Here is a 115343-nt window from a genome sequence, read left to right on the forward strand (position 1 = left end):
GGAGCCGGAGAGCGCCAGGGTGACGCTGTCACCGGCACCGAGCGACTTGGCGGTGTCCAGCAGCGTCTTGGCGGGGACCAGGGCCACCGCGGAGGCGTCCGGGTTCTCCGGCTTCCACAGGAACTCACGGACCGCGAAGCGGTAGCGGTCGGTGGAGGCCAGGGTGACGGTGTCGCCCTCGATCTCGATGCGCACACCGGTGAGGACGGGCAGCGTGTCGTCGCGGCCGGCGGCGATGGCCACCTGGGACGCGGCGGCCGCGAAGACCTCGCCGGGAACGGTGCCCGTGGCGGTCGGCATCTGCGGCAGCGCCGGGTACTCCTCCACCGGCAGGGTGTGGAGCGTGAACCGCGAGGAGCCGCAGACCACGGTCGCCCGCACACCGTCGGTGGAGATCTCCACCGGGCGGTTGGGCAGCGCGCGGCAGATGTCGGCGAGCAGGCGGCCGGAGACCAGGACCGTGCCCTCCTCCTCGACCTCGGCCTCGACGCCCACCCGGGCGGAGACCTCGTAGTCGAAGCCCGACAGGCTGAGCTGGCCCTCCTCGGCCTTCAGCAGCAGGCCGGCGAGGACAGGCGCCGGCGGACGGGCCGGGAGGCTGCGTGCCGCCCACGCCACTGCCTCCGCGAGTACGTCGCGTTCCACCCGGATCTTCACCGTAAGCCGCCTCCTGCTGTTGCCTTCTGAGTCCTCCGACTCGGTGTCGCCTCCCGTTGCCGGGGGAAGGACACCGGTGACCAGTCTGACGCACCGCGCTGACAGCAGGTGCCGGTCGGGGTCAAGTCGGGTCGAGCGGCAGCTGAGAGCGAAACAGCGAGTTGTGCACAGGCCCCGCTTCGAGACGGATTCCTAGCTCTCTCTAGTCGGGAGTAGTAGTAGGGCCTGTGGATACCGTGGATAACCCCGTTTTCCCAGGTCAGACCCCAAATTTTATCCACTGCCCCTGTGGGTGGAGCCCGTGGACAACTCGGCCTCTCTGTGGAGAACAGAAAGTTCTGCACACACCGTCCCCAGGACAGGGCGAGTTCTCCCCAGCTACGTCCCCAGGTTCGGCGTCGTTTCCCACAGGGGCTGTTGGCAGTTTCGTGTGACGGCTTTCACTCGACGCAGTGACCGGGCCCGTGACGTTGCCGAACAGTGGACAGTGATGTGGAGAAGCTGCCTTCTGCTGGGGACAACCGACCCCAACCTGTGGGTCCAGCCGTGGACAACGTTACGCACAGGGTGTGGACGGAGTTCTTGTCCACACCCTGTGGAGATCGTTCATCCACGAATCCACAACCCTCTGAGCTGCACGGATGCTCAACCCCCAGCCTCCCTGTGGACGCAGCTTGGGACAACTTCGCAGTCCCCAGCCTGTGGGCGGAAGAAAGTCGGGAAATCTGTGGAGGGAGGCCGTAACCGGGCGGTGAATCGAACACAAGGTTGCTGGGAAGACACGGGGGTTGGAAGCCGGAGAGGGGACGCGGAGGGCTCGAGCGGCTCGGATCGGGGGTGGAAGGGGCTTTCGGGTACCGGCCGCAGGCGCCGAGTGGCCGCCCGGAGGACTGACTCCCGGAGTCGGCGGGGCGGCATGCGGGTGAGCGGCGAGCGGCGAGGGCGGGGCCGGCAGACGTCCAGGGGCGGCGCGCCGGCGCCTTCCACCGCCCTTCCTCAGGGCCGGCGTTCCCCCGACCGCCTGTCCGGCGGACGCTTCCCGCAGGAACGGCGAAGGGCGCCCCGGTGATCTCCCGGAGCGCCCTGGGGGCCGTCGCGCGGTCGGCCTCAGCCGTTCTTGATGCGGTTCGTCAGTTCGGTGACCTGGTTGTAGATCGAGCGTCGCTCGGCCATCAGCGCCCGGATCTTGCGGTCCGCGTGCATGACGGTGGTGTGGTCGCGGCCGCCGAACTGCGCACCGATCTTCGGCAGCGACAGGTCCGTCAGCTCGCGGCACAGGTACATGGCGATCTGCCGGGCGGTGACCAGCGCGCGGCCGCGCGAGGTGCCGCACAGGTCGTCCACGGTGAGCCCGAAGTAGTCCGCGGTGGCCGCCATGATGGCCGTCGCCGTGATCTCCGGGGCGGAGTCCTCGCCCCCGGGGATCAGGTCCTTGAGCACGATCTCGGTGAGCCCCAGGTCCACCGGCTGCCGGTTGAGCGAGGCGAAGGCCGTCACCCGGATCAGCGCGCCCTCCAGCTCACGGATGTTCCGCGAGATCCGGGAGGCGATGAACTCCAGCACCTCCGGCGGGGCGTTGAGCTGCTCCTGCACCGCCTTCTTGCGCAGGATCGCGATCCGCGTCTCCAGCTCGGGCGGCTGGACGTCGGTGATCAGACCCCACTCGAAGCGGTTGCGCAGCCGGTCCTCCAGGGTGACGAGCTGCTTGGGCGGCCGGTCGGAGGACAGCACGATCTGCTTGTTGGCGTTGTGCAGCGTGTTGAAGGTGTGGAAGAACTCCTCCTGCGTCGACTCCTTGTCCGCGAGGAACTGGATGTCGTCGACGAGCAGGATGTCCATCTCCCGGTACCGCTTGCGGAAGCTGTCGCCCTTGCCGTCGCGGATGGAGTTGATGAACTCGTTGGTGAACTCCTCGGAGCTGACGTAGCGCACCCGCGTGCCGGGGTACAGGCTGCGCGCGTAGTGCCCGATCGCGTGCAGCAGGTGTGTCTTGCCGAGCCCCGACTCCCCGTAGATGAAGAGGGGGTTGTACGCCTTGGCCGGAGCCTCGGCGACGGCCACCGCGGCCGCGTGCGCGAAGCGGTTGGAGGCGCCGATGACGAAGGTGTCGAAGAGGTACTTCGGGTTCAGCCGCGCGGTCGGCTCACCGGGGCCCCCGGCACTCGGGGGCGACGAGGACGACGAGCCGGAGCCGCCGCGGCCGGTGGACGGCAGCTCGGGACGCCCGGTCCCGCCGCCGCGCCGTCCGGCACCGTTGTCCGAGGGCGGCTCGGGCCGCTCGCGCCGGACCGGGTCGCGCTGGTCGTACTCGGCGCGGGGCGCGCCGTACTCCGGGCGCGGGGCGTCGTAGTCGGGGCGCTGCTGCTCGTATCCCCCTCGCTCGCGGCCGGGCGCGCGGTAGTCCGGCGCACCGCCGTAGGAGTCCTGGGAGGGGGAGGCGTAGGGGTCGCGCTCGGGGTAGCCGAGGCGGGGCTGCTGCCAGCCGTAGTCGTCCTGGCCGGAGCGCGGCCAGGCGCCCGGCTCGGGGCGCTGGTACTCGGCCGGGTAGGTGGGGCGGGCCGTCGGCATCCGCTCCTCGCGGGCGGTCGGCGGGCGTTCGCCGCGGCCGGCCGGCCCGTCGCCCTGGCGCTGCTGGTCGTCGGCGCGGTGGCGGCCGTAGCCCTCGTAGGGACCGGAGGGCAGTTCCGGCTCCTCGTAGCGCGGCGGGGCGCTCTGCTCGCGCTGGTCGCGGTCGCGGTCGCGGGAGTCGGGCTGCTCGTGGCCGGCGGACTGCTGGGGGGTCGCGGGGCCGCCGACGGAGTCGTCCACCGTGATGGCGATCCGGATGGGCCGGCCGCACTCACGGCTCAGGGTCTCGCTGACGACCGGGGCCAGGCGGCCCTCGAGTACGTTCTTGGCGAATTCGTTCGGCACGGCGAGCAGTGCGGTGTCCGCGACCAGGGCCAGCGGCTGGCAGCGCCTGATCCAGTGCTCGTCCTTCGTCTCGACGCCCTGGCCCCGGCCCTCGCCCAGGAGTTCCTCCAGTACGCGTGGCCACACTGCGGCAAGATCGGCAGGTACGTCAGCCACAGGGCACGCTCTCTCGCAGGTCCCACGAAGATGTGGTCGTGGGATGGGTCGGGATGAAAATCGGTGGACGGGCCGGACTGGGCCGGGCAATCCCGGTCGTGCGGGGACAAGGGAACGAATCGGGGTCCAGCCACGGTAGTCAGGGCAACCGGTAGGGTTCAAGTTGTTGTCCCCAGCCTGTGGACAGTCTCCCCCGACGGGCGCCGGTTTGACCGGATGGCGTAGCCGCGCGTACCGTAACCAGGTCGAGTTGTCGATGGCTGCTGCCGCCTGCCTCCGATGGGCACAGATCGCTTCAGGTGATCGGGAAGCGGTGCACTCGGGCGTGACGCGAGCTACTCGTGGGCGCACGGTGACAGCCAGGACGGCACCCCGCCACTACCGATTTCTTCTGGAGCCCCCGAGTGAGCAAGCGCACCTTCCAGCCGAACAACCGTCGTCGCGCGAAGACCCACGGCTTCCGGCTGCGTATGCGTACCCGTGCCGGCCGCGCCATCCTGGCGACCCGCCGCAGCAAGGGTCGCGCCCGTCTGTCCGCCTGATCCCGATCAGGTCATGACATCGTGCTGCCCCTCGAAAACCGGCTGAGGCGGCGCGAGGACTTCGCATCCGCGGTCCGACGAGGACGCCGGGCCGGTCGCCCGACTCTCGTCGTCCACCTTCGTAGCGGTGTCACGGACCCGCACGCGCCTGGGGAGAGCGCTTCCCCGACGCGTGCGGGTTTCGTCGTGAGCAAGGCCGTGGGCAACGCGGTCGTCCGCAATACCGTCAAGCGCAGACTGCGTCACCTGATGCGTGACCGAGTCGCCCTGTTTCCCCCCGGTAGCCTGGTAGTCGTACGCGCGCTGCCCGGATCGGGCGACGCGGACCACGCACGGCTGGCCCAAGACCTGGACGCCGCTATCCAGCGGCTACTGGGAGGGGGCACGCGATGAAGTACCCGCTACTGGCTCTGATCAAGCTGTACCAGTGGACGATCAGTCCTCTGCTGGGGCCGGTCTGCAAGTACTACCCGTCGTGCTCCCACTACGGCTACACGGCCATCGACCGGCACGGTGCCATCAAGGGAACAGCTCTCACGGCCTGGCGCATTCTCCGCTGCAATCCGTGGTCGCTGGGCGGTGTGGACCATGTCCCGCCGCGCAAGCGCCCGCGGTGGCACGAAATGCTGCGCAACGCCTGGGGCGCACGCAAGGGCGGGAACTCCGCCGATCCGGCCACCGAGGCGAAGCTTTCTTCCGAGCCACCTTCGGGCCCGGCCGCAGAGACCTCGTCCCATGCCCAAGGAGCATGATTAGTGGACACGATTGCCAGCTTCTTCAGCTTCATCACGACACCCGTCTCCTGGGTCATCGTCCAGTTCCACACGGTGTACGGAGCCATCTTCGGCCCTGACACGGGTTGGGCCTGGGGCCTGTCCATCGTGTCCCTGGTGGTCCTGATCCGCATCTGCCTGATCCCGCTCTTCGTGAAGCAGATCAAGGCGACGCGCGCGATGCAGACGCTCCAGCCGGAGATGAAGAAGATCCAGGAGCGCTACAAGAACGACAAGCAGCGCCAGTCCGAAGAGATGATGAAGCTGTACAAGGAGTCGGGTACCAACCCGCTCTCCTCGTGCCTTCCCATCCTGGCGCAGTCGCCGTTCTTCTTCGCCCTGTACCACGTGCTCAACGGCATCGCGTCGGGCAAGACCATCGGCGTCATCAACGACTCGCTGCTGGAGAGCGCCCGTAAGGCGCACATCTTCGGTGCCCCGCTGGCGGCCAAGTTCAAGGACAACGCCGACACGCTCGCTGCGCTGCACGCCACGGTCACCGATGTGCGGGTCGTCACCGCCATCATGATCATCCTGATGTCGGCGTCGCAGTTCTACACGCAGCGCCAGCTCATGACGAAGAACGTCGACACCTCGGTGAAGACCCCGTTCATGCAGCAGCAGAAGATGCTGATGTACGTCTTCCCGATCATGTTCGCCGTCTTCGGCATCAACTTCCCGGTCGGTGTCCTCGTCTACTGGCTGACCACCAACGTGTGGACCATGGGCCAGCAGATGTACGTCATCCGCAACAACCCGACTCCGGGCTCCAAGGCGCAGGCCGCCTACCTGGAGCGCCTCACCGGTCACGTCACGCACCACGGCAAGGTCCGCAGCCGCAGCGCCCGGGTGATCGTCAAGGCGATCGTCGCCAAGGGCCGCGACCGCAACGAGGCCGAGCGCAAGTTCATCAACTCGCTCACCAAGGCCGGTCTCGTGGCCCAGGCCGACGGAAACGTGGTCAAGAGCGACAGCCAGGCCGTCGCTCAGGCCGAGGACGGCACGCCCACCGCGGCCGCCGGCGCGCCGCGCCGTCAGCAGCCCAAGCGGCAGAGCAAGTCCCAGCGCCAGTCGGGGCCGAAGCAGCCGCACGAGGCCGAGCCGGCCGATGAGCCCGCCTCTCCTCCCTCGCTGACCAAGTCCGAGGAGTCGGAGGACACCAGGCCGACGCCTCCCCAGCAGACTCCGAAGCCCGGCTCCGGCACCCGCAGCAAGGCCCAGTCCGGGCAGCGCAAGGGTGGCCAGCGGCCCAAGTCCTCGTCCAAGAAGTAAGAAGGAGCCCATCCCGTGACGGAAGGCACCACCACCGCCGCCGCCGAGGGTGCAGACACCCTCACCCGCCTGGAGCAGGAGGGTGAGATCGCTGCGGACTACCTCGAGGGTCTGCTGGACATCGCCGATCTCGACGGCGACATCGACATGGACGTGGAGGCCGACCGCGCCTCCGTCTCGATCATCAGTGACGCGTCGGGCCGCGACCTGCAGAAGTTGGTCGGCCGGGACGGCGAGGTGCTGGAGGCCCTGCAGGAGCTGACGCGCCTGGCCGTGCACCGCGAGACCGGTGACCGCAGCCGGCTGATGCTGGACATCGCGGGCTACCGGGCGCAGAAGCGCACCGAGCTGGCCGAGCTGGGCGCCGAGGCGGCCGCCGAGGTCAGGAGCAGCGGTGAGCCGGTCAAGCTCAAGCCGATGACCCCGTTCGAGCGCAAGGTCGTCCACGACGCGATCAAGAGCGCGGGACTGCGCAGCGAGTCCGAGGGCGAGGAGCCCCAGCGGTTCGTCGTCGTGCTGCCCGCCTGATCGGCTCCATGATTTCCATCGGCCCCGTCTGACCAACAGACGGGGCCGAACTTTGTCAGCCTGGTAGTTCTGAGGGCCGGTGCGCCATGCACCGGCGCGGTACGGAAGGACGGTCCCCGTGACGGAGGCAGCGGAGCTTCCCCCCGCGCCCGAACAGGCGCGGGAAGTGTTTGGCGATCGCTTCGATGACGCGGTCCGCTATGCGGAGCTGCTGGCCGAGGCCGGCGTCCAGCGTGGCCTGATCGGCCCGCGGGAGGTGCCCCGGCTGTGGGAGCGGCACCTGCTGAACTGCGCGGTGCTCTCCGAGGCCGTCCCCGAGGGGGTGACGGTGTGCGATGTGGGCTCGGGTGCGGGACTGCCGGGCATTCCGCTGGCCCTGGTCCGGGAAGACCTCAACATCACCCTGCTGGAGCCCCTGCTGCGGCGCACCACGTTCCTCACCGAGGTGGTGGAACTGCTGGGCCTCGATCATGTCACCGTGGTCCGGGGGCGCGCGGAGGAGATGCTGGGCAAGGTGCCGCCGGTCCATGTGGTGACCGCCCGCGCCGTGGCCCCGCTGGACCGCCTGGCCACCTGGGGCATCCCGCTGCTGCGGCCCTACGGCGAGATGCTGGCGCTCAAGGGCGACACCGCCGAGGAGGAGCTGAAGGCGGCGTCCACCGCGCTCAGCAAGCTCGGCGCGGTCTCCACTTCCGTACTCCAGGTCGGTGAGGGCGTGGTGGACCCGCTGTCCACGGTGGTCCGGGTCGAGGTCGGCGAGAGCCCCGGCGGTGTCCGCTTCGCCGCCAAGCGTGCCAAGGCGGCCCGCACGAGCCGGACGCGGCGCCGCCGCTGAGTCCCGGGCTCCTGGGTCCCGCGAGTGCGCCCCTGGCTGACGCCGGGGGCGCATTTCTCTTCCCGGCCGGGCTAGTCGGCAGGGCGGGCCGGAGTGTCGCAGAGCACCGGTCCTCGCGGCTGTGCATCGTGTTTCACGTGAAACGTCGCTCCTTGCTGCACGGCATCATCAGCCGCGGTCGCGCCGCGGCAGAACCCCTCGACCGGCGACCGGTTGGTTCACCCGGAGGGGTTCCGAAGTTGTCCACAGAGGTGGACTTCTCCACAGAAGGACAGGGCTCACTGGTTCATGCCCCCGAAGGCATGGGAGGCTCTGTTCATTGCGAGCCTGTAGTCGAGGAGAGTGAATCCTTGCGGTCCGACGCCAACATCGCGGGACCGATGACCGATCCGGTCCCCGGTCCCCGTACCGAATCGAGGGGGGCGGATGTTTCACGTGAAACACCGCCTCCGATGGACGACACTCCCATCGGTCGTGCGGCCCAGGTGGCGGTCGACGCCCTCGGCCGCGCCGCGGAAGGCATGCCGAGGCCGGAGGAGACCCGAGTCATCGTGGTCGCCAACCAGAAGGGCGGCGTCGGCAAGACCACGACGACCGTCAACCTGGCCGCCTCCCTGGCCCTGCACGGCGGCCGCGTGCTGGTGATCGACCTCGACCCGCAGGGGAACGCCTCCACGGCACTGGGGATCGACCACCACGCGGAAGTCCCCTCCATCTACGACGTGCTGGTGGACAGTCGGCCCCTGGCCGAAGTCGTGCAGCCCGTCCCCGATGTCGAGGGCCTCTTCTGCGCGCCCGCCACGATCGACCTCGCCGGCGCTGAGATCGAGCTGGTCTCCCTGGTGGCGCGCGAGAGCCGGCTGGAGCGCGCGATCCAGGCGTACGAGCAGCCCTTGGACTACATCCTCATCGACTGCCCGCCGTCACTGGGCCTGTTGACGGTCAACGCCCTCGTGGCCGGCCAGGAGGTGCTCATCCCGATCCAGTGCGAGTACTACGCGCTGGAGGGCCTGGGTCAGCTCCTGCGCAACGTCGACCTGGTGCGGGGGCACCTCAACCAGTCGCTGCACGTGTCGACGATCCTGCTCACCATGTACGACGGCCGGACGCGTCTCGCCTCTCAGGTGGCGGAGGAGGTGCGCACCCACTTCGGCGACGAGGTGCTGCGGACGAGCATTCCCCGCTCGGTCCGTATCTCCGAGGCTCCCAGCTACGGCCAGACGGTGCTGACCTACGATCCAGGATCGAGCGGCGCGCTCTCCTATCTCGAGGCCGCCCGAGAGATCGCGCTGAGGGGCGTCGGAGTCAGCTATGACCCGACCCAGGCCCACCTCGGCACCCAGAACGACCCGAGCATGGTGGAGGGGACGCAGTGAGTGAACGACGAAGGGGGCTGGGCCGAGGACTTGGCGCACTGATCCCCGCAGCACCGACTGAGAAGATCCCGGCTTCCGCCGTGCTGGGCGGAGGTTCGTCCGCCGCCTCGGCACCGGGTCCGGCCCACTCGTCCGACCGCAGGGCGGGCATCGGCCGGAGCGGTGCCCTGCCGTCGGCGGTCCAGGAGCCGGAGGAGATTTCGGCAAGCCGGGCCGACGAGCGGCCGGCGCCGCCCGCCGGTGCCTACTTCGCCGAGCTTCCGCTCGCGTCCATCACGCCGAATCCGCGCCAGCCGCGAGAGGTCTTCGACGAGGACGCGCTGAACGAACTGGTCGTCTCCATCAAGGAGGTCGGCCTGCTCCAGCCCGTCGTCGTCCGGGAACTGGGCGACGACCGCTACGAACTGATCATGGGTGAGCGCCGACTCCGGGCCAGCCGTGAGGCGGAACTGGAGTCCATCCCGGCGATCGTCCGCGCCACGGATGACGAGCAGCTGCTGCTGGACGCCCTGCTGGAGAACCTGCACCGGGCGCAGTTGAACCCGCTGGAAGAGGCGCACGCCTACGACCAGTTGCTCAAGGACTTCAACTGCACGCACGACCAGTTGGCCGACCGCATCGGGCGCTCCCGTCCGCAGATCTCGAACACCCTGCGGCTGCTGAAGCTTTCGGCGACCGTGCAGAAGCGGGTCGCCGCAGGTGTGCTCTCGGCCGGTCATGCGCGGGCGCTGCTGTCCGTGGAGGACTCCGAGGAGCAGGACCGGCTGGCACGCCGCATCGTGGCCGAGGGGCTCTCCGTGCGGGCCGTGGAGGAGATCGTGACCCTGATGGGCTCGCGCCCCGAGCGGGCCCAGCGTGCCAAGGGCCCCCGGGCCGGAGCCCTGGTCTCCCCGGCGCTGAGCGATCTTGCGACGCGACTCTCCGACCGTTTCGAGACTCGGGTGAAGGTCGACCTCGGTCAGAAGAAGGGCAAGATCACCGTCGAGTTCGCCTCGGTGGACGACCTTGAGCGCATTCTCGGCACGCTGGCTCCGGGCGAGGGGCCGATCCTGCCGAAGGGGCTCCGGGAAGGCGGCTCCGAGGAGTAGCCCCGGGTCGAGGGCGCCCTCTGCGGGGCCGTGCGAGCGGGCCGTGTCCGGTGTGTACCGGAACACGGTCCGCTCTTTGCTTTGCGCCGGTATCTAGGCAATCGCATCGTGGATACGATGCGAGCGGATGTGACCCGGCGAAGGAAGCGAGGAACGGCTTTCATGGGGCGTCGGCTCGTACCGCTCACGCTGGACAATCTTCAGGACCTTCCCCAGCGGTGCCGCTCGTGCGTCTTCTGGGAACTGGACCCGGTCAGCGCCGAAGCCGCTGTGCGCGAGGGCACCGCGGAGGTGGAGAAGGAGTCCTGGATCTCCGCCGTGCTGCTGGACTGGGGCTCCTGCGGCCGGGTCGCCTACGTCGACGACGTGCCGGTCGGCTACGTGCTCTACGCGCCGGCGGCTTATGTCCCGCGTGCGACGGCGTTTCCCACGAGTCCGGTCTCGCCGGACGCCGTTCAGCTCATCACGTCGTTCATCATGCCCGGCTACCAAGGGCAGGGGTTGGGCCGGATGCTGGTGCAGGCGGTGGCCAAGGATCTGCTGCGCCGGAACTTCAAGGCCATCGAGGCGTTCGGCGACACCCGCTGGAAGGAGCCCGCCTGCCTCTTGCCGGCCGACCATCTGCTCGCCGTCGGCTTCAAGACGGTCCGCCAGCACTCCCGTCACCCCCGTCTCCGGCTGGAGCTGCGGTCGACGCTCTCCTGGAAGGAAGACGTGGAGATGGCCCTCGACCGACTGCTGGGAGCGGTACACAAGGAACCGGCGCTACGGCCGTTGTGACGGTCGGCGCGGTTTTCCGGACCTGGGACATGACGAAGGGGCCGACCCGAGTGGGCCGGCCCCTTCGCGAGCCGTGTTTCACGTGAAACGTCAGCCGCTGATGAAGTCGTCCAGATCGCGGACGAGTGCCGCCTTCGGCTTGGCGCCGACGATCGTCTTGACGACCTCGCCACCCTGGTAGACGTTCAGCGTCGGGATGGACATGACGCCGTACTTGGCGGCCGTGGCCGGGTTCTCGTCGATGTTCAGCTTGACGATCTGGATCTTGTCGCCGTGCTCGGCGGCGATGGCCTCCAGGGACGGGGCGATCTGGCGGCACGGACCGCACCACTCGGCCCAGAAGTCCACCAGGACGGGCTTGTCGCTCTTGAGGACGTCCTCGTCGAAGGAGTCGTCAGTCGTTTTCTTCACGGTGCCGGCCACAGCGGGCTCCTCACTTGATCATTCGGTGGGGGAAGGGGTAGGTCAGAGGGCGGTCTTCTCGGGCTCGGCGTGGCCGCCCTCGTCCAGCAGGGACGCGAGGTAGCGCTCGGCGTCCAGGGCCGAGGCGCAGCCGGTGCCGGCCGCGGTGATCGCCTGGCGGTAGGTGTGGTCGACCACATCACCCGCGGCGAAGACTCCGGGCAGGTTGGTCCGCGTGGAGGGCGCCTCGACCTTGAGGTAGCCCTCCGCGTCCAGGTCGAGCTGGCCCTTGAACAGCTCGGTGCGCGGGTCGTGACCGATGGCGATGAACAGACCCGTGACGGGCAGGTCGGACAGCTCGCCGGTCTTGAGATTGCGCAGCTTCAGCCCGGCGAGCTTCTGCTCGCCCAGGATCTCGACGACCTCGCTGTCCCAGGCGAACTTGATCTTCGGGTCGTTGAAGGCGCGCTCCTGCATGGCCTTGGAGGCGCGCAGGGTGTCCCGGCGGTGGATGATCGTCACAGACTTGGCGAACCGGGAGAGGAAGGTCGCCTCCTCCATCGCGGTGTCGCCGCCGCCGATGACGGCGATGTCCTGGTCCCGGAAGAAGAAGCCGTCACAGGTGGCGCACCACGAGACACCGCGGCCGGACAGCGCGTCCTCGTTGGGCAGCGCGAGCTTGCGGTGCTGGGAGCCGGTGGCGACGATGACGGCCCTGGCCCGGTGGACCGTGCCGGCGGTGTCGGTGACGGTCTTCACATCGCCGGTCAGGTCGACGGAGACGATGTCGTCCGGCAGCAGCTCGGCGCCGAAGCGCTCGGCCTGCGCCCGCATGCTGTCCATCAGCTCGGGGCCCATGACGCCGGTGGGGAAGCCCGGAAAGTTCTCCACCTCGGTGGTGTTCATCAATGCGCCACCGGCGGTGACGGCACCCTCGAACACCAGGGGCTTCAGGGACGCACGTGCGGTGTACAGCGCCGCCGTGTAGCCCGCAGGCCCGGAGCCGATGATGATCACATTACGGACGTCGCTCACGGCTTGGTTCCTCGTCTCTGGTCTGTGTCGGCCGACCGGTGGGAGCCCCTGCCGGGACTCTCACACCACCCAACCGATCCTAAGGGGCGCACATTCCCCGGATGCGCGGTCACGCGACGGCTCACACGGTCCGGACGGGGAGAGGCCGGCTGAGCCGAGGCGTACGCCGTTTCGCTAACGGACGAGACTCTGCTTCAGGAGCACACTCCCGGCGGCCGCCGCCTCCTTGGAGGCGCAGGAAGCGTCGACCACATAGGCCGTGACGCGCCTGCTGTCGGCCTTGTCGGGCACCACGACGAGGTAGGCGCTCTTGTCGGCGTAGGTGCCGCTCTTCGCCCCCAGAACCGTTTCGTCGGAGTGGAGCGCCCGCCGGACACAGTCGGGTACCGGGACCTCGGTCTGGATGAGGGTGTTCGCACTCTGCGTAGGCCCTGGGGGCGCGAGGCCCGTCTCGGCGTCCTGCTGCGGGCGCTGACTGCCCCGCTGCAGCCCCTCGCGGGCAGTGAGCAGGTCCGACACCTGAGTCTGCACGCTGGCCCCGGAGAAGGTGCCGACGGCGGACGCCGCGGTGCTCTGCGCCGCCTTGCCGGAGGCGTTGTCGCCGAGGGACTGCCCGAGCAGAGACCCGGCCCCGAGGACGGCAGCGGTGAGTACGGCGCCCAGCGCGGCGGTGCGGCGACGGCTGCGGGAGCGCTCTTTCCGGCCGGGGCCGGTAGTGGTCCGGGAACGCCTGGCGGGGCGGTCCGGTGGTGTTGGTGTTTCACGTGAAACATGACGGCCGGGACTGACGGAATTCGCCTGTTCGCTTCGCACCGCTGCCTCGGCGGCGAGGGCGGCGTCGATCCGGTCCGCGATGTCCGTGGGCATCGGGGGTACGTCCGGGAGGTCCCCCAGCAGATCCTGGATCTCCGTCAGCGCGGCATGGACCTCGGTGCACGCCCCGCACCCCGCCAGGTGGCCCCGCAGCTCCGCGCTGCGGGACGAGGGAAGAAGCCCCTCCGCCAAGTCGGAGATCTCGGTGACGTCCGGGTGCCCGGTCGTGTCCGTCGAGGACGTCATGCTCGCCCACCTCCGCCCTTCACGACGGCTGAACCATTCGGCCCGGAGTCTTCGGTTTCCTCGCCCGCAGCTCCTGTCGGAGGTGGGACGGATGCCCCGTGCACCCGGTTCCGTCCCGCCCCGGGTTCTTTTCCGACATCGCCGGCTGTGCCCGGTCGCAGATGGTTGAGCAGAGGAAGCAGTCTGGCCCGGCCCCGCGCGCAGCGGCTCTTCACCGTTCCGGTGGGTACGTCCAGCACCCGAGCGGCCTCGGCGACGGGGTAACCCTGCATGTCCACCAGGATCAGCGCGGCCCGCTGTTCGGCGGGAAGGGTACCGAGGGCCTCCAGGAGCTGGCGGTGGAGGTCGTTGCGCTCGGCCGGAGCGGCGGCAGACTCGTGCGGCTCCAGGAGCTGTTCCAGCCGCTCGGGGTCGTCGACGGGCGCGGTCTTCCGTGAGGCGGCCTTGCGGATGCGGTCCAGGCAGGCGTTCACCGTGATCCGGTGCAGCCAGGTCGTCACGGCCGACTGCCCCCGGAAGGTGTGCGCGGCCCGGTATGCCGACACGAGCGCGTCCTGCACCGCGTCGGCGGCCTCTTCCCGGTCCCCCAGTGTCCGCAGCGCGACCGCCCACAGCCGGTCCCGGTGCCTCCGCACGATCTCTCCGAAGGCATCCGGGTCACCCTGCACATGACGGGCGAGCAGATCCTCGTCCCGCACCTCGCCGTAACGACTGTCCCCTGCCATCGTCCCCCTCCGCCTCGGACGGGACGTCAGCCCGTGAAATGGACTTCGGTGATGGCCTGCTTGTAGCCCGCGCCCGAATAGGTGGCCGCGTCGGGGCCGGACATGGGTACGGCCGTCAGCCAGACCAGGACGTATCGCGCCTTCACCGGCTTGCTCGGCTTCACCGTTGCGGTGGTGCCCGTGGTGGTGCTGCTGCCGGCCTTCCGCATCGAGTCCAGCGACACGGGTGCGGAGTCCGAGGTGTAGAGATCGACCGTCGTGTGGTTCCCGGCGTAGCGCAGACCGACCGTCGCGGCGTCGACGTCCGTCGCCGAGCCGAGGTCGTAGACGATGCCCACGCCCGGCTTCAGGGGTGCGATCTCAGGACCGCTGTTGAAGGTCTTGGTCCGCCAGGCCGTCGAGGTGTCCCCGTCGTAGGTCTTGGCGACATCGGACGGGTGCTGGGCACCGCCCGAGGCGACGAACTCCTGGGCACTCCGGATGCGCACCGGCCGCGGCGCCGCCTTGGCCCCGCCCTTGTCGCCGCCGTCCTGCGTCTGCGTGGTGTCGGTGTCGTCGGAGTTCTTGCCGCGGTCCATCAAAGCGTCCGCCAGCTGCCAGCTTCCGAGACCGAGCGCGGCGATGAGGAGGGCGGAGACCGCCCACTTCAGTGCCTTGCCGGTGCGGCCCTGGAGCGGGGCCGGCGGAGTCACGACGGACTGGTCGACGCCCGCGTGCGCGGAGGGACGTCCGTAGGTTCCCTGCTGGTAGGTCGTGCGCTGGTACTCCGGCGGTCGGCTGAACGCGGGCTCCGGCGGCCGCACGCGCGGCATCTCACCGATCGCCTTGACCAGCTCGTCCGGCGTGGTGCACGCGGCCTCGTGCCGGGAAGCGGTGGCGCCGTCGTTGACGAGCGCGCGCATCGCCAGCTCGGACAGTCCCCGGTGGACTCCGGCCCGCACCTGGTCCGGTGCGATGAGGCCGATGTCCTTGGGCAGGCCGGCCAGGCCGTATGCGTCGCTCTCGTAGGGCCAGCGCTGCGTCAGCGCCGCGTACAGCAGGGCGCCGATCGCCTCGGTGTCGGTGCGCTGCGGGGTGTCGGAGCCGACGCCGCGCAGGGCGGCGTTCACGGCGAGGCCGCGGAGGCGCCACTGTCCGGAGGACGTGCGCAGGACCGCGTTCGGGTTCAGTCGCAGATGGGCGAGGCCCTCACGGTGGGAGGCGGCCATGGCGGCCGCGACCTGACTGACCATCTGGTAGGCGTCGTGCGGCTCCAGCGGGCCTGCCGCGAGCAGGGTGGTCAGCTCGGTGGCGTCGGGCAGCCACTCGTGGACCACGTAGACGAGGTCGTTCTCCTCGACGGCGTCGAGGACCTGGACGAAGCGCGGGTCACCGAGCAGTGCCGCCGAGCGGGCCGCGGCCAGCACGGCACGGGCGCGTACGTGGTCGGCGGGCAGGATGTGCACACCGACGGCACGGCGCAGTTTCTCGTCGACCGCACGCCAGCTGCTGAATCCGTCCAGACGGGTGACGCACTCCTCCAGGCGATACCGCCTGGCGAGCTTGTGGCCGCTGTGCAACTCGGTCGGCGAGGACGCCCTGCCGGACTCCTCCGCGCCGCCGCTCCCCTGCGTCTGGTCGATGCCCGTGCCCCGCTCCGGGTTCTTGGCCACCCCGTCGGCCGTGGCCTGATCCGCCTTGGCGGTCAGCGGCTCGTCACCGCTGTTGCCTGCCACGTCGACGGCAGCCGTGCTGCGTTCCGCCACCGTCGTCCCTGCCTCCCCATCCGTTGCACGCTGTCCGACCGCGAAACCAATTGTGCCCACAGTCCGCCGCTATGCACGACATGCAGAGGGGGACGATGGTTGTGCGACTACCCCCGCCTCATCGCCCCAGACGCCCGCGCACCATGCCGACGAGCGAGTTCAGCTCGTCGATCCGCATGCGGCGCGCTGCCACGAAGAAGACTCCGAGCAGCACCGCCCCGCCTGCCACGAGCGCCGCGAGGGAACCGAGGACGCCCTGCCCGAGCGAGTGTCCGATGCCGTAGCAGACCGCGCCGCTGAGCAGTGCCGCCGGGACAGAGGCGATCGCCAGGCGGGCGTATGTCCGCAGCACCCTGGAGCCGTCCAGGTCGCCGCCCAGCCGCTTGCGCAGCCGGCGCCAGGCGACACCGACTCCGATGGCGTAGGAGAGGCCGTACACGGCCGCCATGCCCGCGACCGCCCAGCGGGACGGGAGCAGGAAGTAGCAGAGCGCGGAGGCGCCGGCGTTGACCGCCGCCACGATGACCGTGTTGTAGAAGGGGGTCCGGGTGTCCTCGTAGGCGTAGAAGGCGCGCAGGACGACGTACTGCACCGAGTACGGGATCAGGCCGAGGCCGAAGGCCATCAGCATGAAGCCCATGTTGGTGGCCGAGCCGGTGCCGGAGGAACCGAAGATCAGCGTGCACATCGGGATGCCGAGCGAGACGAAGCCGAAGGCGATGGGCACGATGGCGACCGCCGTGGTGCGCAGGCCCTGCGAGATGTCGTCGCGGACGGCGCCGCCGTCGCCCTCGGCGGCCGAGCGTGACAGACGCGGCAGCAGCGCGGCCATGAGGGACACGGTGATGATGGCCTGTGGCAGACCCCAGATGAGCTGGGCGTTCGCGTAGGCGGCGAAGCCGGTGCCGTCGACCTTGGAGGCCTTGCCGGCGGCGGTGGAGAGCTGGGTGACGACCATGGCGCCCGCCTGGTTGGCGAGTACGAAGAGCACCGTCCACTTGGCGAGCATCGCGGCCTTGCCGAGGCCGTGGCCCCGCCAGTCGAACCGGGGCCGGATGCGGAAGCCGGTCTCGCGCAGGTACGGGATCATCGCCAGGGCCTGCACGGCGAGACCGAGCAGGATGCCGATGCCGAGGAGCCGCTGGCCCTCCGGCGGGATGTTGTTGACGGTCATCTGGGAGTCGGCCGCAGAGCCGTAGACCCACAGGAACATGCCGAGCGTGACGATGATGACGATGTTGTTCAGGACCGGGGTCCACATCATCGCGCCGAACTTGCCGCGTGCGTTGAGGACCTGACCCATCACCACGTGGATGCCCATGAAGAAGATCGAGGGCAGGAAGTAACGGGTGAAGGTGATCGCCACATGGTTGGCCGCCGGTTCGGTGGCGATCGGGTCCGACAGCACCCGCACCAGATACGGCGCGCCGAGCATCGTCAGCGCGGTCAGCGCGGCGAGCGCGACCATGACGAGGGTCAGCAGCCGGTTCGCGAAGGCTTCGCCGCCGTCGTCGTCCTCCTTCATGGACCGGACGAGCTGGGGCACGAAGACCGAGTTGAGGCCGCCGCCCACGGTCAGGATGTAGATCATCGTGGGCAGCTGGTAGGCGATCTGGAAGGAGTCGCCGAGGATGCCGGTGCCCAGAGCCGCGACGATCATCGCGGAACGGACGAAGCCGGTGAGCCGCGACACCATCGTGCCCGCGGCCATGACGGCGCTGGAGCCGAGCAGCCCGGCGGCGCGGCCCTTGGCGGGGACCGGAGCCTGCGAGGCCGGGGTCTCCACCGGACCGGAGGGGCCGGCGGGAGCGGGTACGGGCGGCTGCATGGGGTTCCCGGCGGCTGCCTGGTACGGATTTCCGCTGCCGCCGTGGTGCGCGGGGCCCGGAGCGTGCGGCGGCGGGTACGAGCCGCCGGAGCCCTGGCCGGTACGGGTGGCGCCGCTGTGCTGCTGGTCCCGCAGGAGGTGCGCGAAGGCGTCCGGCTCGTGGTACTCCTCGCCGGAGTGCGAGACCAGGTCGTCCACGCCCACGAACTGGGTCGTGCGCGGGTGGTCGCCGTAGGGCAGGTGCTGGGTGGCGTCGCCCTCCGGCTCGGGCGCCGGGGTCTGGGCCCACACGCGCGGGTCGGGGGAGTACGAGGACTGCGACGGCGGGGAGTAGAGCGGCTGGCGCGGTTCGTAGCTGCCCGGAGGGGGCGGCGGATGTGCGGCGCGGTCGTACAGCGCCTCGGCGACCGGGTCCTGGGCGGAGAGATCCCGCGCCCGGTAGGGGTCCTGGGCGTAGGCGTCATGGAAGTACATGTCCGCCGCCGGCTGCGGCGTCTCCTGGCCGGGTTCGGGCGGGGTCTCGGGACCGTGGCCCGAGTCGGCGGCGTCCCGGCCGCGGTCACCGTCGTACGGCGCGTTCATGGTTACCCCACCTCATCGTCACTGGCCACACGGGCCGCGGCGTCGCTCAACGGTCCACTCTCTCACCCGTGCCGGACGGGTCGGTGCTTTCCGGTGCGGTGTCCGGTGCAGGGTCACCCGGCTGGTCCGGACCGGCTGCCCCGGCGGGGGAACCGGACTCCTCGGAAAGACGTTCCCCGGCGCCGTCCGGGTTCCCGGGGCCGTCGCCGGGGCCCGCCTCCGCCTCCGTCGGGCCCTCCTCCTCGGCCTGGCGGGCGGCCGCGCGCTTGCGCTGGGTGTACATCCGGAAGCCGGCGAGGACCAGCAGCAGCACACCGCCGCCGATCACCAGCATGACGGTGGGCGTGACCTCGGTGACCTTCACGTCGAAGCTGACGGGGTCGCCGTACTCCTGGCCGTCCTCCGTGTAGAGCTGGGCGAGCACCGTGGCCCGGCCGTTGGCATTGGCCGAGGTGGTGAACTTCACCGACTGGCTGTGGCCGCCGGAGACCTCGACGGGCTGCTCGTCGTACGCCTTGCCGCCGATCTTCAGACGGGTCGGCTGGGTCGAGCTGAGCCGCAGGTAGAGGTGGCCGACGGGCTGGACCAGGTTGTTCTGCACGGTCACCGGGATGGTGGCGCTGCGCCCGGAGAGTTTGGTCTCCGACTTGTCGATCAGCTTGACCTGGCCGCCCAGGTTGTCGAGATAACTCAGCACGTCGGCGCGGAAGCCGTCCGCCTTGCCGGCCTGACCCCGCCACGAGGTGGACATCTCGCGGTTTATGGCCAGGCCGAAGGGCGTGACCACACGGGACTGGACGGTGAGGATGACCTGGAAGTTGTCGAGCTTGTCCTGCGTGTCCGCGATCTGCTCGAAGGCAGTCCTCGGTAGTTCCTGCTTGCGCAGCGACGAGGGGTAGGCCGAGGTTGAGGGGATGCGTGTGGTGGCGTCCGGGTCGGGCTTGGCGCTGGCGGCGCCGGTGAGGGTGTCGGGCTGCGACCAGTTGCCGTCCTGGAGTGCCTTCACGGCGGTGGCCATCGCCTGCGCCTGGCTGGCGGTCGGCGTGCGCTGCGGGGCGACCACGAAGCTGCGCTGCTCGTCCTTCTGCACGTTCGCCTCGAGGCTCTGTGCGAGGAACTGCTGCACCGCGAGCGTGGAGGTGTCCGCCCTGGTGAGGTCGCCCTCGAATGCCGTGGACATCCGCGCGTCCGCGACCACCGCCGTGGTGCCGCCGCCGATGGGGCGGGCGGCCGACGGTGTGTAGGGGAGCCCGGTGGACTCACGGAGACTGTCGCTGCGGGCGATGATCCGGTCGGCACCCGCGGATGTGGCCACCTTGATGATCGAGGGGTCGACGGCGCCGTCCACCGGCCATGCGAAGTCCGTGCTCGGTGTCACGTGGAGCACGGTCTTCACCGTGAGGGCGGCGACATCGGTGGCGTTCTTGAGGTGGCTGAGCGAGCCGGTGACGCTGGTACCGGTGTGGGCGAGCGAGGCGAGGTCCGGGTCGGCGAAGGGCAGCGCGATGACCTCCTTGCCCGCCACGGCCTTCTGGAGGCCGGCCAGCCACTGCTTGGCGACGTCCTGGTTCTCGCGCGAGCCGGCCTTGCTGGTCCCGTCGGGCTGCTGGACGCGGTAACCGTTGGCCATGGCGTCCACCGTGGCCAGCAGGTCGGGGTCGATCACCCAGGTGACGTCGAGATCGCGGCCAAGATCCGCCATCTGGGCCAGGCGACCGCCGGGAGCGATCTCCTTGGCCAGCTCGTCGTTCTGGAAGACCCGGGGCTGCCGTTCCCCGGAGCCTGTGCGGGCAGTCATGTGGACCGAGGAGATCAGCGGCCACATGAACGTCGTCCGGCTCTTGGTGTCGGCCTCGGACGACTGCCAGGGCAGGAAGGTCCGCTCGATGCCGAGCATCTGGTCCCACGGCTGCGCCGAGGTCCTGCCGGACACGGAGACGCCGAACGAGTAGACGCCGTCCTTGCCCAGGTCCAGCTCGTCCACGGGCACGGAGATGCTGAAGTGCTCGGCCACACCCGGGACCAGCTTGCCGAACTTCTCCGTGTACTTGCCGCCGAGCTCGTTGCCGGTGCCGCTACGGAGATCGTCGGGGTGCTGGGCGATGCCGTCGATCGCGGAACGGGTGTTCAGCAGGGGGCCCACCCGCAGGCCGACGTGGGCGCCGGTCACGGTCTGCCTGCCGTTGTTGATCACGGTGCCGGACACGGTCAGGGTGTCGTCCTCGGTGGGCGCGCTGGGCGTCATCGTGTCCAACGCCACGGACACCCCGTCCGCCGGAGCCGCCTGTGCGGGCTCGGCCGCGGTCAGCTGGAGCAGACCGGCCAGCAGCGGTGCGCCCGCCAGCAGCACTCCTGCCCGCCGCAGTCGGCGGCGGGCAGGAGAGGCACTGGGCCCCTGGATTTCAGCCGCGTCGGCCACGCGCTAGCCCGTCCCTCGTCGTCGTCATCAGTGGTCGTCGGAATGTGCGTCCCCGCATGGTAACGAGGACCGCGGAGGCTGAGTGCCACGGACCGTTCCCCAAGATCGCCACGGACCGGTCGCCTGTCCTCTATATCCATTAAGGAGCGGAGAGCCGGTGTCCGCCGCTAGGGGAGCCCTTGTGGGGGTATGGCAGCGAGCCTCCGCGCCGGTCAAACGGGTGCGGTCCCGGGCGGTCCGGCCACGTACCCTCTTCTGTTGTGCCGAACCCCAACGATGACAATCCCGCTGTCCTCAGCCAGGTGCAGCAGCGCGCGGTGAGCGAGCTGCTGCGGGTGGCCCCCGTCGCCGACGACCTCGCTCGCCGTTTCCAGGAGGCCGGGTTCTCGCTCGCCCTGGTCGGCGGCTCGGTCCGTGACGCGCTGCTGGGCCGGCTCGGGAACGACCTGGACTTCACGACCGATGCGCATCCCGAGGACGTGCTGCGGATCGTCCGGCCCTGGGCGGACGCCGTCTGGGAGGTCGGGATCGCCTTCGGCACGGTGGGCGCCCAGAAGGACGGCTACCAGATCGAGGTCACCACCTACCGCTCCGAAGCCTACGACCGCACCTCCCGCAAGCCCGAGGTGTCGTACGGCGACTCCATCGAGGAGGACCTGGTCCGGCGTGACTTCACGGTCAACGCCATGGCCGTGGCTCTGCCGGAGAAGGAGTTCATCGACCCGCACGGCGGTCTGGAGGACCTCGCGGGGCGGGTGCTGCGAACGCCCGGTACCCCGGAGGAGTCCTTCTCCGACGACCCGCTGCGGATGATGCGGGCCGCCCGGTTCGCCGCCCAGCTCGACTTCGAGGTGGACCCGGCGTTCGTCACCGCGATGACGGAGATGTCCGCCAGGATCGAGATCGTGTCGGCAGAGCGGGTCCGGGACGAGCTGAACAAGCTGCTGCTCTCCGCGCACCCCCGCAAGGGCCTCACCCTGCTGGTCGACACCGGGCTCGCCGCCCATGTGCTGCCCGAGCTGCCGGCACTCCGGCTGGAGCGGGACGAGCACCACCGCCACAAGGACGTCTACGACCACTCGCTCATCGTGCTGGAGCAGGCGATCGACCTGGAGGAGGGCGGTCCCGACCTCACCCTCCGGCTCGCGGCGCTGCTGCACGACATCGGCAAGCCCCGGACGCGGCGCTTCGAGCAGGACGGCCGGGTCTCCTTCCACCACCACGAGGTGGTCGGCGCCAAGATGACCAAGAAGCGGATGACGGCGCTGAAGTACTCCAACGACCTGGTGAAGGACGTCTCACGGCTGGTCGAGCTGCACCTGCGCTTCCACGGCTACGGCACCGGTGAATGGACCGACTCCGCGGTCCGGCGCTACGTCCGTGACGCGGGCCCGCTGCTGGACCGGCTGCACAAGCTGACCCGCTCCGACTGCACCACCCGGAACAAGCGCAGGGCGGCCACGCTGTCCCGTGCCTATGACGGGCTGGAGGCGCGCATCACCGAGCTGCAGGAGCGGGAGGAGCTGGACTCCATCCGTCCCGACCTCGACGGCAACGAGATCATGACGATTCTCGGCGTCGGACCGGGCCCGGTCATCGGTCAGGCGTACAAGCACATGCTGGAGCTTCGGCTGGAGAACGGCCCGATGGAGCACGATGGGGCGGTCGCGGCCCTCAAGGAGTGGTGGGCGCAGCAGCAGAGCTGAGCGCTTCCGAGATCGTGTTTCACGTGAAACATGACTCAGCGAGGGGCCGGTGTTTCACGTGAAACACCGGCCCTCTCGCTGTTCCTGCGCCGCTCGAACCGGGCCATGGCCACGGTGACCGTGGCGTAGAGCAACGCCACGAGGAGCACCAGCAGTGCCGACCGGCCGTCCTGCGGCAGCGTCAGGGCGGCCACCCCGGCGGCGCCGACGAAGGCGACGTTGAAGAGGACGTCGTAGACGGAGAAGACGCGGCCCCGGTAGCCGTCCTCAACCGACGCCTGGACGATCGTGTCAGTGGCGATCTTGGCGCCTTGGGTGACCAGTCCCAGCACGAAGGCCGCGATCAGCAACGGCACGGTGGCGAACGGAAGCCCGAGGGCCGGCACGAGGAGAGCGGCCGTGCCCCCACACACCGCCATCCACCGCCCGGCACCCAGTCGACCCGCGCTCCAGGGCGTCACCACGGCGGCCACGAAGAACCCGGCGCCGGACACCCCCAGCACCAGGCCCAGAAGACGGAGTCCTTCCTCAGGAGTGCTGGACAGGCCGTAGCGGCACAGCATGAGCAGGAGGACCAGCAGCGCGCCGTAGCAGAAGCGCATACAGGTCATCGCCGTGAGCGCCCGGACGGCTTCTCTGCGCCGGGGCTCGCCCAGGTACCGCAGGGCCGCCAGGAGGCCGCGTGCCGTGTCGGCGAGGACGGTGCGCAACCGGGGCAGCACCGGTGGGCGGTCCGGACCGAGCAGCGAGGGGGCGATGGTCAGGGCAGTCAGGCCCGCGCAGAGATAGAGCAGGGCGCCGAGCACCACCACCGCCGCGTCCGAGTCCGCAGCGACGAACCGTACGCCGAAGGCCAGGGCGGCACCGAGGGTGGCGGCCAGGGTTCCGGCGGTAGGACAGATGGAGTTGGCCAGTACCAGGCGCTCGGTGCCGACCACGCGGGGAAGTGCCGCGGAGAGGCCGGCGAGGACGAACCGGTTGATGGCCGTGACGCACAGCGCGGAGACGTAGAAGAGCCAGTCCGGCGCGTGCACGGCCATCAGTACGGCGGTGGCGGCCGCCAGCAGGGCGCGCAGCACATTGCCGTGGACGAAGACCTGACGCCGGCGCCAGCGGTCCAGCAGCACTCCGGCGAAGGGGCCGACCAGGGAGTAGGGCAGCAGCAGGACCGCCATCGCGGAGGCGATCGCCGAGGCCGAGGTCTGCTTCTCGGGGGAGAAGACCACGTACGAGGCCAGGGCGATCTGGTAGACGCCGTCCGAGCCCTGGGAGAGCAGGCGGACGCACAGCAGGCGCCGGAAGTCCCGCTCGCGCAGCAGCAGGCGCAGATCACGGACGACGGGCATGGGCACAGCCTCACATATGCGGAGGGTCCCCCGGGGTCGGCAGACCCGGGGGACCCTCACAGCCCTGGCAGGAGCGTTCTCGTGCGAGCGGTGACTAGCGCTCGACGTCGCCGCGGATGAACTTCTCGACGTTCTCGCGGGCCTCGTCGTCGAAGTACTGGACCGGCGGGGACTTCATGAAGTACGAGGAAGCGGACAGGATCGGGCCGCCGACACCCCGGTCCTTGGCGATCTTCGCGGCACGGAGGGCGTCGATGATGACACCGGCCGAGTTCGGGGAGTCCCAGACCTCGAGCTTGTACTCGAGGTTCAGCGGGACGTCGCCGAACGCACGGCCCTCGAGACGGACGTAGGCCCACTTGCGGTCGTCCAGCCAGGCCACGTAGTCGGACGGGCCGATGTGGACGTTCTTCTCGCCGAGGTCCCGGTCGGGGATCTGGGAGGTGACGGCCTGCGTCTTGGAAATCTTCTTGGACTCCAGGCGCTCACGCTCGAGCATGTTCTTGAAGTCCATGTTGCCGCCGACGTTCAGCTGCATCGTGCGGTCCAGGATCACACCGCGGTCCTCGAACAGCTTCGCCATGACGCGGTGCGTGATGGTGGCGCCCACCTGGGACTTGATGTCGTCACCGACGATCGGCACGCCGGCCTCGGTGAACTTGTCCGCCCACTCCTTGGTGCCGGCGATGAAGACCGGAAGGGCGTTGACGAAGGCGACCTTGGCGTCGATGGCGCACTGGGCGTAGAACTTCGCCGCGTCCTCGGAGCCGACGGGCAGGTAGCAGACCAGGACGTCGACCTGCTTGTCCTTCAGGGTCTGGACGACGTCGACCGGCTCGGCGTCCGACTCCTCGATGGTCTCGCGGTAGTACTTGCCGAGACCGTCGAGGGTGTGGCCGCGCTGGACGGTGACGCCGCTGGAGGGCACGTCGCAGATCTTGATGGTGTTGTTCTCGGAGGCGCCGATGGCGTCCGCGAGGTCGAGGCCGACCTTCTTGGCGTCCACGTCGAAGGCGGCGACGAACTCGACGTCCCGCACGTGGTAGTCACCGAACTGCACGTGCATCAGGCCGGGTACCTTGGCCGCCGCATCGGCGTCCTTGTAGTACTCGACTCCCTGCACCAGCGACGCGGCGCAGTTGCCGACACCGACGATGGCTACGCGAACCGAACCCATTCCGGTTGCTCCCTGTTTGTACGAGTGAGGCCCTGACGGGCCTTCACGTGGCGGTTTCGCCGGGCGTATCCGTCTCCGGGAGATCCCCGGGACGGGGCAGGACGCCCGTCGATCCAGATGTGGTGTCCTGCTGAGCGGACTCGCCGGATCCGGGACCCTTCCGGACCCGCCCGACCCGCTCACTCTCGATCAGCTCGTTCAGCCAGCGCACTTCGCGCTCCACGGACTCCATTCCGTGGCGCTGGAGCTCGAGCGTGTAGTCGTCGAGGCGCTCCCGGGTGCGTGCCAGGGAGGCGCGCATCTTCTCCAGGCGCTCCTCCAGTCGGCTGCGCCGGCCCTCCAGCACACGCATACGCACATCGCGCGAGGTCTGCCCGAAGAAGGCGAACCGGGCGGCGAAGTGCTCGTCCTCGTATGCGTCGGGGCCGGTCTGCGACAGGAGTTCCTCGAAGTGCTCCTTACCTTCGGCCGTCAGCCGGTAGACGATCTTGGCGCGGCGTCCGGTGAGAGGGGCGGCCAGAGCGTCTTCATGGGTGTTCCCCGGTTCCTCGATCAACCAGCCGTTGGTGACCAGCGTCTTGAGGCAGGGGTAGAGGGTCCCGTAGCTGAACGCCCGGAACACACCCAGAGACGTGTTGAGTCGCTTGCGCAGCTCGTAGCCGTGCATCGGCGACTCGCGCAGCAGCCCGAGCACGGCGAACTCAAGGATGCCGGAACGACGGCTCATGATCGCCTCCTCTCGGTACACGGCGCTTTTATCTCGCTCTGATGTATCGACTCGATACATCATGACGATAGAACGACCCCCGTCATGCGACAAGAGGGCCGGTGGTGAACGGGATCACATCACCGATTCGTACGAGGCAAGTTGCCTGTTTTGGGGTGAACTTCGGGGCTCGGAGGGTTTTGGCGGTGCGTAGTCTGTGCGGCATGGACAACACCGGGAACCATGGGGCGCTTGGGGAACGTCGTGCTCCTCGGTGCGGTACGGGTGAATGCGGCAACGACCGCATCCGTACTTCGGGGGGACCGGAAACCAGCCGCTGTTTCCAGGCGCGCACGGATGCGCCTGCCCGAGGAGTAATCGTTCGATGAGCGAGCACCGTCGCAAACCGCCGCAGCCGCAGGGAGGCGGACGGGCGGCCCGACGCGGCCAGTCCGGCCCGTCCTCCGGCCGTCCCGCGGCACCGCGAGGCGCCAACGGAGCCTCCGACCACTCCTATGGGTCTCATTCCCAGGGACCGGACTCCTACGGCTCCGGGGGTGATGGGCGTGAGTACGGCAGCCGTGCCGAGGCACGCCGGGCCGCCCAGAGAGGCGGCGGCCGTCGCCGGGGCGCGGACAACGCTCCCCCGGGTCGCGGCCGGGGCCGGGACCAGGGGTCGCCGGACAGCCCCCGTTTCATCGACTATCCCCGCGTGGGAAAGCACGGCTGGCGACGGTGGGTACCGTCCTGGCGGCTGACCACCGGTCTGGGCATCGGGTTCGTGGGCAGCCTGGTCGTCATGGCCGGTGTGGGCTACGCGCTGGTCAACATCCCCAGCGAGAACGACGCTGCGAAGTCCCAGAACAACGTCTACTACTGGGGCGACGGAACCCAGATGGTGGCCACGGGCACCGGTGTGAACCGGCAGAACCTCACGATCGACAAGATCCCCAAGGCCATGCAGTACGCGGTGATCTCCGCGGAGAACAAGAGTTTCTACAAGGACTCGGGCGTGGACCCCATGGGTATCGCGCGGGCCTTGGCCAACATGGCCCGCGGCGGTCAGACCCAGGGTGGTTCCACGATCACCCAGCAGTTCGTCAAGAACACCTACCTGAGCCAGGACCAGACGCTCACCCGCAAGTTCACGGAGATGTTCATCTCCCTGAAGGTGGGCACGAAGCTCAGCAAAGACCAGATCATGCAGGGCTATCTCAACACCTCGTACTACGGGCGAGGGGCCTACGGCATTCAGGCCGCAGCACAGACCTACTACGGCAAGGACGCCCAAGACCTGTCGGCGAGTCAGTGCGCAGTCCTTGCCGCCCTTCTGAAGGGGCCGACCTACTACGACCCGGCCGGCAACACGGATCTCGACAAGACTGCGACGACGGACGCGAACACCGCTCGCTCGCAGGGGCGCTGGCGCTGGATTCTCGGTGAGATGCACAAGGACGACCGCCTCACCGATGCCCAGTACCAGAAGGCGGTCAGCAAGTACCCCACTCCCCAGGGCCGCAAGGCGACCAGGGGCATGAACGGCCAGGTCAGTTATCTGGTCGACACGGCCAAGAAGTACGTCCTGAACCACTCCGACATCACGGAGGCCAAGTTCGACCAGGGCGGTTACCAGATCTACACGACCTTCCAGAAGAACAAGGTCGACGCCCTGAGTGCGGCCGTGAAGAAGATCCAGAAGTCGCGGCTGAACCCCAAGACCAAGGAGAAGGACAAGTACGTCCAGTTCGGCGCGGCCTCGGTGGTGCCGAACGACGGCGCGATCGTCGCCCTCTACGGCGGCGACGGCTACGAGAACGGTCACTTCACCAACAACGCCGACACCTCCGGTGTCCCGGTGGGATCGACCTGGAAGCCGTACGTGCTGGCCGCGGCCATGCAGGACGGCACGTACAACTCAGGCGGTGAGGGCATCTCCCCGCTGAGCAAGTACAACGGCAACGACCACCTGAAGGTCCGCCGACCCGACGGCTCGTACTACCTCAACAAGGACAACTCGTTCTTCTTCCAGGCGAACGAGAGCGACCATCCCTGGGGCTACATCACCCTGCGCAAGGCGATGGAGCAGTCGATCAACACGCCGTTCGTGCAGCTCGGCGTCGACGTCGGCATGTCGAAGGTCCGGGACATGGCCCGTTCGACCGGCATCCTGGATGGCAGCATGGCCAAGGACCTGAACCCGTCCTTCGCCATCGGTACCTCCACCCCCAGCGCTATCCGCATGGCGGACTCGTACGCGACGTTCGCCGCGTCCGGCAAGCAGGCGGACCCCTACTCGGTCACCATGGTCAAGCGGGACGGCAAGGAGCTGACGGGCTTCACCAAGCCGAGGTCCAAGCAGGTGATGGACTCCAGCATCGCCAACAACGTCACCGACGTGCTCGAGAACGTGATCCAGAACGGCACGGGAAAGAACGCCCGGGCTCTGGGCCGCACGGCCGCCGGCAAGACCGGCACCACCGACGAGAACAAGTCGGCCTGGTTCGTCGGCTACACCCAGCAGCTCTCCACCTCGGTGGCGATGTTCCGGGAGAACCCCAAGGACCACCGTCTGCTGTCGATGAACGGTACGGCCGGCACGGACTCCATCCACGGTGGTGACATCCCGACCTCCGTCTGGACCGAGTACATGCTGGCGGCGCTGAAGGGCAAGAACGACCCCGGCTTCCCGGAGCCGATCAAGATCGGCAAGATCCACGACGAGGCGGGCGCGCCGACGCCGACCCCGACGCCGAGCATCACGGCCACTCCGTCGCCGACCGAGTCGTCGAGCCCGTCGCCGACGCAGTCCACCACGTCCCCCTCGCCCACCCAGTCCGAAACCTGCCGGTTCTTCTGCAACAACAACGGTGGTACCGGTCCCGGGGGCGCCGACGGCGGAGTCACCTCTTCGCCGAGCGACTCGGCCTCGCCGGGAACCGACGGCACCGGGGGCAACGGAAACGCCGGGGCCAACGGGAACGGCGGTGGCGGCCTGTTCGGAGGCCAGCCCGGAGGCCAGCCAGGCCAGTAGCGCCGCTGGTCCGACTGAGGTCCATTTCGGCCGGCACGGGTGTTTCACGTGAAACGCGGGCCGTCGCACCGACCAGGTGCGGCGGCCCGCGGTGTTTTCCCGCGCGAGTACGGCAGGATGTGCCCCATGCCCAGTGCAGAGACGACGCCCGCACGCGTGCGTGAACCGGAGACGGTACGACCGACGCGGGAGGACGAGATCGCCGCGGCAGGCAGTGAGCTGATCGGCGGCCCTCTCGGCCGACGTGCCCTGACCGGGACGTCCTGGTGGACACCGGTCCGGGTCGTCGTGCTCGTGGCGATCGGCATGTTCGCCCTCGGCCTCGTCCAGAAGGCGCCCTGCTACGACGGCGCCTGGTTCTTCGGGGCCAGCTCGCAGTACACGCACGCCTGCTACTCGGACATCCCCCACCTCTATCAGGGACGCGGCTTCGCCGACGGGCTCGTGCCGTACTTCGACAAGCTGCCCGGCGACATGGACTACCTCGAGTACCCGGTACTGACCGGCGTGTTCATGGAGGTCGCCTCCTGGCTCACGCCGAGCAGCGGCGGCATCCAGCACCAGGAGCAGTGGTACTGGTTCGCCAACGCCGGCATGCTGATGGTCTGCGCGGCCGTCATCGCCGTCTGCGTCAGCCGGACCCACCGCCGCCGCCCCTGGGACGGCCTGCTGCTCGCTCTGGCCCCGGCCTTCGCGCTGACCGCGACCATCAACTGGGACCTCCTGGCGGTGGCCCTGACGGCCGCGGCGATGCTGATGTGGTCCCGCGGCCGGGCCGTCGCCTTCGGGGTGCTCCTGGGCCTCGCCACGGCCGCCAAGCTCTATCCCCTCGTCCTGCTCGGCCCGCTGCTGGTGCTGTGCTGGCGGGCGGGCAGATGGCGGGAGTTCTTCCAGGCGGTCGGCGGTGCGGCGGGCGCGTGGCTCGTGGTGAACGTGCCGGTGATGCTGTTCGCCTTCGAGGGCTGGTCGAAGTTCTACACGTTCAGCCACGACCGGGGCATCGACTTCGGCTCGTTCTGGCTGATCTGGTCCCAGAACTCCAGCAACCCGCCGAGCATCGACTTCGTGAACACCACGGCCAGCGCCCTGGTGGTGCTGTCGTTCCTCGGCATCGCGGCGCTGACGTTCACCGCCCCGCGCCGGCCGCGCTTCGCCCAGCTGGCCTTCCTGATGGTCGCGGCCTTCATCCTCACCAACAAGGTCTACTCCCCCCAGTACGTGCTGTGGCTGGTGCCGCTGGCGGTCCTCGCGCGGCCCAAGTGGCGGGACTTCCTGATCTGGCAGGCATGCGAGGTCGCGTACTTCCTCGGTATCTGGCTGTACCTCGCGTACACGACCAGCGGAGACGCCCACAAGGGTCTGCCCACCGAGGGCTACCACTGGGCGATCGCCCTGCACCTGCTCGGCACCCTGTACCTGTGCGCCGTCGTGGTGCGTGACATCCTCCGGCCGGAACGGGACGTGGTGCGCCGGGCCGGGGACGACGATCCCTCGGGCGGGGTGCTCGACGGCGCGGCCGATCACTTCGTCCTGCGCGGGCTCCGGCATTCGGAGCAGGAGTCGCCCGAGGAGCCGTCGCGAACGGACTGGGGCGGCCCGGAGCCCCGGCAGAACGAGGGTCGTTCGCTCTGAGCGAACACGTTCGGCGGGCATGGGAAAGGCCGTGCACGGGATCCCGTGCACGGCCTTTCCGTTCGCTTCAGTTCTGGCGTTCCACGATCCGGTCGAACGTCGTGGTGGTGTGCCGCAGATGGGCCACCAACTCGTCGCCCACCTTCGGCTCGGGAGCGTCCGAGGGCACGAACAGGATCGACACCTGCATGTGCGGCGGCTCCGCGAACCAGCGCTGCTTGCCGCCCCAGACGAACGGCGCGAGGTTCCGGTTCACCGTGGCGAGGCCGGCCCGGGCCACGCCCTTGGCGCGCGGCATGACGCCGTGCAGGGCCTTCGGGGCCTCCAGGCCCACCCCGTGGGACGTACCGCCCGCCACGACCACCAGGTAGCCGTCCGAGGCCACCTTCTGCTGCCGGTAGCCGAAGCGGTCGCCCTTGGTCACCCGCGTGACGTCCAGGACGGCGCCGCGGTACTCGGTGGCGTCGTGGTCGCCCAGCCACAGCCGGGTGCCGATCCGGGCGCGGAAACGCGTCTGCGGGAACTGCTGCTGGAGCCGCACCAGTTCATCGGCCTTGAGGTGGCTGACGAACATCGTGTGCAGCGGCAGCCGCGCCGCGCGCAGCCGGTCCATCCACCCGATGACCTCCTCGACGGCGTCCGAGCCGTCGGTGCGGTCCAGCGGCAGGTGGATGGCGAAGCCCTCCAGACGGACGTTCTCTATGGCCTGGTGAAGCTGCGGCAGGTCCTGCTCGCTGATGCCGTGCCGCTTCATCGAGGACATCACCTCGATGACGACACGGGCACCCACCAGGCCGTACACGCCGTCGACCGACGACACCGAGCGGACCACCCGGTCCGGCAGCGGCACCGGCTCCTCGCCGCGCCGGTACGGCGTCAGCACGAGCAGGTCGCCGCTGAACCAGTCCTTGATACGCGCGGCCTCGTAGGTCGTGCCGACGGCCAGCATGTCGGAGCCCAGCCGGGTGGCCTCCTCCGCGAGCCGTTCGTGACCGAAGCCGTACCCGTTGCCCTTGCAGACCGGGACGAGTCCCGGGAACTGCTCCTGCACGTGCTTGTGGTGCGCACGCCAGCGCGCGGTGTCGACGTAGAGCGTGAGCGCCATGGCCTGACCCGGAACCTTTCTCGTGGCTGCGGTGGATTCAGAGGGACGTCCCCGAGGGGGTGGACGGGGACGGGTGAGGTGAAGCTTGTGAAGGCTATGGAACCAGAAGGCGGGACGTGCGGCCCGCCCGCCGGTCAGCGCCGCGACATGTAGATGTCGAGCGCCTTGTGCAGCAGCTTGTTCAGCGGGAAGTCCCACTCGCCGAGGTACTCCGCCGCCTGGCCGCCGGTGCCGACCTTGAACTGGATCAGGCCGAACAGGTGGTCCGTCTCGTCCAGCGAGTCGGAGATGCCGCGCAGGTCGTAGACCGTGCCGCCGAGGGCGTAGGCGTCGCGCAGCATCCGCCACTGCATGGCGTTGGAGGGCCGGACCTCACGGCCGATGTTGTCGGAGGCGCCGTAGGAGTACCAGACGTGGCCGCCGACGATCAGCATGGTGGCCGCCGACAGGTTCACACCGTTGTGACGGGCGAAGTACAGCCGCATCCGGTTGGGGTCCTCGGTGTTGAGGGCCGTCCACATGCGCTGGAAGTACGACAGGGGGCGCGGCCGGAAGTGGTCGCGGACCGCGGTGATCTCGTACAGCCGCTGCCACTCCTCCAGGTCCTGGTAACCGCCCTGGACGACCTCGACCCCGGCCTTCTCGGCCTTCTTGATGTTGCGGCGCCAGAGCTGGTTGAACTGCTTGTGGACCTCTTCCAGCGAGCGGTTGGCCAGCGGCACCTGGAAGACGTAGCGCGGCTGGACGTCGCCGAAGCCGGCGCCGCCGTCCTCGCCCTGCTGCCAGCCCATGCGGCGCAGCTTGTCGGCCACCTCGAAGGCGCGCGGCTCGATGAAGTCGGCCTCCATGTCGCGCAGCCGCTTCACGTCCGGGCTCTGGATGCCCTTCTTGATGGTCTCCGCGTTCCAGCGGCGGATGATGACCGGCGGGCCCATCTTGACCGAGAACGCGCCCTGCTGCTTGAGGTGGGCCAGCATCGGCTGGAGCCAGTCCTCCAGGTTCGGCGAGAACCAGTTGATGACCGGGCCCTCGGGGAGGTAGGCGAGGTAGCGCTTGATCTTGGGGAGCTGGCGGTAGAGGACCAGGCCGGCGCCGACCATCTCGCCGGTGCGCTCGTCGAACCAGCCGAGGCTCTCCGAACGCCACTCCGCCTTCACGTCGGCCCATGCGGGGACCTGCATGTGACTGGCCGACGGCAGGCTCTGGATGTACGCCAGATGCTGCTCGCGGCTGATGGTCCTCAGGGTCAGACTCATGTCGGGGCGCTCCTCGGGCTGGTGTGTCCCCATGGGATCAGGGGCTCCGGCTCTCGCGCCGAAGCCTACTGCGCCCTGCGAGCGCCCCGAATGGGGCGTGCGGCACCGGTGTTCCGGCCCGCTTGCGGACCGGAACGTTCCAGGTGTTCGTGGTGCCCTCGTGAACGGGCGGCCGGTTGGGGTCAGCTGCCGATGAGGCCCCCGAACAGACCGCCGTTGGCCATGCCGATGAGGAAGCCGACCCCGGAGGCGCCGAGCCCGACGATCAGGCCGAAGCGCTCCCGGGTGGTGATCGAGATCCACTGGCCGTAGGCCCCGCTGAGCAGGCCGATCAGGCCGGCCCAGGAGGCCACCAGGTGGAGGCCGTCGAAGAAGCAGGTGACGAAGGCGAGCACGCCCAGGACGAGCGTCGCCACCGTGAGGATGTCCTGGAGTGGATGGGGCTTGCCGTCGCTGGCGAAGAGTGAGCCGGCGGTGGTCGGTCGCAATGCCTGTGTCATGAGGCACCTCCTGCGGATCGCGGCGCACTGTAGCGCCCTACACACCCGATGTGTACAGATTGCGGGCTCCCAGGGCCGGATTTCAACCGGAAGCGGGTGGGCGGGTAGTCTGTAACGTCTGCACCGGTGTCTGCCCTGGCCCGTGGCGGCCCACTGTGGACGGTTCCTCACGGCACCTCCGATTGTCAGTGGCGGCCGATACCGTTGCTCACGCATCACGACCCTCCTGCCACGGAACGACCGTGGCCGCTGAGTCCAAAGGAGGTGGGTTCCACATGCGTCACTACGAGGTGATGGTCATCCTCGACCCCGATCTCGAGGAGCGTTCTGTCTCCCCGCTGATCGAGAACTTCCTCTCTGTCGTCCGCGATGGCGGCGGCAAGGTGGAAAAGGTCGACACCTGGGGCCGTCGTCGTCTCTCGTACGAGATCAAGAAGAAGCCCGAGGGCATCTACTCGGTCATCGACCTGCAGGCCGAGCCTGCGGTCGTCAAGGAGCTCGACCGCCAGATGAACCTGAACGAGTCGGTCCTCCGGACCAAGGTCCTCCGCCCCGAGATGCACTGAGCTTTTCCGCTCAGCTGATCTCGGGATTCGAGTAGCAGCAACCAAGCAGCCAGAGCAATCCCGCCGAGAGGTTCCCCATGGCAGGCGAGACCGTCATCACGGTCGTCGGCAATCTTGTCGACGACCCCGAGCTGCGCTTCACCCCTTCCGGTGCGGCGGTCGCAAAGTTCCGCGTCGCGTCCACTCCCCGCACCTTCGACCGTCAGACCAATGAGTGGAAGGACGGCGAGAGCCTGTTCCTGACCTGCTCGGTCTGGCGTCAGGCGGCGGAGAACGTCGCGGAGTCGCTCCAGCGAGGCATGCGCGTCATCGTGCAGGGCCGGCTGAAGCAGCGGTCGTACGAGGACCGCGAGGGTGTCAAGCGCACGGTCTACGAGCTGGACGTCGAGGAAGTCGGCCCCAGCCTGCGCAACGCGACGGCGAAGGTCACCAAGACCTCCGGTGGCGCCCGCGGCGGCCAGGGCGGCTACGGCGGCGGTAACCAGGGCCAGGGTGGTGGCAGCTGGGGCGGTGGCTCCGGCGGCGGCAACCAGGGCGGTTCCCAGGCCGACGACCCGTGGGCTTCCGGCGCTCCCGCCGGCGGTAACCAGGGTGGCGGCGGCTGGGGCGGTGGTTCCGGCTCCGGCGGCGGTGGCGGCTACTCGGACGAGCCCCCCTTCTAAGGGCTCGCATCCCACTTCTTGATCACACAGGAGAAACACCATGGCGAAGCCGCCTGTGCGCAAGCCTAAGAAGAAGGTCTGCGCTTTCTGCAAGGACAAGGTCACGTACGTGGACTACAAGGACACGAACATGCTGCGGAAGTTCATTTCCGACCGCGGCAAGATCCGTGCCCGCCGCGTTACCGGCAACTGCACGCAGCACCAGCGTGACGTCGCCACGGCCGTCAAGAACAGCCGTGAGATGGCGCTGCTGCCCTACACGTCCACCGCGCGCTAAGGAAGGGTGACCTACACATGAAGATCATCCTCACCCACGAGGTCTCCGGCCTCGGTGCCGCCGGCGACGTCGTCGACGTCAAGGACGGGTACGCCCGCAACTACCTGATCCCGCGGAAGTTCGCTATCCGCTGGACCAAGGGTGGCGAGCAGGACGTGGCGCAGATCCGCCGCGCCCGCAAGATCCACGAGATCCAGACCATCGAGCAGGCCAACCAGATCAAGGGCCAGCTCGAGGGTGTCAAGGTCCGTCTGGCCGTCCGCTCCGGCGACGCCGGTCGTCTCTTCGGTTCCGTCACCCCGGCCGACATCGCTTCCGCGATCAAGGCTTCCGGTGGCCCCGAGGTCGACAAGCGCCGCATCGAGCTGACCGCTCCGATCAAGACCCTCGGCGCCCACGAGACGTCCGTGCGTCTGCACCCCGAGGTTGCCGCCACGGTGACCCTCGAGGTCGTCGCGGCCTGATCGCCGTGACTGCTCGGCTCGTTTGAGCTGGTGAGGGGCCGCATCCTTTCGAGGATGCGGCCCTTTCTCATGGGCTCGGGCCTGGCTGGAGCGGGACGCAGGGCACGTTTCACGTGAAACGGTCAGCGGGTCGCGCCCGTCACGATCCAGCGACCGGAACGAGCGCGCAGCCAGAGGGTCACCATCCGGACCGCCATCATCAGTGTCATGGCTCCCCAGATCGCGGTGAGACCGCCGCCCAACGTCGGTACGAGCAGCGCGACCGGGGTGAAGACCGCAAGGGTGATCACCATGGCGCAGGCCAGGTAGGGGCCGTCGCCGGCGCCCATCAGCACTCCGTCCAGCACGAAGACGATGCCGCAGACGGGCTGGGAGAAGGCGACCACCAGCAGAGCCGGCAGCGCCACGTCAGTGACGCCGGCGTCACTGGTGAACAGCGGCAGGAAGAGTGGCCGCGCGACCACGACAAGGATTCCCAGGACGACCCCCGTGGCGATGCCCCACTGCACCATGCGGCGGCAGGCAGCGCGGGCACCGGGTGCGTCGTCGGCGCCGAGATAGCGGCCGATGATCGCCTGTCCGGCGATGGCGATCGCGTCCAGGGCGAAGGCCAGCAGGCTCCACAGGGACAGGACGATCTGATGGGCGGCGATGTCGGCGTCTCCGAGCCGAGCCGCCATCGCGGTGGCGATCATCAGGATGGCCCGCAGGGACAGGGTGCGGACGAGCAGCGGTACGCCCGCCTGTGCCGAGGCACGGATGCCGGCCAGATCCGGGCGCAGGGAGGCGCCGTGGCGCCGCGCACCACGGACGACGACCCAGAGGTAGACGGCGGCCATCCCGCACTGGGCGATCACGGTGCCCCAGGCGGAACCGGCGATGCCGAGCCCGGCGGCGTAGACGAGCGTCGCGTTGAGAGCCGCGTTGGCGATGAAGCCACCGATCGCCACGTAAAGCGGGGTCCTGGTGTTCTGGAGTCCGCGCAGCACGCCGGTGGCGGCAAGGACGGCCAGCATGGCCGGGATGCCGAGGGCGGAGATGCGCAGATAGGTGGTGGCATAGGGCGCCGCGGTGGCGGAGGCGCCGAACAGGGCCACGATGCCGGGTGCGAGAGGCAGGACGACGGCGATGACGGCGGCGCCGATGAGCAGGGCCAGCCAGATGCCGTCCATGCCCTGGCGGATCGCGGCCCGCAGATCGTTCGCGCCGACCCGGCGGGCGACGGCCGCCGTGGTGGCGTAGGCGAGGAAGACGAAGATGCTCACCGCGGTGGTGAGGAGCGCGGAGGCCACACCGAGACCGGCGAGCTGGGCGGTGCCGAGGTGTCCGACGATCGCGCTGTCGGCCATGACGAAGAGGGGTTCGGCGACCAGCGCACCGAAGGCCGGAACGGCGAGCGCCACGATCTCCCGGTCATGGCGTCGCCGGGTGGCCTTGGGGATGGCGGGAGCCTGTGTCATGCGCACCAATCTAATCGTCCACAGGTAAGAGATACAACTAGCTTGAGACCCTTACTCTTGTTTCCGGGCGGCAAGGTTTCGCGCGGCGTTCGAGGTGATCTTGGCCCGAGCGGGAAAGTTTTTCTTCTGCACAGCCGACGGGCCATAAAGGCGCAGGTCAGTGCCATCTTGTCGAGGAGGGGGAGGTCTTGTTCACAGGGCTGTCCACCGGGTCGTGCACAGGTTTTGGGGAGTTCTCCACAGCATATGGACCGTCGTCCACATGGCCTGTGGATAACCAGATTGGCTGACGGTGCCAGGGGGCCTACCGTGGTCCGGCGCCCGCTCCCTCTCCCGGCCGTGGAAACGTCACATATCCGACGCGCCGCTACCGGAGTTGGGCCTCTCATTTTGTCAGTGCGGTGCCGTAGAACAGAGGGCACGGCGAGATCCGCTCCGGCGGACGGGAGGAGGTGGCTCGGTGAGCATTTCCGAGCCCTTGGACGATCCGTGGGCCGACAGCGGTCCCAGCGATCGTCTCCCCGCCTCCCGGCGCCGCGGTGACTCCGGCCGCGGCGGCCGTGACGAGCAGCACGAGCGCGGCCGCGAGAACGGCGGCTGGGAAGGCGGGGGTTCCGCCTTCGAGCGGGTGCCGCCACAGGACCTGGACGCCGAACAGTCCGTGCTCGGCGGCATGCTGCTGTCCAAGGACGCCATCGCCGACGTGGTCGAGATCCTCAAGGGCCACGACTTCTACAAGCCGGCGCACGAGACGATCTACACGGCGATCCTCGACATCTACGCCAAGGGCGAGCCGGCCGACCCCATCACCATCGCGGCCGAACTGACCAAGCGCGGCGAGATCAACAAGGTGGGCGGCGCCGCCTATCTGCACACGCTCGTCCAGACGGTGCCCACCGCGGCCAACGCCGAGTACTACGCGGAGATCGTCCACGAGCGGGCCGTCCTGCGCCGCCTGGTGGAGGCCGGTACCCGCATCACGCAGATGGGATACGCGGCCGACGGCGACGTGGACGAGATCGTCAACAGCGCCCAGGCCGAGATCTACGCGGTCACCGAGCAGCGCACCAGCGAGGACTACCTGCCGCTCGGCGACATCATGGAGGGCGCGCTCGACGAGATCGAGGCGATCGGCTCACGCAGCGGCGAGATGACCGGTGTACCCACCGGATTCACCGACTTCGACTCGCTGACCAACGGCCTGCACCCCGGCCAGATGATCGTCATCGCCGCCCGTCCCGCCATGGGTAAGTCGACGCTCGCGCTGGACTTCGCGCGGGCCGCTTCGATCAAGCACAACCTGCCCAGCGTGGTCTTCTCACTCGAGATGGGCCGCAACGAGATCGCCATGCGTCTGCTGTCCGCCGAGGCCCGGGTCGCCCTGCACCACATGCGCTCCGGCACCATGACCGACGAGGACTGGACGCGCCTGGCCCGGCGGATGCCGGACGTGTCGGCAGCGCCGCTCTACATCGACGACTCCCCGAACCTGTCGATGATGGAGATCCGCGCGAAGTGCCGCCGCCTCAAGCAGCGCAACGACCTGAAGCTGGTCGTCATCGACTACCTCCAGCTCATGCAGTCCGGTGGCTCCAAGCGGGCCGAGAGCCGGCAGCAGGAGGTCTCGGACATGTCCCGTAACCTCAAGCTGCTCGCCAAGGAGCTGGAGATCCCGGTCATCGCGCTCTCCCAGCTCAACCGTGGTCCCGAGCAGCGCACCGACAAGAAGCCCATGGTCTCCGACCTGCGTGAGTCGGGCTCCATCGAGCAGGACGCCGACATGGTCATCCTGCTGCACCGCGAGGACGCCTACGAGAAGGAGTCCCCCCGTGCGGGCGAGGCCGACCTGATCGTGGCCAAGCACCGTAACGGCCCCACCGCGACCATCACCGTGGCCTTCCAGGGCCACTACTCCCGTTTCGTGGACATGGCCCAGACCTGATCGGCGCCCTTGGAGGGGGGTCTCCGCATCGCCGTCATCAATCGTCGCCTTCGCCCTGCTGGCCGCCGCCCTCGCCTGAAACCGCGCGCCGAGACCGCTCGAACGTCGCGCACTCCTCCACCCCGCGGGCGGTAGCCGACGACTCGCACGGATCCACACCGCCCCCGAAGCCCAGGACCCCTCTACCGTGGGTTCTTCCTCCATCGCGACGCGACTTCCGCGAATGCCAGGTCGTTCGAGTACCCCGGGCCTCCGCCTTCTCGAACGACCTGGCATCCCAGCAGGTGGGCGGGTCGCTATCCGGCAGATGCGCTGCGGCAGGACAATCGGGTTCTGCTTCTGGCCCTGGCAGAAGCCCGCTGACACCGTGGACTCACGGGGCGTCGCTCGTGGGCTTCGGGTGCGCGGTGGGGGAGATCGCCGCGACGGTGACAGGCAACGCCCAACCAAGCCGTGAGACGGCGGCAAGCTGCTCAGCGCCTCGTCTCGTACCTGGTCAGGGACACGCCGCCGGGAAACGTCCGTGTCTCCACCAGGTTCAGGTTCACCCAGCTGTCCAGCGCAGTGAAGAACGGCGTGCCCCCGCCCACCAGGACCGGATGGGTGGCGATCACGTACTCGTCGATCAGTCCGGCGCGCATGGCCGCCCCGGCGAGCGTTGCGCCGCCGATGTTCATCGGGCCGCCGTCCTCGGCCTTGAGCCGGGTGATCTCGGCGATCGCGTCGCCGGTGACCAGGCGGGTGTTCCAGTCGACCTTGCCGATCGTCGAGGAGAACACCACCTTCGGTGTGTCCCGCCAGTTCCGCGCGAACTCGATCTCCGCCGGGGTGGCTCCCGGCTGCTGGTCGCCGGTAGGCCAGTAGGAGCTCATCGTCTCCCACAGCTTGCGCCCGTACAGCGACAGGCCACTCGCCTGCTCGTGGTCGAGCCACCACTGGAACAGCTCGTGGCTCGGAGGTCCGCTCCAGCCGATGTCGTCGCCGGCCGCGGCGATGTAGCCGTCCAGGGTCAGGTTCATCCCGTAGATCAGTTTCCGCATGGCCCAGCCTTCCGTCCGTGGGTGTCCGGCGTATGGACCAGCGCGGCGCGGGAAACTCATCGGTGCGCGATCTGGGCTCGCCGGTGGCCCTCGTGCTCGGGGCTCAGCATGGTGTCCTCGGCCGGCACGGGCAAGCCGCCTGATCTCGGCCTCGCCCTCGCGAGGAAATGCCATGGATCTGAGACCGACCACGAGTGACAAGGCCGTAAGGCAGCCAAGAACGCCCAGGTCACGCAGGATCGACATGTCACGAGCGGCGAGACCCTGCAGCCCGGGGCGGAATGCGCTCGACGCGGCCCGTCCCAGCGGGTGGACTGGGCGCATGACGACATGGGACGAAGAGCTGCTTCCGGCGACGCGCCGGGCGCTGACACACCGGATCGCCGTCGCGCAGGCCGAGGGGCGGGCGCCTTCGCTCGTGTCCGCGGTCGTGCGCGGGGGACGGACGGTGTGGCACGGGTCGCGGACCTCGGTGGAAGGCCACGGGCCGGACGAGGACGTGCAGTACCGGATCGGCTCCATCACCAAGACCTTCACCGCCGTCCTGGTGCTGCGGCTGCGGGACGAGGGCGTGCTCGACCTAGGCGACCCGCTGGAGAAGCACCTGCCGGGCACCGGCGCCGGTGAGGCGACCATCGCCGAACTGCTCGCGCACACCTCCGGGTTGGCCGCGGAGTCACCCGCGCCCTGGTGGGAGCGGACTCCGGGCTCGACACGCCCCGAGCTGAGCGATGTGCTCGGCGAGAAGCCCCTGCTGCATCCGGCGGGGCGGCGCCACCACTACTCCAATCCCGGCTACACCCTGCTGGGCGCCCTGGTGGAAAAACTCCGGGCCGCTCCCTGGGAGGAGGTGCTGCGCGAAGAGGTGCTCCAGCCTCTTGGCCTCCGCCGCACGACCACACAGCCCGAGGCGCCGCACGCGGGCGGCTGGGCGGTGCATCCCTGGGCGGACGCCCTGCTGCCCGAACCATCGGAGGACCTCGGCCTCATGGCCCCGGCCGGCCAACTCTGGTCCACCACGGGCGACCTCGCCCGCTTCGCCGCCTTCCTGGCCCAGGGCGACGATCGCGTACTGGGCGCCGAGTCGGTGCGGGAGATGCGCACGCCCTCCGCGCCGGCCGAGCCCGCGGACTTGGTGGACGGCGCCACCTATGGTCTCGGGCTCCAGATCCAGCGCCGGGACGGCAGGCTGCTCGCCGGGCACTCCGGTTCGCTGCCTGGTTTCCTGGCGACCCTCACGTTCAGTGTGGCGGACGACGTGGCAGCGGTCGTGCTGGCCAACTGCACCAGTGGCCCCGCGGTCGGCGCGCTGGCCGCCGACCTGGTCCGTATCGTCGCCGAGGCCGAGCCCCGCATCCCCGAGCCGTGGCGTCCCTTGCGTGAAGTCGACGCTTCGTCGCTGGAGTTGGCCGGGCCCTGGTACTGGGGCACCCACCCCTACGTCCTGCGGGTCTTGGCCGACGGCATCACACTGGGCCCGCTGGCCGACGGCGGTCGCCGTACCGGGTTCCGGTCGAACGGTGACGGCACCTGGACGGGGCTGGAGGGGTACTACGCCGGGGAGTTGCTGGAGGCCGTACGGCGGCCGGACGGAACGGTGAGCCACCTGGACCTCGGGTCGTTCGTGTTCACGCGTCAGCCGTACGAGGAGGGTGCGCCGGTGCCGGGTGGAGTGGATCCGAAGAGCTGGCGGGGGATCGCCCAGTCGTAGGGAGCCGCAGACGAAGGGCCCTGTTTCACGTGAAACAGGGCCCTTCGCGACACCAGCCGAGCTGTCAGAGGTTCAGCTTGAAACCCTCGTGCGACGCGGTGAAGCCCATCCGCTCGTAGAAGCGGTGGGCGTCGGGGCGCTTCTTGTCGGACGTGAGCTGTACGAGATGGCAGCCGAGGCGGCGGGAGGCGTCGACGGCCCACTGGATCAGTTCGCTGCCCAGTCCACTACCGCGCTCGTCCGCGTGAATCCGTACGGCCTCGATGAGGGAACGGGTCGCGCCCTGGCGAGAGAGACCCGGAATGATCGTGAGCTGGAGCGTGCCGATCACTCGGCCGTCGCGGACTGCCACGACGAGTTGCTGGTTCGGGTCGGTGTCGAGCCGCTCGAAAGCCGCCAGGTACGGCGTCAGATCGTCGGGCGACTCGCGCTGGGCGCCCAGGGGGTCGTCGGCGAGCATGGCCACGATCGCAGGGATGTCGTCTGAGGTCGCGGGCCTTATGGCGAGGTCGGTCATGACCCGCAGCCTATGCGGGGACGTGCAGCGACTCCACAGCCCTGACCAACGGGGCGAGTTCGGGATTCAGTGCCGCCGTGTCCAGCGCCTCGCGCAGTGCCGCGTCGTTGGTCGGGCGCGCCCGCTCGAGCAGCTCCAGTCCGGCCTCGGTGACGTTGGTGTAGATGCCCCGGCGGTCGGTGGGGCACAGATAGCGCTCCAGCAGACCGCGGTCCTCCAGGCGGGTCACCAGTCGAGTGGTGGCGCTCTGGCTGAGGACGACGGCGTCGGCGACCTGCTTCATCTGGAGATGGCCTCCGTCCCCGTCGTGCTGCCTGCTGAGCACGTCGAGCAGGGAGTACTCGCGCACGCTCAGTTCGTGCTGTGCCTGGAGGGCGCGCTCGATGTGCGCCTCGAGCCTCCCGTGCAGCAGAGACAGGGCGCACCAGCCCTGCGCGAGGGCGGTGAGCGCTGGGTCCGTCGCTGTCATTCGGTGTTCCTCCGTCCTGGAGCGGCCGATCTCCAGGGTAGAGCACGGCCGCAATATCCAGCGGTTGCATTTAGCCCGCGTCTGCAACTATTGTGAGAGCACGCAAAGCGCTCCTGCAATCTTTTGGGAAGGTCTACCCCTCATGCCTCTCGCGCTTCTGGCCCTGGCGATCGGGGCCTTCGGAATCGGGACGACCGAGTTCGTGGTCATGGGGCTGCTGCCCCAGGTCGCGGGTGACTTCGGAGTCTCCATCCCCACTGCGGGCCTGCTGGTCACCGGATACGCCCTCGGCGTGGTGATCGGCGCCCCCCTGATGACCGTGCTCGGCACCAAGATCCCGCGCAAGCGGATGCTCATGGCGCTGATGGTCCTGTTCATCGCCGGAAACCTGCTCTCCGCCGTCGCCCCTGTGTTCGCGGTGATGCTGATCGGCCGAGTGGTCGCGTCCCTTGCCCACGGCGCCTTCTTCGGCATCGGGTCGGTCGTCGCGGCCGAGCTGGTCGCACCCCAGAAGAAGGCCGGCGCCATCGCCATGATGTTCACCGGGCTGACCGTCGCCAACGTGGTCGGCGTTCCGCTGGGCACACTCATCGGGCAGCAGGTCGGCTGGCGAGTGACTTTCGGCATCGTCGCCGTCCTCGGTGTCGTCGGCCTGGCGGGCATCGCGAAGCTCGTGCCCGAGCTGCCCAAGCCCGAGGGCGTGCACCTGCGGCACGAACTGGCCGCTTTCAAGAACACCCAGGTCCTGCTCGCCATGGCGATGACCGTGCTCGGCTTCGGCGGAGTCTTCGCCGCCATCACCTACATCGCGCCGATGATGACCCACGTCGCCGGTTTCGCCGACGGTTCGGTCACCTGGCTGCTGGTCCTGTTCGGCCTCGGCATGGTCGGCGGCAACCTGATCGGCGGAAAGTTCGCCGACCGCGCCCTGATGCCGATGCTCTACGTCTCACTGGGCGCCCTGGCCGTGGTTCTCGCGCTCTTCACACTCACCGCGCACAACAAGATCGCGGCCGCCGTGACCATCGCCCTCATCGGTGCCCTCGGCTTCGCCACCGTCCCGCCCCTCCAGAAGCGCGTCCTCGACCAGGCGCACGGCGCTCCGACGCTCGCCTCGGCCGTGAACATCGGCGCCTTCAACCTGGGCAACGCCCTGTCCGCCTGGCTCGGCGGCATGGTCATCGCGGCCGGGTTCGGTTACACCGCCCCCAACTGGGTCGGCGCCGTCCTCGCCGCGGCAGCGCTGCTGCTCGCCGTCCTGTCGGCCGCCCTGGAGCGCCGCGACAGCAGGACCGGCACGGCGATCGCCTCCGATGCGCCCGCCATGCCGGAGCCCGCCCGCCACTGAGGCCGGCCCGGCACCCCGGCACCCCCCGGAGTCCGTCCGCGCCGGTGGCCAATCCCGGCCCGGACGGACTCGCCTCAGGAAGTCCAAGGAGATCCCCACCATGAGCACCACCACCTTCGTCCCGCTCGCCATCGCGGACGCAGAGCTGCTCGTCGCCGCCGCCCGGCGCGCGGCCGACGACGCCGGTGTCGCCGTCAGCGTCACCGTCCTGGACGCCGGTGGCCACATGCTCGCCTTCCGCCGGGACGACCGGGCCGTGCTGATCTCCGGTGAGACCAGCACCCGCAAGGCGTACACGGCGCTCCAGCTCGACACGCCGACCGCCGACCTGGTGGACGCCGTGCAGCCCGGAGGCCTCTTTCACACGCTGCCGACCGCGCTGGACCGCCCGCTGCTCTTCATCGCCGGTGGCGTCCCCGTGCACCGCGACGGCCGGCTGATCGGTGCGATCGGCGTCGGCGGTGGTGCGCCGGAGCAGGACCACGGCTTCGCGACCGAGGCCGTCACCGCCCTGGCCTGAGCGAGCCCCGCAGACATGCCGAAGGCCCCCGCCACATCGCGGGGGCCTTCGGCATGCGGATACTCAGCCCGCGGCCACCGTCAGCGGCGCGAACCTCCGGGTCCAGTCCCCCGGCAGATCGGGCGAGCCGAGCATCATGACGGCGTTCGACGCGACCGGAGCGAGCCCGCGCTCCTGCGCCCAGACCAGCAGCTCCTCGTGGCGCACGTCCACATCGGTTCTGAGCGGGCGGTCTGTGCGGGCCGCGAGCGACCCGACGAGGGCCTTGGCCGTCTGCGTGTCGCGGGCGATCAGGGGTCCGACGACATGGGTCCGCATGTTGGGCCACGCGGCGGCGTAACCGACGATCCGGCCGTCCTCCTCCGCGACTCGGACCTGGTCGGCGAAGGCGGGCAGCCGGACGAGGACCGGGGTGCGGTCGACGCCGAAGACCTCGGTGTCGAGACGGAGGATCGACGGAAGGTCCTCGGCGGTCGCGGCCCGCGTCGGGACCGAAGGCTCGGTCGCGTCTGGCGTGAAGCGCCCCACGAGCATCTCCGCCCGGCCCACGGTCTTGAAACCGATCTTCTCGTAGAGCCGGCGGCCCGGTGGAGTCGCGTGCAGGGTCAGCGGCGTGCCGTCCATGGCTGTCACGACGTGCCTCATCAGGCGCAGGCCCACGCCTTTACGGGAGTGGCGTTCGGCGACCAGGACCATGCCGATCGCGCCCAGATCCACCCGCTGACCGGAGCCGTACTCCGTGACGACACATGCGGCGACCAGGCCACCGTCGGGGTCGTCGATGCCGTAACCGCGGCCGGCGCTCAGCAGCAGGCCCCACTTGTGCTCCTCGCGGGGCCAGCCCCGGTCCTCGGACAGATCGGCGCAGGCGATGACATCGCGCGGAGTCAGACGGCGGATGGGCGGCGCGGCGGGTGAAGGGATCGGCACGCCGGTCAGGCTGTCCGAACCACACCCCTCACGTCCACCGGATTCGGAGATCTCTTGACGCTTCCGGCCGGATTCCTCGCTTGGGGCAGGCCACTGGCGGCCAGGCCCGTTTCACGTGAAACGTCGTCCTGCCGTGGCGGCCAACAGCGTAATGAGGCGAAGCCCGCCAAGAGGAGTCTTTCCGGGTAATGGGACGCGGTACCGGTGCACGGTGCCACGCTGCGGAACGAGTGCTGCGGTCCTCCGCCCCGCGGGGATCACGCGCTCCCGAGGGGGAGCGCAGACCGCCGCAGGAGTGCGAGCGAGGGCACACATGAAAGCTTCGGCCACCCCGTCGGCGGACGACTGCACGGCGGAGGGCGCCGGCCCACGGCCACGGCACGCAGCCGACACCCCACCGGCGCCACCCCGCCCACAGGCATCCTGGGACGCGCTGCTCATCCGCCGCACGATGGCGGAGATCGCGCCCCTGGCCGACAAGGTGACCTCGTACTTCTACGCTCTCCTCTTCGTCCGCCATCCAGAACTGCGCCCCCTGTTCCCGCCCGCGATGGACACCCAGCGGGACCGGCTGCTGCGGGCCCTGCTCACCGCGGCGGAGCACATCGACAACACTCCGGTACTCGTCGACTACCTGCGCAACCTCGGCAGGGGCCACCGCAAGTACGGCACCCGGCCCGAGCACTACCCGGCCGTGGGCGCGTCTCTGATCGGCGCCCTGAGCACCTACGCCACCCGCACCTGGAATCCGCAGGCGGAGGCGGCCTGGAGCCGGGTCTACGCCACCATCTCCCAGGTCATGATCGAGGCCGCCGAGACGGACGGGCAGGACACGCCGCCCTGGTGGCACGCCGAGGTCGTCACCCACGACCTGCGGACCCCGGACGTCGCCGTGATCACGCTGCGCCCCGACCAGCCGTACTCCTTCCGCGCCGGGCAGTACACGAGTGTCGAGACACCCTGGTGGCCGCGTGTCTGGCGGCACTACTCCTTCGCCTCCGCACCCCGCGCCGACGGCCTGCTCATCCTCCACGTGCGGGCGGTCCCGGCGGGCTGGGTATCCCAAGCCCTGGTTCACCGCGCCCGCCCCGGTGACGTGGTGCGCCTCGGGCCGCCGGTCGGCTCGATGAGCGTCGACCACGACACCGACAGCGGCCTGCTCTGTCTGGCCGGTGGCACCGGCATCGCTCCGATCAAGGCCATGGTCGAGGAGGTCGCCGAGCACGGCGCCCGCCGCCCGGTCGAGGTGTTCTACGGCGCCCGCAGGGGTCACGACCTGTACGACATCGACACCCTGCTCCGGTTGCGGCAGGCACACCCCTGGATATCCGTCCGCTCGGTGATCGACCAGGAGGACCGCCACCTGCACGACGCCGTGCGGGCGAGCGGACCGTGGCGGGACTACGACGCCTATCTCTCCGGTCCCCCCGGCATGATCCGCAGTGGCGTCTCCACGTTGCAGGCGCTCGGCGTACCCGCGCCGCGCATACGCCACGACCCGGTCGAGGACCTGGTGGTCATCGGCTCCTGAGCGGTGCTGGTCAGCCCAGGTCGGGGGCGTGCATCGCTCGGACGCCCTCGATGTTGCCGTCCAGATAGTGCCGCAGCGACAGCGGGACGAGGTGGACGGAGGCGATGCCGACCCGGTTGAACGGGATGCGGACGATCTCGTACTCCCCGGCCGGCTCGTCGACCTCGGGGCCGTGGCGCAGCGACGGGTCCATGGAGTCCAGACGGCAGACGAAGAAGTGCTGGACCTTCACGCCGGTCGCGCCGCCGTCCTCCCCGATGTGCTCCACGGTGTCCACGAAACAGGGCACCACATCGGAGATCTTGGCGCCGAGTTCCTCGTACACCTCGCGGTGCAGGGCATCGACGACGGTCGGGTCCCCGGGCTCGACCCCTCCACCGGGAGTGACCCAGTAGGGATCGACACCGGGCTTGGTGCGCTTGATCAGGATCAGGTCGTCACCGTCCAGCAGAACGGCACGGGCGGTGCGCTTGACCACGGGTCGGACGGTCATGGGAACAATGTGGCCCGGCCGGTTCCACGTGAAACATCGCGGGCTGTGCCGGTCTCGCCGCGAGGGCACGGCGGGGTCGTGCAGCAGGACCACCTCGGCCCGGGCGAGCGCGGCGGTGCACAGGTACCGGTGCAGCACCGCCGGTCCCGCCCCCGACACAGCACAGGCCAGTACCGCGCGCAGGTCCGGCACGATGACCGTTCCCGATGCGCCCGGACGCGCGTCGAACTCGGGGGCCCAGTAGCGCGAGACGAAGGGCAGCGAGTCGTGTACCTCGATCACCGGCAGGTTCCTCAGCGCGGCCGCACCCCTCCGCCGCAGTGCGTCCGGCCCGATCCTCTCGGCCCACCGCGGGGCGGCGACCAGCACATGCTCCTCGTCGCAGAGCGGGCTCGCGCTCAGCAGGGCACCACGCGGGGGTGGTCCGAGCCACGAGGGGGGAGGCTCGGACCGCTCGCACCTCTCAGCCCGCGGCCCCGGCGGACCGGTCCAGGGCCCGCAGCACGTCCGCCACCAGGTCCTCGGCATCCTCGGCTCCGACCGACATGCGGATGAACCCGTCCGGCACCGCGTCCCCGCCCCACCTGCCGCGCCGCTCGGCCGTGGAGCGCACTCCGCCGAAGCTCGTCGCGTCCTCCACCAGCCGCAGTTCCTCCAGGAACCGTTCGGCGTGCTCGCGCGTGGGCAGCGTGAAGGAGAGCACGCAGCCGAAGCGGCGCATCTGCCGTGCGGCCACCTCGTGCGACGGGTCGTCGGGGAGCCCCGGATACCGCAGGCCGGAGATCTCGGGACGGTCGCGCAGCGCCTCCGCCACCGCCAGCGCCGTGGCGTTCTGCCGGTCGACCCGGAGCGGGAGCGTGGCGATCGAGCGGTGGGCGAGCCACGCCTCCATCGGACCGGGGATCGCGCCGACGATCTTCCTCCAGCGGCGTACCGCGTCCATCGGTTCGCCCGCCCGGCCGACGACGTATCCCAGCAGGACGTCGCCGTGCCCGCTGAGCTGCTTGGTGCCGCTCGCCACGGCGAAGTCGGCTCCCAGTTCCAGCGGACGCTGTCCGAGCGGTGTGGCGAGGGTGTTGTCCACGGCCACCAGCGCGCCGCGGGCGTGCGCCTCCTTCACCAGCCGCCGGATGTCGCACACGTCGAGTCCCGGGTTGGACGGCGACTCGATCCACAGCAGTTTCGCCCCGTCGAGCGCGTCGAGCTGGGCGTCGCCGCCGGTGGGCGCGGTGCGCACTTCGATGCCGAACGCCTCGAGCTGGGCCCGGGCCAGCGGGAGGGCCTGGTAGCCGTCCGAGGGCAGCACCACCGTGTCACCGGTCTTGAGCTGTGAGAAGAGCACGGCGGAGATCGCGGCCATGCCGGAGGCGAAGGCCAGCGTCTCGGCGTCGTCGGCGCCGGGCGCCTCCAGCTCGCCGATGGCCCGCTCCAGCAGAGTCCAGGTGGGGTTGCCGTCGCGGCCGTAGGAGTACGGCCCGCTCACGTCGCCGGGCAGGTGGAAGTGCGCGGCGAAGACCGGCCCCGGCAGGGTCGGCTCGTGCTTCACCGGCTCGGGGAGGCCGGCACGGACGGCGCGCGTGCCGTCGCCGGGGGAGTCCGGGTGCGCGGCGGTGTCGTTCATACGGGCCGTTCCTCCAGATGTTCGCGTACGGATTCGAGCAGTCCGGCGCTTGCCGCCTCCACCATCTCAAGACACTCCTCGAAGCCGTCGCGGCCCCCGTAGTAGGGGTCCGGTACGTCGAGGTCGGCGCCCGCCGCCGGGTCGTACGAGCGCAGCAGGCGCACCTTGCGGGCGTCCTCCTCGGTGGGGGCGAGGCGGCGCAGGGTCTTGAGGTGGCCGGTGTCGAGAGCGATCACGAGGTCGAGCCGGTCGAACCAGGACGGCTGGAACTGCCGCGCGACGTGCTCGGTGTCGTAGCCGCGCTCGCCGAGGACCGAGACGGTGCGTGGGTCGGCGGCGTCACCCTCGTGCCAGCCGCCGGTGCCGGCGCTGTCGGCCTCGATCAGACGGTCGAGTCCGGCCTCGGCGGCACGCGCCTGGAAGACCGACTCGGCCATGGGAGAGCGGCAGATGTTGCCGGTGCACACGAAACAGACGCGGTAGACCATGACCGGATCAGTCCTCGTCGGGCAGCACGAGGTTCAGTGCCCAGGAGACGACGGAGATGATCAGACCGCCGAGGACGGCCGTCCAGAACCCCTCCACGTGGAAACTCAGGTGGAGCTGCCCGCACACCCACGAGGTCAGCAGCAGCATCAGCGCGTTGACGACGAGGGTGATCAGGCCGAGGGTCAGGATGAAGAGCGGGAGGGTGAGCACCTTCACCACCGGCTTGACCAGAAGGTTCACCAGCCCGAAGACCAGCGCGACCACGATCAGCGTGCCGGCCTTCTCGCCCGTGCTGCCGCCGGTGAGCGTGATCTTGTCCAGGAGCCACACGGCGACCGCGAGGGCGCCCGCGTTGGCGATCGTCTTGACTAGCAGAGTCCTCATGTGTCTGATCGTTGCAGACCAGAATCAGAGTGGCGGCGCGGCAAGGGCGGACGACGGCGATGAAGGTATTCCGGCTGGACGATCTGGAGGCGGAACGCGCCGCGAACGAGGGCGCCTACCTCCAGTTCCTGCGGGAGCGGAACATGTCGGTCGGTCTCTACGCGCTCGACGCCGGCTCCCACGACCCGCAGAACCCCCACCCCCAGGACGAGCTGTACTTCGTGGTCAGCGGCCGTGCCTCGGTCTCGGTGGGCCTGGAGACCACCGAGGTGGCGCGGGGCAGCGTGGTCTACGTACCCGCGGGGGTGTCCCACAAGTTCCACCACATCAGCGAGGACCTGAGGGTCCTCGTGGTGTTCTCTCCCCCCGAGGGCTGAGGGTCGGGTCTCTCGGCCCCCTAGGGGGTGGATCAGGGGACGGCAAGGGGTGCGAGACCCCCACGGAGGCCCTCGCCGGCCCTAGCATCGAAGCGGGACATCGAGAACCGCGAGCGCAAAGGACGAGGCGATGCGAGAGATCTTCAGGGGCTTGCCGTGGTGGGTGAAGTGGGTCGCGGTGCCGGTCATCGCGCTGGTGGTGTTCGGCGGCCTGATAGCGACCGTGGTGGTTTTCCTGATCGGCCTGCTCTTCAAGCTCCTGCTCTTCGTCGCCCTGGTCGGCGGACTCATCTACGTGGTGCGGAAGTTCACCGCGGGCTCCTCCTCGCGCGGCGACTGGTGACCCGCGGGGGCGACGGGGGGCGGTAACACGGAAACGCCGGTTCCCTCGGGGGAGGGAAGTTTCCCCGGCGGGCCGTCCGCGCGCGGTGGTGGACGGTTAGAGTCCGGAACTCCCGTGGGGCCCCGAATCCCACGGGCGGCACGCACCGCGCCCGTGTCCACCCCGCACGGGCCGCCCCCACCTCCGCGCTTCGGGAGTTGCTCCTTGGCCACGGTCGACACCGCCCCGGCAGAACCCCACGCACCCCCTTCTCCGGCGCGGTCCTGCGCGCCCCCGATGCAGCGGCCACCGGCCGCGACCGCCCCCGACAAGCACTCCGCGACCCTCATCGGGTCCGTCCAGCGCGCGATGCGTCTGCTGGAGACGGTCGCCGCGCACGAGCACGGCGCCCCCGCCAAGCAACTGGCCCGCGAGACCGGCCTCGCGCTCCCCACGGCCTACCACCTGCTGCGCACCCTGGTGCACGAGGGCTACCTGCGCCGGGACAAGGGGCGGTTCTTCCTCGGCGACGCGGCGGACCGGCTCAGCAGCAGCGGAGCGCAGCAGAAACGTCGCAGCACGGTGGCCGACATCCTCGCGCACTGGCGCGACGTGATCGGCGCCCCGGTGTACTACGCGATGTACCGGGACGGCGAGATCGAGGTCATGACCGTGGCCGACTCGCGGGAGGCTCCGGCGGTCGCGGAGTGGGCCGGCTTCCGCGAGACCGGACACGCCCACGCGGTCGGGAAATGCCTGCTCTCCCAACTGGACGACGACGCCCGCCGCGACCACCTCGCGCGCTACCCGGTGCGCTCCCTCACTCCCTACACGGTCCGCGACAACGATGCCCTGCTCAGGCGGCTGGCCCGGACCCGGCGCATGGAACCGGTGATGGAGCGGCAGGAGTACGCGCTTGGCGCGGTCTGCGCGGCGGTGCCGATCACTGTGGGTACAACCGCCGCGACTATGGCGATTTCCCTCCCGGCCCGCCAGGCAGATCAACTGCCATGTATGACAAGGAGGTTGCAGACGGAGATGGGCCGTCACATGGGCGCTCTGGCGCTCTCTATCAGCATCTGAAAACTCACTCCTTGTGATCTGCCATACACTTTCAGCTAGATTTGACCCCAGTCAGGGATTAAACCCGGCCAATCGATGTCTTATGACGGGGTAGGCGATGCGCGAGTCCGTACAGGCAGAAGTCATGATGAGCTTCCTCGTCTCGGAGGAGCTTTCCTTCCGTATCCCGGTGGAGTTGCGCTACGAGACGAGTGATCCCTATGCGGTGCGGCTCACCTTCCATCTGCCCGGCGACGCCCCGGTGACCTGGGTCTTCGGCCGGGAGTTGATGATCGACGGGGTGGGCCGGCCGTGCGGCGAGGGAGACGTGCACATCTCCCCCGTCGACTGCGAGGTGCTGGGCGAGGTGCTGATCCGGCTTCAGGTGGGCGGCGACCAGGCGCTGTTCCGCTCCTCCACGCCCCCGCTCGTGGCGTTCCTCGACCGCACCGACAAGCTGGTACCGCTCGGGCAGGAGGGCGCGCTGGCCGACTTCGACACCCATCTCGACGAGGCGCTGGGACGCATCCTGGCCGAGGAGCAGAGCGCGGGCTGACGTAGTGGGGGCTGGGGGGAGCCCGCGCTCGACCCGGCTCCGGTGATCTTTGAAGAAACGCTTCTGCAAGATTTCGGAGCCGCAGGCCCGGCTGCTCCGCTCAGCGCTTCCGGCGTCGTCCCCGGCCTCCCGAGGCCGCTACGGGCCGGGCGCCCGCCGGAGCCGCCGTACCGGGCGCAGGCCGGTCCGCCGAGACGACCAGGGCGGCCAGCGCGGTGGTGAGCGGCACGGAGGCGACCAGACCGATCGAGCCGACCAGCGTACGCACGATCTCCTCCGCCACCAGCTCGCTGGTGGCCACCGTGCCGACCCCGCTCTGCGCGATGGAGAACAGCAGCAGCAGGGGCAGCGCGGCGCCCGCGTAGGCGAGGACCAGGGTGTTGACGACCGACGCGATGTGGTCGCGGCCGATACGGATGCCAGCCCGGTACAGCTCGCGCCAGCCCATCGAAGGGTTGGCCTCGTGCAGCTCCCACACGGCCGAGGTCTGGGTGACCGTCACATCGTCCAGCACGCCCAGCGAGCCGATGATGACGCCCGCGAGCAGCAGGCCGCTCATGTCGATGGACGGGTAGAGCCCGTGGATCAGGCCGGTGTTGTCGTCCGTGTTGCCGGTGAGCGCGGCCCAGCCGATGAACTGCGAGCCCAGGAAGCCGATCAGCAGCAGGGAGACCAGCGTGCCGAGCACCGCGACGGAGGTCCGCGCGGAGAGACCGTGGCACATGTACAGGGCGATGAGCATGATCGCGCTCGACCCGACCACGGCCACCAGCAGCGGGTTCGAGCCCTGGAGCACGGCCGGCAGGATGAACAGGGTCAGCACCAGGAAGCTGACGGCCAGGGCCACCAGCGCCATGACGCCGCGCAGCCGGCCCACCACCACGACGGCGACCGCGAAGATCCCGGCGAGCAGGGCCATGGGGAACCCGCGGGCCAGATCGGTGACCGCGTACTGGAGTTCCTTCGGCGCCTTGGGCTCGTAGGCGACCACGACCTTGTCGCCCTGGTGCAACTGCCGGGTCTGGTCGGGCTGCACCAGCTCGGTGAAGGTGCGGCCCCTGTCCTTGCCGGTGTCGACCCTGACCGTGGCCTTCTTGCAGGGGCCCTTGCCGTCCTCCTGGGCCACGGGAGCGCCACCGGTGCCGGAGGGGTCGCCCACGGGAGCCTGACCACCCGCGCCGCCGAGCTGGCAGCTCACCGAGGTGACCTGGGTGACCGTCGCCTGCTGGGTCTGGCGGTCGAAGCCCACGCCGGTGCGCTGGTGCGGGGGTGCGCCCCCGGGCCAGAGCACTACCAGGCCCACCACGACGGCCGCGCTGAACGGGATCAGGATGGCCGCGATGACCTTGCGCAGATGCCGGGAGACCGGCGCGGCAGGACCGTGACTGTGGGAGTGGCCGTGCCCGCCCCCCGAGCCGTGCCCATGGCCGCCCTGCCCGTGCCCGCCGCGCCCTGGGTCACCCCCGTCGCCGTGGCCTGGTCCGGAACCGGGCCGGTGGGGTGGGCCGGGAGGAGGGTAGGGAGGCTGCTGCGTGGTGGTCACGGCCCGATCATTGCAAGAACGGGGGAGGCCCACTGTTCATCCCGTCACATGGGGCGCTAGCGTGGAGGCACCTTTGCACACGCGGGAGCTCGGAGCACCGGGCTGAGAGGGCGCTGACCTCCGTCGTCGAGATGTTTCACGTGGAACGTGGTTCCGCGGGATCGTCCGCGTACGGGAATCGCTGCGTCGACCGCCGAACCTGTTACCGGGTAATGCCGGCGTAGGGAGTAGGTCTCATGACCAACAAGGACGCACGCACGCCTGCCTCCACGCGGAGCGCGACGAACAGCTCGTCGGGCGAGGAGGCCGGGAAGTCCATCGGCTGGCACAAGGCGTACGTCGCGGGTTCGCGCCCCGACCTGCGCGTGCCGGTCCGTCAGGTGCACCTCACCAACGGGCGGTCGGTCACGCTGTACGACACCTCCGGCCCGTACACGGATCCGGAAGCCGACACCGATGTCCGCCGGGGGCTGGCCCCGCTGCGGGAGAACTGGATCGTCGCCCGTGGCGACACCGAGGAGTACGCGGGCCGTCCGGTCCGCCCGGAGGACGACGGCCTCAAGCACACCTCACCGCGCGGCGGGCTGCGCAACCTGGACGCGGTCTTCCCGGGACGGCCCCGCCAGCCCCGGCGCGGCCGTACGGGCAGGGCGGTCACGCAGCTCGCCTACGCCCGCCGGGGGGAGATCACGCCGGAGATGGAGTTCGTGGCGCTCCGGGAGAACGTCGCCCCCGAGGTGGTCCGCGAGGAGATCGCGGCGGGCCGTGCAGTGCTGCCCGCCAACGTGAATCACCCGGAGATCGAGCCGATGATCATCGGCAAGCGGTTCCTGGTGAAGGTCAACGCCAACATCGGCAATTCGGCGGTCACCTCCTCGATCGAGGAGGAGGTGGAGAAGATGACCTGGGCGACACGCTGGGGCGCGGACACGGTCATGGACCTCTCCACCGGCCGCAACATCCACACCACCCGCGAGTGGGTGCTGCGCAACTCCCCCGTGCCCATCGGCACCGTGCCGCTCTACCAGGCGCTGGAGAAGGTCGACGGCCGGGCCGAGGAGCTGACCTGGGAGATCTACAAGGACACGGTGATCGAGCAGGCCGAGCAGGGCGTGGACTACATGACGGTGCACGCCGGAGTGCGGCTGCCGTACGTCCCGCTCACGGCCAACCGGAAGACGGGCATCGTCTCGCGCGGCGGCTCGATCATGGCCGCCTGGTGCCTGGCGCACCACAAGGAGTCCTTCCTCTACGAGCACTTCGAGGAGCTCTGCGAGATCCTCGCCGCCTATGACGTCACCTACTCGCTCGGTGACGGTCTGCGGCCCGGCTCGATCGCGGACGCCAACGACGAGGCGCAGTTCGCGGAGTTGCGCACCCTCGGGGAGCTCAACCGGATCGCCAGGCGCTTCGACGTGCAGACGATGATCGAGGGCCCCGGGCACGTCCCGATGCACAAGATCAAGGAGAACATCGACCTTCAGCAGGAGATCTGCGATGAAGCTCCGTTCTACACGCTCGGTCCGCTGACCACGGACGTCGCGCCGGCCTACGACCACATCACCTCCGGCATCGGCGCCGCGATGATCGCCTGGTGGGGCACGGCGATGCTCTGCTACGTCACGCCCAAGGAGCACCTGGGCCTGCCGAACCGGGACGACGTGAAGACCGGGGTCATCACGTACAAGATCGCCGCTCACGCGGCCGACCTCGCCAAGGGCCATCCCGGCGCCCAGGAGTGGGACGACGCGCTCTCGGACGCCCGCTTCGAGTTCCGGTGGGAGGACCAGTTCAATCTCGCCCTGGACCCGGACACGGCACGCGAGTTCCACGACGAGACACTGCCCGCCGAACCCGCCAAGACGGCCCACTTCTGCTCCATGTGCGGGCCGAAGTTCTGCAGCATGAAGATCTCGCAGGACATCCGGCGCGAACACGGCGCCGACCGGGCCGAGATCGAGGAAGGAATGGCCCGCAAGTCCCTGGAGTTCGCGGCCACCGGCAACCGGGTGTACCTGCCGATCGCGGAGGACACTCCGTAGGGCCTCTCGTTCGGATCGGACCGGATGCTCAGTCCGGCTGGTGTTCCGGCCCGCCGAAGTCCGGGCTCGAGTAGTCCGGGCTGCTGAAGCGGGGCCGGTCGGTGGCCGTGCCGTCCTCGGGGCTGCTGAAGCCGGGGCGGCCGTAGCCCAGGCGGGGCATCCGGCTCGGGCCGGGGGCAGGCAGGGGCTGTGCGGCGGGGGAGCCGGGCTGGGCGAGGGCGTCGCGGAGAAAGGGCAGGATGCCGCGTTCCAGCAGGGCGTCGCGCCACTCCTCCCGTGCCCGCGCCACCGCCTGGCGTGCCTCCGCCTGGGCGGCTGCCTCGGCGGAGGAGCTGTTGCGCAGCGCGGTCAGCAGCAGCGCCACCCCGGCGGCCAGCATCGCCGCCGCCGTCACGGCGCCGAAGACCCAGCCGACGGCGACCAGGGTCCGGCCGAACTGCCGGCCGGGGGCGACCATGCGCAGGATGTAGCCGACCAGCAGGAAGATCACGGCCGCCGTCCCCGCGAGCACGGGGGCGAGCACGACGACCATCGCGCTGGCACCCGCGCCGGTCTCCCCGGGAGCAGTGGCGAGCCCGAGGGCGCCCGGCTCCGCCTGCGCAGGGGAGCTTTCGCCGACGGCGGTCTCGGCCACCGGTGCCGGACGACGCAGCTCCTCGCGGACCTTGACGTAGGTCTGGTACTCGGTGGCGGCCGCTGCCGTGATGAGTGCCGTGGCGCTGAGCGCCATCGTGCGCAACTGCTCGGGGTTGAGCCGCTGTCCGACGGCTGACAGCTCCGGGTGTCCGGGTGCGGAGCGCAGCGCCTCATCGAGGAGCCGCTCGAATTCCCGGCGGTCCTCACTCAGCAGGTGCTGCGGAACGCTGTTCATGTGCATCCCCCGATGCTCCGTAGGGCTTGGGGCTCGCATGGTGACGAGCCGTCGGGCAGAAACGGAGGGGAGCCTGCTACGGATAGGCCGATGGTAGAGCTGTCGTACCGCACGGAGACAGGGGGTTGCCGGAAATCGCGGCGATGCCCGGTGCCGGTTCCGCGCCGTCCGGGCCTGCTGCCGGGCGGCGCGGTGACAGGTCAGGCGTCCAGCGGAAGTTGCTGGACCAGCAGCTTTCCGGCCATGGTCACGCCGCCGTCCATGGCGATGGCGAGGCCGTCGGCGTAGACGTGCGGGCCCTCGACGTGCGGCTCGCCACGCTCCTCGCCCTCCTCGGAGCCGACCTGGCCGAGCAGGTAGGGGATCGGGCTGTGGCCGTGAACGACCCGGGAGCCGCCGTACGTGTCCAGCAGGGAACGCACGGCGTCGGCGCCGCCCTCGTCGCGGAAGGAGAAGCGCTTGGTGAACTTGCGGAACAGGTCCCAGACCTCGTCCGCGTCGTTGCGGGTCAGCGCGTCGCGGACGGTGTCGTTGACCGCCTCGATCGAGTCGCCGTAGTCGAGGTAGGCGGTGGTGTCGGAGTGGAGCAGCAGATGGCCGTCGACCTCCTCCACCGCGTCGAGCCGGGCCATCCACTGCAGGTGGTGGTCCTGGAGGCGGTCCATGTCGGTCTTCTGGCCGCCGTTGAGCAGCCAGGCCGCCTGGAAGGTGGCGGTGCCCGCGCCGGAGTTGACCGGGGTGTCGCCGAACCGCTTGGCGCCGAGCAGCAGCAGCTCGTGGTTGCCCATGAGCGCCTTGCAGTAGCCGCCGGCCGCCGCGGCCTCGGCGGACAGCCGCATCACGAGGTCGATGACGCCGATGCCGTCCGGGCCCCGGTCGGTGAAGTCGCCGAGGAACCAGAGCCGGGCGGTGCCGGCGCACCACCGGCCCTCCTCGTCGACCAGGCCCTTGTCCCGCAGCGCGCTCAGCAGCTCCTCGATGTAGCCGTGGACGTCGCCCACGACGAACAGCGGGCCGGGGCCCGCCTCGGCCTGCTGTAGCGGGGCGGGAGCGGGCTCGACGGGCGGCGGGAGGGTGTCGCCGCGCTGGATGACCGGCAGGTCGCGCGCGGTCGGGGTGTACCCGTCGGGGTGGTCCTCCTCGTGCGGAGGGACGACGTCACCGGGGTGCACGGCGGCGTACGGACCGGTCTCGTGGACGTACGCGGGCACCCGGAAGTCGCGCAACGTCGCCGTACGCCCCGTCTCGGGTCCCTGACCGGCCCCCTGAGTCATCAGACCCCTCCACCATCGCGCCGAAGCTGCACCGCTTCGGACTGCCTGGTCGCAGCGGCCCGCGGTGTCGTGCGCCCATCATAGGAATGCGCGTCGCGCCATGTGATGACCCAGGGGTGGTGAATCACGGTGAGGTCCCTGATCACCGGGGCTTTCGTCCCGATTGGGCAGGAGTCCGGCCGTTGCCCGCCCGGAATCGAGTGGCCGCCGGGCGGTCGTCCGCCCCGGTTCGACGGCGTGGCGGTCCCCCCGCCACGCCCCGCGGCCTCTCCGTCCCCCCTCGGGCCGGTCTCCTCAGCCCCGCTCCGGCACCCGCGGCGGGCTGACCGTGGTGCGCGGCGGACGGCGCTGGGAGGAGGTGCGCACGATCAGCTCCGTCGGTATCACCTGCTCGACCGGCTGGTCCGACTCGACTCCCTCGATGGCGTCGATGAGGAGCTGAACGACCGCCGTGCCGATGCGGCGCGGCTTGAGCGAGAGCGTGGTGATGGGCGGCTCGGTCGTGGCGTACACGGTTGACTCGCTGCAGCACACCAGCAGCAGGTCGTCCGGGACGCGCAGGCCGTAGCGCCGTGCGGCGGCGAGCAGGTCGGTGCCGTTGGGGTCGAAGAGGCCGTAGACCGCGTCCGGGCGGTCGGGGCGGGCGAGCAGCCGGTCGGCGGCGACGGCGCCCGCGCACGGGTCGTGCGCGGGGTAGGCCTCGTAGACCGGGTCCTGGCCGACCCGCTCGCACCAGCGCAGGTAGGCGGTGGTGGACAGGTGCGTGTACGTGTCCGTCGTGGTGCCGGTGAGCAGGCCGATGCGGCGGGCCCCGGCGGCGGCGAGGTGGTCGAGGATGCCGAGGACGGCGGCCTCGTGGTCGTTGTCGACCCAGGCGGTGACCGGGAGGGCGCCGGCCGGGCGGCCGTCGGAGACGACCGGTAGACCCTGCCGGACCAGTTCGCTGACGACCGGGTCCTGGTCGGAGGGGTCGATGACGACCGTGCCGTCCAGCGCGACGTTGGACCACACGTCGTGCCGGGAGGTCGCGGGCAGGATGACCAGGGCGTACCCGCGGGCGAGCGCGGCGGAGGTGGCGGCCCGCGCCATCTCGGCGAAGTACGCGAACTCCGTGAAGGTGAAAGGTTCATCCCCGTACGTGGTCACGGTCAGGCCGATCAGGCCGGACTTGCCGGTACGGAGGGTGCGGGCGGCGGCCGAGGGCCGGTAGCCCAGTCGGTCCGCGACCTCGCGGACGTGGCGGCGGGTGGCGTCCGGGAGCCGCCCCTTGCCGTTGAGGGCGTCGGAGACGGTCGTGATGGAGACCCCTGCGGCGGCGGCCACGTCTCTGATGCCGGCCCGTCCGGGCCGGCTGCCCCGCCGGGAGGTTTCCGCGCGGCTCACCTGGTGCTTCCCTGCTGCTGTCATGGCGAGCCGATAGTAGGGCTCTTGTAGTGGGGTAGGGCGGACGCATATGCATGCGTTGACAGGCACGTTTCTGCATGGTCGTTGGACTCCAACCGCCTTTGAAAGCAAGTCAGTTACCTGACCGGACGGCAGGACGTGTCTTGTCGACGCGTGTGGGCCTGCCAAGTGCCCCATGTCTCGAAGAGGTCTCAACTCACCTTCACGGGGGATGCGCGCCACGGCGCGAGCCACCGGCGCGCGGACAAGTGCGCGGTGCGCCCCCTGAAGCGCGGCCGGTCGCCCGGCGCGGCTCGTGCCGCCCGGGGGCGGGGAAGCGGGACGCACCGGTGCGCAAGCGCGCCGAATCCTCATAAGGTGAGGAGCATTGGATGCCGGCGGCGTCGACGGTCCGCCGGTGGTCGCGAGGAGGACTGCGGTGAGCGAGACGAGCCCCAAGCTGCGCGCCGAGCTGGAGGGTATCCCCACCTACAAGCCGGGCAGGCCCGCCTCGGCCGAGGGTCCGGTCGCCTTCAAGCTGTCCTCCAACGAGAACCCCTATCCCCCGCTGCCGGGTGTCATGGAGCGGGTCGCGGCGGCCGTGGCCGAGTTCAACCGCTACCCCGACATGGCGTGCGGCGGTCTGGTGGCCGAGCTGGCGGAGCGTTTCGGCGTCCCCGTCTCCCACCTGGCGACGGGCACCGGCTCGGTCGGCGTGGCCCAGCAGCTCGTGCAGGCGACCAGTGGTCCGGGCGACGAGGTGATCTACGCCTGGCGCTCCTTCGAGGCGTACCCGATCATCACGCGGATCAGCGGAGCCACGCCCGTGCAGGTGCCGCTCACGCCCGGCGATGTGCACGACCTGGACGCGATGGCGGACGCGATCACCGAGCGGACCCGGCTGATCTTCGTCTGCAACCCCAACAACCCGACCGGCACCGTGGTGCGCCGGGCGGAGCTGGAGCGGTTCCTCGACCGGGTGCCCAAGGACGTGCTGGTGGTGCTGGACGAGGCGTACCGGGAGTTCATCCGCGACCCCGAGGTGCCCGACGGGGTCGAGCTGTACCGGGAGCGGCCGAACGTCTGCGTGCTGCGCACCTTCTCCAAGGCGTACGGGCTGGCCGGTCTGCGGGTCGGTTTCGCCATCGCGCACGAGCCGGTGGCGGCGGCGCTGCGCAAGACGGCGGTGCCGTTCGGTGTCAGTCATGTCGCGCAGGAGGCGGCGATCGCCTCGCTCCGGGCCGAGGACGAGTTGCTCGGCCGGGTCGGTTCGCTGGTGTGCGAGCGAGCCCGGGTGGTCGACGCGCTGCGTACGCAGGGCTGGACGGTGCCCGAGACGCAGGCCAACTTCGTGTGGCTGCGGCTGGGGGAGCGGACCATGGAGTTCGCCGCGGCGTGCGAGGACCACGGGGTCGTCGTGCGGCCGTTCGCCGGTGAGGGTGTGCGGGTGACGGTCGGGGAGACCGAGGCCAACGACCTCTTCCTGAAGGCGGCGGAGACGTTCCGCCGGGAGGTGTCGGGCTGACGCCGGTCCGCCGTCCATGAGGTGAGGGGCCCTGCCGGGAGGCGGGGCCCCTCGTCGTGGGGGCCCCCTTGCGGGTGCCGAATACGTGTGCGCCATAATGGCTTGTGAATGTGAACGCTTTCACAAGCTCCGACCGGATTGCCCCGTATGTGGGGGGCATAAGCGGCGAAGGCCGCACCGGAACGGCTAAGTAAGGAGGGGTGACGACGTGGAACTGGCGTTGGCACCGGAGACCCTGGCGCGCTGGCAGTTCGGCATCACCACCGTCTATCACTTTCTGTTCGTCCCGCTGACGATCTCCCTGGCCGCTCTCACGGCCGGGCTGCAGACGGCCTGGGTGCGCACCGAGAAGGATGTCTACCTCAGGGCCACCAAGTTCTGGGGCAAGCTCTTCCTGATCAACATCGCGATGGGCGTGGTCACCGGCATCGTGCAGGAGTTCCAGTTCGGCATGAACTGGTCGGAGTACTCGCGCTTCGTCGGGGACATCTTCGGCGCCCCGCTGGCCTTCGAGGCGCTGATCGCCTTCTTCTTCGAGTCGACCTTCATCGGCCTGTGGATCTTCGGCTGGGACAAGCTGCCGAAGAGGATCCACCTGGCCTGCATATGGATGGTCTCGATCGGCACCGTCCTCTCGGCGTACTTCATCCTCGCGGCCAACTCCTGGATGCAGCACCCGGTCGGCTTCCGCATCAACAAGGAGCGGGGGCGCGCCGAACTGACCGACTTCTGGGCCGTGCTGACCCAGAACACCGCGCTCGCCCAGGCGTTCCACACCCTCTCCGCGGCCTTCCTGACCGGGGGCGCCTTCATGGTGGGACTCGCCGCCTACCACCTGGCCCGGCGCCGGCACATCAGGGTGATGCGGACCTCACTGCGGCTCGGCCTGGTCACCGTGGTGATCGCCGGCCTGCTCACCGCCATCAGCGGCGACACCCTCGGCAAGGTGATGTTCAAGCAGCAGCCGATGAAGATGGCCGCCGCCGAGGCCCTGTGGGACGGTCAGAAGCCCGCGCCCTTCTCGGTGTTCGCCTACGGCGACGTGGACAAGGGCCACAACCGCGTCGCCGTCGAGGTGCCGGGCCTGCTGTCCTTCCTGGCCAACGACGACTTCTCCTCGTACGTCCCCGGCATCAACGATGTGAACAAGGCCGAGCAGCAGAAGTTCGGGCCGGGGGACTACCGGCCCAACATCCCGGTCGCCTACTGGGGTTTCCGCTGGATGATCGGGTTCGGCATGGCCTCCTTCACTCTCGGCGCGCTGGGGCTCTGGCTGACCCGGAAGAGGTTGCTGCTCCCCCGGCACCTGCGCACCGGTGACGACGAGGTGCCGCATCTGGTGCTGTTCGGGAGGCGGACGCTGGGCCCGAAGCTCACCCCCTGGTTCTGGCGCGTGGCCACCTGGACGATGGCCTTCCCGCTGATAGCCAACTCCTGGGGCTGGATCTTCACCGAGATGGGCCGCCAGCCCTGGGTCGTCTACGGCCTGTTCCAGACCCGCCAGGCGGTCTCCCCCGGTGTCTCCCAGACCGAGGTCGCCCTTTCGATGGCCGTCTTCACCGCGCTGTACGCGATCCTCGCGGTGATCGAGGTCCGGTTGCTGGTCAAGTACGCCAAGGCCGGGCCCCCGGAGCTGACCGAGGCCGACCTCAACCCGCCCACGAAGATCGGCGGCGACCATCACGACGCCGACCGGCCGATGGCCTTCTCGTACTAGCGCTGAGGGACAGCCATGGAACTGCATGACGTCTGGTTCGTACTCATAGCCGTGCTGTGGACCGGCTACTTCTTCCTGGAGGGTTTCGACTTCGGGGTCGGTGTGCTGACCCGGCTGCTGGCCCGGAACCGGCCGGAGCGGCGGGTGCTGATCAACACCATCGGCCCGGTCTGGGACGGCAACGAGGTGTGGCTGCTCTCCGCGGGCGGTGCGACCTTCGCCGCCTTCCCGGAGTGGTACGCCACCCTGTTCTCCGGCTTCTACCTGCCGCTGCTGCTCATCCTGGTCTGCCTGATCGTGCGGGGCGTGGGCTTCGAGTACCGGGCCAAGCGCCCCGATGAGAAGTGGCAGCGCAACTGGGAGTGGGCGATCTTCTGGTCCTCGCTGATCCCGGCGTTCCTCTGGGGCGTGGCCTTCGGGAACATCGTGCGGGGCGTGAAGATCGACCAGCACTTCGAGTACGTCGGCGGCCTGATCGACCTGTTCAACCCCTACGCCCTGCTCGGCGGGGTGGTGACGCTCACCCTGTTCACCTTCCACGGGGCGGTGTTCACGGCCCTCAAGACCGTCGGTGACATCCGCACCAGGGCCCGGACCCTGGCGCTGCGCTTCGGTCCGGTGACCGTCGTGCCTGCGCTCGGCTTCCTGGTCTGGACCCAGCTGCACAGCGGGGACGGCGCCAGCCTGGTCGCCCTTGCCGTCGCGGCCGCTGCCCTGGTCGGCGCCCTGGGTGCCGTCTGGCGGGGACGGGAGGGATGGGCGTTCGGGTTGTCCGGGGTGACCATCGCGGCTGCCGTGGCGATGCTCTTCCTCTCGCTCTTCCCGAACGTGATGCCCTCCACCCTCGACGCGGACTGGAGCCTGACGGTCACAAACGCCTCGTCGAGCCCGTACACCTTGAAGATCATGACCTGGTGCGCCGTCATCGCCGCTCCGCTGGTCATGCTCTACCAGGCATGGACGTACTGGGTCTTCCGCAAGCGCATCGGTACCCAGCACATCGCCGAAGCCGCACACTGACCGCCCCGAGGGTATGTTTCACGTGAAACACACTCTCGGGACTGAAGGACACGTTTCACGTGAAACCGATCGATCCCCGCCTTCTGCACCACGCCCGCGCCACGCGCCTCTTCCTCGTGACGGTCGTCCTCCTGGGCGGGCTCGGCGCAGGTCTGGTCATCGCCCAGGCCATGCTGATCGCCGAGGTGGTGGTCGGAGCCTTCCAGCACGGCGAGTCGGCGAGTGACCTGGTCACGCCGCTGGCCCTGCTGGCCGGAGTGGCCTGCGGGCGGGCGCTGGTCTCCTGGCTCACGGAGCTGGCCGCGCACAGGACCAGCGCTGCCGTGAAGTCCGAGTTGCGGGAGCGGCTGGTCGAGCGGGCCGCGGTACTCGGTCCCGGCTGGCTGAGCGGCCGACGCACCGGTTCGCTGGTCACCCTGGCCACACGCGGGGTCGACGCCCTGGACGACTACTTCGCGCGGTACCTGCCGCAACTGGGGCTCGCCCTGGTCGTGCCGGTGGCGGTGCTGGCGCGGATCGTCACCGAGGACTGGGTCTCGGCGGCGATCATCGTCGCCACCCTCCCCCTCATCCCGGTCTTCATGATCCTGATCGGCTGGGCCACCCAGTCCCGGATGGACCGCCAGTGGTCGCTGCTCTCCCGGCTCTCCGGCCACTTCCTCGACGTGGTCGCGGGGCTGTCCACCCTGAAGGTGTTCGGCCGGGCCAAGGCGCAGGCCGAGTCCATCCGCAAGATCACTGGCGAGTACCGCCGCGCCACCATGCGGACCCTGCGGATCGCCTTCCTCTCCTCCTTCGCGCTGGAGCTGCTTGCCACGCTCTCCGTCGCGCTGGTCGCCGTCACCATCGGCATGCGGCTGGTGCACGGCGACATGGACCTGTACACCGGCCTGGTCATCCTGGTCCTGGCCCCCGAGGCGTACCTCCCGGTGCGTCAGATGGGTGCGCAGTACCACGCGGCGGCGGAGGGGCTGGCGGCGGCCGAGGAGATCTTCGCCGTGCTGGAGACGCCCGCCCCGGCCACCGGCGGCGCACCTGTCCCGGCCGGCTCCCTGGCCTTCGACTCCGTGACGGTCCGCTATCCCGGCCGCTCGGCGGACGCCGTCACCGATGTGTCCTTCTTGGTGGAACCCGGCGAGACCGTGGCGCTGATCGGGCCGAGCGGCGCGGGCAAGTCCACCCTGCTCGGCGTGCTCCTCGGCTTCGTCCGGCCCGGCGCCGGCCAGGTCCGCGTGGGCGGCGACGATCTCGCCGACCTCGATCTGGAGGAGTGGCGCTCCAGGATCGCCTGGGTGCCGCAGCGCCCGCACCTGTACGCCGGGACCATCGCTGAGAACGTCCGCCTGGCCCGCCCCGACGCGGACGACGCAGCCGTGCGCCGGGCGCTGGCGGACGCCGGTGCGCTGGAGTTCGTGGACGCGCTGCCCGCCGGTGCCGACACCCTGCTGGGGGAGGACGGTGCCGGTCTCTCCGCAGGTCAGCGGCAGCGGCTCGCCCTGGCCCGCGCCTTCCTGGCCGACCGGCCGGTGCTGCTGCTGGACGAGCCCACCGCCGCGCTGGACGGTGCGACCGAGGCCGACGTCGTCGCGGCGGTACGGCGTCTCGCCGTCGGCCGTACGGTGCTGCTCGTCGTGCACCGGCCCGCCCTGCTGGAGGTCGCCGACCGGGTGGTGCGGCTGGACATGGCCGAACCGGTCACCGCGCCCCAGCCGGTCAGGTCCGTGGTGGCCGCCCCGGAACCCGCCGCCACCGCGCTCGACGGGAACGTGCCCGAGCCCGCAGGGGGTGAGGCATTCCTCCCCGAGCCGGACGGTGCCGACGGCCCTCACGACGAGCCCGCGCCCGAGAAGGCGACGGCGCGTGAGCGAGACGTCCTGGCCCGTGTCCGCTCCGTGGCCGCCGCCCGGCGCGGACGGCTGCTCCTCGCACTGCTGCTGGGCAGCCTCGCTCTCGGCTGCGCCGTCGGACTCATGGCGACCTCCGGCTGGCTGATCTCGCGCGCCTCGCAGCAGCCGCCGGTGCTGTATCTGCTGGTCGCCGTGACGGCCACCCGGTTCTTCGGCATCGGCCGCGCGGTCTTCCGGTACGGCGAACGACTGGTGTCGCACGACGCCGTGCTGCGCATGCTCGCCGACACCCGCGTCGCCGTCTACAAGCGGCTCGAGCGGCTGGCCCCGGCCGGCCTGCGCGGCACCCGGCGCGGCGACCTGCTCAGCCGGCTCGTCTCCGATGTGGACGCCTTCCAGGACTACTGGCTGCGCTGGCTGCTGCCCACCGGTGTGGCGGTCGTCGTCTCCGCCGCCTCGGTCGGCTTCACCGCGTGGCTGCTCCCCGAGGCGGGAGCCGCGCTCGCCGTCGGCCTGCTGCTCGCCGGGGTCGGCGTCCCGCTGGTCACCGCGGCCGTGGCCCGGCGCACCGAACGACAGCTGGCGCCCGCCCGGGGTGAACTGGCCACCCGCGTCACCGACCTGCTCACCGGCACCGCCGAGTTGACCGTCGCCGGGGCGCTGCCCTCACGCATGGCGGCCACCCGGCAGGCCGACGGCACCCTCACCCGGATCGCGTCCCGCTCGGCCGGGGTCACCGCGCTCGGCGACGGCCTGACCGCGCTGATCTCGGGCCTGACGGTCACCGTGGCGGCGCTGCTCGGCGCGCAGGCGGCGGCCGGGGGCCGCATCCACGGCGTGCTGGTGGCCGTGGTCGTTCTGACCCCGCTGGCCGCCTTCGAGGCCGTGCTCGGTCTCCCCCTGGCCGTGCGCCACCGCCAGCGGGTCGCCCGCAGCGCCGAGCGGGTCTACGAGGTGCTGGACGCCCCGGTGCCGGTGCGCGAGCCCGAGCGACCGCGCGAGGCCCCGGCCTCGCCGTTCCCACTCGTCGTACGGGACCTGACCGCCCGTCACGAGGACCAGCACCGGGACGCGCTGCACGGACTGGACCTCACGCTGGACCGGGGCCGCCGGATCGCCGTGGTCGGTCCCTCCGGCTCCGGCAAGACCACCCTCGCCCAGGTGCTGCTCCGGTTCCTGGATCCCGGCTCGGGCACGTACACGCTGGCCGGGGTGGAGGCGGCCGAGATGGACGGCGACGAGGTACGGCGGCTGGTCGGGCTGTGTGCCCAGGACGCCCATCTCTTCGACAGCACCGTCCGGGAGAACCTGCTGCTGGCCCGAAGGGACGCGACCGAGGCCGACGTGCGTGACGTCCTGCTGCGGGCCCGGCTGCTGGACTGGGTGGACGGCCTCCCCGAGGGCCTGGACACGCATGTCGGCGAGCACGGCGCCCGGCTCTCCGGCGGTCAGCGGCAGCGGCTGGCGCTGGCGCGTGCTCTGCTCGCGGACTTCCCGGTGCTGGTGCTGGACGAGCCCGCCGAGCACCTCGACCTGCCCACGGCGGACGCTCTGACCGACGACCTGCTGGCCGCGACAGAGGGCCGCACCACCTTGCTGATCACGCACCGGCTCGCGGGTCTCGCCGCCGTCGACGAGGTGCTCGTCCTCGACGCGGGCCGCGTCGTCCAGCGCGGGCCGTACGCCGAGCTGCTCGCGGTGGACGGCCCGCTGGCCGCGATGGCCCGGCGCGAGGCCGAGGCGGAGGCCCTCGTCGTGCTCTGACCGGTGGGACCGGTCAGACCCGTCCGGCGAGCAGGTCCTCGATCACGCGGGCCACACCGTCGTCGTTGTTGGCGTGGGTGCGGCCGGTGGCGGCGGCCAGGGTGTCGGGGTGGGCGTTGCCCATGGCGTAGGAGCGTCCGGCCCAGGTCAGCATCTCGATGTCGTTGGGCATGTCGCCGAAGGCCACGACCTCCTCCGGCGAGATGCCGCGCTCGGCGCAGCACAGGGCCAGGGTGCTGGCCTTGGAGACGTCGGGGCCGCTCAGTTCCAGCAGCGCGCTGGGACTGGACCGGGTGACGTTGGCGTGGCCTCCGACGGCGATCCGGGCGAGGGTGAGGAAGGCGTCCGGATCGAGGTCGGGGTGGTGGGCCAGGATCTTGAGCACCGGCTGGCTCGCCGCGACCCCGTCCGGCGCGAGGAGTTCCTCGGCGGGCCGCAGGGTGTCCGGGATCTCCAGGTGCAGCTTGGGGTAGGCGGGCTCCTGGTGGAAGCCGTAGGTCTGTTCCACCGCGAAGAGCGTGCCGGGGGCCGCCTCGCGCAGCAGCCGCACGGACTTCAGGGCGTTCTCCCTGGCCAGCTCGCGCACCTTCACGAAGCGGTGGGCGCCGGCTCCGCCGTGCAGGTCGACCACGGCGGCACCGTTGCCGCAGATGGCCAGGCCGTGGCCGTGGACGTGCTCGCTGACGACGCCCATCCAGCGGGCCGGGCGGCCGGTGACGAAGAAGACCTCGATGCCCGCCTTCTCGGCCGCGGCCAGCGCGGCCACGGTTCGCGGGGAGACGGTCTGGTCGTCGCGCAGCAGGGTGCCGTCGAGGTCCGTGGCGATCAGACGCGGTGGGAGGGAGCCTCCTCCGCGTCCGGACGGGGCCGACGGCTGTGCGGGGGCCGGGGTCCCCGGCTGTCTGGTCGCTGAGGTCACCCGAGCATTCTCGCGCACCCGCGCGCACGCTCCTGCGGCGCGGGGCCCGGCAGAGGTCGGGTAGGCGTCGGATGCGTTCGGGACCGGGTCCCGGCCGGCCGTCCGGACATCGTAGGCTCGTCGGCATGGCCCTTCGTCTCAGTACCGTGATCCTCCCCGTCGACCGCTGGAGCGAGGGGGGCCGGGCGAAATGGCAGCGGGCCGAGGAGCTCGGGTTCCACGCCGCGTACACCTACGACCACCTGTCGTGGCGGTCGTTCCGGGACGGGCCGTGGTTCGGTGCGCTGCCGACTCTGACGGCCGCCGCGGAGGCTACCGAGCGGCTGCGGCTGGGGACCCTGGTGACCTCGCCGAACTTCCGGCACCCGGTGACCCTGGCCAAGGAGCTGATCTCCCTGGACGACATCTCCGGCGGCCGGGTCACGCTGGGCATCGGTGCGGGCGGCTCCGGGTTCGACGCGACGGCGCTCGGGCAGGAGGCGTGGTCTCCGCGTGAGCGGGCCGACCGGTTCGAGGAGTTCGTGACCCTGCTGGACCGGCTGCTGACCGAGGACGCGGTGTCGTACACGGGCGACCACTACTCGGCGCACGAGGCCCGCAACATTCCGGGCTGCGCCCAGGAGCCCCGGCTGCCGTTCGCGGTGGCGGCGACCGGCCCGCGCGGACTCAGGCTGGCCGCGCGGTACGGGCAGGCGTGGGTGACCACGGGCGACCCGAAGCTGTTCGAGACCGGTACGCCGGAGCAGTCGGTGCTCGCGGTGGAGCGGCAGATCGGCCGGCTCACCGAGGCGTGCGCGGAGACCGGCCGGGACGTGGCCGACCTGGACAAGATCATGCTGACCGGGTTCACGCCGGACCGCGCCCGCCCGCTGGACTCCGTCGACGCGTTCGTGGACTTCGCCGGCCGGTACGCGGCGCTGGGCATCACCGAGCTGGTGATCCACTGGCCCATCGCGGACTCGGACTTCGCGGCCGACCAGGCCGTCTTCGAGAAGATCGCCACCGAGGCCGTCGCCCAGCTCGGCTGAGCCGGAGTCTCAGCGCGGTCGGGAGAACCGCAGGTAGCGCGGCGGAACGGCGTCGGTCAGCCAGACGCCGTTGGCGCTGACGTGGAACACAAGCCCGTCGCGGTGCATGGCGCCCGCGTCCACGCTGAGGACCACCGGCCGGCCGCGGCGGGCGCCGACCCGGGTCGCGGTCTCCCGGTCGGCCGAGAGATGCACGTCGTGCCGGTTCACGGGACGCAGCCCCTCGGCGCGGATCGCGTCCAGGCTGCGGGCGACGGTGCCGTGGTAGAGGTACGGCGGCGGGGTGGCCGCGGGCAGACCGAGCGCGACCTCGACCGTGTGGCCCTGGTTGGCGCGGATTCTGCCGTCCTCGACGGCGAACCGCCGCTTGTCGTTGACGGCCACCACGTGGTCCAGTTCGGCGCGGCTGACGGGGAAGCCGTGGGCCGCCGCCGCGGTGAGCAGCGTGTCGATCTCCACCCAGCCGGCCGGGTCCAGGGTGAGCCCGATGCGCTCGGGCTGGTGCCGCAGGTGCTTCGAGAGGTACTTGGACACCTTCACGGTGCGTCTGTCGTCCATCACTTCCGATATGCCTATTTCTCTTATTTCTCGCATACGATGCTTTACGTATGTTCCTTTCTTCGGGCTGCTCCGCGTTTTCCGCCCCTCCCAGCCTCCTGGAGAGACGCGGATCACGCATTCGATTTATCTGAGCAGGTTTGATCCACAGCCAACGTCCTTTATCCACAGCGTTTTTGGCAATTCTGTGGACAACCGGCGCCCGTTTCAGGCAGGTTGGGCAACTTCTGTACGCTTTACGGCAGATGGAGAACTCTCCGCCGTCTTCCGGCTCACAACTTCGGCTGCACGCGCGCCAATGAGCGCAACGCACCCGGCACGAACCGCGACAGCAGATACACGCCCCGCGCCTCAGGAGTCACCGGGACCACCGCCCGGTTCTCCGCCACCGCGTCCAGAATCGCTCTGGCGACCTTCTCCGGCGGGTAGTTGCGCTTCCCGTACCACCGGGACGCCCGCTCCTGACGCCGCCGCGCCTCGGTCTCGTCCACTCCGGTGAAGCGCGTAGTCGACGTGATGCCGGTGTTCACGATGCCCGGGCAGATGGCCGTGACTCCGATGTCCGCGGAGGCCAGTTCGGCGCGCAGGCACTCCGAGAGCATCAGCACCGCCGCCTTGGACGCGCCGTACGCCGGAAGCGCCCGCGAGGGCTGGAAGGCCGCGGCGGAGGCGATGTTGACGATGTGGCCGCCCTGCCCCCGCTCCGCCATGCGGGACCCGAAGAGGCGGCAACCGTGGATCACGCCCCACAGGTTGACGTCCAGCACCCTGCGCCAGTCGTCCGGGGTCGTGGTGAGGAAGGAGCCGGAGACACCGATGCCCGCGTTGTTGACCAGCACGTCCACCACGCCGTGCTCGCGGTGCACCCGCTCGGCCAGCTTCTCCATGCCCTGCTCGTCCGAGACGTCCACCACCTCCGGCCAGGCGCCCGAAGCGCCTGCCGCCAGAGCCAGTTCGACGGTACGCACAGCCGTCGCGCGGTCCCGGTCGACCACGACCAGACGCGCCCCCGCCTCAGCGAGAGCCAGCGCCGTCGCCCGCCCGATGCCGCTGCCCGCTCCGGTGACCAGCGCCAACTGCCCTCCGAATCGGTCGGTATGGCGACCGCCGCCCCGCGAAGGCCCGCCCTGCTCCACCCCGTTCACGAACGCCTCGATCCAACAGGCCAGTTGGTCGGGCCGGGTGCGCGGCACCCAGTGCTTGGCCGGAAGCGTGCGCCGGGTCAGCCTCGGCACCCACCGTTCCAGGTCGTCGTAGAGCCGCTCCGAGAGGAACGCGTCGCCCTGCGGGGTGATGAGCTGCACCGGCACGTGCGCGACGGCGTCCGGGCGCGGGTGGCACAGCCGGGGGCGCACGTTGTCCCGGTAGAGCCAGGCGCCGCGGGCCGCGTCCGAGGGCAGCGAGGCCGTCGGGTAGTCGCCGGCCGGGACCTTCTCGGCCCGCTCCAGCAGCTTCGGCCACCGTCTGCCCAGCGGTCCGCGCCAGGCCAGCTCCGGCAGCACCGGAGTGTGCAGCAGGCAGACGTACCAGGACTTGGCGCCCTGGCCGAGGAGCTGGCCCACCCGGCGCGGGGTCGGGCGCTTCACGCGGGCGGCGATCCAGTGGCCGAAGTGGTCCAGCGAGGGGCCCGACATGGAGGTGAAGGAGGCGATGCGGCCCCGTGTCCGCTCCACCGTCACGAACTCCCAGGACTGCACCGAGCCCCAGTCGTGCCCGACCAGGTGCACCGGCCGGTCCGGGCTCACCGCGTCGGCCACCGCGAGGAAGTCGTCCGTCAGCTTGGCCAGGGTGAAGCCGCCGCGCAGTGGTTTCGGCGCGGTGGAGCGGCCGTGGCCACGCACGTCGTAGAGCACCACGTGGAAGTCGTCCGCCAGGCGGGCCGCGACCTCGGACCAGACCTCCTTGCTGTCCGGGTAGCCGTGCACCAGCACCACGGTGGGGCGCTCCGGATCGCCCAGTTCGGCCACGCACAGCTCGATCCCGCCGGTGCGCACCCGCCGCTCACGCGCGTCCTTCAGCGTCACTTGTCCTCCGCCCGCATCCGCCCGGTCCCGTCCAGCGAATGTGGCAGTTGTTAGAGGTGGCGTCAACAGGGGGGATGGCGTCCCCTCCCCCAGGTACCCCTCCCCCTAGGGCCCCGTACTACCCGAGACGGACCCCAAGACGGCTCTGTGGTCTGACGACCCGCGTGCCCCGCGTCACTACCGTCGTGCGTGTGACTGTGATCGTGACCGAGAGCCTGAGCAAGCGGTTCCCCCGGGTGACCGCGCTCGACCGGCTGTCCGTGGACATCGGACCCGGTGTGACGGGACTCGTCGGTGCCAACGGCGCCGGCAAGTCCACCCTGATCAAGATCCTGCTGGGTCTGTCCCCCGCCACCGAGGGCCGTGCCGCAGTGCTCGGTCTCGACGTGGCGACCGAAGGTGCCGCCATCCGCGAGCGCGTCGGCTACATGCCGGAGCACGACTGCCTGCCGCCCGACGTCTCGGCCACCGAGTTCGTCGTGCACATGGCACGCATGTCCGGTCTGCCGCCCACCGCGGCCCGTGAGCGCACCGCCGACACCCTGCGCCACGTCGGGCTGTACGAGGAGCGCTACCGCCCCATCGGCGGCTACTCGACCGGCATGAAGCAGCGGGTCAAGCTCGCGCAGGCGCTGGTGCACGACCCCCGGCTGGTCTTCCTGGACGAACCGACCAACGGCCTGGACCCGGTCGGCCGCGACGAGATGCTCGGCCTGATCCGCCGCATCCACACCGACTTCGGCATCTCGGTTCTGGTCACCTCCCACCTGCTGGGCGAGCTGGAGCGCACCTGCGACCACGTCGTGGTCGTCGACGGCGGCAAGCTGCTGCGGTCCAGCTCCACCACCGACTTCACCCAGAGCACCACCACGCTGGCCGTCGAGGTCACCGACAGCGACACCCACCCCAACGGCACCCGCGCCCTGCGCGAGGCGCTGCACGCGCGCGGTGTCGACACCCACGACGACGGCGGCGGCCTGCCCGGCGCCGGCCACATCCTGCTGCTCACCGCGCAGGGCGAGGAGACGTACGACCTGGTGCGCGACACCGTCGCCGGACTCGGGCTCGGCCTGGTCCGGATGGAACAGCGGCGCCACCACATCTCCGAGGTGTTCACCCGCGACGAGCAGCGGAAGGAGGCAGTCGGCCATGGCGGTTGACCAGCCCGTCCCCACGGCACAGGCGCTCTCGGGCGACCAGTCCCGCATCCACGACATCGGTTACCGCGGCTACGACGGCCCCCGCCTCGGCCGCGCCTACGCGCGCCGCTCGCTGTACTCGCAGTCCCTGCGCGGCGCCTACGGCCTCGGCCGCTCGGCCAAGTCCAAGGTGCTGCCGATGCTGCTCTTCGCGGTGATGTGCGTGCCGGCCGCCATCATGGTCGCCGTCGCGGTCACCACCAAGGCGCACGACCTGCCGGTCCCCTACAGCCGGTACGCGATCATCATGCAGGCCGTGATCAGCCTGTACGTCGCCTCCCAGGCGCCGCAGTCCGTCTCCCGCGACCTGCGCTTCAAGACGGTCCCGCTGTACTTCTCACGGCCCATCGAGACCGCCGACTACGTGCTCGCCAAGTTCGCGGCGCTCGCCTCGGCCCTGTTCATCCTCACCGGCGGCCCACTGCTCGTGCTCTTCGTGGGTTCGCTGCTCGCCAAGATGGGGGTGGCCCACCAGAGCGAGAAGTTCGGCGAGGGACTGGTCACGGTGGTCCTGCTCTCCCTGCTGTTCGCCGGGATCGGCCTGGTCATCGCCGCCGTCACCCCGCGCCGCGGCTTCGGTATCGCCGCCGTCATCGCCGTCATGACCATCTCCTACGGCGCCGTCTCCACCCTCCAGGCCATCGCCGACTCCCAGGGCGACAGCGGCTCGGTGCCGTGGATCGGGCTGTTCTCCCCGGTCACCCTGATCGACGGCCTCCAGTCGGCGCTGCTCGGCGGCACCTCGTCGTTCCCCGGCGGCGTCGGGCCGTCCACCGGCGAGGGCTTCGTCTACCTGATCGTCGTCCTCGGCCTCGTGGCCGCGAGCTACGGCCTCCTGCTGCGCCGCTACAAGAAGGTGGGCCTGTGACCGCCCTCCCGTCGCCCGCCACCACCCTTTCAAGGAACGGGCTGCGCCCATGAGCACACTTTCGATCGACCACGTGTCCCGCTGGTTCGGCAACGTGGTCGCCGTCAACGACATCACCATGACCATCGGCCCCGGTGTCACCGGCCTCCTCGGTCCCAACGGCGCCGGAAAATCCACCCTCATCAACATGATGGGCGGCTTCCTCGCCCCCTCCACCGGCACCGTCACCCTCGACGGCCGGCCGGTGTGGCGCAACGAAGCGGTCTACCGGCACATCGGCATCGTCCCCGAGCGCGAGGCGATGTACGACTTCCTCACCGGCCGTGAATTCGTCGTAGCCAACGCCGAGCTGCACGGTCTGGGAGCCAAGGCAGCCCAGCGTGCCCTGGCCACCGTGGAGATGGAGCACGCCCAGGACCGGAAGATCTCCACCTACTCCAAGGGCATGCGCCAGCGCGTGAAGATGGCGTCCGCGCTCGTCCACGACCCCTCGCTGCTGCTCCTCGACGAGCCGTTCAACGGCATGGACCCGCGCCAGCGGCTGCAGTTGATGGAGCTGCTGCGCGCGATGGGCGACGAGGGCCGCACGGTGCTGTTCTCCTCGCACATCCTGGAGGAGGTCGAGCAGCTCGCCCGGCACATCGAGGTCGTCGTCGCCGGACGGCATGCGGCCAGCGGCGACTTCCGCAGGATCCGTCGCCTGATGACCGACCGCCCGCACCGCTACCTGGTCCGCTCCAGTGACGACCGCGCCCTCGCGGCCGCCCTGATCGCCGACCCGTCCACCGCGGGCATCGAGGTCGACGCCGTCGAGGGCGGGCTGGCCGTCCAGGCCGTCGACTTCGGCCGCTTCACCGCGCTGCTGCCCAAGGTCGCCAGTGACCGGGGCATCCGGCTCCTCACGGTCTCGCCCTCGGACGAGTCCCTGGAGTCCGTCTTCTCGTATCTCGTCGCGGCGTAGGAGGCCGAAGATGTACGACCCCACAGTCGCCCGGCTCACCTACCGGGCCCTGCTCGGCCGCCGCCGGGCCCTCGTCCTCGGCGCGCTGCCCCTGCTGCTCATCGTGATCTCGGTGGCCGTGCGCCTGCTGACCGGTGCCGACGACCAGGTCGCCGCCGACGTGCTCGGCGGGTTCGCGCTCGCCACCATGGTGCCGATCATCGGTGTCATCGCGGGCACCGGCGCGATCGGGCCGGAGATCGACGACGGCTCCGTGGTCTACCTGCTGTCCAAGCCGCTGAAGCGGCCGACGATCATCTTCACCAAGCTGATCGTAGCCATCGCGGTGACCATGGTGTTCTCCGCGCTGCCCACCCTGATCGCGGGCCTGGTCCTCAACGGCAACGGCCAGCAGGTCGCCGTCGCCTACACGGTCGCCGCGCTCGTCGCGTCCATCGCCTACTCGGCGCTGTTCCTGCTGCTCGGCACGGTCTCGCGGCACGCGGTGGTCTTCGGCCTGGTCTACGCCCTGGTGTGGGAGGCGCTGTTCGGCTCCCTGGTCTCCGGCGCCCGCACCCTCAGCGTCCAGCAGTGGTCGCTCGCGGTCGCCCACAAGGTGGTCGGCAGCAACCTGATCACCTCGGACGTCGGCCTCCCCGCGGCCACCGCCCTCCTGGTCGCCGTGACGGTCGCCGCGACCTGGTACGCGGGACAGCGCCTGCGCGCCCTCACCTTGGCGGGCGAGGAGTAGCAGCCGCTTTGACGGGGACCTCATCCCCCTCGGGGCACACTGACGGCATCGGGAGTACGGCGAGGAGGACGCCATGGCACAGGAGCAGCCGGCCGGGGACGGCGAGGCCGCGCCCGACCCGTGGGACGGCGTCGAACTGGACGAGGACTTCGTCCGGGCCGCCGGGACCTCCGAGCCGTCCGCCCGGGCCCGGATGCTCGCCGCCCGCTGGCGGGCCGAGCGGCCCGAGCCCCAGCCGTGGCGGGCCGACAAGCCGCCCGCGGGCTGGTTCTTCAGCCGCTCGCGGCGGCGCCGGCGCAGGGGTTAATTCACTGGCGCCGGGCTTCTCGGCGGGGGCACAGTAAGCGAGCTGACGCCGGGTTCACGGAGCCCGGCGCGCCCCCGTACCGGGAGCGGAGCCGGACGACGTCATGTCCGGCTTCCGTCAGGGCGGTTCCGGGCGGGCTCCGGTGCGGTCACCGCACCGTCGAGCCCGCTCCCGCACGGGGACCGCCCGGGGCGGCCGCTTCGAGCACGCGATGTCGCTCTCGCGTGGGCCGCCCACCCGGAGAACCGGCCGTGAGGCGGGGCACGACCGAGTCGTGTCCCGCCTCTCAGCCGAGCAGTCGCTCCAGTACCAGCGCGATGCCGTCCTCCTCGTTGGAGGCGGTCACCTCGCCGGCCACGGCCTTGAGTTCGTCATGGGCGTTGGCCATGGCCACGCCGTGCGCGGCCCAGGCGAACATCGGCACGTCGTTCGGCATGTCACCGAAGGCGATGGTGTCGGCCGCCTTCAGCTTCAGCCGCCGCGCCGCCAGCGACAGACCCGTCGCCTTGGACAGCCCGAGCGGCAGCAGCTCCACGATGCCCTCGCCCGCCATGACGACGGTGACGAAACCGCCCGCCGCGCGCGAGGCCGCGTCCGCCAGCTCGTCCGTGGTCAGCGTCGGATGCTGGATGTAGATCTTGTTCAGCGGGGCTTCCCACAGGTCGGCCGCGTTCGTGAACGCCTTGGCCGGCAGGCTGCCGCCGACCGCGTAGCCGGGGCCCACCAGGACCTCGCCGTCCAGTCCGTCCCGGCCGGCCGCCAGGTACAGCGGACCCACTTCGGCCTCGATCTTGGCCAGGGCGACGCCTGCCAGCTGCCGGTCCAGCGTCACCGAGGTCAGCAGCCGGTGCCGGCCGGCGTCGTAGACCTGGGCGCCCTGGCCGCAGACGGCGAGGCCCTGGTAACCGAGGTCGTCCAGTATGTGCCGGGTCCAGGGGACCGCCCGGCCGGTGACGACGATGTGCGCGGCGCCCGCGGCCGTGGCGGCGGCGAGCGCCTCACGGGTGCGCGGCGAGATCGTCTCGTCGCCGCGCAGCAGCGTGCCGTCCAGATCGGTGGCGACCAGGCCGTAGGGGAAGGGGTTGCTCACTTGGCGACCGGCTCCAGGAATTCCCGTCCTCCCAGGTAGGGGCGCAGGACCTCGGGGACACGGACCGAGCCGTCGGGCTGCTGGTGGTTCTCCAGGATCGCCACGATGGTGCGCGGTACGGCGCACAGCGTGCCGTTGAGCGTGGCCAGCGGGCGGACCTGCTTGCCGTCGCGCATCCGGATCTGCAGCCGGCGGGACTGGTACTCGGTGCAGTCCGAGGTCGACGTCAGCTCGCGGTACTTGCCCTGGGTCGGGATCCACGCCTCGCAGTCGAACTTGCGGGCGGCGGAGGAGCCCAGGTCACCGGTGGCGACGTCGATCACGCGGAACGGCAGCTCCAGCGAGGTCAGCCACTGCTTCTCCCAGTCCAGCAGGCGCTGGTGCTCCGCCTCGGCGTCCTCCGGTGCGACGTAGGAGAACATCTCCACCTTGTCGAACTGGTGGACCCGGAAGATGCCACGGGTGTCCTTGCCGTGCGAACCGGCCTCACGGCGGAAGCAGGGGGAGAACCCGGCATAGCGCAGCGGCAGCCGGTCCGCGTCGATGATCTCGTCCATGTGGTACGCGGCGAGCGCCACCTCGGAGGTGCCGACCAGGTAGAGGTCGTCCTTGTCCAGGTGGTACACGTCCTGCGCGGCCTGGCCGAGGAAGCCGGTGCCCGCCATGGACTGGGGGCGCACCAGTGCCGGGGTCAGCATCGGGGTGAAGCCGGCCGCGGTGGCCTGCGCGATGGCCGCGTTGACCAGGGCCAGCTCCAGCAGGGCGCCGGCACCGGTGAGGAAGTAGAAGCGGGAGCCGGAGACCTTGGCGCCGCGCTCGGTGTCGATCGCGCCGAGGATCTGGCCGAGTTCGAGATGGTCCTTGGGCGCGAAGCCCTCGGCGTCGAAGTCGCGGATCTCGCCGTGCGTCTCCAGGGTGACGAAGTCCTCCTCGCCACCGACCGGCACGGCGGGGTGGACGAGGTTGCCGAGCCCGAGCAGCAGGCGCTGGGTCTCCGCGTCGGCCTCGTCGCGTTCGGCGTCGGCCGCCTTGACCTCGGCCTTGAGCCGCTCGGCACGGCTGAGCAGCTCGGCCCGCTCCTCGGGGGTGGACTTGGGGATCAGCTTGCCGAGCTGCTTCTGCTCGGCCCGCAGCTCGTCGAAGCGGACACCCGATGACCTGCGCCGCTCGTCGGCGGACAGGAGGGAGTCGACGAGCGCGACGTCCTCTCCACGAGCACGCTGGGAGGCGCGCACACGGTCAGGGTCCTCACGAAGCAGGCGAAGGTCAATCACAGGCCCAAGGCTACCGGTGCCCGCGCGGCGGCCGGGACCCGTATGCCCGGGGTGGCGGGACGCGACCGGACTCCCTTGCGGGGGCGGGCACTTGGGGAGGCGGCCGGGCCCGTCGTCGTCCACAGGGATTCACATCCCGGGAAAAGTTATCCACAGGCTGTGTGGAGTGACTGTGGATTTCGGAATTGATCATTCCGAGTTCAGGGCATCTCCAAGGAATTCCCGGTTCAAACTCCCGCTACAGGCCCTTTCGGATGGAAAGTACTCACTCTAAAAGATGAATCAAAGGAAACGGGTGGGCGAAGGGTGATCCAGGCTGGGCTGAATGGGCCGGAGCGCTGTGAACCGATTTGTCGACCAGGTGGGCCTTGTTGTCGACTTGTCCCCAGGCAGAGAAGCGAGCCTGTGGATAACTTCTGTGGATAACGCAGAGCTCTAGAAACGGCCGTCCTGGCAGCGGGTCACCCAGTCGGACGCCGCCAGGAACTCCTGGTCGGACGTGCCCGGCTGGAGGGGCCGCGCCTGGCCCGGCGTGATGTCGGCACGGGGATAGGAACCCAGGAACCGCACCTGGAGACAGACCCGCTTCAGTCCCATCAGCGCCTCCGCCATCCGCCGGTCGGAGATGTGCCCCTCGGCGTCCACACAGAAGCAGTAGTTCCCGATGCCCTCGCCGGTCGGACGGGACTGGAGCAGCATCAGGTTGATACCGCGGGTGGCGAACTCGTCGATCAGATCGCGCAGGGCGCCGGGGTGGTCATCCCGCTGCCAGAGAACCACCGAGGTCTTGTCGGCGCCGGTCGGCGCGGCGGGCCGGGCGGGCCTGCCCACCAGCACGAACCGGGTCTGCGCGTTCTCCGCGTCGTGGATGTCGGTCTCCAGCGGCACCAGGCCGTACCGCGCCGCCGCGAACTCGCCCGCGAAGGCCGCGTCGTACCGGCCCTCCTGGACCAGCCGGGCGCCGTCCGCGTTGGAGGCGGCCGACTCCCACAGGGCGTCGGGGAGGTGGGCGCGCAGCCAGTTGCGGACCTGCGGCTGGGCGGCGGGGTGGGCGGTGACCGTCTTGATGTCGGCCAGCCCGGTGCCCGGCCGGACCAGCAGCGCGAAGGTGATCGACAGCAGTACCTCGCGGTAGATCGTGAGCGGCTCGCCCGCGACCAGCTCGTCCAGGGTGGTGGTGATCCCGCCCTCGACCGAGTTCTCGATCGGCACGAACGCTGCCTCCGCCTCACCGGTACGCACCGCGTCGAGCGCGGACTGCACCGAGACGTACGGGATCAGCTCGCGGGTGGCGGCCTCCGGGAGAGTACGCAGGGCGACTTCGGTGAAGGTGCCTTCGGGACCGAGATACGCGTAGCTCGCTGGCATGCCCTCACCCTAATGGCCCTGAGGGGACCCGGCCCGGCCGTCTCATGGCTGCCACCCTTCCGAGTGGCTCGGGTCCCGGAGCCTGCGGAAGAGGCGTCCGCGGTGCCTGCTCATCCCTCCAGCAGCCGCTGCCCCACGTACTCGCCCTGCGCCGCGCCTCCCGGCACCGCGAACAGCCCGCTCGCCTCGTGCCGCAGGTACCGCGACAGCGCGTCGCCCCGGTCGAGCTTGCGCTGCACCGGCACGAAGCCGCGCAGGGGGTCGGCCTGCCAGCAGATGAACAGCAGCCCAGCGTCGGGGGTGCCGTCCGCGTCGTAGCCGTCATGGAAGGAGAACGGGCGGCGCAGCATCGCGGCCCCGCCGTTCTGGTCGGGCCGGGTGATCCGGGCGTGCGCGTTGAGCGGGACGACGTACTCGCCCCTCGCGTCCGCCTTCTCCAGGTCCATCGGCGTGGTCTCGTGGCCCCCGGACAGTGGAGCGCCGTCCGACTTGCGGCGGCCGATGACCGCCTCCTGCTCCGGGCGCGCCAGTTTCTCCCAGTCGTCCAGCAGCATGCGGATGCGGCGGACGACGGCGTAGGAGCCGTTCGCCATCCAGGCGGGCTCGCCCGAGGCGGGCACGAAGATCCGCCGGTCGAAGTCCGGCTCGGCGGGCCTGGGATTGCGGGTGCCGTCGATCTGGCCCATGAGGTTGCGCGTGGTCAGGGCGTGCGTGGTGGTGCCGGGGGAGCGGTTGAAGCCGTTCATCTGCCAGCGGACCCGCGCCGCGTCGCCCGCCTCCTTCTGCACGGTGCGCAGCGCGTGGAAGGCGACCAGCGCGTCATTGGCGCCGATCTGCACCCAGAGGTCGCCCTCGCCGCGCTTCTTGTCGAGGTGGTCGGCGGAGAAGTCGGGCAGCGGGTCCAGCGCGGCCGGCCTCTGCTTCTCCAGCCCGGTACGGGCGAAGAAGCTGTGCCCGAACCCGAAGGTGACGGTCAGCGAGGAGGGTCCGGCGTCGCGGGCGACGTCGGTGTCCTCGTGCGGGGCCGCCTCGCCCGCCATCAGCCGCTCGGCCGCCGCCGACCAGCGGCGCAGCAGGGCCGCCGCCTCCTTGCGGCCCGCGCCCGGCCTCAGGTCGAAGGCGACGAGGTGGCCGTGGGCCTGGAGCGCGTCGGTGATGCCGGGCTGATGTTTCCCGTGAAACATCGCGCGGTCCGTGCCGATCGAGGTGAGCGGCGTGGACGGGGCGGGTGCGGCGGCGTAGCCGAGGGCGCCGCCCGCCGCACCGAGGACGAGGCCGGTGGCCCCGGCGGTGCCGAGCAGGGCGCGCCGGGAGACACCGCGGCCCGGTTCGGGGGCGGGCGTCGCGGTTTCGGGGGTGCGGGCCTGGGGGACGGACGGTTCGGGCATGGTGCGGTTCAGCCGATCTTCGCGTTCTTGGAGACGGTCACCTGGTCGATGTCGGAGGTCCGTACGGTGACGGCGACCTCCCAGTCTCCCGCCATGGGGACCTGGACACCGCTGGCCGCCCAGTGGCCGGTGGTGATGCGTTCCGGGGCCACCGGGAGCGGACCGATCTGCTTGGCCTTCAGGGTGAGGGCGACCTTCACCTCGGGGATGTCGTACGGGCGGCCGTCGGGCCGCTGGACGTACAGATGCATCTCGTTGGTGCCGACCCGGGCGGGATCGATGTCGATCCGGACCAGGCCCTTGCCGTTCGCGCCGCCGGTGTCGAAGGGCATGTCCAGAGTGAGGGCGCCGGAGGTGTCGGCCGGGGAGCTCGCGGCCGGCGCGGTGGCCGCCCTGGCCTCCTGCTCGGTGCGGCCCGGCTCGGTCTGCGTGAGCGCGGTGGTCACCGCGAGCAGCACGACGGCGACCCCCGCCTCCGCCAGCACCGACCGGCGCAGCCCGGCCCGGCTCGGATCGGCATCCCGCGCCCGCTTGCGCCGCGCGGTCTCGACGGCGGCCCGCTGCCGGGCGAGCTGCGCGGCCCGCCCGGGGTCGGCGGGCCCGGCGTCGGCCCGCCCGGCGCCGCTGGGGCCGGTGGCCGCGGCGGACGCCGCGCCCTCCCCGGCCCGCTCGGCTCCGCCGGCCTCTGCGGTCGCGGCACCGGATGGCACGCCGGCCACGTGGGGCGTCTGCTCCCGCTCCTCGGCCCGCGGAGCGTCTCCGGTTGCCCCGGACCCGTCCTCGGAGCCGGCCGTGCCCCGGTCCGCCAGCCTCCCCGTCCACCGCCGTGAGATCCACGCCAGTCCCACCATGACGGCCACGAGCCCCAGCTTGACCAGCAGCAACTGCCCGTACCGGGTGTCGGTGAAGGCCGACCAGGAGCCGAGCTGACGCCAGGACTGGTAGACGCCCGTGGCGACCAGGGCCACGACGGAACCGAAGGCGAGCCGGGAGAAGCGCCGCACGGCGTCCGTGCCGAGCGGGGTGTCGGCGGGGGCCCGGTACAGGGCGACGAGCAGCGCGGTCAGCCCGCCGAACCAGCAGGCGACGGCGAGGAGGTGCACGATGTCGACCGGCATGGCCACACCCGGCTGGAGCCCGGTGGACGCGTGCTCGGCCATCGCCCAGCTCGCCGCGAGTCCGGCCCCGACGACGATCCCGCCGATGGCGAGCCCGAAGCCCAGGTCCCGCCGTTCGGCGGCCGCCTCCTCGTCGGTCCCCTCCTCCTCTTCCCGACGGGCGTACGCACCGAACAGCACCGCGACGAACAGCGCGGCGGCGGCGAGCAGCAGCAGCCGGGAGACCAGCGCCGCCCCGGTCTTGGTCTGGAGCACCTGCCCCAGCAGATCGAGGTCGAGGACGTCCCCGAGCCTGCCCGAGGAGGTGTACGAGCCCCGGAGCAGCAGCAGCCCGAGCGTGGCCGCGGTGAGCGTCAGCCATCCTCCGACCACGAGCCGCTGCAGCGCCCGTACCCCGGCGCCCTGCCGCCAGCAGGCCAGCACGAAGGCGGCGCCGCCTGCCAGCACGATGAACCCCGCGTAGGACAGGTACCGCCCGACGGAGTACAGCGCGCCCACGGCCCCGCCGCCCGCGCCCGCCCCCGTGCCGGAGACGACCGTGCGCGAGGGCGCGCCGATGGAGAAGGTGTAGGCCCCGGCGACGGGGTGGCTGTCGGCCGAGACGACCTGGTAGGCGACGGTGTACGTGCCGTCGGCCAGCCCGGCGCGCAGCCGGACCGCGTACGTGGTGCCGCTGACGTTCGCCGGTCTGCCGGACTGCACCGGCTTGCCCTTGGGGTCTAGGACGCGCAGCGAGTCGTCGCCCATCGCCACCTGCTCGGAGAAGGTGAGCGAGACCTGGGCGGGCGCCCGGTCGACCACCACCCCCTGCGCGGGGTCGCTGCCGGTCAGCGCGGCGTGCGCGGAGGCGGGCGCGGCACCCGCGAACAGCGTGCCGGTGACGGCGAGGAGCAGCAGTACCAGGGTGCGCAGCCGGGGGGTGATGGTCCGCGTCAAGGTGGTCCCTCCCTCAGTGTCCGGTCGACGGGTTGTACGTGGCGGACCGCACCGGCATCTCGACGGTGAGCGGGCCGGACCGGGCGAAGCCCAGCTTGAGCCTGATGGTCTGGCCCTGGCGCGGCTTCTGCTTGAGCTGCTCGAACATCAGGTGGTTGCCGCCGCTCCTGAAGACGAGCCGGCCGTGGGCGGGTACCGCGAAGGAGGTGCGCTCGGCCATGGTGCCGCCGCTGGTGCTGTGCATGGTGACCCGGCCGATGTCGCTGCTCACCGAGGTCAGCTCGTCCTGCTCACCGCCCCTGTTGGTGACGGTGAGGAAGCCAGCGGCCATGTCGGCGGCGACCGGCTGGGGCATGTAGGTGGCGCTCACCGACAACTCGGGCTCGTCGGCTCCCTGTCCGGAGCCGCATCCCGCGAGGGCGAGGGCGGCGGCGAGTGCGGTGACGGGCAGTGCGGCGCGCTTCACGGCTTCGCTCCGCGTACGAGCTCGGGCAGGTCCTTGGTCCAGTCGTCGACGGTGGCCTCCTCGCCGTAGAGGACGTAGCCGCCGTTCGTCTTCGGGGAGAAGGCGATGACCTGGGTGCCGTGGACGGAGACGGTCTTGCCGTTCTTGTCCTTGCTGGTCGGCTCCACGGAGATGCCGAGCGAGCGGGCGCCCGCCTGGATGGCGGGGAAGTCGCCGGTCAGGCCGGTGAAGCGCGGATCGATGCTCTTGAGCCAGGTGCCCAGCTCGGCCGGGGTGTCGCGGCCGGGGTCCGTGGTGACGAAGACGACCCGCAGGTCGTCCTGCTCGGCCTTGGGCAGCGCCTTCATGGCGACGGCGATGTTGCTCATCGTCGTGGGGCACACGTCGGGGCAGTGGGTGTAGCCGAAGTAGACGAGTGTCGGGTGGCCCTTGGTCTCGGCCCGCAGGTCGTACTTCTCGCCGTGGGTGTCGGTGAGGACCAGGTCCGGCTTGGCGAACGGCTGGTCGAGGACGGTGGCGGCCTTGCCGGAGCCGCCTTCCTCGGAGACCACGGAGACGGGAGAGGAGGAGGAGTCGTCACCGCTGCCGCAGGCGGACAGGGTGAGGGCGGCGGCAGCCAGCAGCGCGGCCGCGGCCAGGGTCTTCTTGCGCGGAGAAAGCATGGAGAGATGTCCCAGGGGGTCGAGAACTCCCGCGCGCACCGGGGCCGTACCGGGTGGTCACGGCCCCGGTGCGCGCGGTTCAGATGAGGTCAGGCGGTGCGGCGGCGGCCCATGAGGACCCCGTAGGCCACGCCGGCGACACCGATCACGATGCCGACGATGCCCAGCACCCGGGCGGTGGTGTCGGTGCCGCCGTCGGGGTCGGCGGCGGCCTGCTGGTGGGCGTCGTCCTTGTCGCCGCCCTTGGCGTCGTCGGCTGCGGCCGCCGAGCCGTGGTGGTCGTCGGTCGCGGCGGACAGCGCCAGCGTCGGGGCCGGGTTCTCCGGCTCGTCCTGGCCCTCCTGCGGCACCTCGATCCAGCGGACGACCTCCTTGTCGGAGTACGTCTGGATCGCCTTGAAGACGATCTGGTCGGTGTCCTCGGGCAGCGCACCCAGGGAGAGCGGGAACTTCTGGAAGTAGCCCGGCTCGATGCCCTTGCCGTCGGCGGTCCAGGTGACCTTGGTGACGGCCTCGCCGATCTTCTCGCCGTGCATGGTCAGCGGCTTGTCCAGCTTGGACTTGGTCACCTTCACGCTCCAGCCCGGCACCGGCTGCGGCATGACGGAGGCCAGCGGGTGGTCGGCGGGGAGGTTGACCTCGAGCTTGGTGGTGGAGGCGTCGTCGCGCTCGTTGGGCACCTTGAAGTCGACGGTGGCGTAGCCGCCCTTGGCCGCGGTGCCCTCCGGCTGCACGGAGACGTGCGCGAAGGCGGGGACCGACACGGCGAGGACGGTCGCGCCCGCCACGGCGACGGCGGCGGTGACACGGGAGGCGGTACGGGAGATCTGCATGCTGGGGAAACTCCGCTCTTGAGCGAGATCCGGTGCTGAGCCCGGTGACGGTGAGGGGTGCGCGGGGCGCGCGGGAAGCGGCGCACGCGCGTGTGCCGCACGACGGCGTCCCCTCCCCTCCTCGTACGTACGGGAGCGGTGGTCGCGTCAGGCGGCGAGGCGGAACGCGCCGGCGGGCGGGCCGCGCCGGATCACCGAGTGCTGGAGCGCGGCGGCCTGCGGGACCGGCGGCTCGTCCCGCTCGGTGCGGCGCAGGCGCGGGGCGGGCCCGGCCGCGGGCATCAGCCCGGCGTACAGGGCGCGGGTCAGCGCGAGCGCGGCACGCAGGGAGCGCACGAGCGCGCCCTCGGCGACCCCGTGCGTCGACAGCTCGACCAGCCGCAGAACGGCCAGATCACCCCGGCGCAGCAGCCAGCCCAGGGCCAGCGCGGCGAGGAGGTGGCCGAGAAGCATCGGCAGCGAGAGCAGCGAGAGGGCCGACGGCACCGGGCCGGCCGGGGAGCCGGCCGTGTCCGGGACGTGCGGGCCGGCCGCCGGGTACCCGGTGAGGCGGCCCGAGGCGTCGATGAGGCGGGCGTCGAGCAGCAGGCGGTAGGCATGGCCGGGGGTGAGAGTGGCCGGGCCGGACCCGCACAGCAGCTGGGCGGCGCGCTGGACCATCGCGTCGTCGGCCGCGCCGGAGTGCGCGCCGCCCATGGACGCCATGGGCTGCGCGGTGTGCTGGCCGAGGCCGAACAGCGTGTGCAGGGCGACCTGGCCGAGGGCGAGCAGGGCCGCGATGGCGGGCACCGAGCGGGCCCGTCCGGCGAGCGGCGCCATGACCAGCAGGGATCCGGCGAACCCGGCGCCCAGCGTCCACAGCGGGACGTTCGCGCAGGAGGCCGTGGTGTGCCCGGCGGCGGCCAGCACGACACAGACCGCGGCGAAGACCGCGGCCCGCAGCAGCCGGACGCGGGGTCCGGGTCGCGCCGTGCGCGGACGAGGGGCACTCATGGCGGGGCTCATCATCGCACTGCGGCCGCGGCATCCCCGAGGCAGGGCCGCGGGATCACGCCACGGGGGCGCGCGCAGCGCGGAGGCGGTCACGTGCCTTACCCCGATTCGTCCCGGCGCACATCGACCAGATGGGCGGCATCACGTCACCCGAGGGCTTACGGGCGCCCACGCGCGGCAATAGGTAACGGTATGTCGAGCCGCGGCCGGGAGGCTGGAGCATGAGCATCTGGTGGTCACTCCATCTGCGCCGCGATGCCGCGAGCGTCCCGCTCGCCCGCCGCCTGCTGATCGGCACGATGGAGACGGCCGGTGTCGATCCCGACGTCTCCTACGACATCTCCGTGGCCCTCACCGAGGCGTGCGCCAACGCCGTGGAACACGGCGGGTCCGCCTGCGGGGAGCAGGCGCAGGCGTACCGGGTGACCGCCTATCTGGACGGCGAGAAGTGCCGCATCGAGGTGGCCGACTCGGGCCCCGGTGTCGCGCCCGCCCCGGCCCTGGGCATCCGGATGGCCCGCGTGGACGCCGAGGACGGCCGGGGCCTGTGTCTGATCCGGGAGCTGGCCGACCACGTCCACGTCGGCGGGCGGCCGGGCCGCGCCGGTACCGTGGTCAGCTTCGACAAGATCCTGAAGTGGAAGAAGGACCCCTCGCTGCTCACCGCGTGAGGGGTCCTTCACCGAGCGGAGGGGGCCGGGATGCCCGGCCCCTTCGCCGTGTCGTCAGCCCTTGAGCGTCGCCATCCACGCCTCGACGTCCTCGGAGCGCCGCGGCAGGCCCGCGGACAGGTTCCGGTTGCCCTCGGCGGTGACGAGGATGTCGTCCTCGATCCGGACGCCGATGCCCCGGTACTCCTCGGGCACCGTCAGGTCGTCGGCCTGGAAGTACAGGCCGGGCTCGACGGTGAGGACCATGCCGGGCTCCAGCGTGCCGTCGACGTACGCCTCGGTGCGGGCGACCGCGCAGTCGTGCACGTCCATGCCCAGCATGTGGCCGGTGCCGTGCAGGGTCCAGCGGCGCTGCAGGCCCAGCTCCAGGACGCGCTCGACCGGGCCCTCGACCAGGCCCCACTCGACCAGCTTCTCGGTGAGCACGCGCTGGGCGGCGTCGTGGAAGTCACGGAACTTGGCGCCGGGCCTCACCGCGGCGATGCCGGCCTCCTGGGCCTCGTACACCGCGTCGTAGATCTTGCGCTGGAGGTCGGTGTAGGTGCCGTCGACCGGGAGGGTGCGGGTGACGTCGGCGGTGTAGAGGGTGTGGGTCTCCACGCCGGCGTCGAGCAGCAGCAGGTCGCCGGAGCGGACCGGGCCGTCGTTGCGCACCCAGTGCAGGGTGCAGGCGTGGGCGCCGGAGGCGCAGATCGAGCCGTAGCCGATGTCGTTGCCCTCCACGCGCGCGCGGAGGAAGAAGGTGCCCTCGATGTAGCGCTCCGAGGTGGCCTCGGCCTTGTCGAGGACCTTCACCACGTCCTCGAAGCCGCGCACGGTGGAGTCGACGGCCTTCTGCAGTTCGCCGATCTCGAACTCGTCCTTGACCAGACGGGCCTCGGAGAGGAAGACGCGCAGCTCCTCGTCGCGCTCGGCGGTGACCTTGTCGGTCAGGGCCGCCTCGACAGCGGCGTCGTGACCGCGCACCACGCGCACCGGGCCGGTGGCCTCGCGCAGCGTGTCGGCCAGCTCGCGCACGTCGGCGGCCGGGATGCCGTACAGCGCCTCGGACTCGGTCAGCGAGTGGCGGCGGCCGACCCACAGCTCGCCCTGGCCGGAGAGCCAGAACTCGCCGTTCTCCCGGTCGGAGCGGGGCAGCAGGTAGACGGTCGCGCGGTGGCCGTCGGCGGCGGGCTCCAGGACCAGGACGCCGTCCTCGGTCTGGTTGCCGGTGAGGTAGGCGTACTCGGTGGCCGCGCGGAAGGCGTACTCGGTGTCGTTCGAGCGGGTCTTCAGGTTGCCGGCGGGGATCACCAGACGCTCGCCGGGGAAACGGGCGGACAGCGCGGCGCGGCGGCGCGCGGTGTCGGCGGCCTGCGGGATCGGCGCCAGATCACGCAGCTCGGTGTCGGCCCAGCCGGAGCGCATGTTCTCCGCCAGCTCGTCGGTGACACCGGGGTAGAGGCCGTTCTTGCGCTGCTTGATGGGCTCCTCGGCCTCGGTGGCCTCGTCGGGAACGGCCGGGTTGAGCTCGTCGGACACTGATCCTCCTCGGTACGGCGTGTGATCTCCCCCGGGGGGCACGCGGTGCTCGCGTCCGTGCCCGAGCAGGGGTGCCCCCATCATCGTACGTTCGTACCGAAACCGGACCGGCCGTGCCCGCCCGTGCTCAGTCGAAGCGGGCCGCCAGCAGCACCACGTCCTCGTCGGCGGCGGTGCCGTCCTCCGGCAGGAGCGTGGCGAGGACGTGGTCGGCGACGGCGCCGGGATCGCCGCGCAGGACGCGCGGCACGCCCGCCGCGGCCGCGTGCAGCCGGGCGAAGGCACGGTCCGTGGCCTCACCGGTGCGGCGCAGCAGTCCGTCGGTGTAGAGGAGAACCGTCTCTCCCGGCCGGACACCGAACTCCACGCTGGGCGCCTCCCAGCAGGCGAGCATGCCGAGCGGGGCGGACAGCGAGGTCTCGGCGTACTCGGTGCGGCGCTCCCCGGTGAGCAGCGGCGGGCTGTGCCCGGCACCGGCCAGGGTGACCCGGCGGGTGGCGGGCTGGCAGTAGGCGAACAGGGCGGTGGCCGAGCGGGCGGGCTCGGTGAGCCTGAGCAGCAGCTCCAGGTCGGAGAGGACGGCGACCGGGTCCTCGCCCTCCATCACGGCGTACGCCCGCAGCGAGGCACGGAGCCGGCCCATCGCCGCGACGGCCCCCGGACCGCTGCCGGTGACGGAGCCGACGGAGAGGCCGAGGGCGGCGTCGGGCAGCGGCAGGGCGTCGTACCAGTCGCCGCCGCCGTGCCGGCCGGCGCGGTGCCGGACGGCTAGCTGGACGCCGGGGACGCGGGGGAGCCGGGAGGGGAGCAGTTCCTCGGTGAGGGCGGCGGTGTGCAGGCGGGCGCGCTCCACCTCCACCAGCAGCGCGAGATGCTCGGTGGCCTGGCGGAGGTAGAGCGCGATCAGATGTCTGTGGTGTTCGTCGGGGGCCGCCGGCTCGTCGTAGAGCCAGACGGCGGCGCCGAGGCGGGCGCTGTCGGTGGCCAGCGGCAGGACGTGGCTGGCCGCGTAGCCGAGGCGGGCGGCGACCTCGCGGTGCCGGGGGTCGAGGCCGGGTTCGGCGAGCAGGTCGGCGGTGCCGGTCAGCAGGGCCTCGCGCGGGACGGTCTCGAGGTGGCCGATGTCGGCGCGGCCGAGGCCGAGGCCGGCGGTGGTGCGGGGGCCGAGTCCGTCGCCGGGTTCCAGTACGACGAGACCGCGCCGGGCGCCCACGAGGGCGGCACCGGCGCGCAGCAGTTCCTCGAGTGCGGTCGCCAGAGCGGATGTCCGGCACATCCGCTCGGTCAGCTCGTGGAGGGTGGTGAGGTCGGAGACCCAGCCGGCCAGTCGGTCCTGGAGCAGGCTGCCCGGAGCCTCCGGGGCGGTCACGGGGGGCGGGGTGCCCGCCGGGGCGTCCGGTGCGGGACCGGCTTCCGGGGCAGACGGTGCGGGCGCGACAGTGTGGGCGGGAGTGGGAACTGCGGGATCGATTCCGGCCACTTTCGGAGGATGCGGAGCGTTCATGGCGTCCGGCTCTCGGACCGGTGCGTCTTGCTGAAAAGCATCGCAAACCCCCATGTGATTCTGCGCCGCCAGCAGTGTCTCCACATGTACACGCACTCGTGAGGGGATGTCCAGCATTGTCCTGCGGGGATTCCTGGTGTTGGTGGGGCGTCGGAGGGATGTCGCGGAACCCCTTGAACTACTGGCAAGTTGGCTGGAAACTGCCTCGGGTGGAGCGTCATTGCGGTCGACTGGCCCTGCTCGACGGAGCGTCACCACGGTCGTGCGGGGTACGTACTCGAGAGAAGTCAAGGGGTGGCCACAGGCCGCCCGGAACCTGGCGAAGGACCCGGACGTCATAACCACCGACGACCGAGCCCCATCCTCCCGTGGCGGAGGCGGAGAGAAACACGCGCGACGGCAAAACGCCAGACTTCGCCACCCCCGTGCCATGTCCGTGCTCCAGAAGAACCGCACGTCTGAAGAACCGCACGTCGGACGCGGCCGTTGTTCCATCCCTGGGGGTTCCCCCGCCGTGCGCGGGGGCGTGATGCGCCAACAGGTACGCACAGTGAAGTGATCCACACATGTTGTGATGTCCACGGTGTTGCCAGCGGTGCAACGGAAAGGAGCGAGCGCTCATGCGCGAGATCCTCGGAAGCCGAAGCGGCCTTCCGCCCCGGCGGGGCGACGACGGCCCGGCGCTGATCGACGCGGCCTCGACCTTCGCGGCGACGTGGCGGTGGCCGGTACTTCCGGGCACCGCCGCCGATCCGCAGGGCCCGGCCGGCTGCTCCTGCCCCGACCCGGCGTGCACGGTGCCCGGCGCCCACCCCGGTGACCCCGATCTGCTCGCGGCCACCACCGACGCCCGCATGGTGCGCTGGTGGTGGACCAGCCGGCCGGACGCGCCGATCGTCCTCGCCACCGGCGGCCGGGCCCCCTGCGCGGTCAGCCTGCCCGCCGGGGCCGGTGCCCGCGCGCTCGCGCTGCTGGACCGGCGCGGGATGCGGCTCGGCCCGGTCGTCGCCGCCCCGCACCGCTGGGCCATCCTCGTGAAGCCCTACTCCATGGAGCAGTTGGGCGAACTGCTGTACGCCAAGGACTTCGTCCCCGGCTCGCTCCGCTTCCACGGCGAGGGCGGCTACCTCGCCCTCCCGCCCTCCGTCACCGGCCAGGGCGAGGTCCGCTGGGAGCGCGCCCCGCTGCCCGGCTCCGCCTCCCCGTGGCTGCCCGACGTGGAGGCCGTGGTGGACGCCGTGGTCGAGGCCCTCACTCGTACGGGTGTGAGTGCGCCCGAGTTGTAGGGGTGTCGGGGGCGCGCGGGGCCCTCGGGCCGCGCGCGCTCGTTATCTTCCGCCCATGCTGCGAATTCACCGGCCCCGCGCGGGCGGGCCGGGAGCCGGACCGCTCCGCACCTCCGCCCTGGCGTGCCTCGTCGCGGCGGGACTGCTGCTGCCGCTGGGCGGGGCGTCGGCGGACCAGGGGGAGGACGGGGACGCGCGTGCGGATTCGGCGCCCTCCGCCCTGGAGGCCCTCGACCGGATCACGCTCACCCGCTGCGGACCCGAACTCGCCTCGCCCGACGGGCTGGAGGCGCAGACCTGTGTCCTGAGGCGGGGCGGCGAGACCTGGGCGCGGGTCTACTACCGCAACACCACCGGTGACGCCCTGGACGCCGGCCTGAGTCTGCTGGGCCCGGGCGGCCGGGCCGTGCGCACGACCTGTGCCACCGGCGCGGACGACGCGCCCGCCACCTGCGAGACCCCGCGCGAGCGCATGCGGGACGCGGAGGCCGCGTACACGGCCGTCTCCGAGTTCGCACGCGGCGCAGAGGGTCCGCTGCTGCTGCGCTCCGGCAGCAACTCCGTTGCCGAAAAGCGCAGTTGACGGTCGACCGTGGCCGATCCGACCGGACGCGGACATGGAAAGGCCCGGTTGCTGGCGACGGGGGATGCACCAGCAACCGGGCTACTGGAACGGTAACAAGAGATCGGCGGTTCGCAAATTCGGTCCGGCTTATTCGGACACGGATTCGCTTGCCACGCCTGGGAGTTGTGATATGGGTCACCCACTCCCCGGGTCCCGGGCGGGGGTCAGCTCAGGGTGACCTGCCGGTTCGTCAGGCCGCCGCGTGCTCGGCGCTCCTCGGGGGTGAGGGGCCCGGTCACCGCGAGGGCCGCGGCGAGCCGCTCGGCGAACTCGGCGGCCGGCTTCTCGATCTCCTCGGCGCCGACCCCGCTCGGCAGGTCCCACACCGGCACGGTCAGTCCGTGCGCACGGAACGAGCCGACCAGGCGGGTGCCCTCGCCCAGGCTGGAAGTGCCCGCCGCGTGCAGCCGCGCCAGGGCGTCCAGCAGGTGCTCCTCCTCGTGCGGCATGACCCAGCGCAGGTGGTTCTTCTCCGGGGTCTCGCACCAGTACGCGGCGTCCACCCCGGTCAGCTTGACGGTGGGGATCGCGGCTGAGTTGGCCCGCTCCAGCGAGGCGGCCACCTCGGGCGTCGCGTTCTCCGCGTCCGGCACCCAGAACTCGAACCCGCTGTGCACGACCGGCTCGAAGGCACCCTCGGCGTCCAGCAGGTCCTGGAGACGGGGTGCGTCCGACGCGGCGCGGCGGCCCTCCACCGGGGTGCCCGGCTCGGCCACCAGGGCCCGCTGGAGGGTGTCGGCCAGGTCGCGGCTGATGTCGCCGGAGGCGGTGTCGTTCTGCAGGCCCAGCAGCACCGAGCCGTCGTCGCGGCGCAGCGCGGGCCACGCCATCGGCAGCACGGTGGCCAGGGTGACCGAGGGGACACCCTCGGGCAGACCGTCCTTCAGGTTCAGTTCGACGGTGGCGGCCGGAACCAGCTCGCGCAGCGCCACCCAGTCACACTCGCCCGGCAGGCCCTCGAACGGGCGCTGCACCAGCTCGGTCGCCGCGTGCGCGGCCGCGCGGCCGTGGCACGCCTTGTAGCGGCGGCCGCTGCCGCAGGGGCAGGCCTCGCGGGCACCGACGACCGGAACCTCGCCCCCGTGCGGCTGCGGGCGGCTGCCCTTGGTCTGGGGTCGCTTCTTGGCCATGGTGGCTGTCTCCCGGTGACGGCTGGTCTCGTACGGGCGGGAGCCTAGCCGTTCGGGCCACGGACCACCGGAACCTGTGGACGGCGTGGAGCGGGGCGGGGTGGGATCTGTGGACGACCGGCGCTTCACGCAAGCCCGTTCAGTCCAGGCTCCCGAGCGCTTCCGTGAAGCCGAGTTCGGCCAGTGCGGCGACCGGTGCGGGGGCGGTGACGCGCGTAGCGAAGGATCCGGGCGGGGCGCCCGCATCGGGATCGTGCACGTCCGCGTGGACCACCACCCAGACCGTCACCTCGCCCGGTACGTCGTCCCGGACGCCCCAGTCGTCGGCGAGCGCGTCGATGATGCTCAGGCCCCGGCCGCCGTGCGCGGTGACCGAGGGGGTGGCCGGAGCGGGGCGGGTCGGGCCGCCGCCGTCGGTGACCTCCACGATGAGTCGCCCGCGCGGGTCGATCCGCCAGTCCGCGCGCACCGCGCCGTCCCCGGCCCGGGCGCCGCCCAGCGGGCGTCCGTGCCGGTACGCGTTGCTCAGCAGCTCCGACAGAATCAGCACGGCGTCGTCCACGACCGGTTCCGGGACCCCGCCGCCGCGCAGTTGCGCACGCATCCGGTGCCTCGCCCTCCCCACGCCGGCAGGGCCGTGAGGTACGGCCATGCCCGACGACGCGGGCACTTCCTGTGCCACCACCAACGCCACCCCCGAGACCTCCTTCGCCCCACGCAACGGGTGAATGCCCCATTGGCCCGAAGCGGAAACCGGCCAGTCTCGTTCCGGCGACGCATTCGTCATGCCGGCGAGGGAAGACGAACGCGCCGGTGCACGTCCCGGGTCCGGGAGCGGCGTCAGCGGCCCAGGCGGCCGAGCACCTCGCGCGGGCGGTTGGTGATGATGGCGTCGACCCCCAGGCCGATGCAGAGGTCCACGTCGGCGGGTTCGTTCACCGTCCACACGTGCACCTGGTGACCGGCCTCCTTGAGCCGTCGCAGGTACGCCGGGTGGCTGCGGGCGATGCGGATGGAGGGGCCGGCGATGGTGACGCCCGCGGGGAGGCGCCCCTCGCGCAGCCGGGGGGTGGCGAACTGTGCCAGCAGCACCAGGGGCAGGGTCGGGGCGGCGGCGTGCACCCGGTGCAGGGAGCGGGCGGAGAAGCTCATCACGCGGACCGGGGAGGCTTCCGGGGAGGCGGGTGCGTGCAGTCCGTACCGGCGCAGCAGGGCGAGCAGCCGTTCCTCGACCTGGCCGGCCCAGCGGGTGGGGTGTTTGGTCTCGACGGCCAGCTCGACCCGGCGCCCGGCGTCGGCGACCAGTTGGAGCAGGCGCTCCAGGGTGAGGACGGAGGTCTCCTCGCGGTCCTCGGGCCGGTGCTCCCAGTCGGGCTCCTCGTCCCGGCCCGCGCGGCCCTTCCAGGAGCCGAAGTCCAGCGCCGAGAGGTCGGACAGCTCCAGGGCGGAGACGGCACCCCGGCCGTTGGAGGTGCGGTTCACCCGGCGGTCGTGGACGCAGACCAGGTGCCCGTCGGCGGTGAGCCGTACATCGCACTCGAGGGCGTCCGCGCCGTCCTCGATGGCCTTGCGGTAGGCGGCGAGGGTGTGTTCCGGCGCGTCCTCCGAGGCTCCACGGTGCGCGACGACCTGGATCGTGTGGTGTGGTGCGTGGGTCACCGCGTCATGGTGCCACCGAACCAGGGGTCGTAAGGGGCGCGCGGGCGGGCAGCCGTACCGGAGGAGTGCGCCGCTGGAGGGGCCCGCGTGCATACTTGTCTCACTTATGCCCGAGAAGCCCTATATAAAGAGTCCGCGCGGTCCCACAGGGACCGCTTACGGTGCCCTGACGGCCCGTGGGAAAAGCTGAGTGCGTACAACAGGAACAGATGTGGCACCATGCGCGGTCCTGTCGCGCCGGTCCGCACGTCTCGGGTGACGGGCGTGCACGAGGCCACGGGCATGACCGACCATGGACCGGCGCGACCCGTGTACGACAGGACGCGACCGGTGGGGAACCGATAATGATCGGTTTCGATCGAGCGTGACCGACGACAACAGCTGTGGATCGAGGAGAGAAGAGCTGTGAGCACCGAGAACGAGGGCAACGCGGTACCCCCGGCCCCGTCCGCACCTCCTGTGCCGGTGGCATCTCCCGCTCCCCCGCAGGGTGACGCGGGGGCGACGGCTCAGCTTCCGCCGGTGCCCCCCGGCCCGCCGGAGCAGCATCCGTACGGGCCCGGCGCAGCGCCGGCCTACCGCGCCCCCGAGGGCTCCTGGCCGCCCCCGCCGCCGCCCGGCACGCCGGGTTACGGCGAGGCGGGCGCGGGTGGCGCCGGAGGTGGCTGGGGCGCCTCTTACCAGCCGCCGGCGCCGAAGCCGGCCGGTGGCGGGCGCGGCGGGCTGATCGCGGCAGTGCTGGTGGCCGCGCTGGTGGCCGGCGGTCTGGGCGGCGGCCTCGGCTACACCCTGGCCAAGGACAACGACGGCCAGGGCTCCACCACCGTCTCCGCGGCGGACAGCGGAGCCTCGCAGGTCAAGCGGGCGCCGGGCACCATCGCGGGCGTGGCCTCCAGGGCGCTGCCCAGCACGGTCACCATCGAGGCGGAGAGCAACAGCGGCGAGGGCGGCACGGGCACCGGGTTCGTCTTCGACACCCAGGGTCACATCGTCACCAACAACCACGTGGTCGCCGAGGCGGTCGACGGCGGCAAGCTGTCCGCCACCTTCCCGGACGGCCGCAAGTACGCCGCCGAGGTCGTGGGACACGCCCAGGGCTACGACGTGGCCGTCATCAAGCTGAAGAACGCGCCCTCGGACCTCAAGCCGCTCTCCCTCGGAAACTCCGACCAGGTCGCGGTGGGCGACGAGACGATCGCCATCGGTGCCCCCTTCGGGCTGTCCAACACGGTGACGACCGGCATCATCAGCGCCAAGAACCGCCCGGTGGCCTCCAGCGACGGCAGCTCCAGCAGCAAGGCGTCCTACATGAGCGCCCTGCAGACCGACGCGTCGATCAACCCGGGCAACTCCGGCGGCCCCCTGCTCAACGCCTCCGGCGCGGTGATCGGCATCAACTCCGCGATCCAGTCCACCAGCGGCGGCAGCTTCGGCTCCGGCCAGTCCGGCTCGATCGGCCTCGGCTTCGCCATCCCGATCAACCAGGCCAAGTACGTCGCCCAGCAGCTCATCAAGAACGGCAAGCCGGAGTACGCCAAGATCGGTGCCTCGGTCTCCCTGGAGGAGTCCACCGACGGGGCGAAGATCACCGACCAGGGCACCGGCGGTGCGGACGCGGTCGAGGCGGGCGGCCCCGCCGCCAAGGCCGGCCTCAAGCCGGGCGACGTCATCACCAAGCTGGACGACTCGGTCATCGACAGCGGCCCCACCCTGATCGGCGAGATCTGGACCCACAAGCCCGGCGACAAGGTGAAGGTCACCTACACCCGGGGCGGCGACCAGCACACCGTCGACCTCACCCTCGGCTCCCGGGTCGGCGACAGCTGAGCCGGGTCCGTCCCCGCCCCGTCCCCGCTCCCGGTACGCTGTACCCCGCTCCGCCCCAGGTGGGCGAAGCGGGGAGGTGTGCCCGAGCGGCCTAAGGGAACGGTCTTGAAAACCGTCGTGGCAGCGATGTCACCGTGGGTTCAAATCCCACCGCCTCCGCGCAGGCAGGAATCGGAAGGGGCGCCCCTGGTCAGGGGCGCCCCTTTCGCGCGCGCCGTGCTACGCCTGCACGTCCCCCGGATACCAGCGCAGCTCGATCGTGTTCCCGTCCGGGTCCTCAACGTAGACCGACGTCGCCTCGCCCCGCGCGCCGGAGCGCTGGACCGGGCCCTGAAGGACCGTGAAGCGGCCGGAGGCGATCACCTCGGTCCAGTCCAGGGGGTCCACGACCAGGCAGAAGTGGTCGATGTTGGACTCGTGCCTCGGGCCCTCGACGATGTCGATGATCGTGTCCGGGGTGATGCGGACGGAGGGGAAGGGGGCCTTGCCGGCGCGCCATTCCTCGACGTTCTCGGGCTGGAGGCCGAGGAGGGCCGTGTAGAAGGCGAGGGAGCGTTCGGCGTCGGCGACGTTGAGGACTAGGTGGTCGAATGCCTTGACGTGCAGGGCGGGCACTGTGCCTCCAGAGGCTGTCGGGGACGGGTCCACGATCCGCCGTCGCGGGGGCTTCATCAAGTTCCCGGTGCCCTCCGCGCCGCCGATCCCAGCGTCGCCCGTGCCTCCGCCTCCGGCAGGCCCGTGTCCAGGGCCGCGTCCAGGAGGGGGCCGGCCAGCGCCCTCCCCAGGCCCTGCTCCCGGGCACGGCACGCCGCCCAGAAGAGGCGGGAGTTGCGCTCGCCCTCGTGCGCGGCGCGGACGAAGTGGACCAGCGCCGCGCCCCCGTCGGCGGGGTGCGTCCGCGAGGGCCGGGGTGCCGGCGGCAGGAGCAGGTGCAGCAGGGCGGGGGGACAGGGCGCCGGGCGGAGTCGGTCCGTGCCCGGCGCCGTCGTGTACGGACCGCGGGTTCCCCGTGAGCCGGGGCCGACCAGGTAGCCGCCCGCGCCCCGGATGTCGATTCCGGGCGCCAGCCGGCTCGCGGAGTTGGGGACCGCCACGTCCCCCGGGCCGGTGAGCCAGAGGTGGCGGCCGCCGCTCGGGGTGAGCACGACGACCGTCTCGGGGATCGCGAATCCGTGCCGTACCGCGAGGGCGCTCAGCGCGGCCGGGGAGTCGGTGCCGGGCTTGGTGTCCAGGTCGACGCCGATCAGATGGTGCGGTGGGAGCCCGCAGGCGATGCCGTAGCCGGTGGCCCAGGGCGCTGCGGCGAAGAGGGCGCGCACGCGGGCGGGGTCGGCGGAGGCGTCGTGGACCCCATGGCCGGGCCGGCCGCACTCGCCGTGGCAGGGCGGGTGCGCGGGGTCGTCGTGGTGCGGGGAGCGCAGCGCCGGGAGCTTCCGCCGGGACAGGGGGATGACGGCCAGCCCGCGCTCGGCGGCCGACAGCGCGTGGGCGAGGGCCGGCGGCGTGGCCTGCCGGTCGGAGGTGGCCATGACCCCATGGTCGTACAGATGTTCGACGATGGAAAGCGGGTGGGAGTGGCCGGTGTCGATGCCAAGACCGGGAAATGTGGTGATGAGGGTTTATCGACTTCTCGTCACGCTTGCGTGGTAATCCAGTGCCCTGAGGAGATTGGGGTGGAGTGGGACGGGCAGTACTCCGGTGCGACGCCGCAGGAAACGGGTCGGGACGGCCGGCCGGCCGCCCTGTCCGGGATGTGATTCGGGTCTGGAGGAAGAGATGGACAGCAGTCACCGCGGACCTCTCCGGTGAGCCGGGGGCGGGGTCCCTGGGGAGGGGCTCCGCCGGGGTGTGCTTCGGGGTCATGACAGCGGCGCGGCCGGCACTTCGGTGCCCGCCGCGCCGCTGTCGTCATGTGCGCCTCGCCCCGCCCCGGGAACCCCTCCGGGACAACCCCCAGGCCGGGTGGAGATCCACTCCACCTTCAGGAGGTCCGGCGTACCCCACCCCTACAACCTGAGGCGGACCCGGCTTCGGGACCTCCGGCCGATCCCCCGGGCCGCACCCGCTTTTAGCGTGGAGACATGACCGCACCCGTCTGCACCAGCGCCTCGGCCGCCGCACCGGCGCGGCGGACTCTCCCCCACCCCCGGCTCGCCCCGGAGGCGACATCGCTGTACCCCTCCTTCGCCTCCTACGTCCGCGCCCGCCACCCCGCCCTGCTGCGCACCGCCCGCTCGCTCACCGCCGATCCGAGCGACGCCGAGGACCTGCTGCAGACCGCGCTGGCCAAGACGTACGTCGCCTGGGAGCGCATCGAGGACCACCGGGCGCTGGACGGCTACGTGCGCCGCGCCCTGGTCAACACCCGTACCTCGCAGTGGCGCAGGCGCCGGGTGGACGAGTTCGCCTGCGAGGAACTGCCCGAGCCCGAGCCGCGCCCCGGTGCCGACGACCCGGCCGAACGGCAGGCGCTGCGCGACGCGATGTGGCGGGCGATCATGCGCCTGCCCGCGCGCCAGCGGGCGATGGTCGTCCTGCGCTACTACGAGGACCTCAGCGAGGCCCAGACCGCCGAGCAGCTCGGGGTCTCGGTCGGCACCGTGAAGTCCGCCGTCTCCCGCGCCCTCGGCAAGCTCCGCGAGGACCCGGAGCTCGGCCTCGCCCGCTGAGCGGCGCCGCCGGAGGGCACGGCATGCGGCGCGAGTTTCCCTGCCCCTAGTGACATACCGCTCGGTATGTGCGCAGAATCAGCGCGACTCTACTTCCGTACAGGCAACGCTGCCGGGGAGGACGCCCGCCGTGCTGAGCACCATGCAGGACGTACCGCTGCTGATCTCGAGGATCCTGACCCACGGCTCCACCGTGCACGGGTCGTCGCGGATCACCACCTGGACCGGCGAGGCCGAGCCGCACCGGCGCACCTTCGCCGAGACCGGCACCCGCTCGGCCCAGCTCGCGCACGCACTGTCCGGCCTCGGGGTGCGCGACGACGACCGGGTCGCCACCCTGATGTGGAACAACGCCGAGCACGTGGAGGCGTACTTCGCCATCCCGTCCATGGGCGCCGTGCTGCACACGCTCAACCTGCGGCTGCCCGCCGAGCAGCTCGCGTGGATCGTCAACCACGCCGCCGACCGCGTGATCATCGTCAACGGCTCGCTGATCCCGCTGCTCGCCCCCCTGCTGCCCCAACTGCCGACCGTCGAGCACATCGTGGTGTCCGGCCCCGGTGACCGCGCCCCGCTCGCGGCCGGCACCGCGCGGGTGCACGAGTACGAGGAACTGCTCGCCGGCCGCCCGGAGACGTACGACTGGCCCGAGCTGGACGAGCGCCGGGCCGCCGCCATGTGCTACACCTCCGGCACCACCGGTGACCCCAAGGGCGTGGTGTACAGCCACCGTTCGGTCTACCTGCACTCCATGCAGGTGAACATGACCCAGTCGATGGGCCTGACGGACCAGGACACCTCGCTGGTGGTCGTCCCGCAGTTCCATGTCAACGCCTGGGGCCTGCCCGACGCCGCCTTCATGACCGGCGTCAACCTGCTGATGCCGGACCGGTTCCTGCAGCCCGCGCCCCTCGCGGAGATGATCGAGGCCGAGCGCCCGACGCACGCGGCCGCCGTCCCCACCATCTGGCAGGGACTGCTCGCCGAACTCGGCGCCCACCCCCGCGACGTGTCCTCCCTCGTCCAGGTCACCATCGGCGGCGCGGCCTGCCCGCCCTCCCTGATGGAGGCGTTCGACGCGCTCGGCATGCGGGTCTGCCACGCCTGGGGCATGACCGAGACCTCCCCGCTCGGCACGGTCGCCCGGCCGCCGGCCCACGCGATCGGCACCGAGGAGGAGTTCGCCTACCGGCTCACCCAGGGCCGCTTCCCCACCTCCGTCGAGGCCCGCCTCACCGGCCCCGGCGGCGAACGCCTCCCGTGGGACGGCGAGTCGGCGGGCGAACTGGAGGTGCGCGGACCCTGGATCGCGGGCGCCTACTACAACGGCCCCGACGCCGAACCCCTGCGCCCCGACGACAAGTTCAGTGAGGACGGCTGGCTGAAGACCGGCGATGTCGGCACCATCTCGCCCGACGGCTACCTCACCCTGACCGACCGTGCCAAGGACGTCATCAAGTCCGGCGGCGAGTGGATCTCCTCGGTCGCGCTGGAGAACGCCCTGATGGCCCACCCGGACGTGGCCGAGGCCGCCGTGGTCGCCGTGCCGGACGAGAAGTGGGACGAACGCCCGCTGGCCACCGTGGTGCTGAAGGAGGGCGCGGAGGTCGGTTTCGAGGCGCTGCGGGTCTTCCTCGCCGAGGAGTGCGGGATCGCCCGCTGGCAGCTCCCCGAGCGCTGGACGATCGTCGAGACCGTCCCGAAGACCAGCGTCGGCAAGTTCGACAAGAAGGTGCTGCGCAGGCGGTACGCGGAAGGGGAGCTGGACGTCACGCGGCTCTGACCGGAAAGGGGCCGGGGGCACGAACACCCCCGGCCCTCCGGTTCAGTTGGTGCCGATGCGGGCCAGCAGGTCCACGATCCTGCCCTGCACCTCGTCGCTGGTGGAGCGCTCCGCGAGGAACAGCACCGTCTCGCCCGACGCCAGCTTCGGCAGGTCCGCCGACTCGACCGCCGCCGTGTAGACGACCAGCGGGGTCCGCTCGAGCTGCCCGTTGGCGCGCAGCCAGTCCACGATCCCGGCCTGGCGCTGCCTGGTCTGCATCAGGTCCATCACCACGAGGTTCGGCCGGAACTGCCCGGCCAGCGTCACCGCGTCGGCGTCGCTCGCGGCCCGCGCCACCTGCATCCCGCGCCGCTCCAGCGTCGCCGTGAGCGCCAGCGCGATCTCCGCGTGCTCCTCGATCAGCAGCACCCGCGGCGGATGCTGCTCGCTGTCACGCGGCGCGAGCGCCTTCAGCAGGACCGCCGGGTCGGCGCCGTAGGCCGCCTCACGGCTCGCCTGGCCGAGGCCCGCCGTCACCAGCACCGGAACCTCGGCGGCCACCGCCGCCTGGCGCAGCGACTGGAGCGCGGTCCGGGTGATCGGGCCGGTCAGCGGGTCCACGAACAGCGCGGCGGGGAACGCCGCGATCTGCGCGTCGACCTCCTCGCGCGAGTGCACGACCACCGGCCGGTAGCCGCGGGTGCTCAGCGCCTCCGACGTCGTCACGTCCGGCGCGGGCCACACCAGCAGCCGGCGCGGGTTGTCCAGCGGCTCCGGGGGCAGCTCGTCGTCCATCGGCTGCGGACGGGGGGTGTCCGCGACCTCCACCGCGCCGCCGGGACCGTCCAGCGGCTCGGGCCCCTCGGCGGCGTTCGCGTCCGGCGCCCCTATGGCGTACGACCGGCCGACGCCCTCGGTGCCCGGAGCCCGGCGCGGCTGCGCGGGCGCCGGCACGGCCTCGGGGTGCGCACGGGCGCCAGCCTCGGGCTGTGCCTCCGGGCGCGGGGGCGGGGTGCCCAGCTTGCGGCGCCGTCCGCTGCCGTTGGTCGCGTGCGGGGGCGGGGTCGCGGTCGGCTGCTGCACCTGCGCGGCCTGCCGTACGAAGGGCACGCCCTGGCCCAGCGTGCGCACGCTGATCGCGCGGCCCTGGGTGGAGTTGGCGTCGGGCGCCTCGGCGGGGAGGGGCTGTGCCGCCCGGGTCTGCGGCGTGAACTGCGGCGGCAGCGAGGCACCGGGGAGTCCCGCCCCCGCCGTGTCGTCGTCCTCGTCGTCGGGCCACGGCTGCGGAACGGGAGCCGGGGCGGGCGCGGCCTCGGCAGGCAGCGGCTGCGCGGGCACGGCCGCCTCGGGAGCGGTCGCCTGCGCGGGTACGGCGAGGGGCTGGGCCGGGGGAGTGGCCTGAGCCGGGATCGCCGCCTCCTGCTGCGCCGGCGGGGCCACGGCACGGCGGCGCCTGCCGGTGGGCGCGGTGGTCGGATGCGGCTGCGCGGGCGTGTGGTCCCCGGACTGGTCCACGGGCGCGGCGTCGTGCCGCCCCCCGGCGGCCGGGTCACCCTCGGCGGGGTGCCGCGGCGGTACGGGAGCGGACTGGGCGGGGGCGGCCGGCGCGGGGACCTGGGCCGCGGCGGGGGCCACGCCCTGGGCGTCACCGGGGACGGCCACGGGGGCCGGCGCCGGTGCGGGGGTCTGCGGAGGAGCTGCACCCTGGGCCGGGACGGGGCCCGGTACCGGAGCCGCACCCTGGGCCGGGACGGGAGTCACGACCTGGGCGCCGCCCGGCACCTGAGCGGCACCCTGGGGCACCGGAGCGGGCCCCCGGCCGACCTCGTGCACCGGAAGCGGCCCGGCCTTCACCGTCATCCCGGGAGCGATCCCGGCCCCCGCGGCCGTACCGGCCCCGGGAACCGGTGCCCCGGGCAGCGGGCCCACCCGCACGCCCGGCGTCTCCGCCTCCGGCGTCCGGTCCGCCTCGGCGGGTGGCAGGGCGAAGACCGTACGCGCACCCGTGTCCTGCGCGGCCGCGCGCTCTGCCGCGGCGGCCAGCGCACGACGGCGCCGCCCGGTCGGCTGGGCGTCCGCGGACGACGCGTCCTGCGCACCCGGTGCGGGAAGCGCGGGCGGCAGCGCGGCCTGCTCACCGCCGCTCTGCGGGGCCCGCTGCCCGGCGGGCACCGGTACGCCCTGCGGGGGCACGGCGCCACCGAGTCCGGTGTTGGAAGCGGCGGTTCCGGCGGCGTGCTCCGCCGCCGTCATCACGGCACCCTCGGCCGCCACCCCGTCGCCGGTCTCGGCGGGACGGCCCCGCCGCCGGCCGGTGCCGCTGGAGGCCGCCTCCGCGCTCTCGATCGCGGCCGGTGCGAGTTCCTCGGCCGCCGGGGCACCGCGCCTGCGGCGCCGCCCGGTGGGTGCGGGAGCGCCCGGCGCGTCGGTGGCTTCGACGGCTTCGGCGCCCGCGACCTCGCTCTCCAGGAACGCGTCGGTCGACGACCGCCGAGCCCTCCGGCGGCCGCCCTGCTCGCCCGCGTCGCCCACGAGCGCGACCTCGGCGCCGGTCGGCACGGCCTCGTGGCGGTCCGGGACTTGCGCGGCGACCGTACCGGCGCCGTCGCCCAGCGGTACTTCGAGGACGTAGGCACGCCCACTCATGCCCGGCACCTCATGTGTCTGGAGCACACCTCCGTGCGCCCGGACGATGCCCCGCACGATCGGTTCGTGCACCGGGTCGCCCCCGGCGTACGGCCCGCGCACCTCGACGCGCGCGACCTCGCCGCGCTGGGCGGCCGCGACCACCACGGTGTTGTCCAGGTAACCGGCGGACGAGACCGGGGCGTTGCCGGTGGCGTCCACGCCCGCGACGTCCGCCACGAGGTGGGCCAGCGCGGTGGCGAGCCGCTGCGGGTCGACCTCGGCCTCGATGGGCGGAGCGTGCACGGCGAACTGCACGCGTCCCGGCCCGATCAGCTCCACGGCACCGTCGACACCGGCCGCGACGACCGCGTCCAGCATCACCTTGGTCCGGGTGATGTCGTCGGCGCCGGAGTCCAGGCGCTGGTAGCCGAGGACGTTGTCGATGAGGGCGGTGATGCGGGCGTAGCCGGCCGAGAGGTGGTGCAGCACCTGGTTGGCCTCGGGCCAGAGCTGACCCGCGTCGTCGGCGGCGAGGGCGGCCAGTTCGCGGCGCAGCTCGTCCAGCGGGCCGCGCAGGGAGGAGGCGAGGAGGGTGAGCAACTGCTCGTGGCGCCCGGCGAGGGCGTCGTACCGGTCCTTCTCGCGCTCACCGAGGGCGGCGTACCGCTCCTCGCCCGCCGCCAGTTCCTCCTGGAGCTTCTCGCGCAGCCCGGTCAGCTCGGCGGCGCCGCGCCCGGTCAGGTCCTCGATCTCGGCGGCGTGCTTCTGGCGCAGCGCGGTGAGGTCGGCGGCGTGCTCCTCGGCGAGCCGCTCCAGTTCCTCGGCGTGCGCCTTCTCCAGCGCCTCTTTCTCGTCGGCCAGGGACTGGTAGGGGCGCCGGTCGGTGAAGGTCATGACGGCGCCGACGAGCTGGTCGCCGTCGCGCACCGGGGCGGTGGTCAGGTCGACGGAGACCTCGTCCCCGCTCTTGGACCACAGCACCTGCCCGCGCACCCGGTGCTTGCGCCCGGAGCGCAGGGTGTCGGCGAGCGGCGACTCGTCGTACGGGAAGGGGGAGCCGTCGGCACGGGAGTGCAGTACGAGGGTGTGCAGCTCGCGACCGCCCAGCTCACCGGCGCGGTAGCCGAGGATCTGCGCGGCGGCGGGATTGACCAGCACGATCCGGCCGTCGGTGTCCGTGCCGACGACGCCCTCGGAGGCGGCGCGCAGGATCATCTCGGTCTGCCGCTGCGAACGGGCGAGTTCGGCCTCGGTGTCGACGGTCCCGGAGAGGTCCCGTACGACGAGCATCAGCAGCTCGTCGCCGGTGTAGGCCGAACCGTCGTACGCCTGCTGGGGGTTCTCCAGGTTGGCGCTGGTGACCTCGACCGGGAACTCGGTGCCGTCGGTGCGCCGGGCGACCATCCGTGTCGGCTTGGTGCGCCCGGCCGGGTCCATGTGGTCGGGGCGGCGCATCGAGCCGGGGATCAGCTTGGAGTCGAACTGCGGCAGCAGATCGAGCAGACCTCGCCCCACGAGCGCCGTACCGGGTGCCTCGAACGCCTCCAGGGCGATGGTGTTGGCGTTGACGACCGTGCCGTTGGCGTTGACCAGGAGCAACGCGTCGGGCAGGGCGTCGAGTATGGCTGCGAGGCGAGCAGCGCCTCGGGATGGCCTGCTGCTCACGAGACGCTTCCTCCCTGTCACCGCACCTTGCCGACCGCTCGGGCCATCTTGCCAAGCGGCCCGCGGGGTGTCACGCGAGGGAGTCTAAGGGCTCCGCCCGCGCGCACGGCGCCGGATGGGAAGGAGGTACCACGACGAAGTGACGCCGAACATATGCCCGCATCCCGCCACGGGTCGCCTTCCGCGGTAGGCGACTTGCCGCTGACGTGCGCCCGGGCCCGCTGCCGCCCCCTCCGTCCGGCATCCGCCGGCTGCGCGACCACTCCCTGAGACCTTCGCCGGACCTTTACGGGGATTTCCACGCCCCGGCACTCGGCAGGAACGGCACCAGCCGGTCCCAGCGGGCGATCTCGCAACCGTCGCGCCGGCTGAAGTCGGCGTCCACGGGACGGCCGGCCCAGGAGCCGGTGACATGGGCGGTGGCGGGTCCGCCGTCGATCATCGTGCAGACGCTGTCCGGGGGGACGGGGGCGAAGGTGTCCCGCCCCCACTGGGTTTCCTTGTCGAGGACCCGGCAGGCGGCGGCGGGGTCGGGGTGATCGCCGCCCTCGGGATGGCAGAAGAGTTGCCGCACGCCGTCCCGCCCCGGCCCGGCCCCGCGGACGACGAGGGTGAGGTGGTCGCCGGTCCGGTCTTCGGGGAGCGGGGGTGGGGGGAGGGCGGGGGTGGCGGAGACGGAGGCGGGCCGGGCCGGTGCGGTGCGGACGGGGATCGCCGAGGCCGCCGGCCTCGCCCCGGCGTGGGCCGGAGCCGCTTGGGCCGGGGCGGCGGCGGGGGAGGGGGCCGCCTCGGCCGGGGCGGCGGCGAGTCCGCACAGGAGGGAGAGGGCGAGGGGCGCGACGGCGCGCCGCGGGAGAGCACTCATACCCACCCCAACGCGCGTCCCCGCCGTACGTTGCGCCCCACCTGCGGACACCTACCGCTTCAGCGGTGCGCGCCTCGCCGGGGAAGCCCTTTGCCCTGCGGGCCTGGTGCCTAGTACCGTGGGGGTCGATTGGTGACACCGCGCTTGCCTGTGTCATCATCTGCACGCACCGTTCGCGCGCTCGCGGGAGTGGTTGTGCTGGAGGCGTCGCCTAGTCCGGTCTATGGCGCCGCACTGCTAATGCGGTTTGGGTCTTAAAGCCCATCGAGGGTTCAAATCCCTCCGCCTCCGCACCTGATCCGAAGCCCCGGTCCGTCTGGACCGGGGCTTCGGCGTTGCGGGGGTCTGCGCGGACGGGATCCCGCGGTCGAGGTTTCGACGTTTTCGCAGGTCAGGCAAGGTGCGGGGAACGGATTTCACATGACGGCGGCAGTCATGTAATGTTCTTCCTGTCGCCGGGACGGGCCGAAAGGCCAGGGAAACGGAGACAAAAACAAAAGAACAAGCACTCGTAGCTTAACGGATAGAGCATCTGACTACGGATCAGAAGGTTGCAGGTTCGAATCCTGCCGAGTGCACAGTAAAGAGGCCCCGGAGAAATCCGGGGCCTCTTGCGTTCGTGGTGAGAAGTGGGACGGGGCGAATCCGCACCGATCCGCCCGGTGGCGCTGGTCCTCGGTGACGGCCTGCCGGTCACTTCTCGTCGTCATCGCCTCCGGACGTAGGCCAGGGCGATCCCGATCACCGCCAGTACGCCGACCATGGTCACGAACCAGGTGGGCATCAGTTCGAGCCCCTTGTAGGCGAGCGGGGTGGTCATGGGCATCTGTCCTCCTCGAGTGCGAGCAGAGCTCGGATGCCCGGTGCCGAGACCGAGATGCACTGCCCGGCTGGGCCGTAGCCTCTTGCGGTTTCGCAAGAGGGGGATCGGTGCGGCCGGTCTCTGCGAGGTCGGCCACGCCACCGTCCGGCTGGAGGAGTGCGGCCTCCGGGCCGGCGAGGCCCTCGCCGCCGTACGGGCGGTGTCGGCGGCATCTCCTACCCTCACGAGTGATGGCAGCACAGATGTGGACGTGTACGGGACTGCGCTGGTCCGCGGAAGGACCCGTGCTGGTCTGGTCCGGTGGCCGGCGCAGCGCGCTGACGTGGGGGAAGCGGGTCGCCTTCGGCGTACGGGAGGACACCGTCCGGCGCTGCGTCGGCGCGCGGGGCCACGCGTGCCCCACCCGCGGCCCGGTACCTGCGCGCAGCACCGGCGCCCGCTGCGAGGAGTGCGCCCGGCTGGACCGCGCGCACTCCGTGGCCGCCGACACGATCGCCGACGATCCCCGCCCGTACCGCGTCTACCTCGCCTGGTTCGGCCCCGGAATGGTCAAGGTCGGCATCACCGCCGTCGAGCGCGGTTCGGCGCGGCTGCTGGAGCAGGGTGCCGTCTGTTTCACCTGGCTCGGTACCGGCCCGCTGATGGCCGCCCGGCGCACCGAGGAACTGCTGCGGGCCGCGCTCGGCGTCCCGGACCGGATTCCGTACGCCGGCAAGCGCACCGTACGGGCCGCTCTCCCGGCCGGTCCCGGGGAGCGGGCGGCGGAGGTGCGGGAGCTGCACGCACGGGCCGTCTCCCTGGCGGACTGGCCCGGCTCCGTCGTACGAGAACCGTGCCGCGTCATCGACCACATGGACGACTTCAACCTGCTCCGGGCCGGGCCCGCCACCGGCGCCGTGACCGAGCTGGTCGCCGGAGGACACCTGGCCGGGGAACTCGTCGCCGCCGCCGGACCCGACCTGCACCTGGACACCGGGGGAGCCAGAGGCGTACTCGTGCTCGACACCCGGCTGCTCCCCGGCTGGGAACTGATCCCGGCTCAGCAGTACGGCGAAATCACCGTGCAGGTAAAGGACTTCGGGGCCCGCCAGGACGGCCTCTTCTGACTCTCACGCCTTTCTCAGTGAAATCACAGACTGGCGAAAGGCCTCTCTCAGAGGGTGCCGACAAGGTCTCACCATGACCACGACCTCGCCCCAGGGGCGCACCGAACTGCTGAGGCCGGACGGCAGCCCCGTCCGCGTGCTGGTGGTGGACGACGAGCTGTCGATCACCGAACTGCTGAGCATGGCGCTGCGCTACGAGGGCTGGCGGACAAGGAGCGCGGGGGACGGGCAGGGCGCGCTGCGCGCCGCGCGCGAGTTCCGGCCCGACGCCGTGGTGCTGGACATGATGCTGCCGGACATGGACGGCCTGACCGTGCTGAGCCGGCTGCGCCGTGAACTCCCGGACGTACCGGTGCTGTTCCTCACCGCCAAGGACGCGGTGGAGGACCGTGTCGCGGGGCTCACCGCGGGCGGGGACGACTACGTCACCAAGCCGTTCAGTCTGGAGGAGGTCGTGGCCCGGCTGCGGGGGCTGATCCGGCGCTCCGGAGCCACCGACCGGCGCCCGGAGTCCGTACTGGTGGTGGGCGACCTCAGTCTGGACGAGGACAGTCACGAGGTCCGGCGGGGCGAGGAGTCCATCCACCTGACCGCCACCGAGTTCGAGCTGCTCCGCTTCCTGATGCGCAACCCGCGCCGGGTGCTGAGCAAGGCGCAGATACTGGACCGGGTCTGGTCGTACGACTTCGGCGGGCAGGCGAACGTCGTGGAGCTGTACATCTCCTACCTGCGCCGGAAGATCGACGCCGGCCGCGAGCCGATGATCCACACCCGCCGGGGGGCGGGCTACCTGATCAAGCCCGCCGTGTCGTGAGACCGGTACGCCGGGCGGGCACCCCGCGCACCCTGCGGACGCGGCTGGTGGTCGCGTCCGTCGTGCTGATCGCCGTGGTCTGCGCGGTGATCGGTACGGTGACCACGCTCGCCCTGCACGAGCACCTCTACCAGCAACTGGAGGGCAAGGTAGGGGAGATGGCCGAGCGGGCGGTCGGCCGCCCGCACCTGGCCCCCGGCACGCCGGACCCGGCCGCCGCCGCGCTCGCCTCGGCGGCGGCCGGCGAGAGCCCCGCCGAGCGGGTCACCACCCTGCTCACCCGCGGCCCCGTCCAGAAGCAGACCGTCGCCGCCTACGTGCGCGACGGCTCGATCGTCTCCGGTGCCGTCTCCGAGGAGCAGAAGGACGGCAGCGGAGCCTTCCGGCGCATGCGCGCGGTCCAGCTCGGCCGGGCCCGGACCGACGCCCTCGCCACCGTCCCCCGGGACGGCGCGGCCCACACCGTCCGTCTCCCCGGTCTCGGCGACTACCTCGTCCGGTACGCGCAGAGCCCCGACGGCGCCGACCGGTACTACGTCGCCCTGCCCACCGCCGAGATGGACGGCGTCGTGGACACCCTGGTCCTGGTAGAGGTCTGCGTCACCGTCGCCGGTCTGGTCGCCGCGTCGCTTGCCGGAACCCTCATCGTCGGCGTCGCCACCCGCCCGCTGCGCCGGGTGGCCCGTACCGCCACCCGCGTCTCCGAACTCCCCCTGCACAGCGGCGAGGTGAACCTCAGTGAGCGTGTGCCGGAGTCCGAGTGCGACCCGCACACCGAGGTCGGCCGGGTCGGCGCCGCGCTCAACCGGATGCTGGACCACGTCAACGGCGCCCTGCACGCCCGGCAGGAGAGCGAGACCCGGGTCCGGCGCTTCGTCGCCGACGCCAGCCACGAACTGCGCACCCCGCTCGCCTCGATACGCGGCTACGCCGAGCTGACCCGGCGCGGCGGGGAGCCGGTCGGCCCGGACACCCGGCACGCGCTGGCCCGCATCGAGTCCGAGGCCGGCCGGATGACCCTGCTGGTGGAGGACCTGCTGCTGCTGGCCCGGCTGGACGCGGGCCGCCCGCTCCAGTTCGACCGCACCGACCTGGTTCCGCTGGTCGTGGACACCGTCAGCGACGCCCGCGCGGCCGGGCTCGACCACTCCTGGCGGCTCGACCTGCCCGACGCACCGGCGCCGGTGACCGCCGATGCGGCCCGGCTCCAGCAGGTCCTGGTCAACCTGCTGGGCAACGCCCGCAGCCACACCCCGCCGGGCACCACGGTGACCGCGCGGGTGCGCAGGGAGGGCGACCGGATGTGCGTCCTGGTGGAGGACGACGGTCCGGGTGTCCCGGCCGCGCTGCTGCCGCACGTCTTCGAGCGGTTCGCGCGCGGCGACTGTGCCCGCACCCGTGCCACCGGCTCCACCGGGCTCGGCCTCGCCATCGTGCGGGCCGTCGTCACCGCGCACGGCGGCACCGTGGACGTGGAGAGCCGGCCCGGCCGGACCGTGTTCACGGTACGGCTGCCCGCGGCCGGACCCGAGCCCATGATGCGCTCACAGCCGGACCACAGCGTCATCACACAGGCCCGACAGGGGAGTTGAGAAGAGTCGGTCCCATGCGAACCGACTCTTCTCCCGCCGCTCTCCCGGCACGGGAGCACCTCCCGGCCACGGCCGCCGGTACCCCGGTGCTGGACGTGGTGATCCCCGTCTACAACGAGGAGAAGGACCTGCGCCGGTGCGTGCTCGGACTGCGCGAGCACCTGGCGCGTACCTTCCCCTACGCCTTCCGGATCACCATCGCGGACAACGCCTCCACCGACGGCACCCCGCTCATCGCCGCCGAACTCGCCGCCCGCTGGCCGGAGGTGACCGGCGTCCGGCTGGAGCACAAGGGCCGGGGACGTGCCCTGCGCACGGTGTGGTCCACCTCCGACGCCCCGGTCCTCGCCTACATGGACGTCGATCTGTCCACCGACCTCAACGCCCTGCTCCCGCTGGTCGCGCCGCTGATCTCGGGCCATTCCGACCTGGCGATCGGCTCCCGGCTGAGCCGGACGTCGCGGGTGGTGCGCGGCCCGAAGCGGGAGTTCGTCAGCCGGGCCTACAACCTGATCCTGCGCGGCTCGCTCCAGGCGCGGTTCTCCGACGCCCAGTGCGGCTTCAAGGCGATCCGGCGCGAGGTGGCCCAGGTGCTGCTGCCGCTGGTGGAGGACACCGGCTGGTTCTTCGACACCGAGATGCTGGTGCTGGCCGAGCGGGCCGGGCTGCGCATCCACGAGGTGCCGGTCGACTGGGTCGACGACCCGGACTCCACCGTCCACCTCGTGCGCACCGCGACCGACGACCTGTTGGGTGTGTGGCGGGTGGGCCGGGCGCTGACCACCGGGTCGCTGCCGCTGGACCGGCTCGCCCGGCCGTTCGGCGACGACCCCCGCGACCGCGAGATCCCCGACGTGCCGAAGGGGCTGGCCCGCCAGCTCGTCGGGTTCTGCGTGGTCGGCGGTCTCTCCACCCTTTTCTACCTGCTGCTCTACAGCCTCTTCCGGCAGTTCGGCGGCTCCCAGGCGGCCAACGCGCTGGCCCTGCTGCTCTCCGCGCTCGCCAACACGGCCGCCAACCGGCGCCTCACCTTCGGGGTGCGCGGCCGGGGCGGAGCGGTGCGGCACCAGGCACAGGGGCTGGCCGTCTTCGCGATCGGCCTCGTCCTGACGAGCGGTTCGCTGGCCGCCCTGAACGCGGCCGGCACCAGCCCCGCGCACAGCACCGAGATCGCTGTCCTGGTCGTCGCCAACCTGGCCGCGACCGTCCTGCGCTTCCTCCTCTTCCGCGCCTGGGTCTTCCCGGACCGCCGGGATCCGGCGCCGGCACCCGCCCCGACCCCACCCGTTTCCGCCGAACCCACCACCACCGCTACGGGGGACCCCCGATGACCACCCAGTACGACCGGCCCCCGCGGGTCGCCGGGCTGCCCCCGGTACGACGGGCCTCGCTCCCGCAGCGGGCGTGGCGAGGCCGCGCCGGGGATCCGGGCTGGGCCCGCCCCGCGTTCTGGGCGCTGCTCGCCGCGACCCTCGTGCTGTACCTCTACGGCCTGAGCGCCTCCGGCTTCGCCAACTCCTTCTACTCGGCGGCCGTGCAGGCGGGCAGCACCTCCTGGAAAGCCTTCTTCTTCGGCTCGCTGGACGGCGGAAACGCCATCACCGTCGACAAGCCCTCGGCGTTCCTGTGGCCCATGGAGCTGTCGGTGCGGATCTTCGGCCTGAACTCCTGGGCGGTCCTGGTCCCGCAGGTCCTCATGGGCGTCGGCTCGGTGGCGGTCGTGTACGCGGCCGTACGGCGCCGGTTCAGCGCGGTGGCCGGCCTGGTCGCGGGCGCGGTGCTGGCGCTGACCCCGGTGGCGGCACTGATGTTCCGGTTCAACAACCCGGACGCGATGCTGGCCCTGCTGATGACGCTGGCCTGCTACTTCACCGTCCGCGCGGTCGAGGACGGCCGGACCCGCTGGCTGGTGTGGGCGGGCGTGGCCATCGGCTTCGCCTTCCTCGCCAAGACCCTCCAGGCGTTCCTGATCCTGCCCCCGCTGGCGGTCGTGTACGCGGTCTGCGCACCGGTGCGGTTCGGCAGGCGGCTGGTCCAGCTCGGACTGGCCACGCTCGCGATGGTGGTGTCCGGCGGCTGGTGGGTCGCGGTGGTCGAACTGTGGCCGGCCTCCTCCCGCCCGTACGTCGGCGGCTCGCAGCACAACAGCTTCCTGGAGCTGACCTTCGGCTACAACGGGCTCGGCCGGATCAACGGCGACGAGACCGGCAGCGTCGGCGGCGGAGGCATGGGCGGTGGTGGCCGCTGGGGCTCGACGGGCTGGGACCGGATGTTCGGCGCCGAGGTCGGCGGCCAGGTCTCCTGGCTGCTCCCGGCCGCGCTGATCCTGCTGGCCGCGGGCCTGTGGGCCACCCGGAGGCTGGGCCGCGCCTCGGTCACCCGTGCGTCGTTCCTGGTGTGGGGCGGCTCGCTGCTGATCACCATGGCGGTGTTCAGCTACATGGCGGGCATCTTCCACCAGTACTACACGATCGCTCTCGCGCCCTACCTCGCCGCCGTGGTCGGCATGGGCGCCGGGCTGCTGTGGGAGCGCCGCACGGAGACCTGGGCCGGCCGGGTGCTCGCCGCCGCCTCGGCGGCCTCGGCCGCCTGGGGGTACGTGCTGCTCGACCGCACCCCCGACCACCTGCCCTGGTTGAGGTGGCTGGTGCCGGCCGGAGGTCTGCTCGCCGCGCTCGGTCTGCTGTTCCTCGGGCGCGCGCCCCGGAACGCGGCCCTCGCCTCGGCCGCGCTGGGTCTCGTCGCGGCGTTGGCCGGGCCGACGGCGTACACGCTGAGCACGGTGAACTCGGCTCACACCGGTTCGATCCCGACGGCCGGACCGGCGGGCGCGAGCATGATGGGCTTCGGCCGTCCGGGCGGCCGGGGCGAGGGCATGCGCGGCGGCTTCCCCGGCGGGATGCCGGGCGGCCAGGGCCAGGCCCCGCCCGGTGGTGCGGCGGGCCAGGGTCTCCCCGGCGGGGGCTTCCCCGGCCAGGGCGGTCCGGGCGGCGGCCAGAGCGAGGGCCAGGGTGGTCAGAACGGTCAGGGCTTCCCCGGCGGAGGCTTCCCCGGCCTCCCCGGCGAGACCGGCCGCGTGGGCGGCGCCGGCGGCCTGCTGGACGGCGCCGAGGTGTCCGCCCAGGCCAGGAAGCTCCTCCTGGCCGACGCCGGTTCCTACACCTGGGTCGCCTCCTCCACCGGCTCACAGAACGCGGCCGGTTACCAACTCGCCACCGGTGAGCCGGTGATGGCGATCGGCGGCTTCAACGGCACGGACCCCTCCCCGACCCTCGCCCAGTTCCAGCGGTACGTCGCCGAAGGCCGGATCCACTACTACATCGCGGGCGGCGGCATGGGCGGCACCGGCGAGGCCCGAGGCGGCACGGGCGGCGGCGGCACAGCCTCGGCCATCGGTACCTGGGTCGAGGCCAACTTCGAGAAGGTGACGGTCGGTTCGGCCACCCTCTACGACCTCACCCGGAAGACGTCCGGCTGACCGGAAACACCGGCCGATAATGCCGTACACCGTACAAGGCCATCGCTATACGGTGTACGGCATGTCCGCTCCCGACGTCTCGGCACCACCGCTCACGAAGGCCCCCCAGGGCCACCCGCGCCGCTGGCTGATCCTCGGCGTGATCTGTCTCGCCCAGCTCACCGTGCTCCTCGACAACACCGTGCTGAACGTGGCGATCCCCTCGCTCACCCACCGGCTGCACGCGGCCACCTCGGACATCCAGTGGATGATCAACGCGTACTCCTTGGTCCAGTCCGGCCTGCTGCTCACCGCGGGCAGCGCCGCCGACCGCTACGGCCGCAAGAAGATGCTGATCGCGGGCCTCGCGGTGTTCGGGCTCGGCTCGCTGGCCGCCGGACTCTCCACCACCACCGGCCAGTTGATCGCGGCGCGCGCGGGCATGGGCATCGGTGGCGCGCTGCTGCTGACCACCACGCTCGCGGTCGCCATGCAGATCTTCGCGCCCGAGGAGCAGCCGAGGGCGATCGGCATCTGGGCCGCGGTCAACTCGCTCGGGTTCGCGGCCGGCCCGCTGATCGGCGGTTTCGTGCTCGACCACTTCTGGTGGGGCGCGATCTTCCTGATCAACCTGCCCGTGGCCGCCCTCGGCGTGGTCGCCGTGGTGGCCCTCGTGCCGGAGTCCAGGGCCGCCCGTGCCGTCGGCGCCGAGGGCCTGCCGGCCCGCCCCGACCTGCTGGGCGCGCTGCTCTCCACGATCGGCATGACCGCCCTGGTGTTCGCGGTCATCTCCGGCCCGCGCCACGGCTGGACCTCGCCCCGCGTCCTCGGCCCGGCCGCCGTGGCGGTGGCCGTGCTGGCGGTGTTCGCGTACTGGGAGAGCCGGGTCGAGGAACCGATGCTCGACCTCGCGTTCTTCCGGGACCGCAGGTTCACCGGCGCGGTCGCGGGCGCGGTGCTCATCACCTTCGGCATGGGCGGCGCCCTGTTCCTCCTCACCCAGCACCTCCAACTGGTCCTCGGATACGGCCCCTTGGAGGCGGGCGCGCGCACCGCACCGCTGGCGCTCACCGTGGTCCTGCTCAACTTCAGCGGGGTGTCGGCGAAGTGGGCCGCCAAGCTGGGCACACCGGTGGCGATCGCGCTGGGCATGGCGCTGATGGCGGGCGGCCTGGTCTCCATCGCGGAACTGGCCTCCTCCGGGTACGCGGGGACGCTGCTCGGCCTGGTGCTGATCGGCGCCGGGTGCGCGCTGGCCAACCCGGCCATGGCGCACGCCATCATGAGCGCCATCCCGCCGGAGAAGGCCGGGGTCGGCGCCGGGATCAACGGCACGCTGGCCGAGTTCGGCAACGGACTCGGGGTGGCGGTGCTGGGCGCGGTGCTCGGCTCGTTCCTGGCCGACGGCCGCACCCTCTCGGCCGGGCTCAGCGCCGGTCAACTGGTCGGCGCCGTCTCCGTGCTGGCCGGTGGCCTGGTCGCGGCGGCCCTGCTCGGGCGGGCCCAGCGCGATGCCGCGTGAGCCGGAGCGGCCGAGCCGCCCGGACCTGGCAGGGTGTGCGGTGAGTGACGGCCGGCGGAGGGAAGCCCGATGGTGAAGGAAGGCGGCCCCCATGAGGACCGCCCGGCAGAGGCCGAGCGGAGCCGCAGCGTCTGGGCGAGCGGCAAGGAGCGGCGCGGCCGGCGCGGCAGGCCCTCCGGCCTGGACCGGGGCCGGATCACCGCGACCTCGGTCGCCCTGCTGGACGCCGAGGGCCTGGACCGCTTCTCGATGCGCCGCCTGGCGGGTGAGCTGAACGTGACCGCCATGTCCCTGTACTGGTACGTCGACACCAAGGACGACCTGCTCGAACTCGCCCTGGACACCGCCTTCGGCGAGCTTTCGCTGCCGGACGCGCAGGACACGGGGGCCGACTGGCGGGCGCAGTTGCGCACGCTGGCGACCGAGTACCGGGCGATGATGGTCCGCCACCCGTGGCTGTCCCCGATCGCGGGCCGCTTCCTCAACATCGGCCCGAACTCCCTGGCCTTCTCCCGCGCGGTGCAGCGGGTGGTCGGCCGGGCGGGGCTGCCCGCGTACGGGGTGACCGGCGCGATCTCGGCCGTCTTCCAG

97 protein-coding genes, 3 tRNA genes and 2 pseudogenes (2 of these 102 running past the window's edge) are annotated in these 115343 nt (G+C 71.2%); 52 read left to right on the forward strand and 50 right to left on the reverse strand.

Annotated features, from left to right (window positions below):
* Together dnaN and dnaA are read right to left on the reverse strand one after the other, a co-directional pair.
* Positions 1 to 657: the 5' portion of a DNA polymerase III subunit beta gene (gene dnaN / locus ACWCV3_RS09050; protein WP_030806004.1), read on the reverse strand. The gene continues 474 nt to the left of window position 1, outside the view; 657 of the gene's 1131 nt are visible here — the first part of the coding sequence; its start codon is at positions 655 to 657; its stop codon lies off the left edge, out of view.
* Positions 658 to 1764: 1107 nt separating this feature from the next.
* Complete coding sequence (gene dnaA / locus ACWCV3_RS09055; RefSeq protein WP_451220598.1) at positions 1765 to 4077, reverse strand: chromosomal replication initiator protein DnaA; 2313 nt, start codon at positions 4075 to 4077, stop codon at positions 1765 to 1767.
* 53 nt (positions 4078 to 4130) lie between these two features.
* Between dnaA and rpmH the strand changes: the two genes are divergently transcribed.
* From rpmH to ACWCV3_RS09100, 9 genes are all read left to right on the forward strand, one after another.
* The gene (rpmH, locus tag ACWCV3_RS09060) at positions 4131 to 4268 is read left to right on the forward strand and encodes a 50S ribosomal protein L34 (protein ID WP_003975051.1); all 138 of its coding nucleotides are present in this window, start codon (positions 4131 to 4133) and stop codon (positions 4266 to 4268) included.
* 21 nt (positions 4269 to 4289) lie between these two features.
* Complete coding sequence (gene rnpA, locus ACWCV3_RS09065; RefSeq protein WP_451220601.1) at positions 4290 to 4661, forward strand: ribonuclease P protein component; 372 nt, start codon at positions 4290 to 4292, stop codon at positions 4659 to 4661.
* A complete protein-coding gene (gene yidD / locus ACWCV3_RS09070) occupies positions 4658 to 5020 on the forward strand; it encodes a membrane protein insertion efficiency factor YidD (RefSeq protein WP_030806014.1) in 363 nt (120 codons plus the stop codon). The genes rnpA and yidD overlap by 4 nt, the downstream gene beginning before the upstream one ends.
* Before the next feature lie 3 nt (positions 5021 to 5023).
* Positions 5024 to 6313: a membrane protein insertase YidC gene (yidC, locus tag ACWCV3_RS09075; protein ID WP_451220604.1), complete on the forward strand. Its 1290-nt coding sequence runs from the start codon at positions 5024 to 5026 to the stop codon at positions 6311 to 6313.
* A 15-nt stretch (positions 6314 to 6328) separates the two neighbouring features.
* Positions 6329 to 6841, forward strand: coding sequence for a Jag family protein (locus ACWCV3_RS09080; protein ID WP_451220607.1), 513 nt, complete (start codon positions 6329 to 6331; stop codon positions 6839 to 6841).
* A 118-nt stretch (positions 6842 to 6959) separates the two neighbouring features.
* Complete coding sequence (gene rsmG, locus ACWCV3_RS09085) at positions 6960 to 7676, forward strand: 16S rRNA (guanine(527)-N(7))-methyltransferase RsmG (protein WP_451220610.1); 717 nt, start codon at positions 6960 to 6962, stop codon at positions 7674 to 7676.
* A gap of 302 nt (positions 7677 to 7978) precedes the next feature.
* Entirely contained in the window at positions 7979 to 9052 is a 1074-nt protein-coding gene (locus ACWCV3_RS09090; protein WP_451220612.1) for a ParA family protein, read from the forward strand.
* The gene (locus ACWCV3_RS09095) at positions 9049 to 10140 is read left to right on the forward strand and encodes a ParB/RepB/Spo0J family partition protein (protein ID WP_451220615.1); all 1092 of its coding nucleotides are present in this window, start codon (positions 9049 to 9051) and stop codon (positions 10138 to 10140) included. The genes ACWCV3_RS09090 and ACWCV3_RS09095 overlap by 4 nt, the downstream gene beginning before the upstream one ends.
* A gap of 162 nt (positions 10141 to 10302) precedes the next feature.
* Positions 10303 to 10920, forward strand: a complete 618-nt coding sequence (locus ACWCV3_RS09100; protein WP_161187264.1) for a GNAT family N-acetyltransferase — start codon at positions 10303 to 10305, stop codon at positions 10918 to 10920.
* Positions 10921 to 11010: 90 nt separating this feature from the next.
* Here ACWCV3_RS09100 and trxA read toward each other — a convergent pair whose 3' ends face one another.
* From trxA to ACWCV3_RS09135, 7 genes are all read right to left on the reverse strand, one after another.
* The gene (trxA, locus tag ACWCV3_RS09105; RefSeq protein ID WP_161187265.1) at positions 11011 to 11343 is read right to left on the reverse strand and encodes a thioredoxin; all 333 of its coding nucleotides are present in this window, start codon (positions 11341 to 11343) and stop codon (positions 11011 to 11013) included.
* Between the two features lie 42 nt (positions 11344 to 11385).
* Positions 11386 to 12357 (reverse strand): thioredoxin-disulfide reductase, encoded by a 972-nt coding sequence (trxB, locus tag ACWCV3_RS09110; RefSeq protein ID WP_451220619.1) that lies wholly within the window; start codon positions 12355 to 12357, stop codon positions 11386 to 11388.
* Between the two features lie 174 nt (positions 12358 to 12531).
* On the reverse strand, positions 12532 to 13416 hold the full coding sequence (locus tag ACWCV3_RS09115; RefSeq protein ID WP_451220622.1) for a hypothetical protein: 885 nt from the start codon (positions 13414 to 13416) through the stop codon (positions 12532 to 12534).
* Entirely contained in the window at positions 13413 to 14141 is a 729-nt protein-coding gene (gene sigM / locus ACWCV3_RS09120) for an RNA polymerase sigma factor SigM (protein WP_451220625.1), read from the reverse strand. Before sigM ends, ACWCV3_RS09115 begins: the two co-directional genes overlap by 4 nt.
* A gap of 26 nt (positions 14142 to 14167) precedes the next feature.
* A complete protein-coding gene (locus tag ACWCV3_RS09125; RefSeq protein WP_451220627.1) occupies positions 14168 to 15886 on the reverse strand; it encodes a protein kinase family protein in 1719 nt (572 codons plus the stop codon).
* 118 nt (positions 15887 to 16004) lie between these two features.
* Positions 16005 to 18296, reverse strand: a complete 2292-nt coding sequence (murJ, locus tag ACWCV3_RS09130; RefSeq protein WP_451220630.1) for a murein biosynthesis integral membrane protein MurJ — start codon at positions 18294 to 18296, stop codon at positions 16005 to 16007.
* Positions 18297 to 18342: 46 nt separating this feature from the next.
* The gene (locus tag ACWCV3_RS09135) at positions 18343 to 20715 is read right to left on the reverse strand and encodes a DUF6049 family protein (RefSeq protein ID WP_451220633.1); all 2373 of its coding nucleotides are present in this window, start codon (positions 20713 to 20715) and stop codon (positions 18343 to 18345) included.
* 260 nt (positions 20716 to 20975) lie between these two features.
* Here ACWCV3_RS09135 and ACWCV3_RS09140 point away from each other — a divergent pair, with 260 nt between their 5' ends.
* A complete protein-coding gene (locus tag ACWCV3_RS09140; RefSeq protein ID WP_451220636.1) occupies positions 20976 to 22421 on the forward strand; it encodes a CCA tRNA nucleotidyltransferase in 1446 nt (481 codons plus the stop codon).
* Between the two features lie 35 nt (positions 22422 to 22456).
* On the opposite strand, the gene ACWCV3_RS09145 is transcribed toward ACWCV3_RS09140, so the two are convergent.
* The 3 genes from ACWCV3_RS09145 to ACWCV3_RS09155 form a co-directional block, all read right to left on the reverse strand.
* Entirely contained in the window at positions 22457 to 23767 is a 1311-nt protein-coding gene (locus ACWCV3_RS09145) for an MFS transporter (RefSeq protein WP_451220639.1), read from the reverse strand.
* A 94-nt stretch (positions 23768 to 23861) separates the two neighbouring features.
* Positions 23862 to 24944 (reverse strand): inositol-3-phosphate synthase, encoded by a 1083-nt coding sequence (locus tag ACWCV3_RS09150; RefSeq protein ID WP_451220642.1) that lies wholly within the window; start codon positions 24942 to 24944, stop codon positions 23862 to 23864.
* 43 nt (positions 24945 to 24987) lie between these two features.
* The gene (locus ACWCV3_RS09155; RefSeq protein ID WP_451220645.1) at positions 24988 to 25671 is read right to left on the reverse strand and encodes a helix-turn-helix transcriptional regulator; all 684 of its coding nucleotides are present in this window, start codon (positions 25669 to 25671) and stop codon (positions 24988 to 24990) included.
* Between the two features lie 364 nt (positions 25672 to 26035).
* Between ACWCV3_RS09155 and ACWCV3_RS09160 the strand changes: the two genes are divergently transcribed.
* Both ACWCV3_RS09160 and ACWCV3_RS09165 read left to right on the forward strand, forming a co-directional pair.
* Entirely contained in the window at positions 26036 to 28681 is a 2646-nt protein-coding gene (locus tag ACWCV3_RS09160; RefSeq protein WP_451220648.1) for a transglycosylase domain-containing protein, read from the forward strand.
* 126 nt (positions 28682 to 28807) lie between these two features.
* Positions 28808 to 30313 carry a glycosyltransferase family 87 protein gene (locus tag ACWCV3_RS09165; RefSeq protein WP_451220651.1) on the forward strand — a complete coding sequence of 502 codons (1506 nt, stop codon included), beginning with the start codon at positions 28808 to 28810 and terminating at the stop codon, positions 30311 to 30313.
* A 67-nt stretch (positions 30314 to 30380) separates the two neighbouring features.
* Here ACWCV3_RS09165 and ACWCV3_RS09170 read toward each other — a convergent pair whose 3' ends face one another.
* The 3 genes from ACWCV3_RS09170 to ACWCV3_RS09180 form a co-directional block, all read right to left on the reverse strand.
* Positions 30381 to 31418, reverse strand: coding sequence for an alanine racemase (locus ACWCV3_RS09170; RefSeq protein WP_451220654.1), 1038 nt, complete (start codon positions 31416 to 31418; stop codon positions 30381 to 30383).
* A 134-nt stretch (positions 31419 to 31552) separates the two neighbouring features.
* Positions 31553 to 32674, reverse strand: a complete 1122-nt coding sequence (locus ACWCV3_RS09175) for a lipid II:glycine glycyltransferase FemX (RefSeq protein WP_382961912.1) — start codon at positions 32672 to 32674, stop codon at positions 31553 to 31555.
* Positions 32675 to 32856: 182 nt separating this feature from the next.
* The gene (locus ACWCV3_RS09180) at positions 32857 to 33174 is read right to left on the reverse strand and encodes a hypothetical protein (protein WP_451220658.1); all 318 of its coding nucleotides are present in this window, start codon (positions 33172 to 33174) and stop codon (positions 32857 to 32859) included.
* A gap of 275 nt (positions 33175 to 33449) precedes the next feature.
* On the opposite strand from ACWCV3_RS09180, the gene rpsF reads away from it, so the two are divergent.
* From rpsF to rplI, 4 genes are all read left to right on the forward strand, one after another.
* Positions 33450 to 33740 (forward strand): 30S ribosomal protein S6, encoded by a 291-nt coding sequence (gene rpsF / locus ACWCV3_RS09185; RefSeq protein ID WP_003975025.1) that lies wholly within the window; start codon positions 33450 to 33452, stop codon positions 33738 to 33740.
* A 77-nt stretch (positions 33741 to 33817) separates the two neighbouring features.
* The gene (locus ACWCV3_RS09190) at positions 33818 to 34402 is read left to right on the forward strand and encodes a single-stranded DNA-binding protein (protein ID WP_451220661.1); all 585 of its coding nucleotides are present in this window, start codon (positions 33818 to 33820) and stop codon (positions 34400 to 34402) included.
* Between the two features lie 40 nt (positions 34403 to 34442).
* Positions 34443 to 34679 (forward strand): 30S ribosomal protein S18, encoded by a 237-nt coding sequence (gene rpsR / locus ACWCV3_RS09195; RefSeq protein ID WP_003949403.1) that lies wholly within the window; start codon positions 34443 to 34445, stop codon positions 34677 to 34679.
* 17 nt (positions 34680 to 34696) lie between these two features.
* Positions 34697 to 35143 (forward strand): 50S ribosomal protein L9, encoded by a 447-nt coding sequence (gene rplI, locus ACWCV3_RS09200; protein ID WP_361656604.1) that lies wholly within the window; start codon positions 34697 to 34699, stop codon positions 35141 to 35143.
* Between the two features lie 122 nt (positions 35144 to 35265).
* Here the strand turns inward: rplI and ACWCV3_RS09205 are convergent, their stop codons facing one another.
* Positions 35266 to 36603: an MATE family efflux transporter gene (locus tag ACWCV3_RS09205; protein ID WP_451220664.1), complete on the reverse strand. Its 1338-nt coding sequence runs from the start codon at positions 36601 to 36603 to the stop codon at positions 35266 to 35268.
* 460 nt (positions 36604 to 37063) lie between these two features.
* Between ACWCV3_RS09205 and dnaB the strand changes: the two genes are divergently transcribed.
* Positions 37064 to 38545: a replicative DNA helicase gene (gene dnaB, locus ACWCV3_RS09210; protein WP_030806092.1), complete on the forward strand. Its 1482-nt coding sequence runs from the start codon at positions 37064 to 37066 to the stop codon at positions 38543 to 38545.
* 473 nt (positions 38546 to 39018) lie between these two features.
* Here dnaB and ACWCV3_RS09215 read toward each other — a convergent pair whose 3' ends face one another.
* Complete coding sequence (locus ACWCV3_RS09215; RefSeq protein WP_451220667.1) at positions 39019 to 39585, reverse strand: dihydrofolate reductase family protein; 567 nt, start codon at positions 39583 to 39585, stop codon at positions 39019 to 39021.
* A 322-nt stretch (positions 39586 to 39907) separates the two neighbouring features.
* On the opposite strand from ACWCV3_RS09215, the gene ACWCV3_RS09220 reads away from it, so the two are divergent.
* Entirely contained in the window at positions 39908 to 41296 is a 1389-nt protein-coding gene (locus ACWCV3_RS09220) for a serine hydrolase domain-containing protein (protein ID WP_451220674.1), read from the forward strand.
* 64 nt (positions 41297 to 41360) lie between these two features.
* On the opposite strand, the gene ACWCV3_RS09225 is transcribed toward ACWCV3_RS09220, so the two are convergent.
* Positions 41361 to 41813: a GNAT family N-acetyltransferase gene (locus ACWCV3_RS09225; protein WP_451220676.1), complete on the reverse strand. Its 453-nt coding sequence runs from the start codon at positions 41811 to 41813 to the stop codon at positions 41361 to 41363.
* A gap of 10 nt (positions 41814 to 41823) precedes the next feature.
* Positions 41824 to 42282: a MarR family winged helix-turn-helix transcriptional regulator gene (locus ACWCV3_RS09230; protein WP_451220679.1), complete on the reverse strand. Its 459-nt coding sequence runs from the start codon at positions 42280 to 42282 to the stop codon at positions 41824 to 41826.
* Between the two features lie 142 nt (positions 42283 to 42424).
* On the opposite strand from ACWCV3_RS09230, the gene ACWCV3_RS09235 reads away from it, so the two are divergent.
* The gene (locus ACWCV3_RS09235; RefSeq protein WP_451220682.1) at positions 42425 to 43630 is read left to right on the forward strand and encodes an MFS transporter; all 1206 of its coding nucleotides are present in this window, start codon (positions 42425 to 42427) and stop codon (positions 43628 to 43630) included.
* 100 nt (positions 43631 to 43730) lie between these two features.
* Positions 43731 to 44150, forward strand: a complete 420-nt coding sequence (locus ACWCV3_RS09240) for a GlcG/HbpS family heme-binding protein (RefSeq protein ID WP_451220685.1) — start codon at positions 43731 to 43733, stop codon at positions 44148 to 44150.
* A gap of 63 nt (positions 44151 to 44213) precedes the next feature.
* Here the strand turns inward: ACWCV3_RS09240 and ACWCV3_RS09245 are convergent, their stop codons facing one another.
* Positions 44214 to 45080: a GNAT family N-acetyltransferase gene (locus ACWCV3_RS09245; protein ID WP_451220688.1), complete on the reverse strand. Its 867-nt coding sequence runs from the start codon at positions 45078 to 45080 to the stop codon at positions 44214 to 44216.
* Between the two features lie 313 nt (positions 45081 to 45393).
* Here ACWCV3_RS09245 and ACWCV3_RS09250 point away from each other — a divergent pair, with 313 nt between their 5' ends.
* The gene (locus ACWCV3_RS09250) at positions 45394 to 46611 is read left to right on the forward strand and encodes a globin domain-containing protein (RefSeq protein ID WP_451220691.1); all 1218 of its coding nucleotides are present in this window, start codon (positions 45394 to 45396) and stop codon (positions 46609 to 46611) included.
* A 10-nt stretch (positions 46612 to 46621) separates the two neighbouring features.
* Here ACWCV3_RS09250 and ACWCV3_RS09255 read toward each other — a convergent pair whose 3' ends face one another.
* The 5 genes and pseudogenes from ACWCV3_RS09255 to ACWCV3_RS09275 all read right to left on the reverse strand — a co-directional run bounded on the left by ACWCV3_RS09255 (position 46622) and on the right by ACWCV3_RS09275 (position 49598).
* The gene (locus ACWCV3_RS09255) at positions 46622 to 47104 is read right to left on the reverse strand and encodes an NUDIX domain-containing protein (protein ID WP_451220924.1); all 483 of its coding nucleotides are present in this window, start codon (positions 47102 to 47104) and stop codon (positions 46622 to 46624) included.
* Positions 47105 to 47158: 54 nt separating this feature from the next.
* Positions 47159 to 47521: pseudogene (locus tag ACWCV3_RS09260) on the reverse strand (LysR substrate-binding domain-containing protein); the annotation flags it as partial.
* Positions 47522 to 47567: 46 nt separating this feature from the next.
* Positions 47568 to 48725: a cystathionine gamma-lyase gene (locus tag ACWCV3_RS09265; protein ID WP_451220694.1), complete on the reverse strand. Its 1158-nt coding sequence runs from the start codon at positions 48723 to 48725 to the stop codon at positions 47568 to 47570.
* Positions 48722 to 49213, reverse strand: a complete 492-nt coding sequence (locus ACWCV3_RS09270; RefSeq protein WP_451220697.1) for a low molecular weight protein-tyrosine-phosphatase — start codon at positions 49211 to 49213, stop codon at positions 48722 to 48724. Before ACWCV3_RS09270 ends, ACWCV3_RS09265 begins: the two co-directional genes overlap by 4 nt.
* 7 nt (positions 49214 to 49220) lie before the next feature.
* Positions 49221 to 49598: a phage holin family protein gene (locus ACWCV3_RS09275; RefSeq protein WP_451220700.1), complete on the reverse strand. Its 378-nt coding sequence runs from the start codon at positions 49596 to 49598 to the stop codon at positions 49221 to 49223.
* Between the two features lie 59 nt (positions 49599 to 49657).
* Here ACWCV3_RS09275 and ACWCV3_RS09280 point away from each other — a divergent pair, with 59 nt between their 5' ends.
* From ACWCV3_RS09280 to ACWCV3_RS09295, 4 genes are all read left to right on the forward strand, one after another.
* Positions 49658 to 49975 carry a cupin domain-containing protein gene (locus ACWCV3_RS09280; protein WP_451220703.1) on the forward strand — a complete coding sequence of 106 codons (318 nt, stop codon included), beginning with the start codon at positions 49658 to 49660 and terminating at the stop codon, positions 49973 to 49975.
* Between the two features lie 130 nt (positions 49976 to 50105).
* Positions 50106 to 50318 carry a DUF5326 family protein gene (locus ACWCV3_RS09285; protein ID WP_451220706.1) on the forward strand — a complete coding sequence of 71 codons (213 nt, stop codon included), beginning with the start codon at positions 50106 to 50108 and terminating at the stop codon, positions 50316 to 50318.
* A 204-nt stretch (positions 50319 to 50522) separates the two neighbouring features.
* Positions 50523 to 51380: an IclR family transcriptional regulator gene (locus ACWCV3_RS09290; RefSeq protein WP_451220709.1), complete on the forward strand. Its 858-nt coding sequence runs from the start codon at positions 50523 to 50525 to the stop codon at positions 51378 to 51380.
* Between the two features lie 97 nt (positions 51381 to 51477).
* A complete protein-coding gene (locus tag ACWCV3_RS09295; RefSeq protein WP_030806138.1) occupies positions 51478 to 51915 on the forward strand; it encodes an SsgA family sporulation/cell division regulator in 438 nt (145 codons plus the stop codon).
* Positions 51916 to 52015: 100 nt separating this feature from the next.
* On the opposite strand, the gene ACWCV3_RS09300 is transcribed toward ACWCV3_RS09295, so the two are convergent.
* Positions 52016 to 53458: a YibE/F family protein gene (locus tag ACWCV3_RS09300; protein ID WP_451220712.1), complete on the reverse strand. Its 1443-nt coding sequence runs from the start codon at positions 53456 to 53458 to the stop codon at positions 52016 to 52018.
* Between the two features lie 236 nt (positions 53459 to 53694).
* Here ACWCV3_RS09300 and thiC point away from each other — a divergent pair, with 236 nt between their 5' ends.
* Complete coding sequence (gene thiC, locus ACWCV3_RS09305; RefSeq protein WP_451220715.1) at positions 53695 to 55500, forward strand: phosphomethylpyrimidine synthase ThiC; 1806 nt, start codon at positions 53695 to 53697, stop codon at positions 55498 to 55500.
* Between the two features lie 28 nt (positions 55501 to 55528).
* Here thiC and ACWCV3_RS09310 read toward each other — a convergent pair whose 3' ends face one another.
* From ACWCV3_RS09310 to ACWCV3_RS09320, 3 genes are all read right to left on the reverse strand, one after another.
* Positions 55529 to 56377 carry a hypothetical protein gene (locus ACWCV3_RS09310; protein WP_451220718.1) on the reverse strand — a complete coding sequence of 283 codons (849 nt, stop codon included), beginning with the start codon at positions 56375 to 56377 and terminating at the stop codon, positions 55529 to 55531.
* A 194-nt stretch (positions 56378 to 56571) separates the two neighbouring features.
* Entirely contained in the window at positions 56572 to 57645 is a 1074-nt protein-coding gene (locus ACWCV3_RS09315; RefSeq protein ID WP_451220721.1) for a metallophosphoesterase, read from the reverse strand.
* A 294-nt stretch (positions 57646 to 57939) separates the two neighbouring features.
* Entirely contained in the window at positions 57940 to 59052 is a 1113-nt protein-coding gene (locus tag ACWCV3_RS09320) for a LacI family DNA-binding transcriptional regulator (RefSeq protein ID WP_451220724.1), read from the reverse strand.
* Between the two features lie 415 nt (positions 59053 to 59467).
* Between ACWCV3_RS09320 and hisC the strand changes: the two genes are divergently transcribed.
* The 4 genes from hisC (at position 59468) to cydD (ending at position 66901) form a co-directional block, all read left to right on the forward strand.
* Complete coding sequence (gene hisC / locus ACWCV3_RS09325) at positions 59468 to 60553, forward strand: histidinol-phosphate transaminase (protein WP_451220727.1); 1086 nt, start codon at positions 59468 to 59470, stop codon at positions 60551 to 60553.
* Positions 60554 to 60761: 208 nt separating this feature from the next.
* Complete coding sequence (locus ACWCV3_RS09330) at positions 60762 to 62270, forward strand: cytochrome ubiquinol oxidase subunit I (protein ID WP_451220730.1); 1509 nt, start codon at positions 60762 to 60764, stop codon at positions 62268 to 62270.
* 15 nt (positions 62271 to 62285) lie between these two features.
* Entirely contained in the window at positions 62286 to 63290 is a 1005-nt protein-coding gene (cydB, locus tag ACWCV3_RS09335) for a cytochrome d ubiquinol oxidase subunit II (RefSeq protein ID WP_451220733.1), read from the forward strand.
* Between the two features lie 59 nt (positions 63291 to 63349).
* The gene (gene cydD / locus ACWCV3_RS09340; RefSeq protein ID WP_451220736.1) at positions 63350 to 66901 is read left to right on the forward strand and encodes a thiol reductant ABC exporter subunit CydD; all 3552 of its coding nucleotides are present in this window, start codon (positions 63350 to 63352) and stop codon (positions 66899 to 66901) included.
* Between the two features lie 13 nt (positions 66902 to 66914).
* On the opposite strand, the gene ACWCV3_RS09345 is transcribed toward cydD, so the two are convergent.
* Entirely contained in the window at positions 66915 to 67838 is a 924-nt protein-coding gene (locus tag ACWCV3_RS09345; protein ID WP_451220739.1) for an HAD-IIB family hydrolase, read from the reverse strand.
* A 107-nt stretch (positions 67839 to 67945) separates the two neighbouring features.
* Here ACWCV3_RS09345 and ACWCV3_RS09350 point away from each other — a divergent pair, with 107 nt between their 5' ends.
* On the forward strand, positions 67946 to 68848 hold the full coding sequence (locus ACWCV3_RS09350) for an LLM class flavin-dependent oxidoreductase (RefSeq protein ID WP_451220742.1): 903 nt from the start codon (positions 67946 to 67948) through the stop codon (positions 68846 to 68848).
* Between the two features lie 9 nt (positions 68849 to 68857).
* On the opposite strand, the gene ACWCV3_RS09355 is transcribed toward ACWCV3_RS09350, so the two are convergent.
* Together ACWCV3_RS09355 and ACWCV3_RS09360 are read right to left on the reverse strand one after the other, a co-directional pair.
* Positions 68858 to 69406: an RNA 2'-phosphotransferase gene (locus ACWCV3_RS09355; RefSeq protein WP_451220745.1), complete on the reverse strand. Its 549-nt coding sequence runs from the start codon at positions 69404 to 69406 to the stop codon at positions 68858 to 68860.
* A gap of 272 nt (positions 69407 to 69678) precedes the next feature.
* The gene (locus ACWCV3_RS09360) at positions 69679 to 71430 is read right to left on the reverse strand and encodes an SDR family oxidoreductase (RefSeq protein WP_451220748.1); all 1752 of its coding nucleotides are present in this window, start codon (positions 71428 to 71430) and stop codon (positions 69679 to 69681) included.
* Positions 71431 to 71627: 197 nt separating this feature from the next.
* On the opposite strand from ACWCV3_RS09360, the gene ACWCV3_RS09365 reads away from it, so the two are divergent.
* The 5 genes from ACWCV3_RS09365 to ACWCV3_RS09385 all read left to right on the forward strand — a co-directional run bounded on the left by ACWCV3_RS09365 (position 71628) and on the right by ACWCV3_RS09385 (position 75495).
* Positions 71628 to 72590 carry an ABC transporter ATP-binding protein gene (locus ACWCV3_RS09365; protein ID WP_451220927.1) on the forward strand — a complete coding sequence of 321 codons (963 nt, stop codon included), beginning with the start codon at positions 71628 to 71630 and terminating at the stop codon, positions 72588 to 72590.
* A complete protein-coding gene (locus tag ACWCV3_RS09370; protein WP_451220751.1) occupies positions 72580 to 73497 on the forward strand; it encodes an ABC transporter permease subunit in 918 nt (305 codons plus the stop codon). Before ACWCV3_RS09365 ends, ACWCV3_RS09370 begins: the two co-directional genes overlap by 11 nt.
* Positions 73498 to 73546: 49 nt before the next feature.
* Entirely contained in the window at positions 73547 to 74458 is a 912-nt protein-coding gene (locus ACWCV3_RS09375) for an ABC transporter ATP-binding protein (protein WP_451220754.1), read from the forward strand.
* Positions 74459 to 74468: 10 nt separating this feature from the next.
* Complete coding sequence (locus tag ACWCV3_RS09380) at positions 74469 to 75188, forward strand: ABC transporter permease subunit (RefSeq protein ID WP_451220757.1); 720 nt, start codon at positions 74469 to 74471, stop codon at positions 75186 to 75188.
* A 73-nt stretch (positions 75189 to 75261) separates the two neighbouring features.
* On the forward strand, positions 75262 to 75495 hold the full coding sequence (locus ACWCV3_RS09385; RefSeq protein WP_451220760.1) for an SGM_3592 family protein: 234 nt from the start codon (positions 75262 to 75264) through the stop codon (positions 75493 to 75495).
* A 286-nt stretch (positions 75496 to 75781) separates the two neighbouring features.
* On the opposite strand, the gene ACWCV3_RS09390 is transcribed toward ACWCV3_RS09385, so the two are convergent.
* The 9 genes from ACWCV3_RS09390 to ACWCV3_RS09430 all read right to left on the reverse strand — a co-directional run bounded on the left by ACWCV3_RS09390 (position 75782) and on the right by ACWCV3_RS09430 (position 85623).
* A complete protein-coding gene (locus ACWCV3_RS09390) occupies positions 75782 to 76585 on the reverse strand; it encodes an HAD family hydrolase (protein ID WP_451220763.1) in 804 nt (267 codons plus the stop codon).
* A complete protein-coding gene (gene serS / locus ACWCV3_RS09395) occupies positions 76582 to 77859 on the reverse strand; it encodes a serine--tRNA ligase (protein WP_451220766.1) in 1278 nt (425 codons plus the stop codon). Before serS ends, ACWCV3_RS09390 begins: the two co-directional genes overlap by 4 nt.
* Before the next feature lie 435 nt (positions 77860 to 78294).
* Entirely contained in the window at positions 78295 to 79227 is a 933-nt protein-coding gene (gene pheA, locus ACWCV3_RS09400; protein ID WP_451220769.1) for a prephenate dehydratase, read from the reverse strand.
* Positions 79228 to 79337: 110 nt separating this feature from the next.
* Entirely contained in the window at positions 79338 to 80615 is a 1278-nt protein-coding gene (efeB, locus tag ACWCV3_RS09405) for an iron uptake transporter deferrochelatase/peroxidase subunit (RefSeq protein WP_451220772.1), read from the reverse strand.
* Between the two features lie 8 nt (positions 80616 to 80623).
* Positions 80624 to 82669, reverse strand: coding sequence for a copper resistance CopC/CopD family protein (locus tag ACWCV3_RS09410; protein WP_451220775.1), 2046 nt, complete (start codon positions 82667 to 82669; stop codon positions 80624 to 80626).
* 13 nt (positions 82670 to 82682) lie between these two features.
* Positions 82683 to 83135: a copper chaperone PCu(A)C gene (locus ACWCV3_RS09415; RefSeq protein ID WP_451220777.1), complete on the reverse strand. Its 453-nt coding sequence runs from the start codon at positions 83133 to 83135 to the stop codon at positions 82683 to 82685.
* Positions 83132 to 83797 carry an SCO family protein gene (locus ACWCV3_RS09420; RefSeq protein WP_451220780.1) on the reverse strand — a complete coding sequence of 222 codons (666 nt, stop codon included), beginning with the start codon at positions 83795 to 83797 and terminating at the stop codon, positions 83132 to 83134. The genes ACWCV3_RS09415 and ACWCV3_RS09420 overlap by 4 nt, the downstream gene beginning before the upstream one ends.
* A gap of 89 nt (positions 83798 to 83886) precedes the next feature.
* The gene (locus tag ACWCV3_RS09425; RefSeq protein WP_451220783.1) at positions 83887 to 84630 is read right to left on the reverse strand and encodes a YcnI family copper-binding membrane protein; all 744 of its coding nucleotides are present in this window, start codon (positions 84628 to 84630) and stop codon (positions 83887 to 83889) included.
* Between the two features lie 147 nt (positions 84631 to 84777).
* Complete coding sequence (locus tag ACWCV3_RS09430; RefSeq protein WP_451220786.1) at positions 84778 to 85623, reverse strand: hypothetical protein; 846 nt, start codon at positions 85621 to 85623, stop codon at positions 84778 to 84780.
* A gap of 221 nt (positions 85624 to 85844) precedes the next feature.
* Here ACWCV3_RS09430 and ACWCV3_RS09435 point away from each other — a divergent pair, with 221 nt between their 5' ends.
* Positions 85845 to 86294, forward strand: a complete 450-nt coding sequence (locus ACWCV3_RS09435; protein WP_451220789.1) for an ATP-binding protein — start codon at positions 85845 to 85847, stop codon at positions 86292 to 86294.
* 54 nt (positions 86295 to 86348) lie between these two features.
* Here the strand turns inward: ACWCV3_RS09435 and ACWCV3_RS09440 are convergent, their stop codons facing one another.
* Positions 86349 to 87815 carry an aminopeptidase P family protein gene (locus tag ACWCV3_RS09440; protein WP_451220792.1) on the reverse strand — a complete coding sequence of 489 codons (1467 nt, stop codon included), beginning with the start codon at positions 87813 to 87815 and terminating at the stop codon, positions 86349 to 86351.
* A gap of 127 nt (positions 87816 to 87942) precedes the next feature.
* A complete protein-coding gene (locus ACWCV3_RS09445) occupies positions 87943 to 89436 on the reverse strand; it encodes a SpoIIE family protein phosphatase (RefSeq protein ID WP_451220795.1) in 1494 nt (497 codons plus the stop codon).
* A 503-nt stretch (positions 89437 to 89939) separates the two neighbouring features.
* On the opposite strand from ACWCV3_RS09445, the gene ACWCV3_RS09450 reads away from it, so the two are divergent.
* Positions 89940 to 90605 (forward strand): bifunctional DNA primase/polymerase, encoded by a 666-nt coding sequence (locus ACWCV3_RS09450; RefSeq protein WP_451220797.1) that lies wholly within the window; start codon positions 89940 to 89942, stop codon positions 90603 to 90605.
* A 55-nt stretch (positions 90606 to 90660) separates the two neighbouring features.
* Entirely contained in the window at positions 90661 to 91188 is a 528-nt protein-coding gene (locus ACWCV3_RS09455; protein ID WP_451220799.1) for a hypothetical protein, read from the forward strand.
* Positions 91189 to 91394: 206 nt separating this feature from the next.
* Here the strand turns inward: ACWCV3_RS09455 and ACWCV3_RS09460 are convergent, their stop codons facing one another.
* The 3 genes and pseudogenes from ACWCV3_RS09460 to ACWCV3_RS09470 all read right to left on the reverse strand — a co-directional run bounded on the left by ACWCV3_RS09460 (position 91395) and on the right by ACWCV3_RS09470 (position 94019).
* Positions 91395 to 92360 carry a DUF5926 family protein gene (locus ACWCV3_RS09460; RefSeq protein ID WP_451220802.1) on the reverse strand — a complete coding sequence of 322 codons (966 nt, stop codon included), beginning with the start codon at positions 92358 to 92360 and terminating at the stop codon, positions 91395 to 91397.
* 139 nt (positions 92361 to 92499) lie between these two features.
* Positions 92500 to 93140, reverse strand: a pseudogene (locus ACWCV3_RS09465) (ATP-binding protein).
* Positions 93141 to 93200: 60 nt separating this feature from the next.
* Positions 93201 to 94019, reverse strand: a complete 819-nt coding sequence (locus tag ACWCV3_RS09470; RefSeq protein ID WP_451220804.1) for a glycerophosphodiester phosphodiesterase — start codon at positions 94017 to 94019, stop codon at positions 93201 to 93203.
* A gap of 405 nt (positions 94020 to 94424) precedes the next feature.
* On the opposite strand from ACWCV3_RS09470, the gene ACWCV3_RS09475 reads away from it, so the two are divergent.
* Positions 94425 to 95846, forward strand: a complete 1422-nt coding sequence (locus ACWCV3_RS09475) for a S1C family serine protease (protein WP_451220807.1) — start codon at positions 94425 to 94427, stop codon at positions 95844 to 95846.
* A gap of 72 nt (positions 95847 to 95918) precedes the next feature.
* Positions 95919 to 96005, forward strand: a tRNA-Ser gene (locus ACWCV3_RS09480).
* Positions 96006 to 96065: 60 nt separating this feature from the next.
* On the opposite strand, the gene ACWCV3_RS09485 is transcribed toward ACWCV3_RS09480, so the two are convergent.
* Together ACWCV3_RS09485 and ACWCV3_RS09490 are read right to left on the reverse strand one after the other, a co-directional pair.
* Positions 96066 to 96461, reverse strand: a complete 396-nt coding sequence (locus ACWCV3_RS09485; RefSeq protein WP_451220810.1) for a VOC family protein — start codon at positions 96459 to 96461, stop codon at positions 96066 to 96068.
* A gap of 56 nt (positions 96462 to 96517) precedes the next feature.
* Complete coding sequence (locus ACWCV3_RS09490) at positions 96518 to 97375, reverse strand: bifunctional DNA primase/polymerase (protein WP_451220813.1); 858 nt, start codon at positions 97373 to 97375, stop codon at positions 96518 to 96520.
* Positions 97376 to 97927: 552 nt separating this feature from the next.
* Here ACWCV3_RS09490 and ACWCV3_RS09495 point away from each other — a divergent pair.
* Together ACWCV3_RS09495 and ACWCV3_RS09500 are read left to right on the forward strand one after the other, a co-directional pair.
* Positions 97928 to 98515, forward strand: coding sequence for a SigE family RNA polymerase sigma factor (locus tag ACWCV3_RS09495; protein WP_451220816.1), 588 nt, complete (start codon positions 97928 to 97930; stop codon positions 98513 to 98515).
* 130 nt (positions 98516 to 98645) lie between these two features.
* Entirely contained in the window at positions 98646 to 100298 is a 1653-nt protein-coding gene (locus ACWCV3_RS09500) for a long-chain fatty acid--CoA ligase (RefSeq protein WP_451220819.1), read from the forward strand.
* A 42-nt stretch (positions 100299 to 100340) separates the two neighbouring features.
* Here ACWCV3_RS09500 and ACWCV3_RS09505 read toward each other — a convergent pair whose 3' ends face one another.
* Both ACWCV3_RS09505 and ACWCV3_RS09510 read right to left on the reverse strand, forming a co-directional pair.
* Positions 100341 to 104573: a PAS domain-containing protein gene (locus tag ACWCV3_RS09505; RefSeq protein WP_451220822.1), complete on the reverse strand. Its 4233-nt coding sequence runs from the start codon at positions 104571 to 104573 to the stop codon at positions 100341 to 100343.
* Positions 104574 to 104859: 286 nt separating this feature from the next.
* Positions 104860 to 105438, reverse strand: a complete 579-nt coding sequence (locus tag ACWCV3_RS09510) for an SSI family serine proteinase inhibitor (RefSeq protein WP_451220824.1) — start codon at positions 105436 to 105438, stop codon at positions 104860 to 104862.
* 200 nt (positions 105439 to 105638) lie between these two features.
* Here ACWCV3_RS09510 and ACWCV3_RS09515 point away from each other — a divergent pair.
* The 9 genes from ACWCV3_RS09515 to ACWCV3_RS09555 all read left to right on the forward strand — a co-directional run.
* A tRNA-Ser gene (locus tag ACWCV3_RS09515) sits at positions 105639 to 105729 on the forward strand.
* Between the two features lie 214 nt (positions 105730 to 105943).
* Positions 105944 to 106016: transfer RNA gene (locus ACWCV3_RS09520), tRNA-Arg, on the forward strand.
* A gap of 475 nt (positions 106017 to 106491) precedes the next feature.
* Entirely contained in the window at positions 106492 to 107367 is an 876-nt protein-coding gene (locus ACWCV3_RS09525) for a DUF2797 domain-containing protein (RefSeq protein WP_451220827.1), read from the forward strand.
* Positions 107368 to 107440: 73 nt separating this feature from the next.
* On the forward strand, positions 107441 to 108181 hold the full coding sequence (locus ACWCV3_RS09530; protein ID WP_451220830.1) for a response regulator transcription factor: 741 nt from the start codon (positions 107441 to 107443) through the stop codon (positions 108179 to 108181).
* The gene (locus ACWCV3_RS09535; RefSeq protein ID WP_451220833.1) at positions 108178 to 109773 is read left to right on the forward strand and encodes an ATP-binding protein; all 1596 of its coding nucleotides are present in this window, start codon (positions 108178 to 108180) and stop codon (positions 109771 to 109773) included. The genes ACWCV3_RS09530 and ACWCV3_RS09535 overlap by 4 nt, the downstream gene beginning before the upstream one ends.
* Positions 109774 to 109787: 14 nt before the next feature.
* Positions 109788 to 111104 (forward strand): glycosyltransferase, encoded by a 1317-nt coding sequence (locus ACWCV3_RS09540; RefSeq protein ID WP_451220836.1) that lies wholly within the window; start codon positions 109788 to 109790, stop codon positions 111102 to 111104.
* Complete coding sequence (locus ACWCV3_RS09545; protein ID WP_451220839.1) at positions 111101 to 113251, forward strand: ArnT family glycosyltransferase; 2151 nt, start codon at positions 111101 to 111103, stop codon at positions 113249 to 113251. Before ACWCV3_RS09540 ends, ACWCV3_RS09545 begins: the two co-directional genes overlap by 4 nt.
* A gap of 61 nt (positions 113252 to 113312) precedes the next feature.
* Positions 113313 to 114752 (forward strand): MFS transporter, encoded by a 1440-nt coding sequence (locus ACWCV3_RS09550; protein WP_451220841.1) that lies wholly within the window; start codon positions 113313 to 113315, stop codon positions 114750 to 114752.
* A gap of 69 nt (positions 114753 to 114821) precedes the next feature.
* Positions 114822 to 115343 carry the 5' portion of a TetR/AcrR family transcriptional regulator gene (locus ACWCV3_RS09555; RefSeq protein WP_451220844.1) on the forward strand. It continues 258 nt past the right edge of the window, so the window shows 522 of its 780 coding nt (coding positions 1-522); it begins with the start codon at positions 114822 to 114824; its stop codon lies off the right edge, out of view.

This window comes from Streptomyces sp. NPDC001781, assembly GCF_053596035.1.

Bases quoted from the DNA above. Each gene is read 5' to 3' on its own strand.
- yidD (WP_030806014.1), top strand. From the start codon at position 4,658: ATGAAGTACCCGCTACTGGCTCTGATCAAGCTGTACCAGTGGACGATC.
- ACWCV3_RS09090 (WP_451220612.1), top strand. From the start codon at position 7,979: ATGGGAGGCTCTGTTCATTGCGAGCCTGTAGTCGAGGAGAGTGAATCC.
- ACWCV3_RS09100 (WP_161187264.1), top strand. From the start codon at position 10,303: ATGGGGCGTCGGCTCGTACCGCTCACGCTGGACAATCTTCAGGACCTT.
- ACWCV3_RS09115 (WP_451220622.1), bottom strand. From the start codon at position 13,416: ATGACGTCCTCGACGGACACGACCGGGCACCCGGACGTCACCGAGATC.
- sigM (WP_451220625.1), bottom strand. From the start codon at position 14,141: ATGGCAGGGGACAGTCGTTACGGCGAGGTGCGGGACGAGGATCTGCTC.
- murJ (WP_451220630.1), bottom strand. From the start codon at position 18,296: ATGAACGCGCCGTACGACGGTGACCGCGGCCGGGACGCCGCCGACTCG.
- ACWCV3_RS09145 (WP_451220639.1), bottom strand. From the start codon at position 23,767: ATGCCCGTCGTCCGTGATCTGCGCCTGCTGCTGCGCGAGCGGGACTTC.
- ACWCV3_RS09150 (WP_451220642.1), bottom strand. From the start codon at position 24,944: ATGGGTTCGGTTCGCGTAGCCATCGTCGGTGTCGGCAACTGCGCCGCG.
- ACWCV3_RS09155 (WP_451220645.1), bottom strand. From the start codon at position 25,671: ATGAGCCGTCGTTCCGGCATCCTTGAGTTCGCCGTGCTCGGGCTGCTG.
- ACWCV3_RS09160 (WP_451220648.1), top strand. From the start codon at position 26,036: ATGAGCGAGCACCGTCGCAAACCGCCGCAGCCGCAGGGAGGCGGACGG.
- ACWCV3_RS09165 (WP_451220651.1), top strand. From the start codon at position 28,808: ATGCCCAGTGCAGAGACGACGCCCGCACGCGTGCGTGAACCGGAGACG.
- ACWCV3_RS09170 (WP_451220654.1), bottom strand. From the start codon at position 31,418: ATGGCGCTCACGCTCTACGTCGACACCGCGCGCTGGCGTGCGCACCAC.
- ACWCV3_RS09175 (WP_382961912.1), bottom strand. From the start codon at position 32,674: ATGAGTCTGACCCTGAGGACCATCAGCCGCGAGCAGCATCTGGCGTAC.
- ACWCV3_RS09180 (WP_451220658.1), bottom strand. From the start codon at position 33,174: ATGACACAGGCATTGCGACCGACCACCGCCGGCTCACTCTTCGCCAGC.
- rpsF (WP_003975025.1), top strand. From the start codon at position 33,450: ATGCGTCACTACGAGGTGATGGTCATCCTCGACCCCGATCTCGAGGAG.
- ACWCV3_RS09190 (WP_451220661.1), top strand. From the start codon at position 33,818: ATGGCAGGCGAGACCGTCATCACGGTCGTCGGCAATCTTGTCGACGAC.
- rpsR (WP_003949403.1), top strand. From the start codon at position 34,443: ATGGCGAAGCCGCCTGTGCGCAAGCCTAAGAAGAAGGTCTGCGCTTTC.
- rplI (WP_361656604.1), top strand. From the start codon at position 34,697: ATGAAGATCATCCTCACCCACGAGGTCTCCGGCCTCGGTGCCGCCGGC.
- ACWCV3_RS09205 (WP_451220664.1), bottom strand. From the start codon at position 36,603: ATGACACAGGCTCCCGCCATCCCCAAGGCCACCCGGCGACGCCATGAC.
- ACWCV3_RS09215 (WP_451220667.1), bottom strand. From the start codon at position 39,585: ATGCGGAAACTGATCTACGGGATGAACCTGACCCTGGACGGCTACATC.
- ACWCV3_RS09220 (WP_451220674.1), top strand. From the start codon at position 39,908: ATGACGACATGGGACGAAGAGCTGCTTCCGGCGACGCGCCGGGCGCTG.
- ACWCV3_RS09225 (WP_451220676.1), bottom strand. From the start codon at position 41,813: ATGACCGACCTCGCCATAAGGCCCGCGACCTCAGACGACATCCCTGCG.
- ACWCV3_RS09230 (WP_451220679.1), bottom strand. From the start codon at position 42,282: ATGACAGCGACGGACCCAGCGCTCACCGCCCTCGCGCAGGGCTGGTGC.
- ACWCV3_RS09235 (WP_451220682.1), top strand. From the start codon at position 42,425: ATGCCTCTCGCGCTTCTGGCCCTGGCGATCGGGGCCTTCGGAATCGGG.
- ACWCV3_RS09240 (WP_451220685.1), top strand. From the start codon at position 43,731: ATGAGCACCACCACCTTCGTCCCGCTCGCCATCGCGGACGCAGAGCTG.
- ACWCV3_RS09250 (WP_451220691.1), top strand. From the start codon at position 45,394: ATGAAAGCTTCGGCCACCCCGTCGGCGGACGACTGCACGGCGGAGGGC.
- ACWCV3_RS09255 (WP_451220924.1), bottom strand. From the start codon at position 47,104: ATGACCGTCCGACCCGTGGTCAAGCGCACCGCCCGTGCCGTTCTGCTG.
- ACWCV3_RS09265 (WP_451220694.1), bottom strand. From the start codon at position 48,725: ATGAACGACACCGCCGCGCACCCGGACTCCCCCGGCGACGGCACGCGC.
- ACWCV3_RS09270 (WP_451220697.1), bottom strand. From the start codon at position 49,213: ATGGTCTACCGCGTCTGTTTCGTGTGCACCGGCAACATCTGCCGCTCT.
- ACWCV3_RS09275 (WP_451220700.1), bottom strand. From the start codon at position 49,598: ATGAGGACTCTGCTAGTCAAGACGATCGCCAACGCGGGCGCCCTCGCG.
- ACWCV3_RS09280 (WP_451220703.1), top strand. From the start codon at position 49,658: ATGAAGGTATTCCGGCTGGACGATCTGGAGGCGGAACGCGCCGCGAAC.
- ACWCV3_RS09285 (WP_451220706.1), top strand. From the start codon at position 50,106: ATGCGAGAGATCTTCAGGGGCTTGCCGTGGTGGGTGAAGTGGGTCGCG.
- ACWCV3_RS09295 (WP_030806138.1), top strand. From the start codon at position 51,478: ATGCGCGAGTCCGTACAGGCAGAAGTCATGATGAGCTTCCTCGTCTCG.
- thiC (WP_451220715.1), top strand. From the start codon at position 53,695: ATGACCAACAAGGACGCACGCACGCCTGCCTCCACGCGGAGCGCGACG.
- ACWCV3_RS09310 (WP_451220718.1), bottom strand. From the start codon at position 56,377: ATGCACATGAACAGCGTTCCGCAGCACCTGCTGAGTGAGGACCGCCGG.
- ACWCV3_RS09315 (WP_451220721.1), bottom strand. From the start codon at position 57,645: ATGACTCAGGGGGCCGGTCAGGGACCCGAGACGGGGCGTACGGCGACG.
- ACWCV3_RS09320 (WP_451220724.1), bottom strand. From the start codon at position 59,052: ATGACAGCAGCAGGGAAGCACCAGGTGAGCCGCGCGGAAACCTCCCGG.
- cydB (WP_451220733.1), top strand. From the start codon at position 62,286: ATGGAACTGCATGACGTCTGGTTCGTACTCATAGCCGTGCTGTGGACC.
- ACWCV3_RS09350 (WP_451220742.1), top strand. From the start codon at position 67,946: ATGGCCCTTCGTCTCAGTACCGTGATCCTCCCCGTCGACCGCTGGAGC.
- ACWCV3_RS09355 (WP_451220745.1), bottom strand. From the start codon at position 69,406: ATGGACGACAGACGCACCGTGAAGGTGTCCAAGTACCTCTCGAAGCAC.
- ACWCV3_RS09370 (WP_451220751.1), top strand. From the start codon at position 72,580: ATGGCGGTTGACCAGCCCGTCCCCACGGCACAGGCGCTCTCGGGCGAC.
- ACWCV3_RS09375 (WP_451220754.1), top strand. From the start codon at position 73,547: ATGAGCACACTTTCGATCGACCACGTGTCCCGCTGGTTCGGCAACGTG.
- ACWCV3_RS09380 (WP_451220757.1), top strand. From the start codon at position 74,469: ATGTACGACCCCACAGTCGCCCGGCTCACCTACCGGGCCCTGCTCGGC.
- ACWCV3_RS09385 (WP_451220760.1), top strand. From the start codon at position 75,262: ATGGCACAGGAGCAGCCGGCCGGGGACGGCGAGGCCGCGCCCGACCCG.
- pheA (WP_451220769.1), bottom strand. From the start codon at position 79,227: ATGCCAGCGAGCTACGCGTATCTCGGTCCCGAAGGCACCTTCACCGAA.
- efeB (WP_451220772.1), bottom strand. From the start codon at position 80,615: ATGCCCGAACCGTCCGTCCCCCAGGCCCGCACCCCCGAAACCGCGACG.
- ACWCV3_RS09420 (WP_451220780.1), bottom strand. From the start codon at position 83,797: ATGCTTTCTCCGCGCAAGAAGACCCTGGCCGCGGCCGCGCTGCTGGCT.
- ACWCV3_RS09425 (WP_451220783.1), bottom strand. From the start codon at position 84,630: ATGCAGATCTCCCGTACCGCCTCCCGTGTCACCGCCGCCGTCGCCGTG.
- ACWCV3_RS09430 (WP_451220786.1), bottom strand. From the start codon at position 85,623: ATGAGTGCCCCTCGTCCGCGCACGGCGCGACCCGGACCCCGCGTCCGG.
- ACWCV3_RS09435 (WP_451220789.1), top strand. From the start codon at position 85,845: ATGAGCATCTGGTGGTCACTCCATCTGCGCCGCGATGCCGCGAGCGTC.
- ACWCV3_RS09445 (WP_451220795.1), bottom strand. From the start codon at position 89,436: ATGCTGGACATCCCCTCACGAGTGCGTGTACATGTGGAGACACTGCTG.
- ACWCV3_RS09450 (WP_451220797.1), top strand. From the start codon at position 89,940: ATGCGCGAGATCCTCGGAAGCCGAAGCGGCCTTCCGCCCCGGCGGGGC.
- ACWCV3_RS09455 (WP_451220799.1), top strand. From the start codon at position 90,661: ATGCTGCGAATTCACCGGCCCCGCGCGGGCGGGCCGGGAGCCGGACCG.
- ACWCV3_RS09460 (WP_451220802.1), bottom strand. From the start codon at position 92,360: ATGGCCAAGAAGCGACCCCAGACCAAGGGCAGCCGCCCGCAGCCGCAC.
- ACWCV3_RS09490 (WP_451220813.1), bottom strand. From the start codon at position 97,375: ATGGCCACCTCCGACCGGCAGGCCACGCCGCCGGCCCTCGCCCACGCG.
- ACWCV3_RS09495 (WP_451220816.1), top strand. From the start codon at position 97,928: ATGACCGCACCCGTCTGCACCAGCGCCTCGGCCGCCGCACCGGCGCGG.
- ACWCV3_RS09510 (WP_451220824.1), bottom strand. From the start codon at position 105,438: ATGAGTGCTCTCCCGCGGCGCGCCGTCGCGCCCCTCGCCCTCTCCCTC.
- ACWCV3_RS09525 (WP_451220827.1), top strand. From the start codon at position 106,492: ATGGCAGCACAGATGTGGACGTGTACGGGACTGCGCTGGTCCGCGGAA.
- ACWCV3_RS09530 (WP_451220830.1), top strand. From the start codon at position 107,441: ATGACCACGACCTCGCCCCAGGGGCGCACCGAACTGCTGAGGCCGGAC.
- ACWCV3_RS09540 (WP_451220836.1), top strand. From the start codon at position 109,788: ATGCGAACCGACTCTTCTCCCGCCGCTCTCCCGGCACGGGAGCACCTC.
- ACWCV3_RS09545 (WP_451220839.1), top strand. From the start codon at position 111,101: ATGACCACCCAGTACGACCGGCCCCCGCGGGTCGCCGGGCTGCCCCCG.
- ACWCV3_RS09550 (WP_451220841.1), top strand. From the start codon at position 113,313: ATGTCCGCTCCCGACGTCTCGGCACCACCGCTCACGAAGGCCCCCCAG.